Consider the following 115,343-nt stretch of genomic DNA (forward strand, 5'->3'; position numbering starts at 1 on the left):
CAACCATTGAACAGCCATTACAGCCGCCGCCGAATTGAAGGATAGCAAAACCATCATCAGTGATTTCCATTAGGCTGACGCGGCCGCCGTGCCCGGCTAATTGTGGATTAATTTGTGACTGCAAAACGTATTCCACACGTTCGACAAGTGGGGCGTCGTCAGACACTTTACGCATTTTGGCGTTAGGGGCTTTTAATGTTAGCTGAGAGCCTAACTGATCGGTGACAAAATCAATTTCTGCTTCTTCAAGGAAGGGGGCGCTCAGTTCGTCAACGTAAGCTGACAGTTGATCAAATTTCAGTTCAGTATCTGTCGCTTCAACAGCATCAGGCGGGCAGTAAGATACGCCGCACTCAGCGGTAGGGGTGCCTGGATTGATGACAAATACGCGAATTTGTGTACCTGGTTCTTGGTTTGCCAGTAATTTGGCAAAATGAGCTTGCGCTGCTTCAGTAATATTAATCATATCATTTGCTCAATAGTTGACTGCTATAGTTGGTCATAATACGCCCATTCTTGTATTGACTACAAGGTTCGACAAATCGCCCAAACCTGCACTGAACGGGCGCCAGCACGAATTAACAAACGGGAGATCTCAGTCATGGTCGCGCCGGTGGTAATTACATCATCAAGTATGGCGACATGTTGTCCCGCGACGGAGCCACAAAGCTGAAATGCTTTTCTGAGATTAACCTTACGCCGTGCTGCCGATAAATTTCTTTGTGGTAGTGTAGCATGCGTCCGTTGTAGAAAGCTTTGCTGGTAATCGCATTGTAGCCATTCTGATAACTGCTTTGCCATTAATACACTTTGATCAAATCCCCGTTTCCAACGCCGATGCCGATGCAGTGGCACACTGAGCAGAATGTTGGGTTTATACCATCGTCCATCACGATAGCCCTGTTGCCAGTGCAGCAGAAACAGACGCGCCAGAACTGACGCAAGTTGCGGGGTGCTGTGATATTTATAGCGACGAATCAGGCCGCTCAAGGGTGGGCAATAGTCGGTAATCGCTATCATATTCTCCCATAGAGGAGGTTTTTTGAGGCAGCGTCCACAAGGCAGTGAAGGGAATTCTGAGGGCAGAGCGCAGCACGGGCACATGTTTGTCAAACGTTTCAGTCGCTTGTTGCAAAAACTGCATACTCCATGATGTGGAAACCAAAGAGGCTGACGGCATAGCCAACAGTACCCAACCATTGTTAGCATAGGTTTCTTCCTTGATGGCAAATAAAGTTGAGAATAACAATGGCTGATCTATTTTGGCAGACTTCTGCGGGAGATTCGCGTGATCTTGTGTTGCTGCACGGATGGGGGCTGAATGCAGAAGTTTGGCGTTCCATTGAAATGCGATGCGCTCCGCATTTTCGTTTGCATCTGGTGGATTTACCGGGTTATGGCCGTAGCCAGAAATATGGCCCGATGAATCTTGCAGACATGGCGGATGAAGTTTGGCGATATGCGCCGGAAAATGCGTTATGGCTAGGTTGGTCGTTGGGAGGATTAGTTGCCAGCCGGATTGCGCTTGACCATCAGGATAAGGTTGCCGGATTAATTACCGTGGCTTCTTCACCGCATTTTAGCGCAGAAAGTGACTGGCCGGGGATTAAGCCGGAAGTTTTGCGCGATTTCGAACATCAGCTTAGTGAAGATTTCCAGCGCACAGTTGAGCGTTTTCTTGCTTTACAGACATTAGGCACAGATAGCGCCCGTCAAGATGCGCGATTACTGAAATCCGTTGTGCTGGCACTGCCGATACCTTCTGTTGAAGTGCTGCATGTTGGTCTGGAAATTTTGCGTACCGAAGATTTAAGAGAGCCTTTGGCTGAGCTTACCATCCCATTCCTGCGTATTTACGGTTATCTGGATGGGTTGGCGCCAAGAAAAATCCTCAATATTCTTGATGAAAAATGGCCGAGTTCAGTTTCAGCCATGATGCGTCATGCCGCTCATGCGCCTTTTATTTCTCATCCAGATGAGTTTGTTGGGTTGTTGACTGAGTTTGTTAGTAGAGAATTAAGAAACGGCTAGCTTTCGTATATCCAGCCTACTTGATGAAGCATTAGCACGCTCTGTCCTTAACGTTTAGTCGGTTTTTATAGCCTAAAAGCTGAACAGGGTTTCGGGGCGTCGCTTGACCTGTTTTTCACCGTCTTCGTTTTCTTAACAATGAGTTACTTTGAATATCCCTTTCATTTTTGCAGCACAAATAACTTAATTTAACTTTACATTAGCCGTTTTCCGTGCAAATTCTTCTTGGGGTATAAATTTCTTGCCGAGAAATAATAACCTACGCGATATGTGTCAACTTACTTTGCCAGTACTACCACGGTACGATTAAAACTGTTTTTTTCTCTCAGTCGATTAATCCAGAGGCTCAAGGCATCCGTTTTATTGGCGGTTTGGCTAATACAACTGTTATCTGACTAAAAAAACAAGTGATACATTTTTGTGTATTACATCGCCGTTAATGCAACAAGACCAGAATGAACAATTATTTACTTGACAATAGAGATTGTTATAAACATGGTATGAAGCTGTTTTATTCATCATTAATGAGCATAATTATTTAGGTTAACTATATGAAAGAAAATATTGATAAATTGCTTTCAAACATCGCAATTATGGAGCCACCCGCAGGACTTCAGGATAAACTTGCTCTTGCAAGACAAGAAAATAGAAAATTGACAATAAAATTAGGTTTTGACCCGACTGCACCTGATTTACATTTGGGTCATTCGGTTGTACTACGAAAGCTTAAAGATTTTCAAGATGTGGGACACCGGATTGTCGTTATCATTGGGGATTTTACAGCTGGGATTGGTGATCCGACAGGAAGAAATAAACTTCGTCCTCCGCTAACACCTGAACAAATTCATGAAAACAGTCAGACTTATATAAATCAGCTTGCAAAAGTTGTAAATATCGAAAATATTGAAATAAGGAAAAATTCAGAATGGTTTAGCAACATGCCATTCAGTGATGTCATAAAGTTAATCTCTAAAATCACTCTTGCACAAATCATGCACCGAGATGATTTCAAAACCCGATTTGAATCAAAAGCGCCAGTCCATTTGCATGAGATTATTTACCCAATTCTGCAAGGATATGACTCAGTTATGATTGATTCTGATATCGAGCTTGGTGGAACAGATCAGTTATTTAATAACTTGGTAGGAAGAACACTTCAAGAAGCCTATGAGAAAAAAGGGCAAGTAGTAATAACAATGCCATTATTAGAAGGGCTAGATGGCACTGAAAAAATGAGTAAGTCAAAAAATAATTATATCGGGCTAACCGATAACGCAAATGATATGTATGGCAAAGTAATGTCAATTCCTGACAGTGTGATTATTAATTATTTGACACTTGCTACAGATATGGAGGTAGAGAAACAGTCTGCGATAGTCAGTCAATTAAAATTGGGTATTAACCCAATGAAGGTCAAAAAAGATATCGCTTATAATATTGTTAAAAGATATCACGATGATATATCTGCAAAGGAAGCTGCTGAACATTTTGAGCGCGTAATACAAAAGCGGACACCTGAAGAGGCTGATCATGGTGTATTGATTTTACCAGAAGGCTCTTATATAACATTGCTGGATCTTTGTTCAGTAGCTCTACCAATGATAAGCCGTTCCGAATTAAGGCGGTTAATTCGTTCAGGAGCTGTTCGTATTGATAAAAATAAAGAAAATAATGAAATTAAAAAGATTGAGGTTATCCCGGGCACGCTTATATGGATAGGTAAACGATATAAATTTCGTATTGGCAGTTGAAAGAATATTATTAAAGTAGTGGTAAAGATGGTGTATCAGGTTTTGTTATTTTTATTAGTTTCTTTTTCCTGATACCCACTATTTTGGGTGGCTGAGTACCTATTTCATTGTGCCAAAAATTCACGTCCTCAAAAACATCAAGAACAAGTGGTAAATGGCCGTCTTGTGAGTAAAGACTGCCACCTGGCACCAACCATGGATACAGATATTTGAGACAGTCGCGAGTTGATTTTTGAAGATCGACATCTAGATAGATTGCAGCTATTGGTCGTGACCAATTAGCCAAAGATGTTTCAAACCATCCCTTAATAAATGTACATGAATTGATATTACCATATTTTATAATATTACTTTTTACTTCCTGAAGGGAACCTGCGAAATCACCTTCTCTAAACACCGCTTCCCTTCCCTCAATACTGATGCCATGAACTTCATTATGAAACGGAAGGCCCATAAAAGAATCACAAACAACAAGTTCCCTACCTGCTAAGTTAGCAGCCAGGCTGAACTTGGCTGTACTTGAGCCTTTATAACTTCCCGCTTCCACGATACAACCTTCCCGTGATGATGGTATTGATAATATTTCTTTGATAAAAGTAAATATATCTTCTGTGCTGTGTGGACTGATGATCTCTTTTGAAATTAAATAGTGACTGTCAACAAGGCTTTGTTTATCCAATTTGGATAAACCCAATGATTTGTCCTCCATGAAGTCCTGAATAACATAGTGGTGTGGATCCTTCCCTTCACTTATCAGCTTTTGTATCATCTCGGGGAAAAAAGGGACAATTTCTTTTTCTGGTTTCATAATTATCTAGCCTCAGCAAATTCAGAAAGAACACCATAATACGGATAGTCTGCATCAATTTTTTGAAGTAACTGAATAATTCTCTTTTGTACTAAGGTCAGTGTTGCGCTTTCTGCCAATTCTTCTGCTTTCAGCTTCTGTAGTGAACACCATGAAAGCGCTTCACCTAACCTATCATTTGGTGTATATTTTATTATCCTATTAATATATTCTTTCCTTACGAAAAATTCAAAATTAATAAGGGCATAAAGCTCATTTAACTCTTCCTTAGATATAGCTTCAGCTACAGTTGGTAAACCATATGGGGCTGAAGTTCCAAATATCTCAGGACGTGGTCTAATATTCATTTTCGTCCCATCGTTACCTAACTCTTGCAGCAAAGGTATCCGCCTTAAAGCTCTGCGGTATTCAACAGTACCTATATCTGGTGTTAGTATTGCTGTGGCTAGGAAATATATAGGTAAAGCTAAAACTCGATCTAAATCCGCTAAGATGCTTTCAACTGTGTCATGGGGGGCGCCAATGATATATCCACATATAACTCCTATACCTGAACCGTTTAATGCATTTACCGCATTTATATTCATTTCTACGGTGGTCGCTTTGTTATAATAATTTAGGCTTCTCTGATCTAACGATTCAACCCCTAAAAAAACTTTTCTGCATCCTGCATCGTACATTTGGTGAGCAAGTTCTGGTGTAATTACTTCTGACCTTGCATTGCAAGTCCATGCAATATTAAACTCTGAGAGCAAATCAAGAAGTTCATGTAAATTTTCATGTTGGAGTAGATCGTCATCATGAAACTGAATTGAGTCATGGCCGAATGTTAAAAGGTGCTCAATATCTCCTGCAATTAACTCAACTGGTCGGGAAACTAGCTTCCCATGTATAAGATATGTTGAACAAAATGTACAGCGAGCTCGGCAGCTTTGTGTACAAATATAAATTTGTTGCGATTCTCCTACTGCTTTCCACCATCTTTCCTGCGGCTTCCCTGCTAAGCTAGTATTACTCTGTATTAGTTCATAGGAAAAGGCTGGTGAGGGAATATCCTCAAGAGATTTATCAAATACGATTTCTCCCATTTGAACTTTACCATCTAACATGAAACACAAACCACGCGCTTCGTTCCCCACGCCAAATTCAGGATGCAGGAACAGCTTAAGAACATGCCTTAGTGCATTTCTTCCTTCCCCCCTTGCTACAAGATGTACGAAATCAATTTCAGGAGCTACGGTTGGGTGTGCCCCACCAACCATAATGCAGACTTCTTCGGGGTTGAGATTGGACAGCATATTCTTTGTCCTTTCAAATGCCAATGAATACAGGCTGACTAGTACAAATCTCGCTTTAACTGGCCTTAACCAATCGCTTATGGCTTTTGCCAGTTCTACGTCATCTGTAAAATTATCCTCATCGAAATATTGTATTTCAGGTTGAAAAGGTATATGACCACGCTCAAAGTCCACTTGAGCAGAACGAGCCAGATTAAGTAACCCCAGTGACGCATATCTAGCGGCATATTTATCCTGCCTTTTGTCAGTTGCTCCTAGTTGCGTTGTACGAAAGCCATGATGGACGAGAGCAAGTCGTGGGGAGCCACAATTGATCGAAAACGAACCAGAATCTCGAAGTAGGGAGAGATCTAACATTAGTTTCTCCTCATGCGCATAAAGGGCTGCGATCATTTTTATCCCAGCGATCGAATTTTGGGTGAGGCTGCTCGGCTAAGGTTTGTCTTGCAAAGTGCCATGATTCGACCCAAATTTCATAATTAGATAATTCTTTTTCAGGGTGAGATTTACTTCTCGCAATAAAACCAGGAAACCATCGTCGACCTGTCGGTTGACCAGTAGGGCAGTATCGCAGATCAAGGCTCCACCTCCCGTGTGTGCTGATATTGGATAAGGAGGCATGTATTATAAGAGGATGAAGAAGCACCATGTCGCCTGGTTTCGCGGGAATAGGATGTATGTTTGTGCCTACCAATGAATCAGGAATCCCTTGTAAAACTGGGGTATCACAATGGTGCATAAGTCCTTTAGTGTGGCTTCCGGGTATCACAACCAAGCAACCGTTTTTTTCGGTTGCTTCATTCAGGGGTAACCAGACACTCAGCATATCGGTACTATCAGCATCCTCGGTCACAACCGCTAAGTCCTGATGCCAGAAGGTTTTTCCCGTTAACGTAAGCGTGTGACTTTGAGTTTTATCTGTAATCTGTGCTTCAGGTGGTTTAATGCGCATGTGTTGTACGGGAACTGAATAAATTTCGGACCCAATAATATTTTCTACTACGTCAAGGATTGTCTGGTTTCTCAGGAGATTGAATATTGCCTCTCCTAAATGTACTGGAGAGTCCTTCTTAATTTCGGCTTCTACTGGAAGTGTAATATCAAGCTCCTGAAAACAGTTTCCATTGGTTTGCTTCATTAACTGTAAAATTCGATTCTCTTCAGGTACATTTTTATCATAACTTGTAATAATTCCTTGCCCCAACCATTGTCTGGCAAGCTTATTTGCAAGCTCACCGTATTCTTTTATAACCGGTAAAAGATCTGTAACTGGATTAAGAACGTTACGTATAACAACATAACCATCATTCCTGTACTGATCGATAATATTTGCACATTGATTACCAAGCATTTTACACCTCCCAAATGAAATAAATTGTAGAGTTGAAACTTTAATGCAGCAGAATTACTCCTCTGGTTTCAAAATTTTTCTCGAAACCTCCTGAAGCTCATAGAGAGATTTAGGTATATCTTTTGGTGTGTAGATAGCAGGAGGGGGGCCACCAAAGCGGGCGTGTGTGGCAGGATTACCATGAAGGTGATGAACGTATGACTCCATCGATACTAGTTGGCTTCCTGTATATATCGGGAAAGCATCAGTTGCTCTGTATTCGAAAATTAACGTTTTTCTTGGTTGCTCTGAAACATTAGGAGCTGAACGGTGAGGAGTAAAAGGATGTAAAAATATTGTACTGCCTGCTTTGGCTGCTAACGTAACAGGTTGACCATAATTTTCTTCATCTATTTCTTCTGTAATCATTCCGGCAAAAGATCCATCAGGAAGTGAATGATCGAAGGATCGCATATGTTGACGTGGCAAAACTTCTAGGCAGCCGTTTTCAGAAGTAGCATCATCCAGATAAATAAGTACACCAACAAGATCGTCATTAGTATGTGGGAAATAAGTAAAATCCTGATGCCATTCTACAGCGGCACCGACTTTTCGCGGTTTCATATTAAGTTTACTATGTTGGAGGGCTATATCCTGGCCTATCAAAGACATAACATGCCCGAGAATTTGTTCTGAAGTGGCGATTCGTCTGAATTGCTCATGTAATTCAAAGGGATTAAACAATCTTCTTGGTAGCCAACGACCATCAAATTGAGTATTTTCGTATTCAAGAACTTGGGTAACTGTTTCGTTATTTTCGACATCTCTGATGATATTTTGAATGGTTACTTCCAAGATTATTAAATCTTCCTTGCTAATAAGAGAAGGAACAAGAAGAAATCCCTCTTCTTTATATTTCTTTATTAGTCCAGGTTTTAATCTATTTATATCAGAACACATTTTCCTTTCCATATATAAAAAGTTACCAAGAAAATAACAGATCAAAAAATATTCAGGTCGAGTTGTAAATAAGTAAAAGCTGGTGCTGCAAGAAAAACAGCACCAGATATGAGCATTATGATGAACTATGCCAGTGTCGTCCCGAGAGTAAGTGTTACACACCTGATAAATTCCGTGGTAACACCACGTCGACCTTCCAGATCGATAACTGAGCTTGTGCCATATTTTGGGCAAAGCTCATAAAGCAGATCTGGGGAAATATTTGCACCTAAGGCTTTCAGAACAGCCGCAGCGGTTTCAGGCTTGAAGTTCATACGTGCAGCATGTTCCGGCAGGGTTGCACGGATTTTCTGGAAGGTGTCCTGATTCTCGTTCAGAATGGATTGTAGATTAAAATCATTTACATGAGAAAGCGCATTGTCAAAACATGTTACTCCCCTTAGAGCTAGCAAACTGACATCTAAGATATGATAAGTTACGATGAAAGAAGGACCTGCTTGAGATTGTATTTTGGCATATCTTAATGTTTTGAGCTTATTGTGTATTTTGCCAGCAACATCTGGTGAAAATTCTAACGCTAGTGCAATATTTTCTAGTTCCTCCTCAGACAGAGCAAACATCACTCCTTCCCAAGAATCTGTGAGTTCCATTGCCTTAGCTCTGATAGCATCTGCATTGTCTGATATACGACATAGCTCATTTTGACTTACCATTTCTGAACTGATGATATGGTTTGTACTGATAGTTTTAGCATGAACGTTTTCCATAATTTTCTCCTAAATGACATGATCACAATACGGAACATTTCAATATGAAAATACGGGTACAACATACAACGCTACAACTTACATCAAATGACTCAATGCTCTCGATACCATGCAATTTGAAGCATAAAAAATTGATATGGGTTATGATAAATCATAATTGAGTATAGCTGAAATGCAACTGGTTGCATTGAATTAATAAAAATATATAGAACAGGAACCGCATACCACATGTTCTAATAACAATATTCTTATAAAAGATCAATTTAATTTCTTATAGACTTTATTCGCATTGTCGGAGATTAGATGTCATTTTTAATTTTTTGTTTTTAAATATCAATAAATTAATGTTGAAATTCTAATTTTAACTAGAAGTGCTTTTTATGGTAAATGCAATTATAACCTATTGCATATAAAATATTTGAGAAAAATAACAATAATCATATTAATTTCTGAATGAATGTTCCTAAAAAAACAGCATCAAAAATGAATTAATTAATATTATTATTAATTTAATTAAATTTATTTTTTTCCGAATGATTTTCTTTGGAAATGACTTACAGACTCTACAATCACAAGTAATGCTTACCGTTGGATTTTACCTTATACGTTTAAAAGGTATCGGCTGACGGTCATCGAAAAATAATGGGGAGTAATTATTTTTTCATAATATTATCGAAAACAAAAAATAAGATCTATACTTAAGGTCATTTCCATTTACTTTAGGGATTTTTCTGCTATCTTGCTAATGATTAATAACGGATTTATTTGTTGTTTTAGAAGGATTTGATGGTATTCATAATGATAAAATATGTATCTCTTTGTATTAAATAATAAGACAAAGGAGAATTTAATCAATATCATGAATTATAATATTAATTTATTACATGTATTTAAAAACGAGAAGACGGTATCATTTTTTCTCCTCTCATCCTTATTATTAACGATTGGCCGTGGAGCATCAATCCCTTATTTAGCTATATATTTATCTGTAGAACTTAATTTTAGTCCTGTCATTATTGGATATGTTATATCTTCATCTATGATACTCGGAATAATAACCAGCTTAGTTGGAGGCATGTTTGCTGACAATAAAAAATTTAAATTTCCTATTCTATCTTCACTTTTAGTTTTTTTATTTTGTTTTTTAATTTTTCCATATTTTAAAAACATAATCCTTATTTCTTTTCTTCTCGCTCTTGTGAACTTAGCTTACTCATTATTTGAGGTGCTATTAAAGAGTTATTTTTCTGATTATTTACCGCGAAGTATTAAGATAAGATTATTTTCTTTAAACTACACGCTTATTAACATAGGGTGGGCCGTTGGTCCATTAATTGGCACATTATTTTCAGGTTATAATCATAGTTTCTCTTTCATATTTTCTGGTCTTACTGCGGTGTTCCCGATGATATTTATTATAATATACTACTCTTCATTTTTTCACGGCTTACCTATATTATCACAGAATAATAATAGATTGCTGACAGATACTTTCAGTCATATAAAACCTTTAAATAATCATTTACTGTTTCTGATAACCATTTCATCATTACTCGGATCTTTTGTATATGGTAGTACTATTAGCTACTTGTCTCAATATTTAATAGTTTCTACAAATAAAGAATTTTCATATACAGCTATTGCTGCAATGATGGTAACAAATGCTGTGGTTGTTATAGGATTTCAATATCATGTTGGAAAGCATATCAAAGATGGTGATATAGGAAAATGGCTGACGCGAGGAGTAATTTTTTTTATCCTTGGTATTTTTGGTTTTATATATTCTGAACAGAACTTAATTTATTGGGTAATTACAATATTTTCTTTCTCGTTAGGAGAGATCATTTTCATCCCTGTCCTTTACGCACTTACTGACGATATAGCACCTGAGGGATTAAAGGGACATTATTTCGCAATACAAAACTTGGGCAATTTAGGTGCAGCTGTCAGTCCTGTTCTGATGGGATATTTAATTTCATATTACAAATCCCCTTATATCTTTTTTATTCTTATCGTCGTAATTTCTTTTTCTTATTTTATCCTTCTAGTTGTAAATCATGCCTATATAAAACAATAGTAATTATTTCTCATTTTACACTTTCTTTGAATTAAATATTTTCACCTATTCTCTAGTGATATTTATGATTTGAATAGTCATGGATACCTCCCTGAGATATTTTGCTAACCGAGCCACACTATCTAATATATCTGTAGAGCAACTTATTTTAGGTTGTGTCCCTTACCTTAATAGTTCGGTGGTATGATAATCGTATGATTTTTTATTTTGGGCAACTGTATAGCCCGTTATGAACTGTCTGACGAAGCCTAAAAAATCCTGGTCTTGCAGCTCTCTCGCTGCGGTTGAATATCGTCGGGTGATTAATGGTATGCTTTGAATCTTGTGTTTCGGCGTTTCGTAGCGCACTTTGCCTGAACGTTATGGTCCGTGGAAAATGGCTTATAACTATTCTTTAAAAAATAATGATAGTAAGAGCGCATAAATTAATATCTAAATCATCAAAAGATGATTTCACTTTTTTATGTTGTCGACAAATAGTGTTTAGGTTTGCATATGCCTTTATTTTATCATCAGCTTTACTTTTTAAAAGGGTAGCATAAATCTCCTGTCATTTATTGGCATTCTTCACTCTTATGTTACTTCTGGCATAGTTCTCAACTAGATTTTAGCCCTTAGATCAATTGTAGTTTTTGGTTTTGCAATTTTTTAAACATTTTTGTCTCATAAAATCAGGGTATTATGAGAAAGAAAGTTCATCACATTGCTAAAAATATGCACTCCCTTTTATCAGAGATATTTTTGTTAGCAAAGTATTACAGTTAGAACCTGTCCTTAATTGTGTTTTTTGCGAGATTAAACAGTGACTATACATTGGTTACGTTGTTTTAAATGATTAACACTCTCCAGCAATCCTATAAACCGCCGTATCACATTTCTGTGTTTCAGGGCATTGTTTGCAACCGCCGCTTAGGCAGGCAGTTGCATTAATCTTTTCCAATTTGCCCATTACGGTGAGCTGTTCAAGCATCGCTTCTACCATCGATAATGAAGCAGAAAGCTGGTGGCTCAGCAATTTAGCATCTACCCGTCCATTCAGAGCGACGGCATCCCTTACTTGTAATAGGCTAATCATTTTCAATTCCTAGTGACAGTTTCCACTGGAGCAGTGGCAGCTATTTCCCGGGTTGCTGATTAACTTCATTGTCACACGGCTACGTGCCCGACGCAGGAAGTAGAACACCAGTGCGTTAAATATGACGACGGTCAGAATGGTAATCAGGCCGCTTTGTGGATGTTGTGAGAAAGTCACCATCTGGTAGAACAGGGCTGAAATTGAATAAGCTACGTTCAATCCCCACAGAATGGAGAATGTCATCCAACCCCGGCTTGTTTCACGAGCGATCGCGCCCATCACCGAAACACAAGGCACATATAACAGAACAAAGATCAGATAACTGTAAGCTGAAATAGCGGAACCAAATTTGGCGCTCATGGTTCCCATAGAGCCACTATCCATCTCACCGTCGCCTTTATTAGCTTCGATTGGGTTGGCAAGTACGCTCAGAGCGAAGGTATCTTTCAAACTATTCCAGGTTTCACCAACAGCATCTTTCAGTTCATCAAGCAGGTTGAACTCATCTGCATTAAACGACTCATTATTAATACTTTCTGCGGTATACAGGGTATTAAGTGTTCCAACAACGACTTCTTTTGCCATTGCGCCAGTTATCAGACCTACGGTTGCCTGCCAGTTATCTGAGTGAACGCCAATTGGCTGTAATACTGGCGTAATAACTTTGCTGACCGAAGCGAGAGCGGATTGGTTGATGCTGTCCACCGCCTTACCGGAGAATGAGAAACTGTTAAGAGCGCCGATGAACATACTGGCGATAACGATCACTTTACCGGCACGGATAACAAAACCTTTCAGGCGTTGCCAGGTTTGCAGAAGCAGAGTTTTTAGATGCGGAATATGGTAAACCGGGAGCTCCATAATGAATGGCGAAGCTTCGCCGCGCATAATGGTGTATTTCAACATCAGTCCAGTCAGAATAGCGACGACAATACCCAATATATAAAGGGAAAAAACAAAAGTTGCCCCATTTTTGCCAAAGAATGCGGCGGCAAATACGGCAAAGATGGCTAATCTTGCACCGCAAGACATAAAGGGCGCCATCATAATCGTGATCAAGCGTTCACGCGGAGCATCTAGCGTTCTTGCCCCCATAATGGATGGGACGTTGCAACCGAAGCCAACGATCAGCGGAACGAAAGATTTGCCCGGTAATCCCAGAACTTGCATCAGACGATCCATGACAAACGCAGCCCGCGCCATATAACCGGAGTCCTCAAGGAAAGAGAGGAATAAATACATCATGCCGATTTGTGGTACTAGCGGCAAAACCGTGTTGATACCGCCGCCGATACCTTGCGCGAGGAAAACTGTCAGCCACTCTGGAAAACGTAAGCTATACCCAAGCCATTGAACTCCATGAATGAAAATAGCGACAGAACCACTGTCAAAGATAGGTTGCAGCGCTCCACCGATATTAATTGCCAGCACGAACATTAAATACATAACCGCCAGAAAAATAGGTACGCCTAACCAACGGTTGAGGATAATTTTATCGATTGTCTGGGTGAGTTTGTTTGGCATGGCTTTTTGGGTGTCAATCACGGCCATGCACAATGTATTGATGCTTTGATAGCGCGCATCGGCAATCAACAGCTCAGGCTCTTCATATTGCTGTTGTTGCAGGCGTTTTTTGGATTCAGTTAGCACTGAGATAGCAAAACCAGAACGTTCCAGGCTATAAATATCCCCTTCAAGCATTTGAAGCGCTAACCAACGGCGTTGCTGAGCATGAAAATTATCTGAAATTGCACCAGATAACGTCTCAACTTCTTGCAACAAGCAGTCGGGGTAGTGAATCAGTGATTGCCCGGCATTCTGCTTATGACGGTCAATTGCCTGTTTCAGTTCATTCAGTCCAGTTGCACGAGTCGAAACCATTGGAATGACTGGACAGCCAAGGCGTTGCTCCAGTTCGGCGATATCAATTTGGATATGCTGATTGTCAGCGATATCTAACATATTGAGTGCGACGATGCATGGAATGCCTAATTCCAACAGTTGTAACGTCAGATAGAGATTTCGCTCAAGATTAGATGCATCTACGACGTTAATCAGCATGTCAGCATCACCGCTCAAGATATAGTGGCAGGCTATCTGCTCATCCAGTGATGTTTGTTCAGAAATCGTGGTTAGAGAGTAGGTTCCCGGCAGGTCAACTAACTCAATTTTGTGTTCCGTGGTGGTAAAACGACCAACTTTTCGTTCTACTGTTACGCCGGCCCAGTTGCCTACACGTTGTCGGGCGCCAGTAAGTTGGTTAAATAATGTCGTTTTGCCGGCATTGGGGTTGCCAATTAAGCCAATGGTCAGTGCTTTCATGTTTTTGGTGCCAGATTAAATTAAGAGTAATCGTTTTGCTGTTTGCAATGGATTATGCGTTGCATTGAGCGTTGTCTAATGTGAGAAATTCCAAGTCTTTTTTTCTCAGAATCAGGCTGACTCTGCGGGTCTCAATTTGTATCGGATCACCTAAAGGCGCTAAGCGGACAACATGAAAAGAGGAACCGGGCAACATGCCTAATGACAGCAATTTCTGTCGGTAAGCCGGGCTGATCTTCGGCGAAAAGCCAATGATCTTGTAACTATGGTCTGGAAGAAGTTGCATATAACCTTCCGGGATATGTGATAAGTAAAATAATGCCGAAAATTAGTCGTACCCATTCATTATGAAGTGCGATTTTTAACCCAATTCATAATAATTGCAAATAAGAATAATAACCAACATTAATTTCAATGTTAATTCTATTTTCATTATTGATGTTTATCTAGCCACTCAGGTTGGCATAAATCAGTGAATTTGGGTTCTTTCTGATAAAAATGGTGAAATGTGCACTGCCGAAGCAGTGCATCTGTTCACATTGATGGGAATCTTAACGTTTTTTTCCAAATGCGGCGGCTAGCGCATCACTCATAGCACTGTTTCCGGTTGAGGTAGAAGAACGGGAGGTGTTACGGTTTCTGTCATTACGCTCAGGACGGCGGTCAGTTGGTGCATTGTTATTGCGGCGTGAAAGCGTTTCTCCCGGTTGCTCATCAAGGCGCATGGTCAGAGCGATGCGCTTACGGTTTAGATCAACTTCCAGCACTTTTACTTTAACGATATCGCCCGCTTTTACCACGGTGTGAGGATCTTCTACAAAGCGATCAGACAGCGAAGAGATATGCACTAAGCCATCTTGATGAACGCCGATATCGACAAATGCGCCAAAGTTAGTCACGTTAGTGACGGCACCTTCCAGCACCATTCCCGGACGCAGATCATTCATGGTTTCCACGCCTTCTGCAAAAGTCGCGGTTTTAAACTCTGGACGTGGATCGCGACCAGGTTTTTCCAGCTCTTTCAGAATATCGGTAACGGTTGGAACACCAAATTGTTCGGTAGTGAAGTCCTGAGGTTGCAGTCCACGCAATGAAGCAGGATTGCCCATCAATTCTTGGAGTTTCTGCTCAGTGGCCGCCAAAATTTTTTCCACTACTGGATAAGCTTCCGGGTGAACGGTCGATGCATCCAGCGGGTTATCACCGTGATTAATCCGCAAGAATCCAGCACATTGCTCAAAAGCCTTTGGCCCAAGACGACTGACTTTCAGTAATTGTGTACGGTTATTGAAACGGCCATTCTCGTCACGCCAGTTGATGATATTCTGGGCAATCATACGGGTCAATCCGGCAACTCTGGTTAGCAGTGGAACAGAAGCGGTATTGAGATCCACGCCGACGGCGTTTACACAATCCTCAACAACGGCATCCAGTTTTTTGGCAAGCTGACTCTGGCTGACATCATGTTGATACTGACCCACACCGATAGATTTCGGATCGATTTTCACCAATTCGGCCAGTGGATCTTGCAAGCGGCGGGCGATAGAGACAGCACCGCGTAGTGAAACATCCAGGTCAGGAAATTCCTGTGCTGCCAGCTCAGAAGCAGAATAAACCGATGCTCCTGCCTCACTGACGATCACTTTTTGGGCTTTTATCTCTGGGAACTGTTTTTGCACATCGGCAAAGAAACGTTCTGTTTCGCGGGAAGCGGTTCCGTTACCGATGGCGACCAGTTCTACCTGATGCTTGATACACAACGCCGCGACACTTGTGGCAGCTTTAGCCGCTTGACCGGTGTGTGGATAGATTGTGTCTGTGGCAATCAGTTTGCCGGTTGCATCAATGACGGCCACTTTGACCCCGGTACGCAGACCGGGATCGAGTCCCATTGTTGCACGCATACCCGCTGGCGCGGCCATCAATAGGTCTTGTAGGTTGCGGGCGAATACTTTGATGGCTTCATCTTCCGCTTTCTCACGCAAGGTGCTCATCAATTCGGTTTCAAGATGTAACAATACCTTGACGCGCCAGGTCCAATTCACCACGGCTTTGCGCCAGCTATCTGCCGGTGCATTATTCAGGCGCAGATTAAGATGCTGAGTGATAATCTGCTCGCCGTAACTCTCTTTTGGCGGTTCATCAAACTGAGGATCAGCATTTAGGGAAAGTTGCAGTACGCTTTCATTACGGCCACGGAACATAGCCAATGCGCGGTGAGAAGGGACTTGCGCGATAGGTTCATGGTGATCAAAATAGTCGCGGAATTTAGCGCCTTCCTCTTCTTTTCCGGCAACGACTTTAGCGACCAGATGGGCATTTTTCCATAGATAGTCACGTACTTTTGCCAATAATGCGGCATCTTCGGCGAAACGTTCCATCAGGATATAACGTGCGCCATCCAGCGCCGCTTTGGTATCAGCGACGCCTTTATCAGGATCAACAAAGGTAGCGGCAGTCTGCTCCGGTTCTTGTTGTGGATCTTGCCACAAGGCGTCTGCCAGTGGTTCAAGACCTGCTTCAATAGCGATTTGTCCACGGGTACGGCGTTTCGGTTTATATGGCAGATAGAGATCTTCCAGCTCTGTTTTGCTCTGAGTGTCATTAATGGCTGCGGCCAGTTCTGGGGTCAGCTTACCTTGCTCGTCAATGGATTTAAGAATAGTTTGGCGGCGGTCCGATAGTTCGCGTAGATAACTAAGGCGGGTTTCAAGTTGGCGAAGTTGGGTGTCATCCAGACCGCCAGTGACTTCTTTACGATATCGTGCGATAAAAGGAACAGTATTCCCTTCATCAAGCAGGCTAATCGCTGAAAGTACTTGTTGTGGCTGCGCTTGTAGCTCACTTGCAATAATTTGGCTCAGAGATTCATTCATGTTGCGTTTTCTTCTGGTGGATAGGCTTCAAATATTCACAAAACCTCCTTTATACGTTCTGCGAGAAACAATTTCCAGTTTACGTTTAATCTTATTTTGACGAGTTACGCTATAGCAACTGCGATTGAACTCAAATGTGAAAAGTTGTCGCTGGGACCATAAGTGTGTTACCGGATTTGCTATGAGCTGTTTCTGAATAATCCGAATTAAACTAAAAGAGCAGTTAGAATAGGAAAAATTTGAGTTTCATCGCATTATTCCAGGAGCAGGTAACTAATTAATTACAAATCTACTTTTGATTTTCTTTAAAAATGGAGGAATTACCTAAAGAATTTATTTAATTTAATTGCTCTAATCTTAATAAAAAGTATATTTATTGCCAACTAAATGAATATTATTTTAAGGTAATTTGGTTTTTAATTAAGACTAGAAGACTATTTAATCTTCCAGTCTTATTAATTATTTAGGTGAGCATCTATTCCAGATTAGTTTGCCAATATTTTAATATTACTCCTAGCTTGGTTAGTAATATAATAGTTATAGGAATATATTCCTAATTTTGTGTACATTGCGACTCATTTTAGCTGGCTTAGTAAAAATACGCCCTAAAATTTAAACGACATTGCAGCGAAAACCATTCCACCACTTCCGGCCCATCCCATGCAGAATTGTTCTTTCTCTAATATGTCTTGTTGAATAGCATCGATGATTCCAAAAGGAATAGATGTCGTAATAATGTTACCTGTTTTATGTCCAACATGATGCATCTTATTATCAACACCGATTGAATGTCCAAGCTTATGCCACATTTTAGGTGAACCTGTATGAATAAAGATTTTGTGGATATCGTTGCTAGAAACGTTGTGCTGATTAAATACCCCGATTGCATCTTCCCAACCATATTCATTCAGCAGGGCTGCATATGAATTAAATAGATATTGTCCACCAAGCGGTGAAATGCGTTCGACATCAGAATCGTTACAAAACAGTTTCCAGCCCGGTAAGGAAATTGTAGACAGGTCGCCTAAATCTGGCCTGTTGATATAAGAAAACTTGAAATTATCAGGTGATTCATTACTCAGTATGGTGACGGCCGTGGCTTCGCCTATGGTAAAACTTGCAAATTTATAAGCTAGTTCCGATGAAGAAGATAAAGAGAAATTATCTGGAAAAAGAGGCCCGCCATCGGACATACCAAATTCCATGTTAACAATAGCGGCATGGCGTATTTCACCAGCTTTCATTTTACTATTGATAATATCCATTGCTGTTACCCAACCATTACAGGCGTCTGAAACGTCGTAATTCCTGCAATTTAGTCCTAAAGCCTTGGCAATAAAAGTACTATTAGCGGGCTCGGTGAAACCACGAGTGACATTGGGGAAGAGTAATAGATCAATTTCCGTTTTGTTTATATTAGCTTGCGCTAAAGCACGATCAAACGCCATTTTCATCAGTTGCATAGGCTTTTCGCCTTTATTCAGCCAATGCCGGGTTTTTATACCGCTTGTATCGAGTAACTTTCTGATCGTCTGTAAGGTTTTAGGTAAATTCCCCTGGAAGGTTTTTCTTGAGTGTTGATCAATTAAATCGATAACTTCCTGATTTGTAACAAGTCGTGACGGAAGTAATCCTGATATACCTGCTATTTTCATTTACACATTCCTCTGGATAAATATGTTTAAAATTCTATTTTTATGGTGTTTTAGTCATTACATTGAATTTAATTTCTACTTGCACAGATTTTTATTTAAAAAATTAGGTACCCTATTTTCAAAAAATCTAAACAAAAGATTTACATGTCGGTGAGTTTTTTTAATGTCAATTTTCCTCATTGGAATAATTTGATAATTTATATTTCTAGCATAAGTTATATCTGATTCAAAGTATCGATACTATTTTTCATCTTTATATTTTAAAATTTTGTAAACTTTAAAATACATTTTTTATTGTGCTATTTTGTTTATATCAGTTATTATATTTTTGTTAATTAAATATCGATCATATAATTGTCAACTATCATTCACTATCGTTGTTCTTAAGGAGGTTTCGATGTTAGCTCAGTTACCACACATGGCAATACAACTAGAAACCGACGTTAAGCGTAAGAAATCCCCACGTAAAATGGCTGCTTTTGATATGGAACGTGCAGCAGAACAGGGTGATAAGGATTTCCAGTATTTTCTTAAAAGCGGAAAGTTGCCAGTTTCTAAGTGAGTTCAATTGTCTTACATATATGTTTTTGACTTATTTAAACGCCTCCCTAATTAATTGGGAGGCGCTTTACACTAATTATAAAATATGTAGCGATATAATTGATTACCTTGGTCGTGATGCTAAGAGTGAAACAACAGCACTATTCCACATATTCTATCTCGTTCACGTACCACAACACTTTTCCTGTTGGTGTATGAACGATTGCATTGTCGCCAACTTCTTTTTTCAATAAAGCCCGGGCCATTGGCGAGTCAATTGATATGTAATCTTTGCGACCAAAAATTTCGTCGTATCCAACAATGCGAAAGCGTTTAATCTCACCTTGATCATTTTCGATCTCTACCCATGCTCCAAAGAATACTCGTCCATCTTGTTGGGGGGAATAATCAACACACCGCAATTCTTCCAAGCTCTTGGTTAGATATCGGACTCGGCGATCAATCTCCCGTAGCCTCTTCTTGTTATATTGATAATCTGCGTTTTCACTCCGGTCACCGAGGCTTGCTGCCCAAGTCACTTTTTTAGTCACTTCTGGGCGCTCTTCACGCCAGAGATAATCCAGTTCTTCCTTTAATTTGTTGTAGCCTTCGCGGGTTATCAGTTTAGTTTTCATTTTATGATGTAGATACCGTAGTTAACCTCATAAGTGTATAAAACTGCCCATTTTGGTAGATGTCAAATTGAGACTCGGTTTTTAGTCATTAATCAATAAATCCCGGCTGTTTTGCAAGATTAACGCATTAGTGACATTTGGGGCGTTGTTGGTTGAATAAATTTATCACTGTTGATGGATTGAATCGCTGCGCGGCAAGCCAATACGATACGCTCCCACTGCGGTGAGCACGGATGTTAAAACGGGAGATAATATGGTTAACAGATGGTTTCGAGTTAGCATTATCGGTAACAAGATTGCTTTACCTGTCTGCTCATTATGATATTTGGCTCTAATATTTATAATGTTCATCATATAATTTATGGTTCTGTGTACTGAATAGTATGTATGCTGTGAATCTTTCTGGTGATGAAACAGGCTACTAAGGTTTAAGTGAAGAAAAAACAAGCGAAATTGTTTACTATAGTAAGGAAAGGTGGCGAAAACTCGATCGTTGAGTGATTTTCTTGTCCAAACGTCGGTGAGCTGAACATTATCGATCCAGATCCTCGTTAGTCAGGAAAAACTGAAAGCCTTGGCGTAGGTCAGAAGATAATATGCAATAAAAGGCATTTTTCGTTTAGTCTGCCTGATGAATTTAATCCGGCTAATAAATGGATTTTTATCGATTTGCCGGTAGTCATGGCGCTAATTGATAGGTTGGCGGATGGCGAAATAACGGTAGAAATTCGATAGTTGACAGTGAATTACTGCGTTCTCGTTGTCAGTAATAAACTACTAAATTAATCATTCGAATTAATAACAGTGGAAATAAGTCCTATTAGGAATAGTCTCAAAATACAGATATCTGGTTTCTATCTTTGGGTTAATCTCTTTCAAAATGATAAATTTATCAAAGCATGTAGTGTTTTTTGGAGTTTGATAATGCAAGTAGATAACAAAATCCTTGTGGTGGATGATGACATGCGTTTACGAACGTTGTTAGAGCGTTATCTGACAGAACAAGGTTTTCAGGTACGTAGTGCCGCTAATGCGGAGCAGATGGACCGTTTACTGACACGGGAATCTGTTAGCTTAATCGTATTGGATTTAATGTTACCGGGAGAGGACGGGCTGTCTGTTTGCCAAAGGCTGAGAAACCAAAGTAATCCGGTGCCGATTATTATGGTGACGGCGAGAGGAGAAGAGGTAGATCGTATTGTTGGGTTAGAAATTGGCGCTGATGATTATATTCCAAAGCCATTTAATCCCCGTGAGTTATTGGCGCGTATCCGGGCGGTATTACGTCGTCAGGCGAATAAGTTATTGGGCCTGCCGGCTGAGGATGATGCGATTATTAATTTTGGTAAGTTTAGCCTCAATTTGAGTACGCGGGAGATGTTTCAGGGAGATGAACATATTCAATTAACCAGTGGAGAATTTGCGGTATTGAAAGTACTGGTTTCTTATCCTGGTGTGCCGCTGTCTCGTAATAAGCTGATGAATTTAGCGCGTGGCCGGGAATATAGTACGATGAAGCGATCTATTGATGTCTTGGTTTCACGTCTGCGCCGTGTAATTGAAGAAGATCCTACCCATCCTCGTTATATCCAGACTATCTGGGGTCTGGGTTATGTCTTTGTGCCTGACGGAATTCGTGTATGAAATTATTGCGATTCTCCCCTCGCAGCACATTTACCCATACTTTATTCCTGATTATGGCTATGCTGTTTATCAGTCTGGTAACCAGCTACTTGGTTGTTGTGAATTTCGTTATCATGCCAAGCTTGCAGCAGTTCAATAAGGTATTAGCGTATGAAGTTCGTACCCTAATGGCTGAAAAGTTGAAGCTAGAGGATGGCTCTTTTCTGGTGATATCGCCGGTAGTTCGCCGGGAGATTTACCAAGAGTTGGGTATTACGCTCTATTCTGAATCTGACGCGGAGATACAAGGTTTACGTTGGGCCAGACGTTATGATTTCTTGAGTGAGAAGATGAGCGAATACCTTGGCGGCAAGGCTGATCTTCGTCTGGAAATAAACACAGACAGCCCTATACTTTGGCTTAATTCTTACCTTTCCCCCGATATTTGGGTCAGGGTTCCTCTGACTGAGATCGAACAAAATCAATTCTCTCCTATTTTCCGCTATACACTGGCAATTCTATTACTGGTATTCGGTTGTATCTGGCTTTATATCCGTTTTCAGAATCGACCTTTACTGGAAATGGAGTATGCTGCCAGACAAACAGGTAAAGGTATTATGATGCCCGCGGTGCGGGAAGCGGGTTCTCTGGAAGTTCGTGTAGCCATTCGCGCATTTAACCAAATGTCCGCCGGGATAAAGTTATTGGAAAGTGACCGGACGATATTAATTGCTGGCGTAAGCCATGATTTGCGTACTCCGCTGACACGTATCCGATTAGCAACAGAAATGATGAGCAAGGAAGATGCTTATCTGTCTGAATCTATCAATAAAGATATTGAAGAGTGTAACGCGATTATTGAGCAATTCATTGACTATCTCCGTACCGGGCAAGAGATGCCAATGGAATTCTGTGAACTGAACGCTATTCTCAAAGAGGTTATTTCCGCCGAAAACGGCTATGAGCAGGATATTGAAAACCATCTGTCTCTTAACCCAATAACCGTTAACGCCAATCCGATTTCGATTAAACGGGCATTGGCTAATATGTTGGTTAATGCCAATCGTTATGGTAACGGCTGGATTAAAGTGAGTAGTGGTCAGACAAATAAATTTGCCTGGTTTCAGGTAGAAGATAATGGCGCGGGCATTAAGCAGGAAGATTTGCCGCGGTTATTTCAGCCATTCGTTCGTGGCGAAAGAGCGCGTAGCAGCAGTGGAACAGGGTTAGGTCTGGCGATTGTTCAGCGAATTATTGATGCTCATGATGGGAAAATTGAAATGGGCGCCAGCCCCAGAGGGGGATTATCTATCCGTGTTTGTATTCCTGTGGTGGAAGATAATTTTTAACGGCTTGAGAATCATCTCCTATATTTGATTTTAATGGTGTGTGGAGATGACAGTTTTATGTCAGTCTCAGGTTAGTGCTTATTGCGCTGTCATAAAAATGTCATAATTAAGACATTTTACTGTAATTAAATTAACCTATTTTCCCTCCTGCACCTTTTTTGAATTTGACGAATACATTTACTTTATTGATTCTCAATATCCCATTAGGAGGGATTATGAAACTGATGCGTACCACCGTAGCCAGCATAATGGCAGCGACGTTTTCTTTGACAACCTTGTCTGTATTTGCTGCCACTAGCTTAACCGGGGCAGGTGCGACATTTCCCGCGCCGGTGTATGCCAAGTGGGCGGATTCTTATCAAAAAGAGACAGGTAATAAAGTCAATTATCAAGGCATCGGTTCTTCCGGCGGCGTAAAACAAATTCTGGCGAATACCGTTGATTTCGGCGCTTCCGATGCCCCTTTATCCGATGAAAAGTTAGTTGCTGATGGTTTGTTTCAGTTCCCGACAGTCATCGGCGGGGTAGTATTGGCGGTTAATATTCCGGGGATTAAAGCCGGTGAATTGACACTGGATGGTAAAATTTTAGGCGATATTTATTTAGGTAAAGTGAGAAAGTGGAATGATCCCGCGATTACTCAATTGAATCCGGGCGTCAAACTGCCGGATCAAGATATTGCTGTGATACGTCGTGCTGACGGTTCCGGTACCTCCTTTGTGTTTACTAGCTACCTCTCTAAAGTGAGTAAAGAGTGGCAAGAAAAAGTTGGCGCAGGTTCCACCGTAAGCTGGCCTATTGGTTTAGGCGGTAAAGGTAATGATGGGGTTGCCGCATTTGTTCAGCGTCTGACAGGTTCCATTGGTTATGTTGAATATGCTTACGCGAAACAGAATCATCTGGCTTATACCAAACTGGTATCTGCTAACGGCAACGTGGTTAGCCCGACAGGAGAGAGTTTCAGTGCCGCAGCGAAGAAAGCGGAATGGCATAAAACATTTGCTCAGGATTTGACGAACCAACAAGGCGCAAATGCGTGGCCGATGACCTCCACCACATTTGTTCTGGTTCATAAACAGCAAAAAGATGCCGTGAAAGGGGCAGAAGTATTGAAATTCTTTGACTGGGCTTATGAGAAAGGCAGTAAACAGGCAAACGATCTGGATTATGCAACCTTGCCCAAAGAGGTGATTGAGCAAGTTCGTGCAGCCTGGAAAACTCAGATAAAAGATAGCAATGGCAAGGCCCTGTATTAAGTCGTGTTGATAGTGATTTTAAATATCGATTAAATTTGTCGTTTTAATTTCTCCCTCCATTTTAGGGGGGAGTTAACCCCGAATGAGAATAAGCTCTATGGCCGAACAAAAAACGGCAATGAAAGCACCCAGTAAAAATGGCGATATTATTTTCGGCGCACTGGTCAGACTAGCTGCGCTGATAACTTTATTTTTGTTAGGAGGCATCATTATCTCGCTGATTATTGCCTCCTGGCCGAGTATTCAGCAGTTCGGCATCTCTTTTCTTTGGCAGAAAGCGTGGGATGCCCCGGCAGAGCAATTTGGCGCTTTGATACCGATTTACGGTACGTTGGTGACTTCGCTGATTGCGTTGATTATCGCAGTGCCTGTCAGTTTTGGGATAGCCCTGTTCCTAACGGAACTCGCGCCTAACTGGCTGAAACGTCCGCTCGGTATCGCCATTGAGTTATTGGCTGCTATCCCAAGTATTGTATATGGCATGTGGGGGTTGTTTGTTTTTGCGCCGTTATTTGCCGCCTATTTCCAGCAGCCTGTCGGCAATCTGCTCGCCAGTATGCCGATTGTGGGCGAATTGTTCTCCGGCCCTGCCTTTGGTATCGGTATTCTGGCAGCGGGCGTCATTCTCGCTATCATGATTATTCCTTATATCGCCTCGGTTATGCGTGATGTTTTCGAACAAACGCCGGTGATGATGAAAGAATCCGCTTATGGTATCGGCTGTACTACTTGGGAAGTTATCTGGCACATCGTGTTGCCTTACACCCGAAACGGGGTGATTGGTGGTGTCATGTTGGGCCTTGGTCGTGCGTTGGGGGAAACAATGGCGGTGACTTTTATCATCGGTAATACCTACCAGCTCGACAGTTTTTCACTGTTTATGCCCGGTAACAGCATCACTTCCGCGCTGGCGAACGAATTCGCGGAAGCGGAATCTGGCTTGCATACCGCATCATTGATGGAGCTTGGCCTGATTCTATTTGTGATCACTTTCATTGTGCTGGCGCTATCAAAATTGATGATTATGCGTCTGGCGAAGAATGAGGGGCGTTGATATGGCAACCATAGACAGACAAAAGCCTATTGATGCCGATGCACGTAGCCGTAAACAGGCATGGCGCCGTCAAAAAAATCGCTTCGCTCTGCTGTTATCAATGGCGACCATGCTGTTTGGCTTGTTTTGGTTGGTGTGGATTCTGTTTTCCACCATCACCAAAGGTTTCGACGGCATGTCATTGGCGCTGTTCACCGAGATGACGCCACCGCCAAATACGGAAGGCGGCGGCTTGGCAAATGCTATTGTCGGCAGTGGATTACTGATCTTGTGGGCGACAGTTATCGGTACGCCGCTGGGGATCATGGCGGGTATCTATTTGGCGGAATATGGTCGCCGTTCATGGCTGGCAGAGGTGATCCGCTTTATAAACGATATTTTGCTGTCAGCCCCTTCTATTGTTGTCGGCTTGTTTGTTTACACTGTCGTTGTAACGAAAATGCAGCACTTTTCTGGTTGGGCAGGGGTGATTGCCTTGGCATTGTTACAAGTGCCGATTGTGATCAGAACCACGGAAAACATGTTGAAACTGGTTCCTGATAGCCTGCGCGAAGCCGCTTATGCTTTAGGCACACCGAAGTGGAAGATGATCTCAGCCATTACGCTGAAAGCATCGGTATCCGGCATCATCACTGGTGTACTGCTGGCGATTGCCCGCATTGCCGGAGAGACGGCGCCGTTGCTGTTCACCTCGCTTTCCAATCAGTTCTGGAGTACCGATCTGAGTCAGCCAATTGCTAACTTACCGGTCACCATCTTTAAATTTGCCATGAGTCCATTCTCTGAATGGCAGCAACTGGCGTGGGCCGGCGTATTATTGATAACCCTATGTGTATTGCTGATTAACATTGTGGCGCGTGTGCTGTTTGCCAAGAAAAAGCACTGACTGATATTTTCAACAGAGAGAAGTAAATGAGCATAGTTAATGATATCGCTAGCAGCAAAATTCAGGTCCACAATCTGAACTTTTACTATGGCAAATTTCACGCGCTGAAAAACATAACGTTGAATATTGCAAAGAATAAAGTCACCGCTTTTATCGGTCCGTCGGGTTGCGGTAAGTCTACGTTGTTACGAACTTTCAACAAAATGTATGAACTGTATGGCGAACAGCGGGCGGAAGGCGAAATTTTGCTGGATGGCAATAATATCTTGATGGATAAACAAGATGTGGCGCTGTTACGGGCCAAAGTGGGCATGGTATTCCAGAAACCGACGCCATTTCCGATGTCTATTTACGACAATATCGCGTTTGGTGTCCGTCTGTTTGAAAAACTCTCCAGAGCGGAAATGGATGAGCGTGTCCAGTGGGCTTTGACGAAAGCGGCATTGTGGACTGAAACCCGGGATAAACTGCATCAGAGCGGATACAGCCTGTCTGGCGGGCAACAGCAACGTTTGTGTATTGCCCGCGGCATTGCGATCCGTCCAGAAGTTTTACTGTTGGATGAACCTTGCTCAGCTCTTGACCCGATTTCTACTGGTCGTATTGAAGAGTTGATCAGCGAATTGAAATCTGAATATACCGTGGTGATTGTGACTCATAATATGCAACAGGCCGCGCGTTGTTCAGATCACACTGCGTTTATGTACCTTGGTGAATTAATTGAATTCAGTGATACAGACACATTGTTTACCACACCAAAAATGAAACAAACGGAAGACTATATTACTGGTCGTTATGGTTGATACGGGGCGTAACATGGACAATCTGAATCTCAGTAAACATATTTCTGGTCAGTTTAACGCTGAACTGGCACATGTTCGTACTGAACTGATGGCAATGGGTGGGCTGGTGGAAGAGCAACTCACCAAAGCCATTACCGCAATGCATAATCAGGATGCCGCATTGGCGCGTGAAGTGATTGAGGATGACCATAAGGTCAATATGATGGAAGTGGCTATTGATGAAGCGTGTGTTCGCATTATTGCTAAGCGCCAACCAACGGCCAGTGATCTGCGACTGATTATGTCGATTTCAAAAACCATTGCTGAACTGGAAAGAATTGGCGATGTGGCGAATAAAATTTGCCAAACGGCACTTGAGAAATTCTCACATCAGCATCAACCCCTGTTGGTTAGTTTGGAATCCCTTGGCCGTCATACCATCCAGATGCTGCATGATGTTTTAGATGCTTTTGCCCGCATGGATCTGGAAGAAGCGATTCGTATCTATCATGAAGATAAAAAGGTGGATAAAGAGTATGAAGGCGTAGTCCGCCAGCTTATGACTTATATGATGGAAGATCCTCGAACCATCCCCAGTGTCCTGACCGTCCTGCTTTGCGCCCGTTCTATTGAACGCATTGGCGATCGTTGTCAAAACATCTGTGAATTCATTTTTTACTACGTTAAAGGGCAGGATTTCCGGCATGTAGGTGGTGATGAATTGGAAAAACTGTTGACGAAAGATAACGAGTAGCTCACTGACCACTTGGTCAATAATCTGAATGCTGGTATTTTTGCCGGCATTTTTTTTGCCTTATATACCCTATGGATTTCAAGATGCATCGCGACGGCAAGGGAACGAATCCCCGGGAGCATAGATAACTATGTGACCGGGGTGAGTGAGTGCAGCCAACAAAGAGGCAACTTGAAAGATAACGGGTATAATTGCCGATAGTTATAAACATAGTTATTTATATTATTTCATGCACTATAGTGAAATTGATAGCTTGTGATTAATAAAGAATTAATTATTGTCAGGAGAGTTTAATGAAATCTCGCGTTCTTATTACGGCGTTATTGGCCGGGTTAACACTGGTTACGGGTGCTGCGAAGGCGGATAAGCTGGATGATATTAAAAAAGCCGGTGCAGTGCGGATCGCTGTTTTCGACAGTAATCCACCGTTTGGTTTTATTGATCCGCAAACCAAAAAACTGGCGGGTTATGATGTAGATATCGCCAACGCGATTGCAAATGACTTGGGTGTTAAATTAGAGCTGCGTCCGACTAACCCGGCAAACCGTTTACCGCTGTTGGCATCAAAGAAAGTTGACTTGATTGCCGCCAACTTTACCGTCACTAATGAGCGTGCTAAACAGGTTGATTTTTCAATCCCTTACTTTGCCACTGGGCAAAAATTCATTGCCCGTAAAGGTGTTTTGAAATCGCCCGAAGACATTAAAAACTTACGTATTGGTGCTGATAAAGGAACCGTACAGGAAATTACACTGCGCGAGCATTATCCGACAGCCAAAGTAATCTCTTATGACGACACGCCTCTGGCCTTTGCTGCGCTACGTAACGGTAATGTGCAAGCCATCACGCAGGATGATGCCAAGTTAGTCGGTCTATTGGCTAATGTACCGGAAGCCCAAAAAGCTGAATTTGAGATCTCTCCTTTTAGCATCACCCGTGAATATCAGGCAGTGGCTGCGGCGAAAGGGCAGGAGCGCTTGGTTGAGGCGGTAAACCAAACTTTGCTGAAACTGGAGAAAGAGGGTGAAGCAGCGGAAATTTATAACCGCTGGTTTGGCCCGGAAACCAAGTCCGCCCAACCGCGAGGTGACTTTAAATTTGCGCCTTTGGAGCAGCAAACAGAGTCCTAATAAGTGATAAACCCTTGGTAATTAGCCTCGCCTGTTGTTGCGGGGCTTTGTCATTGATAATACCTGGTAATCGTAAGATATGTTTGAGTTATTTGTTACAGAACAGTTGCTTGCTCCCCAATATCTGGGGTGGCTTTGGCAAGGTTTCCTGATTACGCTGTGGATATCCGCTTGTACCGTTGTAGCTTCCACCTTGCTAGGGTTTGTACTGGCGGCTGCCCGTGACAGCCAATTGAAAATTCTCCGTTGGACGGTAACCGCTTACACCACGCTATTTCGCAATACGCCTTTGCTGGTGCAACTGTTTTTCTGGTATTTCGCCTCAGGGCAGATACTACCGCAAGAAGTGATGCTTTGGCTGAATACGCCTCATGAAATCAATCTGTTAGGTCTACCGTTGGCTTGGCCTTCATTCGAATTCCTGGCTGGATTTATTGGTTTAACCCTCTATTCAGCGCCATTCGTAGCGGAAGAGCTACGTGCTGGTATCCGTGGTATAGGGCGTGGACAAAAATATGCCGCTCATGCACTGGGACTCACCGGCTGGCAGGCAATGCGTTATGTGGTATTGCCACAAGCGTTAAAGATCGCAACGCCTCCATTGCTAGGACAATATATGAATATTGTGAAAAACTCGTCACTGACAATGGCAATTGGCGTGGCTGAGTTGTCATATGCTTCCCGTCAAGTAGAAACCGAAACATTGAAAACTTTTGAAGCATTCGGTGTTGCAACGGTGCTGTATATCGCCACCATTGCCGTCATGGAAGGTTGGGGGCAATGGCGTCAACAACAAGCTATAACGAGAGGACATTAAAATGGATTTTTCAGTCATTGCAGAAAACTGGCGCTATCTACTATTAGGTACATTTCCTGATGGTCCTCTTGAAGGGGCGGCGTTGACGTTGATGATTAGCCTGATAGCCGGGGCGATTTCTATTGTATTAGGTACGGTCGCAGGTATTGCTTTGGCAATGCTGAAAGGCTTCTGGGTTAACCTGTTAGCCGCAGTATTGGGCTTTTTCCGGGCAATTCCCGTCATTATGCTGATTTTTTGGACTTACTTCCTGTTGCCAGTGATGCTTGGTATGGAAATTCCAGAAATTACCACCGTAGTTTGCGCTCTGGCGTTGATCACATCGGCTTACTTGGCTCATGGAGTGAAAGCGGGGATTATTGCGATTGGCGCTGGTCAGTGGCAAGCAGGGCTATCATTAGGTTTTAACCGTTGGCAGGTACTTTGGTACATTGTTTTACCACAAGCGTTGCGTATGATGGTACCTTCCTTTATCAACCAGTGGATTGCGCTGATAAAAGATACCTCTTTGGCTTATATCGTTGGTGTGGCGGAACTGTCATTTCTGGCGACTCAGGTTAATAACCGCAGCATGGTTTACCCGACAGAAGTTTTTTTATTTGTCGCGTTAATTTATTTCGTGATGTGTTTGGCGCTGGAATTGGCAGCAAACTATCTTGTTCGCCGCTTCACTCTACAGCGTAGAAAAATATCTCTTTTCCGTTTCTGGCGGAAAGAAAAATTAGTGTTGGCTCCCCAATATTAGTTTTTCTCTTTACTTAATTATCTAAGGCATAATCTCCCTATTTTAACGATAGGGAGATTATTAATGTTAATTTATTTTTCCGATTTTATATTATTGAAATATATTTTCATTCTGAAATCAAAACAATAATGAAATTATTAAAGTAAATAAAGAGTTTTGTGAAGATAATAAAAATCCGTTGAAATAACAGAATAATCATCTTTTTAGATAATATGGCGATGATATAACTTATAAAATATTATAATAAATGCGGCATCTTATTATTGCTTGTTAGATTTACACCTTCTGGATTTACAGAAATATTCGATATTTTAGTTGATTGTTATCGATCATGATTAAGGCGAGGACATAAAATATAGGGTCACCCCCCGTTTTTGCAACCCTGATTTTGATTAATGGTAGGTTTGCTTAAATCTATCCGGCGTCTCTATGGGCAAGGATGCCCGCACCTCAATGAGTTCTGCACCTGATGAACCTAAAAAAGTGTGGGGCTTTTTACCGATTGGCAATAAAATAACCGATTCAACACGCCTGTCATCAAATCCCCATTTTGTTTAGCCGGTAATGGAATGCCTGGTGCCACATTAGCAGATGAAAGGAATAAAACCTTGGTGCCATAATGAATGCTGATGAGACTACGACAACCAGAGATATCTATCCTTTCATAGATGCTCTCGGTGCAGTTAGATTTAACCAACCAAAAGTTAACGGCCAAGGGAAACATGCGTTATTCCTACATCAGAGTCAGATCAACTGATCAAAGTATAGAGAGATAAAAAGAGGCTTTATCAGCAACAAATGCAATGGAGCTAATAAGGCGTTCATTATTTATTGAAAACGCGAACGGCCGTATTAAACGGTGAGCTAGAGGCACAATTTGAGCGTTGGTATCCGGGAGTAAAATTGGGAGAAAAAACAAAAAACCATCTAACCGAAGTGATTACAGCATAGAATAATACCTAACGTTTTTTATGCTCTCCTTAATCCAATTAATCATAAAAAATAAAATTAATCACTAGATTATATGATGCGAATAATATCTTATTCAATATTTGTCTTTACAGTGAGTGTGTTATTTCATTGTGTATTACAACTTTTTTAAAATATAAAATAATCATAAATGTGGCTTTTATCACGAAACAAATATTTTTTATTGACTTGCCAAAGTTAACATATAAGATTTTTTAATCATGAACCAAACTGAGGATTTATGTTTTGAGCAATCCATTTGAAAATGAATCTCTTGATTTCTTTGTATTAATAAATGATGAAAGTCAACACTCACTATGGCCTGTATTTATTGCAGTACCTGCTGGTTGGCAAGTTATCTACGGGCCAGAAAAACGTGAGAATTGTTTGAGTTTTGTAGAGAGTAATTGGGAAGATATGAGGCTAAAAAGTTTGCAGTGAAATAAATTAGAAAAAGCGGGTTCGACTAATAAGTGCAATTTTTCAGAATGGCGGTTAGTTACTATATTAGGCATCTTTCCCGCCATAGAAAATCTATAGTCTATAAACAACTGACCGAAGCAGGAAGATACCCGATTTCTAGTTTAAAAAGTGGGTTTTTCACAACGTTTCATTGTCAATCACTCAATCGAAACCCATAAACCATTAGCAGAGAGTTGAAAAGAAATCAGAAAGTAAAAGAATATTGTCCGAAACAGGCCCATCTTCAGGGGCTTTCTCACCATTATTTTGCTAAGAAAGCTACAGAAGTAACCAAAGAAATAAAAAAATGGATAAAGCGGCTAATTTGGCAAGATTTGAGTCCTGAACAGGTGGTTGACTATATAAGGAAGTATGAAAGGATATCATTGCATCATGAAATCATTTATAGATTGATTTATAAAAATAAAATGGATAGAGGTGACTTATGGCAATATTTCAGAATTGTCAGTAAACCGTATCGTAAACGGTATGGTTGTTATGAAAGAAGGGGAAAAATTAAAAACAAAGTCAGTATTAATGAACGCCCAGAAATCGTTGATAAAAAAGCATGAATTGGTGATTGGGAAGGTGATGTGATAATAGGAAAAGATAAAAAAAGTGTATTATCAACTCGGGTTGAACGTAAGACACTCTATATAATCATTATCAAACTGAACGGAAAACAAGCATCAGAAGTAACTGAAGACACAGTGAGGGCTTTATACCCGTTAAAACAAATGGTTAAAACAATGACGTTTGATAACGGTTTAGAATTAAATAATCGTCCCCGAAAGACTCATGGTGACAAAACCCCAAATAGACTATTTAAAGGGATACGAACTTGTTTACTCGTAGCTTAATTATGTTGCGCTTACTATGCGAAACCACCAAACAAAAACATTATCCCTATAACATTTGTAGCTAAGGCAGACTATATATGAATAAGGATGGGTATTGTAATTTAACATCTGCGCAGTTCGGAATTTGGTCATTCAACGAAATTATAGAAAATAAGTCAATAAATAATATAAGCGAATATTTTATAATTGATGGTGATATAAATGTTGAATATTTTTCTGAGGCGGTTAGAAAAACAGTAGAAGAAGCTGAGGCTTTACACTCTCGTTTTTATAAATTTGATAATTGTATTAAACAGAAGTTTTTTTCTATAAATAACTATAAACCAAAAATTATTGATTACAGCGATTTTCGAGAGGAAATTGCACTCCAGAAAGCTAAAAATTTCTTAATGGCAAGAACGGAGCAATCTTTTGATATTTGTGAGAAGCTTCCATTCGAAATATTACTAATAAAAATAGCAGAAAATAAATTTTTGTATTTCCACTGTTATCATCATATAGTTATGGATGGTTTGGGGGCATCACTCATTATTCAACGTGTCATAAGTTTATATAACGCTTCTTTTATTGATGGTTCTCCTCCCCCTTCACCATTCGGTAAATTTAAGGAACTTATTGATGGTGATATTGATTATCATAATTCTTCCAGATTTATTTGTGACCGTGATTACTGGTTAAATCTATTTGCTGATATTCCTGCTCCTGCTAGCCTAGCGAATCGAATAGCTCCTCCTTTAAGAACTATAATACGTCATCGTGTGAGTTTGGGTTATGAATTAACTGACCTGCTGCATAAAAAATCAAAAGAAATGAATTGCACATTACCTAACTTGCTTATTGCCATAACTTGCGTTTACTTGCATCGCATGACGGGACTTTCTGAAGTCATAGTCGGTTTACCAGTAACAGGAAGGCTTGGAAGGAAAGAACGTATTATACCAGGACTGATGGCAAATATACTTCCAATGCGATTAATACTTTCGCCAGATTTGGATTTGAAGACGGTTTTAGCCAGAGCAGCGAGACAAATCATGACGGTCTTACGTCATCAAAAATATAGATATGAAGATCTGTGTCGTGATTTAAAAATAATTAATAGTGGTGAATCATTATATCGAATAAGTATAAACGTTGAAAGTTTTGATAATGGTGGATATTTTCATCAAAGTAAAATACTACCTTGCAATATTGCAAATGGACCTGTTTCTGATCTCAACATTTTTTTCTTTGATTATAATAAAGAAGTTCCTTTGACCCTTGGATTTGATGCAAATAGTGAGTTGTATTCTCCAGAACAGTTGTCTGAACATACCTCTCGGATGTTAAAAGTTTTTTATGATTTGTTAACAAATCAAGATGCTACCATTGGTTCTTTGTTATTGCTAAATGACAATGAATATAGAAATTTAGAAATTATTAATAATAAAACTCTGGCATCAATCCCTTCGTTAACACTTGCTGATCGTTTTGAAGATCAAGTAAAAAAATCCCCAAATAAATCAGCTTTATATTGTGGTGATATTTCTTTAACTTACGCTCAACTTAATGAAAGATCAAACAAGCTGGGTCATTATTTATTAAGTCAACATTTGCTCCCTAATGACACCGTAGCGTTACTATTACCTCGGACCGTTGATTTAATTGTAGCATTGTTAGCTATATCGAAGATAGGTGCAACATATATACCGTTAGATCCTGATTATCCTGAAGAACGTCTGAAATATATTATTGAAACCGCAAAACCGAAAATTGTATTGACGTCAATTAATGTTAATTTTAACTTTTGTTTAGATGCTCTTCAGATACAATTAGATGATATCAATATCTGCTTATTAGTCAATTCTCAATCAATTCACAACCCTATTAGAGTAGTCACTACTGCTAATCAAGCTGCGTATATCTTGTTTACATCAGGATCGACAGGGAATCCTAAGGGAGTAGTGATTACACACCATTCGCTTACTAATTTTCTTTACGCAATGCAAATGTCATTGCAAATAAAACCTAGCAACCGAATACTCGCTGTTACAACGATTGGTTTTGACATCGCAGGTTTGGAAATATTCTTACCATTAGTTAATGGAGCTTCAATAGCGTTAGCGTCTCGTGATACTACACGAGATCCTAATCTACTGGCATCGGAAATCGTCCGAAATAACATAACTCATTTGCAAGGCACCCCAGCTTTGTGGCAAGGATTGGTTGAGTATCAGCCGAACTCATTGAGTAACCTCACCGCAATCGTTGGTGGTGATTCGTTGCCTACGAACTTGGCTGAACGTATGGTGTCTCTAGCACATAGAGTCATTCAAGTTTATGGTCCTACTGAAACCACCATTTGGTCTACTTTACATGAACTGACGGCAAAGTCTGTGCAGCCAAATTCTATTGGTTTACCAATACTAAATACGCAGATTTATATCCTTGATACAGCTCTTCAGCCTGTGCCTGTAGGATATCCAGGAGAACTATATATAGCTGGTGATGGATTGGCTCTCGGCTATTTAGACCTCCCTACTATGACCAGCGAGCGATTTGTCGCAAATCCTTTTGGAACCGCTGGACAGCGTATGTATCGTACTGGCGATCTGGCTTGCTGGGGAAGTGATATGAATGTCAATTTCTTGGGGCGTGTCGATAATCAAGTAAAAATTCGTGGTTATCGAATTGAGTTGGGAGAAATTGAAAATACATTCCTGAAATCACCATTAATAAAGAATGCGCTAGTCATTGCGTACGGAAAAGAAAGTATCAGCAACAAATATTTAGTAGCCTATGTTGTTTTGCGCAAACCCAATTCTTGCTCGTCGGAAGAATTAAATAAATGGCTGAAAAAAAATCTACCTGACTATATGCTGCCGGCAGTTATTATGATAGTGGATAGTTTTCCACTGATGCCGAATGGTAAAATAGACCGCCACGCTTTGCTAGCACCGATATTCAAGTCAGGTGAGCGAGTTTTACCAGAATCATCCCAGGAAAAAATCTTATGCAAAATCTTTGAGGAGGTTTTAGGATTTGAGTCGATAGGTATTAATGATAGCTTCTTCAATCTTGGTGGAAATTCTCTACTAGCAATACAGTTACTTATTCGTTTACGCATTCAGTTGGATATTGAATTACCTCTAAAAGCTATTTTTGAATCTCCAACGGTTAAAGAGCTTTCCAAGGTTATAGCTGACACAGACAAAAAATATTCTCTACGAGAAAAACTGACCCCCCAGTCACGACCAAATATCTTGCCAATGTCATTTGCCCAACAACGTCTGTGGTTACAGGGACAGATTAATGAGAGCAGTGCATATAATATGCCTATGGCATTACGCATCTATGGGGAATTGGATACCATCGCACTTTCAGCAGCGCTGTCTGATGTAGTGAAACGGCACGAAAGTTTGCGTACTTATCTGACCTTACAGGATGATATACCATGCCAATATATTGTATCGATGGAAGAAATCTCGTTCTCATTGCATGTTCACGAGTTGGATGAGTCTCAAATTACAAAAGAGTTAACTCAGCAGGTTGGTTATATCTTCAGGCTTGATAAAGAATTGCCTATTAAAGCTTGGTTGTATCGGATAAAACCCGAGCAGCATATATTCTTGCTATTAATCCATCACACTGCGGGAGATGGTGGTTCTATCTCCCCCTTACTACATGATTTGGACCATTACTATCAGGCTCACTTGAAAGGAGAAAATTCTTCACTGCCGCCTTTGCCAGTGCAATATGCAGATTACACATTATGGCAACATATATTACTATCTGATGAGCAAAAGTCGGTAGGTTTGTATGCGAAACAAATGCATTACTGGTGTAACCAGCTAGCGTTATTACCAGAAGAGGTAACAATAGCTAGTGTGCAACCTAGGCCCACGAAGCCAAGTAGCAAAGGTGATTGCTATAAATTCTCAGTTCCTCAGGATATATATCAGGGTCTAAAACGCCTGGCTTTACAAGCGGAAGCCAGTCTGTTCATGGTTCTAAAAACGGCTCTTGCCGTGCTGCTTCATCGAATGGGGGCCGGTGATGATATATCGGTAGGCACTCCCGTTTTGGGCCGTACAGATGAAGCCCAAATGCCATTAATTGGCCTTTTTTCCAATACATTGGTATTACGTACCAACCTTTCTGGTAATCCTGATTTTGTCTCCCTGATAGCACAGGTTCGTAAAACAGTACTTGATGCTTATATGCATCAGGATTTGCCTTTTGAGCAAGTTGTCGAGTTTTTAACCCCACATCGTTCCGCGTCTAAGCATCCATTATTTCAAGTCATGATGGTGCTGGAAGAGGAATTTTCGTTGGACAATATCTTTTTGCCGTTACGTATTGAGCAACAGGAGTTATTAACTAAAACGGCAAAGTTCGATCTCCTGTTTGTTTTCAAAGAGGATGTACAACAAGGTCTTTTAAGAGGACATATTGAATTTGCGACTGACCTATACGATGCGCAAACCGTTGCGGGATTTGTAGACCGCTTATTCAGTGTATTGAACATTATGACGAACAGGCCCACTGAGAAAATTAGTGAAATTTGCTTGTTAAATACGTTTGAACGTCAACAACTGCTCAAAACTTGGAACAATACGCTCGTAGAATTGCCAAACCTGTCGTTGGGTGTGCTGTTTGAACAGCAGGCTGCCCGTTCACCAAACGCTATTGCTGTTAAAGAAGGCAGCAAAACGTTAACCTATGCCCAGTTGAACATCGCGGCCAATCACCTTGCACACCGGTTACGCGAACTCACCGGGGCGGAAGCGTTTTGCGCCGGGTTGCTCATGGCGCATTCGATCGATCAGGTCATTGCCACGTTGGCGGTGATTAAGGCTGGTGCAGCCTATCTGCCATTGCGCGCCAGTGATCCTCTGGAACGGCAGCAAATGATGCTGGATGACGCAGGTGCAGCGGTATTGATTACTGATGTCGATAACCACCTGCCAACGGCGCGCTTTGTGATACGCAACGTGGCCGATTCTGCTGGGAAACGCTGGTCAAAAATCAACCCGACAACCAACGCCGGACCCTCCAGCCTTGCTTACATTATGTATACCTCTGGGTCAACCGGTAAACCTAAAGGCATTGCGGTAAACCAAGAAAGCGTTATAGCACTAGCTTGCGATCGCCGCTGGTTGCCAGAAGATCATCAGCGTGTGCTGCTGCATTCCCCTGCTGCGTTTGATGCCTCGACCTACGAGTTTTGGGTGCCGCTATTGTGCGGTGGGCAATTAGTGGTGGCGCCAAAGGGTGAGCTGGATATTGATGTGCTGGCGCAGACCATCGCCAATGAAAAAATAACCGCCCTGTGGCTAACGGCTGGCTTGTTCCGGCTGATGGCGGAAAACCACGCCTCTTCCCTGGCCAGTGTGCGCCTGTTACTCGCCGGTGGCGATGTATTGCCAAAATCCGCTATCGAAACCGTTATGCGGCGCTGCCCTGGACTGGTAATGATGAACGGCTACGGGCCAACCGAAACCACTACCTTTGCAACAACCTATGCAATGTATAGCGTACCGGATAGCGCTTCGGTGCCTATTGGTACGCCGTTGGACAATATGCAAGTGTATGTGCTTGATACCTACTTGCAACCCGTGCCTGTCGGCGTTTCTGGCGAGTTGTATATCGCCGGTACTGGGCTTGCGCACGGCTACCTTAACCAGCCTGGCCTGACGGCATCACACTTTATCGCCAATCCTTTCGGCAGCAGTGGCGATCGCATGTACCGTTCTGGCGACTGGGTTCGTTGGCGGCAGGAAGGGGTTCTGGAGTACCTAAACCGTGGCGATCAGCAGGTCAAAATACGTGGTTTCCGCATCGAGCTTGCCGAGATAGAAGCGACATTGCTGGAGCAGGAAGGCGTTGCCCAGGCGTTCGTGTGCATTTTCGAACCGCAAAAAGGAAATAAACAGCTGGCCGCGTATGTCATTGCCGAAAAAATCGGACAGTGTGAACCCACATTGCTGCGACAAACGCTGAGCGCCCGGTTGCCAGATTTTATGGTGCCGGCAGTTGTGAGCGTAGTAGAGAGATTCCCGCTGACTGCCAACGGGAAAGTCGATATGCGCATGTTACCCGTTCCAGAATTCAACGTTGGCCACGGGCGAACCGCACGCAATGAGCAGGAAAGCAAACTGTGCCGCTTGTTTGCCGAGGTCCTCGGTTTGTCCCAGGTTAGCATCGACGATAATTTCTTCGATCTGGGTGGTCATTCCCTGTTGGCATCGCGCCTTGTCAGCCATGTTCGCAAAGCGCTAAAGGTGGACCTCAGCATCCGCGATCTGTTTGAAGCACCAACGGTAGCGCAGTTTGCGCAGCGCCTGAGGCAAGGGAGCGCACTGCGTCCAGCGTTGCAGGTGAAACCAAGGCCAGAATGCCTGTTGTTGTCTGCGGCCCAGCGTCGGCTATGGATGGTTGACCGCATTGAAGGGGGTAAATCACTCTACAACATGCCGTTGACACTGGAGTTGCAGGGGGAATTGAGCGTTCCTGCCATGGCAGCAGCGTTGAATGATGTGGTGGCGCGCCATGAAAGCCTGCACACACGCTTTCAGGAGCGGTCGGATGGTAACGTTTATCAACAGATTGCCTGTGGGGAAGACGCACAGTGCGAACTGACGTTGCACCGCGTCCTTGCTGAGAATTTAGATGAAGAGGTGCTGGCAGCATCAGAATATATCTTTGATTTAGCGTATGAAAACCCCTGCCGGGCCTGGCTGTTCCATGTTGAACCGAATTATCATGTGCTTTTATTCCTGATGCACCATATCGCCAGCGATGGGGCATCGCTTGCTCCTCTGTTGCGCGATCTGGCGCTGGCGTATCATGCTCGGTTGCAGGGGCAAGCGCCGAACTGGGCGCCACTACAGGTGCAGTATGCCGATTACACCCTGTGGCAACACGAACTGCTGGGTGATCCCCGTGATACGGGCAGCCTGCAAAGCCACCAGTTGGCGTATTGGCGCGAAGTGCTGCATGGGCTGCCGGAAGAGTTGCAGTTGCCAACCGACAGGCCACGGCCACAAAGTTCAAGCTATCAAGGCGGGCAATGGCGTTTTGAAGTTAATCCAGAGGTCTATGTACGCTTGCTTGAAGTAGCAAGGCAGCAAAATGCGAGCCTGTTTATGGTGTTGCAGGCAACCTTGGCGGTGCTGCTGAGCCGGTTAGGCGCGGGCCATGACATTCCACTGGGCGTGGCTATTGCTGGCCGTACCGATGAAGCGCTGGAACCTCTAATCGGCTTTTTCACCAATACATTGGTGTTGCGCACCGATGTTTCTGGGAATCCGACCTTTGATCAATTGCTGGCGCGCGTACGCGATAGCGCATTGCAGGCGTATGAACATCAGGATTTGCCGTTTGAAAACTTGGTGGAAGCGCTGAACCCAGAGCGTTCCCTGTCGCGCCATCCGCTGTTCCAGGTAATGTTGGTATTGCAAAACAACGCCCGTGGCGAGGTCCATTTTGATGGACTGAACACCCGCGTTGGTACACCGCTGCTGCCGGTGGCGAAGTTTGATTTGACCTTCAACTTTGAAGAAACGCCAACCTCATTAAACGGCATCGTTGAATATGCTACCGACTTGTTTGACGGCAAAACCGCTGAGCGCCTGGCGGGTTATTTTGCTAATATGCTGGAGGCCATCAGTCGCAATACATGCTGTAATATCAATGAATTGGAGATATTTAGCGCACATGAACGCCAGCAGATTATCAACGAATGGAATAACACTGCCCGGCAATTGCCGGCCAAGACGTTTGCCGAACAATTCGAAGCCCTTGCCAAAGCAACACCGGATGCGCCTGCCCTGCTGGGGGAAAGCGAACGGCTGACTTATAGCCAGTTGGATCAACGGGCTAACCGGTTGGCGAATCTGATGATGGAAAGGGGCGTTGGCACAGAAAACATCATTGCCATCGTACTACCGCACTCGGTTGATCTGATTGTCGCGCTGATTGCTACGCTGAAAACCGGCGCTGCATATTTACCGCTTGATCCTGATTATCCTCAGGAACGCCTGAATTATATGTTGGAACACTCGCAGCCTGCGCTGGTCATCACGGATTCTGCGTTCGTACAAAAACTGGGGGCGCAGTATTCCAGTTTGCAGATTGACCAACCGGTGCTGCATACGCAATTGGCCCGGCAGCAAGCGGAAAGCATTACTTTGCCAAGGAAGTTGAGCATCGATAATGCGGCCTACATTATCTACACCTCTGGTTCTACCGGTTTGCCGAAAGGCGTTCTGGTGACGCACCGGGGTATCAGCAACCTGGTTGCCAGCATGGTCGAGCGATTACATGTTACGCCGCAAAGCCGCGTGTTGCAGTTTGCTTCACCGAGCTTCGATGCCTCGTTCTGGGATATCAGTATGGGGCTGTTAAGCGGTGCGGCGCTGGTCGTTGCAGGCCGTGATGCGCTGTCACCGGGGGAGCCGCTGTATGAACTGATGCTGGCCCAAGGCGTGACGCACGCCACGTTGCCACCCGTGGGGTTGGCGGTTATGCCGCGTAAGCCATTGCCTGCGTTGGAGACGTTGGTGGTGGCGGGCGAAGCCTGCCAGCCGGAGCTGATCGACTATTGGGGCCAGGGACGCCGGATGATCAATGCCTACGGGCCAAGTGAATCCACGGTCTGCGTCACCATGAGCCAACCGTTGGCGGCTGGAAAAGCGCCGCCTATCGGCACGCCGATCGTCAACATGCAGGTCTATGTTCTGGATGAGCGTTTGCAACCGGTCGCGCCAGGGGTAAAAGGCGAGTTGTATATCGCAGGTGAAAGCCTAGCCCGTGGCTACGTGCGGCGCCCGGATTTAACAGCGGAACGCTTTGTAGCGAACCCGTTTGGCGTGGCAGGTAGCCGAATGTATCGCACCGGCGATGTCGCCTATTGGCAAACCAACGGTGAGCTGATGTTTGCTGGGCGTGTGGATCATCAGGTCAAGATCAGGGGTTTCCGTATTGAATTGGGTGAAATTGAATCCCTGCTGCTGAGACATCCTCAACTGAGCCAGGCCACGGTGATCGTGCGTGAAGATAAGCCGGGGCTTCGCCAACTGGTTGCTTACGCCGTGGTGAGTGAAGGGGACGTTAATACCGCAGAACTACGCGAATATCTGCGTAGCCGCCTGCCGGAATATATGGTGCCTGTGGCCATCGTCATGCTGCCGGCAATTCCGGTAACGCCGAACGGTAAAGTCGATCGGCACGCATTGCCGCAGCCTGATTTCCATCAGCCCCATCACCGTGGCCCGCACAATACGCAAGAACAACTGCTTTGCACGCTCTTTGCCGATTTATTGGGCGTGGAACAGGTTGATATTGACGGCAGCTTCTTCGAAATGGGGGGTGATAGTATCACCGCGATACAGCTGGTCGCGCGTGCGCGCCAGGCTGGTTGGATATTCACGCCACGCCAGGTCTTTGAGCACAAAACCGTTGCTTCCTTGGCCAGAAAAATGCAGGCGAACATTACCACGGTTGCTGAAACGCGGATTTGCGCGGTAGGTGAATTACCCGTTACACCAATTATCCATTGGTTGATGGAAAACCCCGGTAACATCAACGGGTTCAGCCAGGCAACGTTGTTGCAAACGCCGGAGCATCTGGATGAGAAACAACTCAGGCAGATGCTGACGCTGCTGTTAGAGCAGCACGATGCCTTGCGCCTGGTGGCGAATCGCTCCACGAGCGGTGATGTCCTGCTGACCATTCCGCCAATGATGTCAGACATCGTGGATGGCGCATTGAGCATTGTGGATTGCCAGGCGTTCACGCTGGCGGAACTACAACGCTGCATCAAGGCAGAAAGCCAACGCGCAAAACAGCGCCTCGATCCGGCGGCGGGAAAAATGCTACAGGCGGTTTGGTTCCGCGCATCCTCCGGGCAGCCTGGCCGGCTGATGCTGGTGCTTCACCACTTGGTGGTGGACGGTGTCTCTTGGCGTATTTTAGCGCTGGATTTGCAAAACATCTGGGCAGCCATGAGTGTGGGGAAAACGCCAGATCTGTTGCCGGTGGGTACCTCTTTCCGTGCGTGGGCGTATCAATTGCAGCAAGAGGCCAATGCGCGGCGTAACGAACTGAATCACTGGCTAACGGTGCTGGCGAAGCCGGATACGTTGCTGACTTCCCGCCCTTTAGACGGGACGCAAGACACCGTTGCGGCCAGCGATTCACTGCGGCTCGAGTTACCGGCGGCATTTACCCAACCGTTGCTGGGGACGATACCGGCGCTCTTCCATGCAGGTATCAACGACGTGCTACTCTGCGCCTTTGCTCTGGCCGTTAATGACTGGCGGCAAACTTCACAGACGGATGTCCTGCTGGATCTTGAAGGGCACGGGCGTGAAGAACTTCCCGGCACGGAGCTGTCGCGCACTGTTGGCTGGTTCACCAACATGTATCCTGTGCGGCTCGAACCGGGCGCTACGCAGATGGCAGACCCTTATTCATTAGGTCATGCGCTAAAACGCATCAAAGAGCAGCTACGCCAAGTGCCTGCGAACGGTCTTGGATATGGGTTGTTACGCTATCTGAATTCGCAAACACGGCCAATCTTGTCACAGCAGCAGCAGGCCCAGATTGGCTTCAACTATCTGGGCCGCATAGCTGCGGGTGGCGATCGTGACTGGCAGGTGGCCGCAGAGGCGAATCTGCTGGATACAACGGCTGATAACAATTTTGCGCTCCCTCATGCGCTTTCACTCAATGCGTTGGTAGAAGAGCGATCGGAAGGGCCGGTTCTGGTTTCCAACTGGTCATGGGCCAGAGCGCTGCACACGGAAAAGAGTATTAGCGTGTTGGGTAACCATTGGTTCCGTTGGCTAAAAGCAATGTCGCAGCTTTCTACGGTGCCTGACGCGGGGGGATTCACACCATCGGACATCACGATGCTATCGCTTAAACAGAATAGCTTGGAAAAACTTCAAGCCAAGTGGAAGAAGAAGAAATAAATATGGAAATTAAAGAGATACTACCATTATCGCCATTACAGAAAGGTCTGTTGTTCCATATGTTGTACGATACCCAAGGCAGTGATGCGTATCAGGTGCAACAGGTTTTCCAGTTTGCTGGCGTTTTAGATAGCCAAAAGCTGAAACAGGCTGTCACAACCTTACTGCAACGTCACCCGCACTTGTGCGCGGGGTTTGAGTACGAAGACGTAGAAACGCCGGTGCAACTGATCTTGGTGGGGCTACCGTTGCCGTGGCGTGAGGTGGATTTGAGCCATCTATCACCAGAGCAGCAACAGCCAGCATTCGCCGCGCTGTTACAGACCGATTATGATGAGCGCTTTGATCCGCACGATCCGCCGTTGCTGCGATTCACCCTAGTCAAACTGGCGGCACAGCAGCATTATCTGGTCTTTACCAACCATCACCTGTTGTTGGATGGCTGGTCAATTCCTATCCTGTTGCAAGAGTTATGCACTCTGTATCTGGGTGATGCGCAAGGCAGCACCTTGCCGCCGATCACCCCCTATTGCAACTATCTGCAATGGATTGCGGCGCGTGATGTTGACGAAATGCGAGCCGTATGGCGCGAAACGCTAAGTGGCCTGGCGGCGCCAACTTGCCTGGCAAAGGGGCGCGCCACGGAAAATCTGCAACCGAATCTGTTGCATAAGCATCTGGATGTGGCATACACGCAGCGGCTGAACTTACGCGCCAAACAGCTTGGCGTGACGGTAAATACATTGATCCAGGCCGCATGGGGCGTGCTGCTGGGAGGAATGACGGGGCGCAGCGATGTAGTGTTCGGCGTCACGGTTTCCGGCCGGCCAGGTGAATTGCCCGGCGTGGAAAGCATCGTTGGGTTGCTAATTAATACCGTGCCATTACGCCTGACGTTCAGCCTGGCGGAGACGTTTACTACGCTTTTGCAACGCCTACAGACAGAGCAAACCCGGTTGCTTGATTATCAATATCTTGACCTGACGACCATCCAAGCGGATGCCGGTTATGGCGAGCTGTTTGATACCTTGATGGTGTTCGAGAACTACCCGCTCATAGAAGGCAGCAGTGAGCAATCTGATACCGAGCTGAACATCTCGCTAACGGTGCGCCATGGCGGGGATGCCTCGCATTACCCGCTTGGGTTGGTGGCGGTTCCGGGTGAAACGCTAGCCCTGCGCTTCAGCTCATTGCCAGACCTGTTTGACGATCAAACTGTGGCAAACCTGGCCGAGCGCTTCATGCTGATACTGCATGCCATCATTGACGATCCGCAGACGATTATTGGCAGCGTACCGCTGCTGCTGGCGCAAGAAGTTCAGGCCATGGTTCAACCTTACCCTGTGCTGGCATCATTGCCAGCCGATACGCTCCACGGAATGTTTGAAAAACGCGCGTGCGAAACGCCGGATGCGATTGCGCTGAGCTTAGGCAACGATCGCCTGAGCTATGGCGAACTTAATCAGCGGGCCAATCAGTTGGCTCGTTATTTGGTGAACCGCGGCATTGGCGCTGAGGATGTCGTGGCATTGGCGTTGCCACGCTCGATGGAAACACTGATTGCGTTGTTAGCCGTATTAAAAGCTGGCGCTGCATATCTACCACTGGATCTCCATAACCCTGCTGAACGGCTTGGTTTTATCGTGTCAGATGCCAAACCGACGCTTATCATCACCAACACAGAAAATGCCGGCACGTTAAGCGGCTCCACGTCTGATTTGGTGGTTGATATTCCTGAATATCAGCAGCGCCTGGCGCCGTTCAGCAAACGGGATCTTCAACCCGATGAACTTTTACGCCCAGTTAGTACGGCAAACCTGGCCTATATCATTTACACCTCTGGCTCTACGGGGAACCCGAAAGGGGTGCTGATCCCGCACGAAAACGTGTTACGGCTCTTTACAGCAACGCAATCGTGGTTCGATTTTGGCCGTAATGACGTCTGGACCCTGTTCCATTCGTATGCTTTTGATTTTTCAGTGTGGGAAATCTGGGGGCCATTGTTATATGGCGGGCGGCTGGTCATCGTACCGTTTATGGTGAGCCGCGATCCTCAGGCATTCCTCAAGCTACTGAGCGAAGAGAAAGTCACGATATTAAACCAGACGCCCTCTGCCTTCTATCAATTGATAGAAGCGGATCAAAGCGATCGCGAGAAGAAATATCCACTGACGCTGCGCAAAGTGGTATTCGGTGGGGAAGCGCTGGATCTCAGCCAGCTTGAACGTTGGTACCAACGCCACGATTCGGCAGCGCCTGAATTAATCAACATGTATGGCATTACCGAAACAACCGTGCACGTCAGCTATCAGGCGCTGACTCCGGCAATGATGCGCAGCCAATCGGGTAGCCCGATTGGTGTTGGGATCCCCGATCTGCGTATCTATGTGTTGGATAACGCTTTACGCCACGTTCCTACAGGTGTTGAAGGGGAAATGTACATTGCTGGTGCCGGGCTAGCGCGCGGCTACTTGAACCGCGCGGGGTTAAGCGCCGAGCGCTTTGTCGCCGACCCGTATGGTGAACCGGGTTCCCGTATGTACCGTTCGGGTGATTTGGCCTTTAGATCGCCAGAAGGCGGGCTGATCTATATAGGCCGAGCCGATCAGCAGGTGAAACTACGTGGTTTCCGCATTGAGCTGGGCGAAATTGAAGCGGCTCTGGCGGATGACCCGCAGGTCACCCAAGCCGTGGTGCTGATGCGTAAAGATCAGCCTGGCAATCCACAATTGGTGGGGTATATCACCAGCGACAGTGACGCTGCTATTGACACGGCGGCACTGCGCCACCGCATGGCGGCAAAACTCCCTGACTATATGGTGCCTGCGGCCATCCTTCAGATTGAGCGTTTCCCTTTGACGGTCAATGGGAAACTGGATAAACGCGCATTACCGGTGCCAGACTTCAACCATGGCGGCAGACGGTGCCAGCCGCGCACGGCGCAGGAAGAAATTCTGGCAGGGTTGTTTGCCGAGGTGCTGGGGGTGGAAACGGTAGGCATGGACGACAACTTTTTTGCGTTGGGCGGCCACTCGCTGTTAGTGATGCGCCTGATTAGCCGTGTATCCAGAGCATTAGCCATTGAGTTACCGATCCGCACACTGTTTGATTACCCAACCGTGGCGCAGTTTGCCGAGCAGTTGGCGATAAAGGGCACTCAACGCCGTGAAACGCTCACGCGCCAGGCCCGTGAGGAATATTTACCCCTTTCCTTTGCCCAGCAGCGAATGTGGCTGTTGGATAACATTGGCAACGATCATGCCGCGTATAATATGCCGCTTGCCCTGAAGCTGAATGGGCCGCTCAATGATGAAGCATTGCGCCAGGCATTGGGCGATCTGGTACAGCGCCATGAGGTTCTGCGCACGCTATATCCTCTGCATCTTGATCAGCCTTATCAACATATTCTAGCGCCTGATAGCGTGGCGCCGTCTCTGATCATCGGCAATGTGACACCGGAGGAGCTGTCGGAAAGCATCGACAAAGCTGCTGCCTGGCAGTTCGATCTGGCAAATGATTTACCGCTGCGTGGGTGGTTGTTCCACTTACCGGACCAGAACGAACATGTGCTGCTGCTGGTCATTCACCACATTGCCTGTGACGGCGGTTCGTTAGAGCCAATGTTACACGATCTGTCTTTGGCCTATCAGGCGCGCTGCGTGGGCCAGGAAGCGAAGTGGGCGCTACTAACCGTGCAATACGCCGACTACGCGCTATGGCAGCGTCAACTATTGGGGGATGTGCAGGATGCCTCCACTCGCGGCGCACAGCAAATTGAGTTCTGGCGTAGCGCGCTGGCAGGATCGCCCCAGGAAATTTATCTACCTACCGATCGCCCGCGTTCATCCGTACCGAGTCAACAAGGTGCCCGGGTCAGTTATGCGATTGACCAAGCGCTTTATGGCCGCCTGAAAAAACTGGCGCGTGATGAGGGCGTAACGCCATTTATGTTGCTGCAAACCGGAGTCGCCGTCATGCTTAGCCGGATGGGGGCTGGCGATGATATTACGCTGGGCACAGGTGTTGCCGGGCGAGTCGACGAAGCTATGGCCAATTTGATTGGCTTCTTTGTCAATACGCTGGTGTTGAGAGTAAATTGCGCGGGGAACCCTGAATTTAATCAGTTGCTTGCCAGCGTGCGTGAGTTCATGCTTTCTGCCTATGCAAATCAGGATGTGCCTTTTGATCAGGTGGTAGAAGCGCTTAACCCTGAGCGTTCTGCCTTACGACATCCGTTGTTCCAGGTAATGTTGGTATTGCAAAATAACGGCGACAACACCCGGCAATTTGCCAATTTGCAGGTGAAACCGCAGCCGGTTGGTTTTGTCCCTGCCAAATTCGATCTGACGTTCAATTTTGATGAGGTCTATAGCGATGATGGTGAGGTGTGTGCACTCAATGCCCAGATTGAGTATGCCGTCGATCTGTTTGATCGCGATACGGTGGTGGCGCTCGCGCAGTACCTTGTTCGATTGCTGTCGTTCATTGCAGAAGAACCAGCCACACCAGTGGCGAACATTCCACTGTTAACTGCCGAGCAGCAATACAAAATGATAACCGAGTGGAATGCCACGGAACAGAAAGTGCCGACGGTGTCGCTGGCCTGCCTGTTTGAAAAACAGGTGGCGGTGGTACCAGAACACATTGCTCTGAGTTGTGGTGATGAGCAGCTTACCTATGCGCAACTGAACGCGTGCGCAAATGATTTGGCACAACGCCTGCAACAGCTTGGCGTGAAAGCGGAACATGGCGTTGCATTGCTGATGGAGCGCTCGCTGTCGCTCGCGATCGCCATATTGGCGGTAATTAAGGCCGGAGGGTTCTATGTGCCGCTGCGTACCAGCGATCCCTTGGAACGCTGGCAGCATATAGTGGATGAAGTCGGAATGCAGGTTGTGTTGGTGGATGATACACATAGCCACGTGGTTTTGCCGGCCAGTTTACAGGTGGAAACCGTAGTCAACGCCAGTACCCAGAACAATGTTGCGTGGGTCAGCGAGCCGGTAAGCGCCCAGAATCTGGCCTACGTGATGTTTACCTCAGGTTCCACGGGTCAGCCCAAAGGAATCGCCACCACGCAAGATAACATCATTACCCTGGCTCTCGATCGGCGCTGGCGCAGCGAGCATCACCAGCGTGTTCTGTTGCATTCCCCCTACGCATTTGATGCCTCAACCTATGAGCTGTGGGCCACTCTGCTTAACGGCCATCAGGCCGTCATCGTGCCGGGCAACGATCTCGATCTGGATCTGTTGACATCGACCATCGTTGAACAACAAGTAACCGCCGCATTTCTGACATCAGGGTTATTCAGGCTGATTGCGGAAGAACATCCGCAATGCCTGGGTTCTTTGCAGAAGGTATTCACCGGTGGTGAAAAGATATCCGCCAGCGCGGTGCAGGCGGTACGGGAACATTGGCCCAATCTTGAATTGATGAATATCTATGGCCCAACGGAAACCACTACCTACGCCACCGATTACCCCATCGCCAAAACAGATGCCCCTTATCTGGACATCCCTATTGGTGCCGCGTTGGATAACACCAGCCTCTATGTATTAGATGAATTTTTACAGCCGGTGCCAGTTGGCGCACCAGGGGAGCTATACATTGCCGGCCGCGGCCTGGCGCGTGGCTATTTTAAGCGTCCGGGGCAAAGTGCGGCACACTTTATCGCCGATCCCTTCGGGCCTGCGGGCAGCCGCATGTACCGCACCGGAGACGTGGTGAAATGGCGGCGTGATGGCGTGCTCAACTTTGTTGGCCGCAGCGATCAGCAGGTGAAAATTCGCGGTTTTCGGATTGAACCGGGGGAAATCGAAGTCGTGCTGAAGCAGCACTCCGCCGTGCAGCAAGCGGTGGTCATTCCGCGCGAAGATCATTCGGGCAATAAACAATTAGTTGCCTATGTGGTGCCCTTTGCAAGCCCCGAAGATCTACCGGTGTTGTTGCAACAGCATGCGCGTGAGCATTTACCTGATTTTATGGTGCCTGCTGTGGTCATGCTGCTGGCAGAACTGCCATTAAACGCCAACGGCAAGTTGGATGTTGCCACGTTGCCACACCCAAACTTCGGTTTGCGGCAAGGCCGCCAACCACAGACTGAAAGCGAGAAATGGCTTTACGCGCAGTTCTGCGAGCTATTGAGTGTTGAACACATCAGCATTGATGACAACTTCTTCGCACTGGGAGGGCATTCACTGCTGGCGGCACGGCTGATTGCGCGTATCGAAAAAGAATTGGATGAGAAGCTGACTATTCGTGACCTGTTTGAATCGCCCACCGTTGTACTGCTGGCGAGGCGTCTTGAAAGCAGCCCGTGTGGCAATATTCTGGACATCATGCTGCCATTGCAACCGGCTGGCGAAAAAACGCCGCTGTTCTGTTTACACCCTGGGGGAGGATTGAGTTGGTCTTATGCGGGGCTGATCCCGTATCTGGGCGAGCAGCAGCCTCTTTATGGCATTCAGGCACGCAGGTTGAGCACCGGCCTTGTACCATCATCAATTTATGACATGGCGAAAAATTATCTGGCAGAGATTTATAAGATCCAGCCAGAGGGGCCTTATTCATTGCTGGGCTGGTCTTTCGGTTGTCATCTCGCGCATGAAATAGCCACCTTGCTGCAAAAGGATAATAAAGTGGTCAATGTCCTGATCTTTATGGATGGTTATCCGTTGTGGAAGATTTACCGAGACATGGTACGCACCGATCGGGAAAGTCTGCGTGCAATGTTTGAGGCATTTACCGGTTCGGCACCTGAGAACGAGCAGCAGCTAAGCGTGACTGGCTTGAAAAAACGGCTGTCTGAGATCGAGCATCCATTAGCAAGCCTCGAGCAGAATATTTTCGAACGTATTCTTGCCGAATTCCGAGATGCGCCGCGTTTGCTCAGTGAGTTTTCACCCAGCCGGTTTCAAGGTGACCTCGTATTCTTTAGGGCGCTACAAGGCCATAGCGAAGCCGATAATGTTAATTACGATCCGCACTTATGGGGGGAATATGTTGAAGGAAACATCGTCTTGCATGATATTAATTGTTCCCACGATAGTATGTTAAGTGAAGGTCCGCTTAAAGAGATTGGGCCAATACTTCAACAACGATTCGGCATTCTCACAGACAGCAGCATTGAGTAAGGTTTTCTGACAGACAAAGAGTAACATTACATATAACTCTGTAGACAATACTGTATATTGCCATGATGCTAAAGGCGTATGAAATGTTGAAAGCCTGTTAAATCAGGCTTTCAAATTTCAGAGAAAGCTACTGATATTTCTCCGGCGGCACAAAACCTATACAGACCAATATTGGCTGAGTTTCAGGTTCGGGTTGGAAAAGAAACTCATCGGTGCTTTTTATTTTCAGTGTTGGCCAGAATTGTAAAACACTGTGAAAATCTTCCTGTTCACAAGTTTTACCCTTTTCGCCTACCAGAATAGCGCCGTCACGCACAATATCGCTTGCTTTAACATGGCGGTTGTAGATATTGGGCGCCTGCTCTCCCGATATCCAAGGCTGGATTGTCTCTGGCTGACTTGGGGCGTAGACAGTCAGCCACTGATGCAAATATTCACCTCCGACATAATGGAGCGGAGTTGGATAGAGTTGATGCCAGCGTTGTTCCAGTTGCCAGGAAAAATCTTTGATACCTTCGAATTTATGGCCGGCGCCGCGAACATTGGCTGCCATAATCAGTACATATCCCGTCAGAATCAACCCTGCGACGACAATCAGCCCTCTCAGGGTATTGCGTAATGATTTCTGTGGAAAACGAGTAATAGAACCAACCAACAGCGCTGATGAAACGGACATAAAGGGGTGCAGCCATTCTGTCATTCTTCCCCCCTTATTGAATGAGAACCAGCAGTAGATAATCAGTAATGGCAACAAGATGATAATGTTTACCAATCGGTTCGGTTGCTCCTTCGGCCAGCTAATACGGCCGCCAAGCTGATAGATAATAATGCCAACGATAATCAGCGGATAAAATACCGATAATAACGATCGGGTAGTGTGTAGATTAAATCCATTATCTATTTGTGAATCTACCCATTTGAAGGCGGCAAAATCATTGTGCCACAACCACCAGAAGTTAGGCAGGACCAGCATAAACCAGATAACCAGTGCGATATAGAGCGCGGGTTGGCGGTAACATTGGCGAACTTTAGGTACGAATAGGGTCAACAGAAAAACCGAGCCAACCAATGCCAGTGTGGAATATTTTCCCATTGTTGCCAGCCCGGAACTGAGAGCAAATGCCAGCCACCAGTGCGGATTGTCATACACTGCTCGCAGAAAGGACAACATAATCCACGGCCAGAGCATAATTAGCAGATAATTATCGTTATAAGGGATAATATCGAAGTTAATAATACCGGAAAGGTTCAATGTCAGCATGGCAAGCCATGCCAGCTCTTTTTTTCCTGTCAGCCGGAAGGCCAGATGCCATACACCGAGCATGCCAATCGCGACAGCAATAAAGTGAATGAAATACCAGTAAAAACTCAATGAAATACCGCTTATATGGATAGCAGGCAGCATCATTACACCAACTAACCACGGATTTTTAGGTGAACCCCATTCGCCGTTTTTCCCCCAGTTCAATGCTTCGACGGCATCATAAGGCACGGTTGGGTCAAATGAATAACTCACTATCACCCATAACAAAGCATAACCAACTACCCATAAGTAAACGGATTTATAGCAAGAAGTATCAAAAATAGGCATATCGATTGTTCATTTATTGAGAGCTAAGAGTAATAGAATATTCGTTGATGATTAAACCATGCATGAATGATAAGAGATTTTGGCTATATTTGTTAAAAGGTAAAGAATTATTCGCGGCGCTTTTCTATACGTGCGGTTTCTGCTAGATTCCGGCGCAGCAATACCCTGATAAACCAAACTGAGTAACAGGCTATGAACCCGTTAAAGAAAAAAGCACCAGCCAGAGCATCTGCTGGTAAACAGAAAAGAAAAAGCCGCGAAGAATTGAATGCAGAAGGGCGTGCACGTAAGCGTGAGAAAAAGCATAGTGGCAATCCGCCCGGTAACCGCTACCAGGAGCAAAGTAGCGATAAACATCAGTCAGGCAAGCAGCAACGTGATCCACGTCTTGGCAGTAAAGTGCCTGTTCCGCTGATCGTCGGAGAACAATCAACGAAACCTGTCGTTGCTAAACCTAAAGCGGAGACCAAACCCCGTTTATCGCCACAGGAAGAGTTAGCAATGCTGGAAAACGACGATCGTCTGGATGCATTGCTAGAACGTCTGGAAAATGGCGAAAGTTTGTCTAAAGAAGAGCATGACTATGTTGACACCACGCTGGATCGGATTGATGTTCTGATGGAAACGTTGGGGATTAAACTGGATGAGGAAAAGAGCGAAGAAGAGCAGCAGGATGACATTATGCAACTGCTGAAAGGTAAATAATTTAATCTCTCATGATCAAAGGCGGGTTGATCCTAATAACCATGCTATTAGTGTGTTATTTACTATGGTTATTGGGTAAACTATGGCGATTGTCGCGGCGTAAAACTCGGCTGCGCAGAGTCACCACAGCGCAACATATTAAGCATATGAAAGCGTTACGTTTGGATGGGCAAAAACATCGGAAGGAATAAGCATGTCTGAGCAAGCCATCGTTTGGGATCTGCCTTTGATCCAGAAATACAATTATTCCGGCCCTCGTTATACTTCATATCCAACGGCGTTGGAATTCAACCAGCAGTATGATAGTGCAGCATTTATCCGGGCTGCTACCCGCTACCCTGAACGACCGCTTTCTCTCTACATTCATATCCCGTTTTGCCATAAGCTCTGTTATTTCTGTGGTTGTAATAAGCTGGTTACTCGTCAGAAACACAAAGCGGATGAATATCTGCAATGGCTTGAACGGGAAATTCGTGACCGGGCAAAGTTGTTTTCTGGTCGTAAAGTTAGCCAAATGCATTGGGGCGGTGGTACGCCAACTTACCTTGATAAAGACCAAATCAGCAAATTGACGGGAACGTTGCGTCACCATTTTGATTTTCTGCCGGATGCTGAAATTTCTATTGAAATTGACCCACGTGAAATTGAACTGGATATGATTGATCACCTGCGCAATGAAGGTTTTAACCGTCTGAGCATGGGGGTGCAGGATTTTAATAAAGAAGTGCAGCGTCTGGTTAACCGTGAACAGGATGAAGAATTTATCTTTGCTTTGGTAGCGTGCGCCCGTGAAACGGGTTTTAATTCCACCAGTATTGATCTGATTTATGGCCTGCCGAAACAAACACCAGAAAGCTTCGCCTTCACTCTGGAGCGAGTATTAGCGTTATCACCGGACAGAATGAGTATTTTCAATTATGCTCATTTGCCGAACTTATTTGCTGCTCAACGTAAAATCAAAGCGCATGATTTACCGAGTGCCGAGCAAAAATTGGATATATTGCAAGAAACAATCGCAACGCTGACAAACAATGGCTATCAGTTTATCGGCATGGACCATTTTGCTCGCCCGGATGACGAGCTGGCGGTAGCTCAGCGAGAAGGGAAATTACATCGCAACTTTCAGGGTTATACCACTCAGGAAGAGTGTGACCTGCTAGGCTTGGGAGTTTCTGCTATCAGTATGTTGGGCGATAGCTATTGCCAAAATCAAAAAGAGTTAAAAACCTATTATGCGGAATTAGAAAAACAGGGGCATGCTTTATGGCGTGGTTTAACGCTGTCTCAAGATGATTGTATCCGTCGTGATGTTATTAAAGCGCTAATCTGTAATTTCCGTCTAAATTTTGCTGATATTGAGCAGCAATATGGGCTGAATTTCACCGAATATTTTGCGGAAGATTTGCAATTATTAGCGCCATTGGTTGACGATGGACTGGTTGAAGTGAATGAGAATCAGATCTGGGTAACGCCACGAGGCCGGTTACTGATTCGTAATATCTGTATGTGTTTTGATGTTTATTTACGCCAGAAAGTTAGCCGGCGTCAGTTTTCAAGGGTGATTTGATTGTTTCGAGCATGGTTTTTAACTAAACAACCACCTACTAAAGTAGGTGGGTTAGTGATTAACGGACTGAAAGTCCGGATACGCGTCGGCTAAACGACGCGTCAATTATCCATTCTGAAATTATCATTCGGATTCGGCTCAAAATGATGCTCCAAATAATTTTTTATCATCTCTTCCGTTAATTGTCCCACGGTTGCACAAAAATAGCCTCGACCCCAAAAGTGTTGGCCCCAGTACCGCTTTTTCAAATGTGAAAATTCTTCAAACAGCTTACTGGCCGTTCTCCCTTTCAGCCTTCTCATAATTTCACTTGGCGCTAATGTTGGGGGACTGTTCACAAGTATATGCACGTGATCTTTGCTAACAACTCCCTTTAATATCCTGATTTCAAAAGATTCACATGTCTGACGGATTAACTCACGCACTCGGCTCGCGACTTCTCCTGTCAACACTTTATATCTGTATTTCGTTACCCACACAAAATGGTATTCAATCTGAAATACCGTGTGGCTGCCATATCTGTAATCCATGTTGCACCTCCAGTACAACATAGTATTACAGCTAAAGCTGACCGGCTAAAGCCGGTGGTTTTAACCTTTCATTTGGAAGAATAAAAAGGTTTTAACCTCTTTAAAATCTTTTTATTTTACATTTGGGTATCCGGTTTTATAGTTTTCACTTTACCTCATTTACCTATATCTATTTAAATAAAAGGGAAATTACACAAAATTGTAAATAGAGTTCTCCTTGCAAAACATGTTCGAGTGAGCCTTGGAAGAAAACGTCACGTTGTTGAAACAAGTCGATTACTTAAACAATTGCGTGACCGAATCGACAGCGCAGCTCCAACAGTTTGAGAGTTTTTACAAACAGAACAAGCGATAAGGCAGCAGAAGTTAGAGCAACCAGCGCTGAAAAATAAACCTTATCGTAATTATGGGCCGAGTATGTGATTTTAACTGCTCGTGAGCTATGTTTTGGAGGGAAACATAGTTAACTTTTCACTGAAAAAGTCCTTCCAGTATTCATAAGTTTTTTTATATGTTAAGTTACTTTTTTCTTTAGCCCAAATATCGAGTTAACATCATTTGAATAAAAAACTAGGATGGTAATCTTTATGTCATACATGATTTATCTAACATTAAATGGTAAGAAACAAGGCTTAATATCATCTGGATGCTCAACCCTCGATTCTATAGGGAATCGATACCAAAAAGGACATGAAGATCAAATACAGGTACTCAGTCTAAATCACGCAATAACTCGTAACCAGAACGTAAGTCATCATCCCATACAATTTATCAAGCCTATTGATAAATCATCCCCATTGTTAGCTATGGCTATAGATTCTAACGAATCATTGAATGGTGTTTTTATTTTTTATAGGACAAGTCAGACAGGGCAGTCAGAGATTTTTTATGAAGTAAAAATTACAGAAGCAACTATTGTTGATATTTCCTGTACTTATCCAAATTCAATTAATAGTAATGAGTTAATGCCGTATGAGAAAATTTTTCTTAAATATAAATCCATTACATGGAACCATGTAACAGCAGGAACATCAGCCTATAGTATATGGGATGAACGAATTTATTAAAAATTAAAGCTAAGCATATATGCTTAGCCAGATTATTGACAAAGTGCTGGTTTTTTATCCGGCACTTTGTTTTAATTAAGTTCCGTTCACCAAACGGAGCTTGCCGCCATGCTAAAAACACCTCCTCCCGAGACTTTCCCGCCAGAAACGCTCTCACTTGGCGAGCTGGTGCCCAAAAATCGTCTGGTCCGTAAAATTGGTGCCGCCATTGATTTCGAATTTATCCGTGAATTAGTCGCCCCGTTGTATTTCGCTTGTCTTTCAATCCTCTCGCGGTAGGGTTGGATGTGAAGTATTTTACGGCCTTGGTTTGTTACATGATGGATCAGTTAGGCCCCACGCTCATCGTCGGTTATCACCGTCCTAACAAGGAACTGAGCACCTTTCAGAAGAAACATTTTACCTATGACAAACCGCAGGATTGTTATGTCTGCTCGAGCAATAACCCAAAATATCAAGAATATAGATTTGCTGGTCGCGATGCTTTGTTGTTTTTATCTATAGAGAACGAGCCTGTCAATGCAGGGAAAGCTAAAATAACGCTCTGACGGGTGATTAGACTGGATTAATGAAGAAAATGGGGTAGCATTATGGTTCGTAATGAAAGAAACAAACCTCGTTATTTTCAACGAGGTTTGTCAGCGGTTTGGAGCTAAACATATACGCTTAGCTTTTTTTTCTTTCACTTAAATATGTGAGAACAAGAAATAGAACAACAATTACAATACTTCCTATTAAAGATGCAATCCACCATTCATCGGGGAAGAAATACACTGATACAATCCCCCATATAAAAATGGCTACAACGGGCATATTTGACCACAATAATTCTTTAATAAATACATAAAAAAGATTTTTGAACCACCCTTTGCTAAATGTTTTATTTTTCATATATAAATTCAATCCCCCATCATATGTGCGAGTACGCGAGCAACTTCTTCTTCGCTGACCTGCTTATTCCTAAATCCTTCTATTAAATAAATTCCTTTTTCTAATTCAGGTTCAACTATAAAATATAACATTTCCAGTTTTTGAAAATACAAAGCCCAATAGAGTTGTGGACATGTTATTTTAAGTCTATTTGCTGATATTGATGCTTTCTCATAATATCCATAAAATTGGGCAATATTTAATAATCCACTTATAAATCGCTTGGCTATGTTTTTTACTATGGTTTTTTTAATTAAATTTAAATATATGGCTTCTGCTATTATAGCTGATACACTTAATTTAATTGATTTACCTATTGTCACTTTAGCGGAAAATTTTAATATTTTTCCATATATTCTTTCTTTCTCCTTTTCTTCATTACCTTTAAATACTTCATCAACATATATTTCTGTTATTCTCGAAATGAACTTTCTTTTATTTTCATTTTTAAGATCCATCAGATTTAATTTCATTCTGTGATCTTCTTCTTTTATCCTTCCGTATACATCTTCATAACCGTCAAAAAAATATGAAAGTTGCCAGAGCTTACGTCTCATACCTAAGCCTATAGTATCTACGACCTCTTCACCTAATTCTATAGTGTCATTTACTGCCTTTTCGAGACTGAGGCCCGCTACACGCTTAGCTTCTTCTATTCTCCAAAGCAAATCATTTTGCCGATCTACCTCTTTCCAGAGGTCATTTTCGATACTAGATTCCATACATAAGCTCCAAATCAATGATTAATTAAATTTTCTTCGAATTTCAGTGTTAATACCCTACCATCAGAGATATGCATATTAACTTCATCTTTATTTGTAGATGATAATAATTGAAAGCAGAATATCATCATTACAGCTAGTTTGTCCTCAGTTATAACTGAGCTATTAACTAGAGCATTATTTATTGCATTAATGTACCTCTGTCATTCATATGCTATCTTAATTAATGAAAATCAATATAACATATTTATATAAAAATAACTATATCAGTCAAGTAACAAAAATTCACTAAAAAAGTACAATGTCAGATATTGGTTTCCGTAAAAGAAAATATAAATTCCAAATATTTTGATTTATTCTATAAAAATTAATTAACATTGTGTAATGAAGTTCCGTTATTCTTTGTAGCCAGTTCCAATGTGAGATTGTATTTTTTCTGATAATTACAACACTGAGAAATCGTATGATTTAAGCTTTTCTATGAATGTATTGTCTGTCGGGAAAGAAAATTATGGTTGTAGTACTAGTCCGATGTATTATATTTCAGGCTTTTGGTGAGTGCGCAATAAACCAAGACAACAATAACCGGCCAAATAAGAATAAGGATCGAAATCCATAATGACCAATGCCATACATTTACAACCATAACCAAGCTACATATAAAAATAACAATAATAAGAGGTAAAAACTTAACAAGTAGAGCAAAAACGTAAAGAGTGGCGATTACAGCGGCCACTTTGGCTGGAATCTTCCACCAGCCAAAATAATCATGAAAAATATAAAAATTAAGCGACAATACTTGCATCATACCAACGAAAAGAGAATAAAACAAAATAACTGTCATAATAATCCGACACCACTTCATCATTTTAAACCAACCCTTTAATTACTAGTTTGAATCTAAATCACAACCGGGGTTGTGGTTTTTTTAAATATAAGTTCTTGCTCACTTGGTGAGGCAATAACAGTAACTTGAAATATTGCGTATTTCTTCGAGTTGCTAGCTGCTTGCCAGAATATATTCGCATTGACGCAATAGTGGTTACATAGCTGATCTTTACAGCCTCAATCCAGCGATCTTTTTTGAGTATTTTTACTGTGCGTTACAGATATTCAAGGTACCTCCGTATTCGATCAGAGTTAAATAGCTACGTATTCCTGCGTTGGTTATGCATCCTACATTCTCAATATCAGGATTTCTGAGGTTATTGGGTTTCTCCTTATCAGGAAATGCTATTCTTTCAGATACGCCGTTCACTTGGACAAAATTTTCGTCTTCAACTGGAGGGTGATAGATACTGCTCAATCTTGCTTTCTGTCGATTCTATTATCTCGATTGATCGTAAATTAATCACGCTTGATACTGGTTTTATCAGATATAGTACAGCCAGTCAATCAGTTATAATGATCCCTGACATTTTATATCGAGAGGTTTTACTGCCTGAATTCCAATACTGGCCTGATTAATCAATCTAAAAACTTTGTCAACGTCGCCTTTCTGTAAGGCTTGCTCTGCTACTTTGATAGTTTTTCCGGTGGTATTAACTGAATCCAGAATAATGGTTATCGCGGCGGTCAGATAATCTAATACGCTTTTGGTCTTTATAAAATAGCTCGTTAAAAACGCATTGAGTGGCAGGAGGCTGCCCTACAGATGATTTCAGCATTGATAAAATCGTTTGTTACAAACAAGAGAATGAACAGACTGTGGAGAGATAGGTTTTACCTAATAATCGATGGGCTAACGTGACGGACTATAAACTCCCTGTGTTAACGTACTGCTAACACAGGGAGAGTGGTCATTTTATTAACGAGAAATTACGTAAATCTATTTACAAACTCTTGGCTAGGGTGAGTATTCATTAATTACCATTTACTCCATACTTGTTGGAGAAAATTAGTGATATCTGACCCTAGAATAGGGTTTGCTAAAAATGTTTATGTCACTAAGATTTATTCTCGACTAACTTACCTTTATTCCATTGAGCATCTTTCTATCTATATTTACATATTATCGTTGGCTTGTAGTATGGCTTTATCACCGCTATGATGTTCTCCACCAGCAGTTACAATGCCTTCTTTATTTTCCGGTGTGGTATATTTTAGGATAATATTATCTTCCGCTTGCAATGTAATATTTTTAGCAAGATGGATTTCTTTGCCAACAATATTCAGATCCGTTTTAGCTGTGATATTCCCCAGTTCAATTTTGCCATTGGTGTTTAAAGTAATATCACTTTGGTTGCTGGTTAACTCTTTTAAATTCACGCCAACGCCATCTTCAGTGGCAACCAGTCGGATTTTATTGGCATACATGCCGCCTAACGCTTTGGTGTCAACGGCTAATTGAGGTTTAGTATCTTCTTCAGCGATAGGTTTAACCGTGCCATCTTTTAAGCTGATTCGGTTGGCGCCTTGCGTCAGAGACAGGTTATTCACCTGAATTTCTCCATTTAATTCAGTTGCTCGGCTGATAATATCGACATAATCCGTCGCCTTGCCATCTAACCCTTTGCCGCCAATGGTGATTTGGCCTGTTTTAACTTCCAATGCTTCCAACGCGCCCTGTTTATCAAATTGGGGTTTACCCGTGGTCAGTGTTGCATTCGAAGTATTAATAAAGCCACAACCATCACAAGTAATGCCATTAGGGTTGGCAATCATCACATTGGCTTTATTGCCGAAAATCTCCAATTGGCCTTGCAAATTAGATTGCCCGCTGCCGGTCACTTCATTAATAATCAGTTCCGCCGCTTTTCCATGCAGATTAGGGTTAGCGTTAAGTTGCCCGGCCAGTTGCGATTCAGCCGCTTGAATGGCGTTATTGAGAACGGCGCCTTGAGTATCGATATTGAACTCTTTATAAGTATTGTGAGAGATCCCCATATCATTCGGCGTGGCAATATTGACAACTGGAACATTGCCCTGATTTTGTACCTGAGTCTGGTTATTATCCGGTATTATTTCGGCGGCAATCGCCGAGTGTAACGGCTGGATTGCGGCAGTAAGGCAAATTAAAAGATAACCCGTGCTTCTGGCCATAGAGTGGTTGCGTTTATTCATTGCATTATCCTTTTTCTTAATTTAAGTGTTACAAAGTGAATGATACTGACCAATAAGCGACCCAGTTATCTGGCCTTAGATGATCAGGGTGAATGAGGGGTTTCCCAGTCGTGATGGTCTGGTTGAATCCAGGGTGAGTCAGTGATAAACCCAGAGCCGCGCCGGTGACATTGCCGCCCTCGATTTGTCCGGTTTTTTCCTGTAACCAGCCAGTATCCAGCGCTCCGGTTAAAGCGAGTTCGCCTAGGATAGGAAGTTCTGATACCCGCCAGTTCAGCTCGTTGCGCCAATATCCGCCGCGGTTGCCGGTAAGATATTGCTCTTTGAATCCCCGAACGGAGTATTGCCCGCCCAGTGAGAGACGTTCACTGGCGTAAAGGTTGTCCGGCGTGGTCTGGCCGTAAATCGATGACAGGTAATAAACGGAGTCTGTGACCGGCATGAAATAGCTGGCGCTCAGACTGAATTTGCGAAATTGACTACGTGGCGCATCTGGAAAGCGAGGATCATCTTTGATGGCGCCAAGCGCCTGTAAACCGTGGCTTATCGTCGGGTTAAACGTGATATAGCTACCTGCCAGCACGGTGCTGTAATTAGCGCCAAGGTTGATTGTGCTAAGTGTCGGGCTGCTGATGGATAATGTTTTTTCTGCCAGTACATTGGCGGTCCGACGGCGTGTCAGCCCCATATCCAATGCCAGTTTCTGTTTTCCATCACGATATAACGTTCGGTTTACTGCCAGTCGGTGAGTCTGGCTGTCGCCTGTGTAGCGATAGGTTTGTGAACCTGTCGGGATATTCTGAAAAGAATCATTCCATGCATATTGATAACTAAATAACCAGTAACCATAAGGAACCGTCACATTGGCAGAGAGGCTACGGCTTTGGTGGCTATTGCGGAAATCACTGTTACGGCTGGCGAATAATGCCCACTGGTCAGCAAGGTGTAATGGATTATCCAGCTTCACGCTGGTATTGATTTGCCCGGTGCCGGTACTTTTTTGACCGCTGTTATCCGCTCCCAAACTGGCGCTAATGGGTAAGCGAATCGATGTTCGTTTTAAGATAACTGCGGAATAACCCGGTTGTTTGCCCGGCTGAATATCAATGGTTACTTGTTGAGACGGCAGGCGGTTTAAACGCTCCATGCCTTGTTCAATATCTCGCAGGTTAAGCGTTTTACCCACTATGCTCGGAAAAGCCATTTTTAACGAGAGAGGCGTTTCACCGTCCAGACTGACTGATGCGACTTTGCCTTCATTGACCGTAATAATGAGAACGCCGGAGGATAAATCCTGTGCTCTGAGTCCAGCATGGGAAGTGACATAACCCCGTTCTATATAGGCATTAGTAGTTTTTCGTACCAATGCATTAATGTCTTGCAAAGATAAGCAGTGAGATAAATAAGGGCGTATTAAATCCTGTTTGACTGATCGAGGCAGGCTTTTGGCGCCGTCAAATTCAATTCGGTGAATGGTATGACAGATAGATTCCGCTGTACTCGGCGCTACATCGGGTGAGGGAGATAAGGCGATGTTGTTGCGCAGCGCTTCCCGTTGCTGTTGGGCTTGTTGCAGTAATGCTTTTTGTTGTTGCGTGATCGTTTCTTGAGCCGCAGGGCTGATCGGTGTTGAAGCATGGACCAGCTCGGAAATTGCCAGCAGGATAAGCCCCGTCAGGCTTCGGTAATAAAGAAAACGATTTACCATAAATAATCTTGATGGTTCAATAGTTGAATTATTAAATTATTTTAATGTAGTATTGTTTCCTTGTCTGAATGGATAGTATAAAGTGTGATCGAGATCGGTTATTTAATCCTGCTAATGGGGAATCTGATATATTAAATCCCGCAAAATGGTTATAGGGCTGGAGATATCATCTCCTTACTCCAACCCAAGTTCTTTTAATTTCCGTGTAATAGTATTGCGTCCCCAACCTAGCAATCGTGCAGCATCTTGTTTATGGCCTTTGGTATGCTTAAGTGCACAATCAAGTAAAGTACGCTCCAATAACGGTAATGCTTCAGATAGCAGATCCTGCTGACCATGTTCCAAGGCGCTTGTTGCCCACTGGGCAAGTAGTTGCGACCAGTTTTCCGGTATTGTATTTGTAGCTGTCGTATTTGCGGGTACGGTATTTGCAGATGTTGTCGTGCCGATTTCGGTATGGTGGGGTTCAAATAATTCAGGCGGCAAATCTTGTACCAGTACTTCCTGACTTGCGGCCATCACAGTCAGCCAACGGCAGATATTTTCTAATTGGCGAACATTGCCCGGCCAGGGTAAACGCATTAAGGCCATTTCCGCGTCAGGGTGGAGAATCTTTGTTTCTACGCCCAACTCTTTGGCGGTCTGTTGTAGGAAATGACGGGTCAGGCGAGGGATATCCTCCACTCTGTCGCGTAAGGGCGGTAATTGCATACGAATAACGTTAAGGCGGTGATAGAGATCTTCACGGAATTTGCCTTTCTGTACCAAACGTTCTAGATCCTGATGGGTTGCCGCGATAATCCGTACATCCACTTTCACTGGGGCATAGCCGCCAATTCGGTAGAACTGGCCTTCCGCCAATACCCGTAGCAGACGGGTTTGAATGTCCAGAGGCATATCACCAATTTCATCAAGAAATAGTGAACCGCGATTGGCTTGTTCAAACCGGCCATGACGTACTTGATTAGCGCCGGTAAAAGCTCCTTTTTCATGACCAAATAACTCTGATTCAATCAAATCTTTAGGAATAGCCGCCATGTTAAGGGCAATAAATGGCTCATTGGCCCGAGGGCTGTGGCGGTGCAGCGCATGGGCCACCAGTTCTTTCCCGGTACCGGATTCACCGTTAATCAGGACGCTGATAGAGGAACGGGAGAGGCGGCCGATAATGCGGTAAACGTCCTGCATGGCAGGCGCTTCTCCTATCATGTCAGAAACGGGTGTGACGACCTGCGGACTTTTAATTGATTGATTCTGATCGCGAGAGTGGCTAAGTGCTCGTTCCAGCAAGGCAACGGCTTCATCAATATCAAAGGGTTTTGGTAAGTAATCAAAAGCCCCTTGCTGATAAGCACTGACCGCAGCATCCAGATCCGAATGGGCGGTCATAATGATGACTGGCAGCAACGGGTTGCTCTGTTTGATGTTATTCAGCAAGTTTAGTCCATTCATCCCCGGCATACGGATATCCGAAATCAGTACATCAGGTGTGTTTTGGGCCAGAGCGGTCAGTGCGCTATCCGCGTCGGCAAAACTGGTACATTCCATCCCCGCGTTACTTAACGCCCGCTCCAGTACCCAGCGGATTGAACTGTCATCATCGACGATCCAGATTTTTCCCTGTTGCATCGTTATCCTCTATTTCTTAATTGGTAAGTAGATAGAAAATTCTGTGTGTCCCGGCCAACTGGTAAATTCTATTTTGCCAGAGTGTTGGTCGATTAAATTGCGAGCAATGGATAGACCAAGACCTGTTCCACCTTCATGCGCACTGACCATTGGGTAAAACAAGGTGTCCTGAATTTGTGGCGGGATACCTGGCCCGTTATCTTCCACATCAATTCTGGCAGCCAGACGATAGCGCTTACCATGCAAGGTAATTTGAAAAGCAGTACGAGTGCGGAGGGTAATGGTTCCCCCCTGTTTTCCTAGCGCTTGCAAGGCATTACGGGTGATATTCAGTAGCACCTGTTCAATTTGATCAGGATAGTGGGCCAGTTCTGGCAAACTGGGATCATAATCTTTTATCAATGTGACGTTATCCGGCATTTCCAGCGAGACTAGTTGAGAAACCCGTTCAGCAACATAATGAATGCTTTGCTTAATTCGTTCGCCCGGATGTTGTGGGCCAAGTAATCTGTCTACCAGATGGCGCAATCGGTCGGCTTGTTCAATAATCACCTGGGTGTATTCCTGCAAAGCAGGATCAGGCAGTGCTTTTGACAGTAATTGCGCGGCTCCCCTCAATCCACCAAGGGGGTTTTTGATTTCATGCGCCAGCCCCCGAACCAATTCCCGTGCGGCTATCTGCTGAGCTTGTTGTACCTGCTCTTGGCTTAACCGGCGTTGACTATCCATAGGCGCCAGTTCCAGCAAGATGAACTGCTCGGAAATCGGTTGGGCACTGAGTGACATAATGTGAAAGCGGTTATCAACCACTAATGTTACTTCGTTATCAGTAAAACTCTGGCCGCTGATCAGACTAGAGCGCATCAGTTCGGTATCCAGTGAAAAATAGCTAAACAGCACTGGAAGAGGTGTACCGAATAGTTTACGGGCACTCTGAGCGAATAATTGCAGTGCTGCATGGTTGGCATAACGGATGACGAGATCAGTATCCAGCACCATGACACTGTTAATGAGCGAATTTAATATTTGCCCGCTATCGGGCAGATTTTCCGTTTTCATCCACACTCCTGCACCTTTTTGGTGCACTGTATCATGTTCGAGCGTAAAACCCAGTCAAAGCCTGAAATTTAGTTAGCAGGAAAAGGGCCCATCCGAAGATGGGCTAAAGGTTTCACGGCAACAAAAAATGATCAGCGGAAACGGCGCTGTTAATTACACACTGTAATAGAGTTCAAACTCCAGTGGATGCGGCGTCAGACGGACACGCTCTATTTCACTGTTTTTCAAGTCGATATAAGCATCAATGGCGTCATCGGTGAATACACCGCCGCGAGTCAAGAATTCACGATCGGCATTCAATGCCGCCAGTGCTTCCTCCAGAGAAGGAGCGACAGTAGGGATCTCTTTGGCTTCTTCCGGTGGCAGGTCATACAGGTTTTTATCCATTGCATCACCGGGATGGATTTTGTTGATGATACCGTCAAGGCCAGCCATCAACTGAGCGGCGAACGCCAGATAAGGGTTAGCCGCCGGATCAGGGAAACGTATTTCAATACGGCGAGCTTTAGTGCTGGCGACAACGGGAATACGGATAGATGCTGAACGGTTACGGGCAGAGTAGGCGAGCATAACCGGGGCTTCATAGCCCGGCACCAAACGTTTATAAGAGTTGGTTGTCGGGTTGGTAAATGCGTTCAGCGCCCGAGCATGTTTGATAATGCCGCCAATGTAGAATAGCGCCAGTTCAGACAGACCACCGTATTTGTCACCGGCAAACAAGTTAGTCCCGTTTTTGGACAGAGACATATGGCAGTGCATACCCGAGCCATTATCGCCAACCAGAGGTTTTGGCATAAAGGTTGCTGTCTTGCCGAAATTGTGCGCGACATTATGTACGACGTATTTGTAAATCTGGGTTTCGTCCGCTTTTTTGGTCATGGTGTTAAAGCGGGTAGCGATTTCATTTTGACCTGCTGTTCCCACTTCATGATGGTGAGCTTCCACAACCAGCCCCATTTCTTCCATTGTCAGGCACATCGCTGAACGTAAATCCTGAGAAGAGTCAACGGGAGGCAGCGGAGCGTAACCGCCTTTTACTGCAGGCCGATGGCCTTTGTTGCCGCCTTCGTATTGCGTCCCGGAATTCCATGCGGCTTCGATATCATCGATGTGATAGTAAGAATGGGACATGGCGCTGCCAAAGCGCACGTCATCAAACAGGAAAAACTCAGGTTCTGGCCCGCACAGGACAGTATCGGCAATTCCGCTTGAACGCAGGAAGTTTTCAGCACGTTTGGAGATGGAACGGGGATCACGGTCGTAGCCTTGCATGGTGCCGGGTTCCAGAATGTCACAACGTAGGATCAATGTGGCATCGTCAAAGAAGGGGTCAAGCATGGCTGTACTGGAATCTGGCATTAGCACCATGTCAGATTCGTTAATCCCTTTCCAACCGCTAATTGAAGATCCGTCAAACATTTTGCCATCTTCAAAGAAGTCTGCATTAACCTGATGAGCTGGAATGGTCATATGTTGTTCTTTGCCTTTGGTATCAGTGAAACGCAAATCAATAAACTTCACCTGATGCTCTTCAATCATGGTTAAAACATGTTCAACAGACATACTCGGTTTCTCCTGGCTTGTGTTGGTCTTGATAAAATTGTCGTGATTAAGACTAAAGAAAACACAATCACATTGTTTTTGCCTTAACAAGGCTATTTACACGTTTGCAAACTTCAAACTTATAGTTGTGAAAGTCGAATTAGTTGTGAAAGTCAATTCAATCACGAAAAGCATTTGCGAAAAGCATGCCAACTTTTTAACACCTTGCAATATACTGTATCGTGGTTATCCCGGTGATGGGATACCGGAATATTTGGGAAAATTGCACTGTATTGGTGCAATTATATGACTGAGACGCACAATGTTAGTGCGTTTATATCAAAAATGCGTCTATTTATGGGTGTGAAAGGGATCACAATTTCATTGTCATCAAGTTGTTAAGCATAGATTATTGTGATCCTGTTTAGTCCTTCGACCAATGTGTGTACAATAGCGCGCCATTTCTATAAATGCCTGAGGCAAAGTTTGTGATCGAAAAATTGCGTAATATCGCCATTATCGCGCACGTTGACCACGGTAAAACGACCCTGGTTGACAAGCTGCTGCAACAATCCGGTACTTTCGGTGACCGTGCGACAGCGACAGAGCGTGTGATGGACTCCAATGATCTGGAGAAAGAGCGTGGAATTACTATCCTCGCAAAAAATACCGCCATTAAATGGAATGACTACCGTATTAATATCGTAGACACTCCGGGACATGCCGATTTCGGCGGTGAAGTAGAACGTGTTATGTCTATGGTCGACAGCGTACTATTGCTGGTGGACGCTATGGACGGGCCAATGCCTCAGACCCGTTTTGTGACACAAAAAGCGTTCGCTCATGGTTTGAAACCGATTGTAGTTATTAACAAAGTTGACCGTCCCGGCGCCCGCCCTGATTGGGTTGTGGATCAGGTGTTTGACTTGTTTGTCAACCTGGGTGCGACTGACGAGCAACTGGACTTCCCCATTGTTTATGCATCTGCGTTGATGGGAATTGCCGGTACTGATCATGAAGATATGGCGGAAGATATGACGCCGTTGTATCAGGCGATCGTCGATCATGTAGAGCCGCCGAAAGTCGACCTGAATGGCGCATTCCAGATGCAGATTTCTCAGCTTGACTACAATAACTATGTTGGTGTTATCGGCATTGGTCGTATCAAGCGTGGTACGGTTAAGCCAAACCAGAACGTCACGATTGTTGATAGCGCAGGTAAAACCCGGAATGGTAAAATCGGTAAGGTACTGGGCCACTTAGGGCTGGAGCGTATTGAGAGTGAGCAAGCGGAAGCGGGCGACATCGTTGCGATTACCGGTCTGGGTGAGCTGAATATCTCGGATACCTTGTGTGACGTCAACGCGGTTGAAGCGCTGCCGCCGCTGGCTGTTGATGAGCCGACAGTAAGTATGTATTTCTGTGTTAACACCTCCCCTTTCTGTGGACGTGAAGGCAAATATGTCACCTCACGCCAAATTCTTGAGCGTTTGAAGAAAGAGTTGGTTCACAATGTCGCCCTGCGTGTCGAAGAAACAGAAGATCCGGATGCGTTCCGTGTTTCTGGCCGTGGTGAATTGCACTTATCTGTTCTGATTGAGAACATGCGCCGTGAAGGTTTTGAACTGGCGGTATCCCGTCCGAAAGTTATCTTCCGTGAGATCAATGGTCGCAAGCAAGAACCTTTCGAACAGGTGACGCTGGATATTGAAGAGCAGCATCAGGGAGATGTAATGCAGGCGTTGGGTGAGCGTAAAGCGGATCTGCGCGATATGCTGCCAGACGGTAAAGGCCGTGTGCGCCTTGATTATATTATTCCAAGCCGTGGCCTGATTGGCTTCCGTACTGAGTTCCTGACAATGACCTCCGGTACTGGTCTGCTGTATGCCACATTCAGCCACTATGATGATATTCGTCCGGGTGAAATCGGTCGCCGTCAGAACGGCGTGATGATTTCCAATGGTCAGGGTAAAGCGGTTGCTTATGCGCTTTACAGCTTGCAAGATCGCGGTAAATTGTTCCTTGGTCATGGCGCCGAAGTGTATGAAGGTCAGGTGATCGGTATTCATTCTCGTTCTAATGACCTGACAGTTAACTGTCTGACAGGTAAAAAACTGACTAACGTCCGTGCGTCTGGTACCGACGAAGCGACAACTTTGTCTCCGCATATTAAGAAAACCCTGGAGCAAGCTCTGGAGTTTATTGATGATGACGAGCTGGTGGAAGTGACCCCGGTGTCTATTCGCCTGCGTAAACGCCATCTGACGGAAAACGAACGCCGTCGTGCGTATCGCAGTAAAGAAGCTTAATCTTTCCTGCAATACCAATACTTAGGGCGCCGATGGCGCCCTGAGTTTTTTAAACAAATGAGATTATTTACCGAGCAATTGATAGAACGTTGGGTTGTCATCACATTGCCCACCGCCACACTCCAAAATGGTGGAGATTAAATTTGCGGTAATTAATATGACAAATAATCCGATAATAATCTGACCGATAACCGACTTGTTTGGTTTTGCTTCAGTTGTTTTTTCCAGGCTTTTTGATATCAGCATGACTGATATGCCGATAATCGCAATAACTGAGCAGATAAGGGCCCAAGTATAGAAATGCAGACCCAAAAATGCGGAACCATAACCGAGATCACCGGGTGTGATGTGTAAAAACACTTGCCGGATCGCAATAATGCCAGTCACGATACAGCCGATAAGTGATAAGCCATAATGCGCGCTTTTGATACCAAAACGCAGATTAAACAGGAAACCAAACCCTATTATGATCATGCCTGCTCGCTGTAGCAGACATAATGGACAAGGGAGTTCTGAAAGGACCAATTGATAATAGAAGGCAAAGGTTAAAGCAGCGCTGATCGCAAATAACCCAATGAGGTTAAATACCATGCCGTAGCTGAGCTGTTGTTTTGTGGCTAATACCTGATTCATCAGATTGTCTCCCGTTAAAAAGATAGATTTAACGAATCAGTTGCATGATGGATAAACCAAGCTACAGTCGTCACCGAAAGAAGAACCCATAGGGTATAACTGGTTTTATACTTGCCATATAGGGTGGTGATAACCGCAAATAATGCGAGTAAAAAAGGTAAAAACATATACATGGTTGATTCTCCAGTTTTCTAAAAACATTCAAGACCTTTCCCTTGTAGTGCAGGGTAGGGAATTCATCGAACTCAGTTTAGGATCGTTTACTTCGATACCAGCGATCAATTATCCAAAGGCGAGTTATCCATTAAAAGAGACGCTTTGGCGCCATTTAATGGGAGTCACTCTCTTTGGTATCGCATTTGAAAACGTACAAACCTACATTTATTAAAGCAAAGTTTTAGTATTCGAATGGTGTATGATTTAACCCACTATTCGTAGTGTGCTGCTAATAACAATTGTAGTCAATCTTGTTTATGTCCGCCACCATTCAGAAGGGTGAGCGTGATTATCATTTGGCAAGAGTTTCAATGAGTTGTTTTTTATTTAATAGTTAAGCAGGAAACGATTAGAAACGGCGAATCGTATCTCGGCTTGGAAACTTTCCAATTTAATGGCTATTATTAACCTCCCTATCCCCAGATGAATTCTTTTTCATTGTTTGTCACCATAATGGGCGCTGAGCTTTCATAAAGAAGCTATCCCAGACATTCTCTATGGGGAAATGGCATTTTCTTCACTAATTTTTCTGATCGTAACGCTTAAATGATCAATATTCATGTGATATTTCGTCTGATATTTGCAGGAGGAATAAATGTTTCTTATCACGATAAAGGAGATCGGCAATTAAAACCCCTCAACTTTTTATCGTGAGGGGCTGTTGTGATATTTAATATCTTCTTGGGTTTTTACTCATTTAACGTTCCGGCTTTTATATTATCGGAAGCTGATTGAGAGCGGACTTTCGCGAAGAAGGCAATTGTGACAACCGCCATTGCGGCCAGGCCGATAACAACGGAGATATTCCAGTTTAGCGCAAAACCTTCTGGCGCAAATGCCAGATAGGTGAAGCACACTGCGGTCATAAACATGGCTGGCAGGGTGGTGATCCAATGGAATTTATCGCGACGCAGCAGCCATGCAGAGGCCGCCCATAACATGACCATTGCGGTAGTCTGGTTTGCCCAACCGAAATAACGCCAGATGATGTTGAAGTCAGTTTTGGTAATCAGATAACCGACAATAAACATTGGCACACTTAATAACAGACGTTTAGCCATTTGTTGCTGAGGAATATTCAAGAATTCAGCAATAATAAGCCGTGCGGAACGGAATGCGGTATCGCCAGAAGTAATTGGCAAAATCACCACACCGAGGATTGCCAGAATACCGCCGACGGTACCTAACAGAGAAGTAGATACTTCGTGAACAACCAGAGAAGCCGTTCCCTGATCAATTACCGCCTGTAACGCGTTAGTATCTTCATAAAAGCTCAGGCCCAATGTACACCAGATCAGAGCGATAATACCTTCACCAATCATTGCGCCGTAGAAAACGAAGCGGCCATTTTTTTCATTCTGCATACAACGCGCCATCAGCGGAGACTGAGTTGCGTGGAAACCAGAAATAGCGCCACAAGCAATCGTAACGAACAGCAATGGCCAAATAGGCAGATCTTTCGGGTTAAAGTTAGTGGTGAAATCCAATCCTTGTGAATAGAAAGGTTTATCACTCATTGCTAAACCGACCATCAGCGCGACAGACATAAACAACAGCAATGCACCGAACAGTGGATAAAGGCGACCGATGATTTTATCAATGGGAACCAGCGTTGCGAGAATATAGTAAGCAAAGATAATACCGACCCAGATAGCAATGTTATCCCAACCCATTGCTTCTTTCAGCAAGTTATTCAGTAAGCCGGCTGGGCTCAAAACAAAGACGACGCCAACTAGCATCAGCAAAATAACAGCAAATATATTCATGAAATGCTTCATGGTCTTGCCTAGCTCGTTACCAACGATGACGGGCACGGATGCACCGCCGGCACGCACACTGAGCATACCGGAGAAGTAATCGTGTACTGCACCGGCAAAGATACAGCCGAATACAATCCACAGCATGGCAAGCGGGCCATAGAGAGCACCAAGGATCGGGCCGAAAATAGGGCCAACGCCGGCAATATTTAGTAACTGAATTAACCAAACTTTTGGGGTGGACATAGCAACATAATCAACACCATCAGCCATAGAAAGAGCAGGGGTTTTTCTTTCAGGTCGAATAGTGAATATCTTTTCGACAATCTTGCCATATATGAAATATCCAGCCAGAAGAAGGCCGATACAGAGGAGGAACCACGACATAAATATAACACCTTACTCGACTTTTTTAATCTGGATGCTACTTTATAGTTTCATAAAAAAAATACCGTGAAGTAATTCGCTTTTTACTGGTCCGTACTGTTTTCTAATTGAAAATACGATTAAAGTAAAAAGTCATTAATTAGCCAGGGGGTAATTATGCTATATATCTTCGACATGGGTAATGTAATTATTGATATTGATTTTAAACGGGTTTTAGCGGTATGGAGTAATTTGAGCGGGACACCTCTTGCGACTTTGACTAAAAATTTCTCTATGGGGGAAACGTTTGAAAAACATGAGCGTGGTCAAATTACTGATCTGGAATTCGCTGATACTTTATGTCAGGAAATGAGTATTTCACTCAGTTTTGAGCAGTTTGCTACTGGATGGCATGCTATCTTTATTGATATCCGGTCTGAAATTATTCAGATAATGAAGAAATTACGTGAGGCGGGACACCGGGTTGTAGTGTTATCCAATACAAACCGCTTGCACTTAGATTACTGGCCGCATAATTATCCTGAGATTGCGGCATCCGCTGATTACCTCTATTTATCCCAGGATTTGGCAATGCGTAAACCTGAGCCTGATATTTTTAAATATGTGCTTGAAACAGAAGGTTTTTCACCGGATCAGACGGTGTTTTTTGACGATGTGCTGGAAAATGTGGAAGCAGCCAGCGCGTTAGGGATCAATAGCGTTCATGTTGTTGATAGGCAGACGGTGCCAGATTATTTCGAAGCAAGCGGTTTTTCTGAACAAAATGAGGGATTGAACGGATAATAGAGGATAGTGTGCTGATGCGACTATCTGAATAAAGGAAAAATATGATTGCGTTAATCCAGCGGGTAACACAGGCAAATGTTGTTGTTAAGAGCGAAGTAGTTGGGGAAATTGGTCACGGCCTGCTGGTGTTGCTTGGCGTTGAGAAAGGAGATGATCAACAGAAGGCAAAACGGTTGTGTGAAAAGGTGATTGGGTATCGGGTATTCAGTGATGAACAGGACAAAATGAATTTGAACGTCCAACAGGTCGGAGGCAGTTTGTTGGTGGTTTCCCAGTTTACACTGGCTGCCGATACTCAAAAAGGCATGCGCCCCAGTTTTTCCGGTGGCGCTGCCCCAGACAAGGCTGATGAATTATATCGCTATTTTGTTGAACAATGCCGCCAAAGTGGTGTAAAAACAGAAATCGGGCGGTTTGCTGCCGATATGAAAGTCAGCCTGACAAATGATGGGCCAGTCACTTTCTGGTTGCAGGTCTAGCAACCAAAAATAGCCAGTAGAACGCAATCATCCCCGATTAAACATCATAAGCAAAAGAAAGGGGCAGTTTCTATGTATCATCTGCGAGTACCTGAAACAGAACAAGAACTGGAAGCATATTACCGATTTCGTTGGGAAATGTTGCGTAAGCCACTGCATCAGCCTGTCGGCTCTGAGAAAGATGGTTATGACACGATGGCTCATCACCAGATGGTTGTGGATGAGAAAGGTAACCCGGTGGCGGTAGGGCGTTTATATATCAATGCGGATAGTGAAGGGGCAATCCGCTTTCTGGCAGTGCATCCCAACGTACAAGGTAGAGGGTTAGGAAAATTAATCGCAATGGCCCTGGAATCGGTTGCCCGTCAGGAAGGTGTTAAACGGGTTGTGTGCAGTGCTCGTGAACATGCGGTAGAGTTTTTCAGTAAATTGGGGTTTGAAAACCGTGGGCCGATTACTAGCCCGCAAACGACACCTGTTCGCCATTTTCTGATGATAAAACCGGTTGCAACTCTTGATGATATTCTTCACCGGCCGGATTGGTGCAACGAACTGCAACAGGCTTGGTACAAACATATTCCCCTTAGTGAAAAAATGGGGGTACGAATTTCTCAATATACCGGGCAGAGCTTTATTACCACCATGCCGGAAGCAGGGAATCAGAATCCTCACCAAACTATCTTTGCTGGCAGTCTGTTTTCTCTGGCAACACTGACTGGTTGGGGGTTGATCTGGCTGTTGTTGCAGGAACGTCAACTGGGTGGCGATATTATTCTGGCTGATGCCGATATCCGTTACAAAAAACCGGTTATTGGCAGGCCAAAATCTGTTGCGGATCTTAAAAATATGAGCGGTGATTTGGCTCGTTTGGCGCAAGGCAGTAAAGCGAGAGTGAAGTTGGATGTGATTGTCAGCGGTGATCAGGGGATCGGTGCGGTATTTACTGGCACCTATATGGTATTGCCGAATGCTTATACGGCTATCGCTTAGATTTCTCAGTGGCATTAAATATGCCACTGGTGGTATTTTTCATAAAATTAAACTTCGTTGAGTACACGTAACATAAAGTCATCCAGTTTAGTGCGGAAATTATCTATATTGCTCCATTGATATTGCATATGTTCAGGTGAAAGTTTAACTTCACCTGTGCATATAACATTAAAATTTACCTGGAGATATCGACTCTCCTTAATGAAATATTCCGCTGCGCTGAAAAAACCAATCACATCATCAAGAAATAGTCCGGTCTCCTCTTCTATTTCACGCGCTAATGCTTGCCGTAGATCTTCTCCCTTTTCTACACCGCCAGAAGGAATTTCCCAGAGATTTGGTGGGGATTCATCAGCAGCTCGTTGTAAGAACAGAATATTGCTATTTTGGTCTCTGATGATGCCGCCGACAACAATACGGTCATAACTTTGCAGTTGGTTTTCGATAGATTCAGGCAGTATACACATCATTTTTCGTACCTTGTCACAACTTTAATGAGTGAAATTTAATTGCGTTTTTAACGTATCAATATTAATACGGTTTTTTGGCTGATACTGATCGAAGATTTTATCAAGGGATTGAAATAGAGAATAATGATTATAAGGTTGAATCGGGTACATATGTACCCGAATATTCGTGACTATAACTTAATAACCGGACAGGTTTCACAGTTTTGTGTGGATATTTGCCCCTTATTAATGATTTGAGTTTCTCTGCTTGATTGTTGATCCGTGGCAGTCAATGAACCATCAATAGTACTTTTAATATCATCAGCGGCAAGATCTCCCTGTATTAACAGTGTAAAATTGCCTTTACCCTGTAATTTCAACGGAGCCCACTTCCATTGAGGAAGAATCGCCAAATCTGCATCTATTCCCCGGAAATCTAAAGTAAATGGCTTTCGTACCTGTTGATCTACTGTACCCTTCACTTTCAGTAATCCACCATCAACAGAGGCATCTAATTGGTCGAGGATCAGTTTATTTCCCTCAGTGTGTAATTTAAGGTAAGGGCGACGTAATTCAACTTTGTTAAATGTTGCGCTGGCGGCGCTTAGATTTGAAGCGCCGCTCCAGATCCCCCATTTCCCTTCTTTCAGTAACTCCATGTCATAGATATAACCACTGAGAGCAGTAAGCTGGAATGGAAAATCGGGGTTAATATCAATCAATAAACTGTTGTTAATCGTCAGCTCGTGAATGGAAAATCTGGATATCCATTCAGGCAATGATTTTTTCAGTAGCTGATGCCAGTTTTGCGGCAAAGTATAAGTTAAACCGGCAACCGTTGCATTGGTGATGTTGAATTGCTTTGTTTGGTGATTCCATTGCCCTTTGACATGAAATAATCCCTTTTCCCAACGGGAAGTGAGATTGGAAATAGTGAATTCATTGCCGGCGAGAAGAAGGTGACCAATAACATCGGTGAAATGCAGATCATTTAGCATAGTATCCATGACGTTGAAATCAATAATGCCCTCTTTTGCCTGCCAGTTCCCGTTAGTCAAACCGACATTTTTTACTGAGGCATCCAGATAGTTGGCAGACCAGTTTTTACCTTCCAGCTTGGCATTCGTAAGGCTGAGATCTTTGATGCTGACTGCGGGTAATTTGTTCGCTTTTAGCCATAACTCTTCAAGTGTCATTGGCGTTTGCCAACGAATATTGCTGATAAGTAAATTATCCCACTGCCAGCTACCATCAGGCTGACGTTGCCCATTACCCGATACTGAACCTTGTGCCAATGTTGCGCCAAATGAACGTATAGTCAGGGTATTCTGCTGGTTATTTCCTCGCATAATGACTTTTTCAAGAGAAATATCATTGAAATTTAGTTCATCAGCGCTGAATTGAAATTCCCCATTCCCTACCAACTTATTTGATTGTGGGTTCCAGGGGGTGATACCGCCGGTGATGTTTTGTCCTTGAATTTGCCAGTCTGCATTTTTTGACTGAATAGTCATCTGATTAAGTTGCAGAATATTGGCGCTAAAAGGTATGGATTGCGGTTGGCCTTTGATTGTTAATTGGCCCTGTCGCAATAACAGACGATGAAAATGGCGCGGGGAAGTGAGTTGCTGCCAGTTGAAATCGAATGTGACAACTTGAGCTGCTAAAGTGAAAGTCTGTTGCTGATTGCTAACGACGATATCGGAAAATGCCAGGGTACCTGGTTGTGACCAGTTATGTTCGATATTGCCGATTTGAACCTGATAACGGCTGTGATGACTCAGCCATTGACTAAGCTGATGCGCTCCCCAGTTTGTCTGCATCACGACATAAACAGTGATTACTGCCAGTATTAGCAGTAATAACAGAGTAACCAGCGATTTTCCTAACCATCTCATCATCAGACTCCAATTTAGTCGGCCTATAACTTCCTTTTATGCCGTAATTTTCGTGTTCACTCAAGAGGTGGTGAATAAAAGTTATGAACGAGGAGAAATTATTATTTGTAACATTTGTATAATTTAACAATAAGAATCCCAATAAGTCACTATATCAGGTGTTATTTCTAATAATTTCAGGGTATGAGATGAGAAAAATGATTAATTATTCGTTATCGTTTTATGCTATTAAAATAAACTTAAGAGATTAATCTTTGTTTAATTGTATTTTTGTTTTTTTTACGCTAAGTTTTTTTCATTAACAACTTAGCGCGTTTGTGTGAATTTGTTAATAATTATATTGTGTGATTAATATAATCATTAAATCTATATTTTATTGCATGGAAATATAGCCAATGACATCCGAATGAATTAATGTATGGCCATAAATGGAGTAATGATCTTTTTTCGTCATTCCTTCTATTCCTTTCTCAGTTTGATTGATGCTTGAAATAACACTGCATAGCTTATTTTCACCCATCTTCCGGCAAATAAATAATGTAAGGAATCTTCTATGTCAGAAAACATGAAACAAAAATCGTCGAATGAAGGTAGTATCCGCACAACTCGCCCACTTACAGGAAAGGAATTTCTGGATGGGCTAAACGATGGTCGGGAAGTCTGGGCTTATGGTGAACGCATTCACAATGTTGCCAACCATCCTGCTTTTCAAAATACAGCCCGCTCTATTGCGAAACTCTACGATGCTTTGCACGATCCTGCTCATCGTGATGTACTGACTACGCCTACAGATACGGGTAGTTCTGGTGTAACACATCCCTTTTTCCGTGTACCGCACTCACAACAGGATTTAATTGCTGATCGTGATGCTATCGCCGCGTGGGCTCGCATGAGTTATGGCTGGTTGGGTAGAAGCCCTGATTATAAGGCTTCGTTTCTTACCTCACTCGGCGTAAGGCCGGATATTTATGGTGATTTTGCTGATAATGCAAAAAACTGGTATATCCGCTCACAGGAAAACGTGTATTACTGGAATCATTCGATTATTAATCCGCCAATAGATCGTCATTTATCACCTGATGAAATTGGTGATATTTGTGTTCATGTTGAAAAAGAATGTGATGATGGATTAATTGTCAGCGGCGCTAAAGTTGTCGCTACGGGATCGGCGATTTGTCATTACAACTTTATTGGTCATTACGGCTTACCAATAAAGAAACGGGAATTTGCGTTGGTCTTTACTGTGCCGATGAATGCGCCAGGAGTAAAATTAATTTGTCGCCCCTCTTACTCAATGGCGGCTGATAAAATGGGCAGTCCTTTTGATTATCCGCTCTCGTCCCGATTTGATGAGAACGATACGATAATGATTCTGGATAAAGTGAAGGTTCCTTGGGAAAACATATTTATCTATGGAGATGTAGATAAAGTTTCGTTATTTTTTGCTGAATCGGGGTTTTTTCATCGGGCTATGTTGCATGGTGTGACCCGATTGGCGGTTAAACTTGATTTTATTTCTGGATTGCTCCTTAAGGGTGTTGAAGCCACAGGTACGAAGGATTTTCGTGGTGTGCAAACACGGGTTGGTGAAGTATTGTCATGGCGTAATCTGTTTTGGGCGCTCAGTGATGCAATGATTAAATCTCCGGAGCCTTGGGGTGAAGATGCCCTATTGCCTCGGTACGAATATGGAGTAGCTTATCGTTGGTTTATGACGAAGGGTTACCCGAGGGTAAAAGAAATTATTGAACAGGATCTGGGCAGTGCCTTGATTTATGTTAACTCTCATGCCCGCGATTTTTCCAACCCGGAACTCTCTCCTTATCTTGATAAATACATGCGTGGCTCCAATGGTTACAGCGCAGTTGAGCGAGTCAAACTCATGAAACTGATTTGGGACTCTATTGGTACGGAATTCGCTAACAGGCATGAATTATACGAGCTCAATTATGCCGGCAATCATGAAATTACCAGACTTGATACGTTATGGACTTCCCAAGCTTCGGGCTTAGTGGATCAATTGAAAGGGTTTGCTGAGCAGTGTATGAGTGAATACGATCTTGATGGTTGGGTTGGTAACGATCTTATTTGGCCTTCCAGCCGCTAGGAGATATACCCAATGGATTTCAAGATGCATCGCGACGGCAAAGGAGCGAATCCCCGGGAGCATAGTGAACGATGTGACCGGGGTGAGTGAGTGCAGCCAACAAAGAAGCAACTTGAAAGATGACGGGTATAAACCATCATCACGCGCGATGATGAAATATACGTGCGTGATGAGTTGATTATGTGTAACCCGATATCAGATTGTTAGAGCGATTGTTTTTCCTGAGGAAACACCAGATTAAGGGTGATGGCTGTCAAACCGCCAGCAGCAATACCGGAAGAGAGTAACGTTTTCAGCCAGTCAGGAGCGAACTGTAAAATTAGCGGTTGTTGAGCAACGCCCATACCAACCGCTAAAGAGAGCGCGATAATCATAATTGCCCGGCGGTTAAGCGCTTCTCTGGAAACGATACGGATACCAGATGCGGCAATCGTACCGAACATCACGATAGTGGCGCCTCCTAATACCGGTTCAGGGATCTGTTGTACAAATCCTGCCACCGCAGGAAATAGACCTAACAGCATCAACATTAGCGCTACGGCATAACCTACACGGCGGCTGGCAACGCCAGTGAGTTGGATAACCCCGTTATTCTGCCCAAAACAAGAATTTGGGAAAGTATTAAATACGGCAGAAAGCATAGAATTTAAGCCGTTAGCTAAAACACCGCCTTTAATACGTTTCATATATAGAGGACCGCTGACCGGTTGCTCGGAAACATCAGACGTCGCGGTAATATCGCCGATAGTTTCCAGCGAAGTTACCATGAAAATCAGCATTAGCGGGATAAGCAGATTCCAGTCAAAGGAAAGACCATAATAGAGTGGCGCGGGAATTGTCATGAGCGGGCCATTGTCTTGTACCGTTGCTGGTGGCAGCATCCCCATTAGCCAGGCGGCAACATAACCGACTGCCATTGCAATCACCAGAGAAGCGATACGCAGATAAGGATTACGCTGGCGGTTCAGCAAAACAATGACGACCAACACAACGCCTGCCAGAGACAGATTCTCTGGAGAGCCAAAAGTGTGATTTTCGATAGCAGAAAACCCGCCGCCGATAGAGGTCAACCCCACCTGAATGAGCGACAAGCCGATAATCATCACCACAACACCGGAAACCAACGGGGTGATAATTCTCCGGGCCAGATGTAATACGCGGGATAACAGAATTTCTGTGACGGATGCCGCCATCAGAGTGCCAAATAACGCTGCCATCATAGTTGGAATGTCGGCGCCGCCGTTTTTCAATGCCAGCCCGCCCATGATCAGTGGGGAAACAAAGTTAAAACTGGTCCCTTGAATGGAAAGTAAGCCAGAACCTACCGGCCCCCAAGCTCGGATCTGGATTAATGATGCCAATCCTGAAGCAAACAGAGACATACTGATAATCCGCTGCGTATCGTGAGCGGGTAGCCCTAGCGCTTGGCAGATTAAAATTGCCGGTGTGATAACAGCGACAAACATTGCCAGTAAATGCTGACAGGCAGCAAACAACGTTTGGGGCAACGGCGGCCGATCTTCTAAGCGATAAATCAATTCACTAGCTGGTTTCTTCGGGGGGATTGTTTCAGCTTGTTCAGGGGATGAGGTGAGCATGGTGTGAAATTCCGGGCTGACAAAGAAAGCATTTTAATGATCAATGGTGTAAAGGCAATCGTTTGCTTAAAAATTCCGTCACTTGCTATGATTCGCTGTGGTCACATTTTTATATGTTTTAACTTGTGTTTGTTGCAGATTTTTTTTCTAATCCAGCGTTGCCTGTTTTTGGCGTTCTCTAAGGATGAGTATAACGTCGTAATAACTTACATAATTTTAACAATATAGCTGGGGTACATAGATGTATCATCTTGATGTTTATGGCACGCTCGTTGCATCCGCATTAGTACTATTACTTGGACGCAAACTTGTACAATCAGTCCCATTTCTTGAAAAATACACCATTCCTGAGCCGGTCGCCGGTGGCCTGTTAGTTGCTCTGATTCTTTTAGCCGTTCAACAAACAATAGGTTGGGAAATTAGCTTTGATTTGTCTCTTAAAGACCCTTTGATGTTAACTTTCTTTGCCACTATCGGCTTGAATGCCAATCTTTCCAGCCTGAAAGCGGGGGGAAAGGTCCTGTTCACGTTTGTTTTCGTCGTTGTTGGCTTGTTGTTGGTTCAGAACACGGTGGGTATCGCTCTGGCTGAATTATTGGGGCTGGACCCCTTAATGGGCTTACTGGCGGGTTCTGTTACGTTGTCTGGCGGTCATGGTACCGGCGCCGCTTGGGGTAAACTGTTTAGTGAGCGTTATGGTTTTGAGAATGCGACAGAAGTCGCAATGGCTTGTGCGACTTTCGGTTTAGTACTGGGTGGTTTGATTGGTGGTCCGGTCGCACGTTTTCTGGTGAAAAATACCAAAACCCCAGGGCTAAGGGGCGATGATACTGAGGTACCGACAGCATTTGAAAAACCTTATACCGGGCGGATGATCACCGCATTGGTAATGCTGGAAACGATCGCATTGATCGCTATCTGCCTGATGGCAGGTAATTTTGTGTCTGAATTTTTGCAAGGTACATGGTTTGAACTACCAACATTCGTCTGTGTGTTATTTATCGGGGTTATCCTTAGTAACAGTCTGTCGGTGTTAGGTTTTTACCGAGTCTTTGACCGAGCGGTTTCTGTACTGGGTAACGTAAGTCTTTCCCTGTTCTTGGCAATGGCGCTAATGAGCCTGAAATTGTGGCAGATGGCATCGCTGGCATTACCGATGTTGATCATTCTCACCATCCAGGCCATCGTTATGGCGCTGTATGCAATTTTTGTCACCTACCGGGTAATGGGGAAAAACTATGATGCTGCGGTGCTGGCGGCGGGCCACTGTGGTTTCGGTTTAGGGGCGACACCTACCGCCATTGCGAACATGCAGGCGATTACCGATCGCTTCGGGCCATCTCATGTAGCGTTTCTGGTGGTGCCGATGGTCGGCGCGTTCTTTATTGATATCGTTAACGCGATTGTGATTAAACTCTATCTGCTGTTGCCGGTATTCCCGGCGGTGTAGGGTAAATTAGCAAGATACTGCGCCAACTGAATAGCTGGTGCAGTATTGTTGTGTTCTGCTGTAATTCGTAATTCAGATCTTCTACCACTGCTCAATTTTGTTACTAATGTAATTGAGGCGATAACTATGATGGCAGTAGGGGAAATATTTTTGCATGATATTTAACTTTCTTGAGGGTGTTGTTTGGAGTTTATCGTCAATTTCCGGAATATTTTGTCCAGATGTTCTGCCAAAGAATTTCCCTGTACACTAACGAGCATTAAGGATTGTGTCGCACCTGTTTCCAAAAGAGGAATCGCTACCAAGTTGTGGGCAATTTTCGCTACACTGGCAGGTAGAATTGCTACACCAAGGTTAGCGGAAACAAAGCAAATCATATTAGCAATATTGGGTACTTCAAGAAAGTGTGACAGTGAAAAGCCTGTCTTTTCTGATAATGACTCTATTTGGCGCCGTAAAAAAGTCCTGTGACTGGCTGGTTGTAAAAGCAATCGTTCTCCTTGTAGTTCATGAAGTTTAATTCCTTTTGCAGAGGCTAGAAAGTGCCCCTCAGGTAGTAACACATAAAGTGGTTCCATTCCTAAATAAATAACCCTTAACCCTTTAGTCGATTCATTACTTAAATCAGCTCTAAGTATTGCGGCATCAAGGCTCCTTGAGCGTAAAGCGGTTAAATGCGTAAATGCATTACCCTCGCAGAGCTGCAATTCAAGCTTGGGACGTTCCTTCAGCAAAACAGATAAAGCAGAGGTTAAAATAGATGAAAAGATTGAACTGGCAGAATATCCGATGCGCAGGATACCGATTTCTCCGGTTTCTGCCTGTCTGACTCTGTTGATGCTATGTTGGGCTGTCGCCAAAACTCTTAGGGCCTCATCTAAAAAGACTTCGCCCGCTTTGGTTAGTTGGACGCCATGAGTATTTCGGTGAAACAACTTCACATTCAAAGAAGATTCAAGAGATTTAATACTTTGGCTTAAAGGGGGTTGTGTAATGTGTAAGCGTTCCGCTGCGCGCCGGAAATTCAAAGTTTCTGCTACGGCAATAAAATAGCGTAATTGTTTAAGCTCCAACACTTAATTCCTCTGATTTGATGTGAGAGTAAATTTACCTTGTATTTGATTTCATGTTCACTCTTATGTTTTGGCTATCACCGTGAGTGAATATTAGACTTTCCCGTTTCTAATGATCTTATATAGATTGTTTCCATCATTAATTTCATTCTCTTCAATAAGTTATGAGATTGCTTCTGTTCATTTGTTCGACGGCTGCTTTTTTTAATCTATACCAGCTTCAAGCTCTATATCCGTGGCTGACTGCAAGATTTGGTGTTATACCAACGACAGCAGGATGGTTAAATATGGCTAGTTTGTTGGGAATGATGATGACAGCACCTTTTGTGAGCCAATGGGTATGGAAATTCGGTACAGCATATGCCCTCAAAGCCGGATTGTGTGGTCTTATTTTACTAAATTTATGTATTGGTTTTAGTGACTCGATACAACAACTTTTTATAATCCGCATTATTCAAGGTTTCATTGTACCCGCTGTATTAACAGCTAGTATGGTTCTCATCAGTCAAACTGAAAGTGAGCATAAACGTACCCATGTTGTGAGTTGTTATGTCGCAGGGACAGTGTTAGGCAGTACTCTGAGTCGATTTTATCCTGCTATTGCTACAGATGTGGTGGGATGGACACTGGGGTTTTTTACCTGTGCTTTCTGGCTTACATTGGCACTTATGCTGGTTATTCATAGATTGGGGCATATCTCTGTTACCTCAGAAGACAATACTAATCCGCCAGAGTATGCTCTGCGTTCTATTTTTCCGCTTGTAATAAAAGAAAAATGGTTACTTATCGCCTTATTATCTGGGTTTGGTCTGCTATTTACTCAAAGCGCTATTTTTACGGCTTTAGGATTACGTCTGGCTGCCACTCCTTTTAATCAGCAACCTACATATATCGGATTGATTTATTTGGCCTGTTTGCCAGCCCTGATAGTGATATTTCTGAGTCCGTATCTGCACAGAAAATACAGCCAAAGTGTACTGGTAATAGGAGCAGGTATATTGCTGTGGGTATCTATTGTCATGATGGGGAATTCAATCGTTTTTGTTCTGTCAGGAGTCATTATTTTTGCAATATGTACCTATTTTATACAAACATTGACGACCAGACTTGTCAGTCAGGTCCATTATATTCCTGTCACTTTTGCCAGCGGGCTTTATCTGAGTTGTTACTACGGTGGTGGCGCTTTAGGAGCGATTTTTTCAGGTTATGCTTTTTATCAATCAGGCTGGCATGGAGTGATGAAGTTCTTAGCTATTGTTCACCTGATTATCATTTTGGTACTTTTTTTGTTTATCCATCTGCGAAAGGAAATCCACCCTAATGTGCACCCTTAATCTTGACCATTCTTATCCTCCCTCGACAGGCTATCTTGTCAAGGGCATTGATATCCTGGAAGTTCACGATTTTTCAGCAATTGATTGGGAAAATATACTTAGCCATATGAACCAGTTGGGCAGGAACCAGCGGCTATCCAGAGCAGAACTAAATGAAAACCTATTCACTGAATCGTTTAGAATAAATCTGTTTGATAAAATTCCAATGCTTTGGGAGATCGAAAAAACATTAAGAAATGCGGCCTTACAGGGGTATCATATTATTCACATCAGACAGTTAGGATTAGCAGGAAAATCGCCGGATGAGCAGGCTATCTGCTTTTACGTTATTGCTTTAATGATAGGCTTTCCTTTAGCGGCAAATAAAGTTACGGGACAAGTTGTTTGGGATATCAGAAAGCAGATGAATAATGATGCTCTGTATCAAACGTTTTCAGAAGGGTCGGATGAAGCAACCTATCATACCGATACCGCCTTTTATAATGAGCCGGTTAAATATTTTGGTTTATATTGCCGAAAATCTGCTTCTTGCGGTGGTGGGGTTAATCGTTTTTGCAATGCGCTAGCGCTGAGGAATAAGCTCTCTAAAGAACCTGATACATCATGGATGATTAAGTTGATGACAGAACGCACTGCTATATTTCAAGTCCCTACCTCGTTCACGAAAAGTGGTGGTATCGAAACCATTGAAGCTAAGGTTTTTGGTCACAAAACTCCCGTCCGCTTAAGACTGGATTCTATTGAAAGTGGATTTGAGATAAAAAATGACCTTTCTGGTATTGCTTTAACTGCTACTATTCGTGAGTTTCTAAGGCATGTTGATAAGCCTGAGAACCACATAGAAATGCAGCTTGAGGAAGACAGTGCGATCTTTGTGAATAACCATGAATTATTACACTATCGCAGTAGTTTTATAGATCATCAACGACACTTAATGAGAATTTGGATAAAAGTGTAAGTTGTTAACGAGTATCTGGGTTTGCCGGATTGATACAGAAACTTATTTAATCTGTGATTACGTCTTTCAGGTGGTAGATTTTATCATGTTAACTCTAGAGTGGAGTAACTTTAGAGTTCTTTACATTTAAGATTGTGAAATAGGATGGGCAACGATGAAGCTTTTCAACGCATTGGGGTTTCGTTGGGATCGATCTGCGGTTCCTCTTATTGTTCCGATTCATTCTATTGAGCGGGTATGCTTTCGTTTTCACCGGATGTTACCGGAATTTGTTTGGGATGCCAGCGTGCTTGAAGGTAATCCCTTCACCTTCCCGGAAGTGAAAACATTGTTGGACGGTATAACCGTCGGTGGTAGGAAGGTTTCTGATCAGGAGCAAGTTCTGAATCTCGCAGAAAGTTCCAAACGTTTGTTATCTCTGGTGAAAAGAGGTCAATTTGAGTTGACCAAGGCTACGTTTACTGAACTTCATAGTATAGTTGCCCGTAATGAAGCTTTGGAATGGGGAGCGTTTCGTGGGGAAGGCCGAGAGATAAACTACACTCCAGACGTTGGACTGGGTGAATATGGTCGCCACACGCCGTTGCCTACTGAGCCAGACGCACCAGAGTTGAATCGCGTTTTTCACGAAGGTATTGCTGTGTTGAGTGAATGTCAGCCTTTTGAACAAGCAACTGCATTCTTTCTTTTCGGGGCGTTACAGCAATTCTTCTTTGACGGTAACAAACGCACTTCACGTTTTATGATGAATGGTATCCTGATGTCGAATGGCATCGATGCAATCAGTGTACCTGCGGCAAAATTGCATGAGTTCAATGAAAAAATGGTCCGCTTCTACCTGAGCAAAGATGCCACTGAGATGATGATGTTTCTTATGGATTGTCACCCGGATAAAGTGGCAAATCCCGATTTTTTTAAATGATCATAAAATGGTTTCTGGTATAAGCCTATGGCGGGATTTCACTTTGTTTACCTGCCATGTGGTAATTCATTTACCAGCGATTCTATACTCCACTTATAGCAAAAAATTTTATTGCATTACAAATGTCATCACAGGAGATAACGTTATGAGTACTATTCAGATCAAAGTAGAAATCAGAACTATCTTCAATCTGGCAGGAGATATACACGGGAAATCAGAGTTAGATTTAGCCTGTGGATATGGTCTCTTTAGTCGAGAATACAGAAATCGTGGCGCGTCTAATGCAACACCGCCAACACTTCAATACCAGTCGGAACTTCCCGGTAGTAAATAATGTGGCTCTCTACGGGGAAACTCAGTACACCTAAATAAAGGTCCTCACTGCGATCACGACCGGGGGATGGGTGACGATCAAGAATTTCCGTCATAGTCACACGTAACGAAGTTGAGTAAGCTTCCGCGACATTTGCCCCCCATCGGCGCATAGAATAGAGTTTGATTGCACGAATATGCTTTCTGGCTTTCTTAGTAAACCGGACACTCATCCTTAAGCCTTACCCTCAAGTTCATCAACTGTCAACGGTGCAAATACATCATCAATACTATGCAATTCGCCACGATCAGCTTGTGCAATAGATTCAGCCAGAACGGCTTTTAAATTCTGTAACTTGAGCTGTGCGAACTGATCATACTCTTCGGGAGAGATAACCACGGCCACACGTTTACCATGCTTACTAATTTCCACAGGTTCACGCTGAACTTTCATAAGCAGATCACCAAACTGGTTCTTAGCTAGTTGTGCGGGAATAATTTCCATACATCACCTTCCGTCTAAAATGGCTCGAATAGCTATTATGGCTAAAAGTGCATGGAGCTACCAATAATTAAAATAGCCAACTGCCAACCAAGATGACTTTTTGGGTACCAAATTGAACAATTTTGCGAACATAATCCCTGGCTCTAACGTTCAGATTCCTCCCGGAATAGCCCGATTACAAGATATTGTCAGCCTGAGTGCATCAGGAAATTCATTCGCAGTTTTACGGAGGAATGGTCAGATGGTGGCCTGGAATACTAATAACGATAATATAGTACACAGTGAATATGATGATTAATCCATTGTCATTATGAATCACTAAAAAACACTAAAACCAAGGCTAAGCTATAATATCCCGGCTTAGCCTATTGTTTATTTAATTTGAAATATTAGCTCTCCCGCCCCTGTTATTACCAAAGCCACTTTTTAAATAAATATTAAAAGAAGATAACTTTACGAAATAGTTTAAATGTAAATCCTAAAAAATAATTCATTTGTTTATAAACAGAAAGTATATTACGCATCTCTCTTGGTGATTTTTATTCTTTGCTTTACCGTTAATACTTAGTAAATTAAGTTACATGTTTGAGTATTAATAAGATTAGCAATAAAGATGTACATACCCCCTAAATTCTGTTGCCCAAGTCTCATAATTTTAATTTTTACGCTTTATCGATAAGAAATAATCTAAAACCAACTACCAAAAAATCAATTTAGTATTAACCTATAGTTATCAGCCGATAATTTCTTTCTATTATCTTATTCATCAAAGAATCGCTGATATTAAATTGCAGTAGAAATTCAGCTTAACCCGCAAGGGATAGGTTTTATGGCATAGATTCCCCTGTGGGTAAAAAGGTTAATCCGATATCACCATCATTAGGAGAATAATATGAATCAAAATAATGAGTCCTCACCAAACATGGATGCCGAAGGTAATCCTATCAAGCAATATTGGCAACCGGACAGGAGTAGTCATTCTGATAATAATACTTCCATCGTCTCTAATAACGAGTCAACGGCGATGTTATTGCCAAATGGCAGAATGATCGCTTGGGGAAATGATTATAGTAGCCAAATCCCGCCTGACATTGCCCAATTGCAGGATATCGTCAGTATCAGTGCAACAAGTGAGGCTTTCGCGGCTCTGCGGAAAAACCGTAGCGTGGTTGCTTGGGGGAACGAGGATAAAGGTGGTCGAATCCCACCAGAAATTGCTCAGTTGCAGGATATTGTCAGCTTGAAGGCAACAGATTCTGCTTTTGCAGCCCTGCGGGTAAACGGTAGCGTGGTCGCTTGGGGCGATGAGAATTTCGGCGGTCAGGTTTCACCAGAAATCGCCAAATTGCAGGATATTGTTAGCTTGAGTACAACAGGCTCCGCTTTCGCGGCTCTACGGGAAAACAGTAGCGTCGTCGCGTGGGGAGATGAGTATTCTGGCGGTAAGATACCGCCTGAAATTGCAGAGCGGCAAGATATTGTCAGCCTGAGTTCAACAGTAAACGCATTTGCAGCCTTGCGGGCAAATCGGAGCGTGGTCGCCTGGGGACTTGAGAATTGGGGCGGGCAGGTCTCGCCAGAAATTGCCCAATTGCAGGATGTTGTCAGCCTGAGTGCAACAGATTCTGCTTTTGTCGCCCTGAGGTCAAACCGCAGTGTAGTCGCCTGGGGCTTCAAAAATTCGGGCGACCAGGTTCCGCCTGAAATTGCTAACTTGCAGGATATTGTCAGTATCAGCGCAACAGGAACTGCATTTGCAGCCCTACGGGCAAATCACAGTGTTGTCGCTTGGGGAAGCAAATATTCGGGTGGCAGTATTCCGCCCGAAATTGCCAAATTACAGGATATCGTCAGTCTGAGCACAACATATGGTGCTTTCGCGGCCTTGCGGGCAAACCGCAGTGTAGTTGTCTGGGGAGGCAATGGTATTTCAGTCCCGCCCGAAATTGCCGAATTGCAGGATATTGTCAGTATCAGTGCGACAGAAACCGCGTTTGCAGCTCTGCGGGCGAACGGTAGCGTCGTTGCTTGGGGGTATGGCAGTTATCAAGGCAACCAAATTCCATCCGGGATAGCCCGATTACAAGATATCGTCAGCCTGAGTGCGTCAAAAAACTCATTCGCCGTATTGCGGGCTAATGGTCGGAAAGTAGCCTGGGGTTCTGCTTACGACAATAACGTGCATCATGAATATGAAAATTAACTACCACATTATCATGTGGTTACGATACAGACCCTTGTGGATAAGGTAAATCCAATATGACCTTATTTAGGAGAACAAAATGAACCAAAATGACGATTTCTCACTAAACGGGGATACCCGCAGTAGTTCTATAAATCAATACCGGCAATCCGGCATAAATAGTAACTTTGATGACAATATCCCCATCGTTTCTGACGGGGCCAGTGCTATGTTATTGCCAAATGGCAGAGTGATCGCCTGGGGAGATGAAAATTATGGTGGCCGAATACCGCCCGAAATTGCCCAATTGCAGGATATTGTCAGTCTGAGTACAACAGGCTTTGCTTTCGCGGCTTTGCGGGCAAATCGTAGCGTAGTTGCCTGGGGACTTAAAGATAAGGGCGGCCAGGTTCCGCCAGAAGTTGCTAAATTACAGGATATTGTCAGCCTAAGTGCAACAGGAGGTGCTTTCACAGCCCTGAGGGTAAACCGCAGTGTAGTCGCTTGGGGGGCTTCGGACTATGGCGGCCAAATCCCGCCAGAAGTTGCTAAATTACAGGATATTGTCAGTCTAAGCACAACAGATTCTGCATTCGCGGCTTTGCGGGCAAATCGTAGTGTAGTCGTCTGGGGGGATAGCTCTTTTGGAGGTGAAATCCCTCCCGAAATTGCCAAATTACAGGATATTGTCAGCATCAGCGCAGGAAGCTTTGCATTTGCAGCCCTGCGGACAAACCGTAGCGTGGTCACCTGGGGATTAGGAAATTCCGGCGGTCAGGTCCCCCCAGAAATTGCCAGACTACAGGATATTGTCAGCCTGAGAGCAGGTGCTGATGCTTTCGCGGCCCTTCGGGCCAACGGTAGTGTAGTTAGCTGGGGACTTAAAAATTGGGGCGGCCAAGTCCCTCCAGACATTGCCAAATTACGAGATGTTGTCTGCCTGACTGGCGCAGATATTGCTTTCGCTGCCCTAAGGGCAAACCGTAGTGTAGTCGTCTGGGGAGGTAGTTCTTTTGGAGGTGAAATCCCGCCTAACATTGCCAAATTGCAGGATATCGTCAGTATCAGTGCAACAAGTGAGGCTTTCGCGGCTCTGCGGACAAACCGTAGCGTGGTCACTTGGGGGAACGGGGATAAAGGTGGTCAAATTCCACCCGAAATTGCCCAATTACAGGATATTGTCAGCCTGAGAGCAGGTGCTGATGCTTTCGCGGCCCTTCGGGCCAACGGTAGCGTGGTCGCTTGGGGGAGAAGAAGTTTAAACATCCAGGTCCCCCCCGGAATAGCCCGATTACAAGATATCGTCAGCCTGAGCGTATCGGGAGGTTCATTCTCAGTCCTGCGGGCGAATGGAGAAAGATTAGCCTGGGATGTTGGTAACTATAATATAGTACACAGTGAATATGATGATTAATCCATTGTCATTATGAATGACTAAAAAACACTAAAACCAAGGCTGGGCTATAATATTCCGGCTTAGCCTATTATTTATTCAATTTGAAATATTAGCTCTCCCGCTCTTGGTAATTTTTATTCTTTGCTTTACGGTTAATACTTAGTAAATTAAGTTACATGTTCACGTATTAATAAGAATAGCCATAAAGATGTACATCTTTATTAAATTATTCTGCTCAAATCTCATAATTTTAAATTTTACTCATTATCGATAAAAATAATCTAAAACCAACCACCAAAAAACAATTTAATATTAACCTATAGGTATCAGGCGATAATTTTTTCTATTATCTTATTTATCAAATGTTGGGACTAAGCACCTAGTCTGGAAATGCTGGCAGAGGAAGTTGATAAAACAACTGATTAATTATAAAGAGGCTGGAGATATCTTTATCAATCAAGCAGAAAAAAAGCATTAGGGGAGAAAGTAGCAAACCGTTGAATATAAATAGTTCAGGAATGGAGATCCCATTCCTGATTATGGTGATTTAATTTTGTCTAACACTCAATTAAATCGGATGACAAGTTCTCATTTATTTCTCTTGATGAGATATATTGGTGCCGCTATCTTGTACATAATCATCAAAAATAATAATAAAACTGTTATGAGAAGCAGAATATGATTTTTCAATATCTTTCTGTATTACTGACAATATAAAACTATGCGTATCGGAGAGATCCCACACCTTGACATCTTCACAATCAAGAGCTAAATATTCCTCTCTACCTTCCTCTCCACATTTATTAACCGAAACTTTAACCGGTTCAGTTGAGAGATTTTTAACATAAATCATAAATCCTCCACTATATCAATAATGAATATTTGCATTTAATTCAATGGAATACGAAAAAATTAAATTAAAAAAACTAGTGCGATAATAAACTTTTTTAGACAGATGGTATCGAATATAAAGAATTTATCTGGCTGCCGTTATTGTAAACCACGTTATCATAAATAATCACGTAGCCATTTAATCTTATTGAATATAACAATGTAACACTATCTTTGCGTGCTACTGACATTAAAAAACCGCGCCTATCTGATCTATCCCATTGAACCACTTCTCCTTTATTAATTTCAATATATTCGTCATTACCTTCATCACTACTCCATTTACTAATTGCAACTTTAACCACATTCTCTGAAAGACTTTTGACATAAATCATATTAACCTCTCCATTATATCAACGTAGATTTATTTAGCTCTAATTTAAAAGCACCCTAATATGTACCATAATGAAATATAAGTATAGATAAAAAAACCAACAAAACTACTATTATTTGCGTGACTTCCATCAAGGTTTTATACTTCGAAAAGAAAATATTTAAAATTACATTCATTGGCTTAATATAAACATTTACTATTTAAACTTAGTAACTCAATATTACATTGATGAAAATTTCCTATCATAGATTTACATCTATTTTCGTTTTAACCTTTGAGCATAATGTTGCGCTAATACCGTACACATCATCAACTTAATTTGATGAAAAATGTCGGAACCACCTGTCACCCCAGTTAGCTGATAAAAGACTTCGAGTAGTGACACGTCGTATCAATTAATCCGAGGTATTAGATTAGATTTTTTAAGAAAATAATAAAAAACCATTTATATTTTATGGGGATATGTTTTAACGCTGATGCTAATTTAGGAATAATTGTGGTTCTATTTTCCATTCCTTTGGCAATAATACATTATCAATTTAATAGAATAATTAAAAGAAAGCTCTATAGCAGAGCATCTTAATTATTGGATAAAACCAGATATCCGTATTTTTGGCGGCGTTGAGAAACGACAAGTCCGCTCCGACATGTTCTCAATCACGCATTACCATAATGTGTCCGTTCTGGTAGCCAGCGTTCAATCAGGGCGCGGGCATGTTCCGGGTAATGCTGGTGGATATGTCGGGCAATACGCTGTACTTCCGGCAACATTCCCTGATCTCTTAGCAAATCAGCAACCTTAAATTCCGCATTCCCAGTTTGGCGTGTTCCTAATAACTCCCCGGGACCACGAATTTCCAGATCTTTTTGCGCGATAACAAAACCATCATTACTGTCTCTAAGCACTTGCAGGCGTATTCTGGCAGTACTGCTCAGCGGCGTTTTGTAAAGTAAAACACAATGGGAGGCAATAGCGCCACGGCCGACTCGTCCGCGTAATTGATGTAGTTGCGCCAAGCCAAGCCGTTCCGGGTTATCGATAACCATCAAACTGGCATTCGGCACATCCACGCCCACTTCAATAACCGTTGTTGCGACCAGAAGCTGTAGTTCTCCACACTTAAAAGCTTCCATCACTTGCTGCTTTTCTGCGGCTTTCATTCGTCCATGCACCAACCCGACTTTCAGCTCCGGCAAAGCAAGAGTAAGCTCTTCACTGGTGGCTTGCGCCGCTTGAGCTTCCAACACATCAGAATCTTCAATCAGCGTACAAACCCAATAGACTTGTCTGTTTTCATCAAGGCAGGCATTTTTGATTCGTTTGATCACTTCTTCGCGGCGTGTATCCGGGATCGCAACTGTTGTGACCGGCGTTCTCCCCGGCGGCAGTTCATCAATAATAGAAGTATCGAGATCCGCATAAGCGGTCATTGCTAAGGTTCGGGGAATTGGGGTGGCCGTCATAATCAATTGATGAGGATGAAAACCTTGTTCACGTCCTTTTTCCCACAAAGCCAGACGTTGATGCACACCAAACCGATGTTGCTCATCAATAATCACCAGCGCCAGACCGGAAAATTTCACCTGTTCCTGAAACATGGCATGTGTACCGACAATCATGGCGACTTGGCCGTTGGCAATGGCTTCTTGTTGTTTCTGACGCGCTTTCCCCTTTTGCTTACCCGCTAGCCAGCCAATCTGAATACCCAAAGGTTCTAGCCATTGCCGGAAGGTATTAGCGTGTTGTTCTGCCAGTAGTTCAGTCGGCGCCATTAAGGCGACCTGCTTACCATGCGCAATGGCACGCAACGCAGCCAATGCGGCAACCAGCGTTTTTCCTGAACCTACATCGCCTTGAATCAGCCGCATCATGGGAACATCTTTTGCCAGATCCTGCTCGATTTCTGAGACAACCCGCTGTTGCGCATGAGTTGGAGAAAATGGCAGGCGATTAAGGAATTGCGGTTTTAACTTGTTTTCCATCGGCAATGGCTGAGCATGATAGCGCTGTACGCCAGCTCTGACGGCTAACATACTTAAATGATGCGCTAAAAGTTCCTCCAGAACCAGACGGCGGTAAGCTGGATGTTTGCCGGTTTCCAGATCCGCCAGAGCAATATCTGGCGTTGGGCGGTGCAGGGTATGCAATGCTTGCGGCAGACTAATGATGGAGCGGCTAAGTTCTTCTGGTAGGAGTTCGTTGATTACACAGGTATCCAGCAATTTCAGGGCTTGATCAATGAGATTACGCAGCGTCGTTTGACGAACACCTTCCGTTGTTGGGTAAATCGGCGTTAATGTCTCTTGAAGGCGTACATTTCCAGTATGATTTTGAATCTTATACTCAGGATGAATAATTTCGGCGCCCTGACTGCCTCTTCTGATTTCACCATAGGCAACAACTTGTTTTCCTTTCGCCAGATTGTTTCTCATTGCCGCAGAAAAGTTAAAGAAGCGCAGTGTGAGCACGCCTGTGCCGTCACTAATTTTGCAGATCAGAGTCCGACGACGCCCAATAACAATATCGGTACGCAGGATTTCACCTGCGACGGTGGCGGAAATACCCGGTAAAAGATCATTAATAGTATAAAGGCGTGTCTGGTCTTCATAACGCAGAGGGAAATGCAGCAGCAGATCCTGCAAATTAACCAACCCTATTTTTGCTAATTTAGCGGCCTGACTTGCCCCGACGCCATGCAGGGAAGTTAGAGGGATGGCATCAAGCAATGGGCCTCTCATAAGGTTTCTTTTATCTCCATAATTGCATGGCAGTCCATCAGGTTTCACAGGTCACGGCCTGATCCTGTTTACCATCGATAATAATACAGACGAGTTTAACGTAATCAATGGAATATTTTCCTCTGTAACTGGTTGAAAACCATATCAATACCTTGAGAGTAAGCAGCTATAACGAAAAAGACGATTTGTAACGACAGGTTCTTGCAGCCTGTTTTGCATAATCTGCCTTGTCAGCCAAATGTAAAATAACGTTGTTGTGAGGTGAAAAAATAATCAAAAAAGGTGTTTAAATTTTACCCCATATCTGTATAACCTCTTGTAGCCTCGGTGAACAATATGCCATCGTTTTGGGTAGCGATGTCTATTTTATCCTGGCTTATGTCTGTTCTAAGCGGGATATCGCCGGGTTGTGATATCAATAATATTTTGGAGAAATAATCATGGGCCAAAGAAAATATCTGACTCAATCAGAAGTAGAAAGCATGTTGGAAATGGCAAAAGTCGGGCCTAATCCAGAACGAAATTATTGTCTGGTGTATATGAGCTATATTCACGGCTTTCGTGTTAGCGAAGCCAGGCATTTACGATTATCTGACATGGAATTAAAAGAAAAATGTTTATATATCAGGCGATTAAAAGGTGGGTTTTGTACTAATCATCCCCTCTTACAACGTGAGGTTAAGGCGATTAAGGCATGGCTTAAAGTGCGTAAGACTTTTCAGGGGGCTGATAGTGATTGGTTGTTTTTGTCGCGTTGCGGGAAGCCGCTTACTCGCCAGCGTATCTATCAGATTATTAGCCAATTAGGACAATTGGCTAATATTTCTGTAGACCCGCATCCACACATGTTGCGTCATGCCTGCGGTTTTGCTCTTGCAGATCGAGGGATAGATACCCGATTGATACAAGATTATCTTGGACATAAAAACATCCGCCATACAGTGCGATATACTGCCAGTAATGCTGAACGTTTTCAAGGGGTTTGGGGTATAAAAGGTAAACGTTAAGGTATTACAATTAGGACCATTTTGACAATTGAGAAACAATTGCCTAGAAATTATACTAAAAGTTTTTTAATAAAAAAAGAGATAGATTTGTATACATTTGTAAACTTCAAAGATAATACCACAGAAATATTTCAATAATCCACTCTTTTTATCCCAATATGCAAAAACATTACACTTCTTTCGTTACTTTAGCGAAATTTCTGTTCTTTATTTTATGATAAGGAAAGAAAATATCCTTAAAATTTGCAAAATAACCATATGTTATCTCTGTATCGCTCTGTTTTTGCACAGAAAAATTTTTATTTCTCAATTGTCAAAATGGTCCTAATTGGCAAATATTTGTACAGCTAGATGTCTCTGTTTATCAAAACGTGATGCACGAGTTTGAACCGGACTTTAGTTAAGTAGTTAAAAAGAGATTAATGAAATGAAAAAGATATTAAAGATAAGCGTCGTGGCGGCGTTGGTTATGGGGGCAGCTTCGGCTGCTTTGGCAGATGAGGTGGTGAAGAAGGGGGGGAGTAACGCCACAGTAACTGTTACTGGTACTGTTTCGGATGTGACATGTGACATTACCAGCGGCGTGAAAAACGGTGATGTGAGTTTGGGTAACCATCAGCCAAGTGAATTCAAAGCTGGTGCGGATAAATTGCAGGGCATGTATTTTGTTGAAGGATATAAAACTTTTACTGTTGGTGTCAGCGGTTGTGGTGGTACTGTTGCGGCAAAAAAATCACTTAAGCTGTTGGTGTCAGGGACTACGATAGGAGCAAGCACTGACATATTTAATGATGGTCAGGGTAATACGGAGGGGCAAACTCCAAATGCGGGTGTTGCATTAACCTATAAGGTTGATGGTTCTACTGATGCAAAGGAAGAGCTTCTTAAGAAAGACAGCAAAATTGTATTGGTTTCATCAAGTGATAAAGATCCAAAAGTGGGAGACCTTAATAACAAGTCTGTGGTCTTTAAAGCTTATATGGCGTCAGCGAATGCAGCACCATCTCCTCAGCACATTCATGCTCCTCTTAATTTTACCATAGCGTATGAATGATTATTGATTCAATAACCAGCCTGAGGAACTTCTCTTCAGGCTTTTTTGGTTGCAAATCCTGGATGATTGAAACGGTGTTTTATAAACCTCTATTGGCTGAGTGAAAAGAGAAAAGTAATGATAAATAAACTCCGACTTCCTAACATCATAGTAAAAAGCCTTGTATTGGGCGCATTTTTGTTCGCGTCGCAGAGTCAGGCCGAAGGCGGGTTTGGCATCAATGCTACACGTATTATTTTCTCACAGGATAAAGCTGAAGCGACGACGGTATCGGTGCGCAATACAACAACCAATATCCCTTACCTAGTGACGACTAAAATTACTCGCACCGTTGATGGTAAGGGTAAAGCGCCATTTTACGTCTCTCCTCCTTTGTTCCGTTTGGAGCCTAAAGGAACCAATGTCCTGCGCATCTTAGGTGATACCAGTAAGTTGCCGACTGACAGAGAAAGCGTCTTTTATTTTAATGCTTCTGCTATTCCCGGTAGTAGCTCTCCGTCTCCGAGTCGGCGCTTTGAAAGCGCCAAAATTGGCGGTGGGATAGCTTATGCCATCGGCAATACCATCAAACTATTTTATCGGCCAACGGGATTGGTGGGAACGCCGGAGCAGGCATACAAAGCCCTGCGCTTTACCCATGCTCCCGATGGCATTCAAGTTAGCAACAATTCGCCTTATCACATCAGCTTTACCCAGATCAAAGTTGATGGCGTACCGGTGAAATTTTCTGAAAGCCATCCACAAATGCTGGCGCCTTTCAGTAGCCATGTTTATCCCGCTCAAAATAATCAGAATAAAAAGAAAGTGGAATGGGCGGTGATTAGCGATCTCGGCGGTGGAGAGAACTTCAATGGTGAAATTCAGTAAAGCCGATATCTCAAGGATTCAGCGTCTACGCGGGTACCTGAATTACATCGGCATAGGAGGAATTCTGTGGCTCTCTTCGGGTCCCTTGTGGGCAGCGAATTCTGCCATCGCCACATTTAAGGCCGACATTGCCTACGGAACGTGTGATGTCACGGTGGATAACAATAATATCGATCTGGGCAAAGTGCAATTTGCCAGCTTGGTATCAGGGAACGCCTACGGGGAAACCAATCTCACTCTGAGAAATTGCTCAGATGTGATCGATGCAAACAGGGTTGCTCCTGCGATTACCATTACCGGAGAGCATTTTGGTACAAATGATAACACGCTGTTTCGTAGTCAAAACAGCGAAGATTCGGTTTCAAAGGCCGTGGGCGTCACGGTGCGCTTGAAGAAGCTTAATGGAACGGAGTGGTCCTCAAATATAGCGGATGGTGAACCATTTTATCTGGCGGATAAAGGCACAGTCATAAACGATCAAACTCCTTCTGTGCCGGTGAGATTTTCACTGGTATGCGCCCCGGCAGCCGGGGAGACGGTAATGGTCTGTAAAAAGCCAGGAAAAATCTATGCCAACGTGAATTTTACATTTGATTATCGTTGAGTTTGCAGCGCGATTCATTAACAGAAGAGTTGTAAACGAGTGAGTTTAAGGTGAACACAAAGTGATAAGGCAAGAAAAAAACAGAGTGGGCGACCAACAAGCTTTTCTGAGTAATGGCGGCTGCTCGACGTTGCGTATGGTGATGCTCCGGTTTTGTTGGGGGGTTATGTTAGCTGCGCTGTTCTTGGCAGGCAGCGTTATGGCTGAATCCGAAGATGCTAAACCCCCTCCAATCCCATCGACGCAATCGAGTGGGATAAACGTAAATCTGTTCGTAACTGTTGTGCCTGAACCTTGTGACGTAGGGATCAGTGGTGGCGATATAAGTGGTTCGGAGTTGAATTTTGGTTCGCTGTTAGCGGCAGAGTTCAGTTATGCAGGGTATGTATCACGTTCCAAGACATTTAATCTGGAATTAACCAATTGTGGCGATCCGGATTCTGCACCGAACGGACCCGCTCTCACTGTGTCAGGGAACACCATCGACGCTGAACATGTTTCAATATTTCGTGATCCCGATGATAGCGTCTCTGAGGGGTTGGGGTTTATTTTTCACTTAGGACCAGAAGGGAACATAAATCTGGATAGTGATTTGGTAATAAATAATCGTGAGAATCCCCTCTCTTACCCGCTAGTTGAATTTGAGGATGGTCGTGCTCTGCTTCCGGTAACGGTAGCGGTTGCACGTGGAAAAGATATTAAGGTTATTCGACCTGGCCCATTAGTTGCGCGAGTCGCATTTACCTACTCTTATCCGTGAGATGCGGTTTATCACGGATGATAAATATGGGGACAATTGAGGGGAAGCGGAGAGTTAAATGAAAGCGAAAAATAACACTCTTATAAACCGTGAGTTAATAACATGTCACAGCAGAGCGAAATATTCGTGGCTCATCATGATACTGATTGGATGGAGTATCGGTTGTGTGGCTTGGTCGGTTCAGGCGAATGGTAAGAATAATATTGAGATCACAATTAAAGGCAATCTGTTGCGTCCGACCTGTGCGTTGAGTGTGAACGGCGAACACCCTGACATTCTGTATCGCCGTAGTATGCCTCAGGTCTATGCTAGTGAACTCAGAAATAGCAAATATGTGGAACGCTCTGCCTTAGACTTGAAATTCCAGCTTAGTCACTGTAGTCCAGGTCAATCGCCAGCTTTGTACATATGGAGCAGGGATGCTAGCAACTCAGATGATTCGGAACTGTTCATGCCCGTAGATGGTGGTACTACTAAAGGAGTGGGGATTAGGCTATTGGACGTTAGCACCAATCAGTTTGTTAAGGTGAAACCTATTAATGATCCGTTTCAAATGCCGCTACCGTCTGTGGGGGATGGAACAACGAGGACGTTCCGGGCTTATGTGGGTGGTTTAGGCGACAAAAATAATCCAGCAACGTGTAAAAGTGACGGTACCAATGTGTTATGCGGAGGAACTGCGAATGTGCAGATACATTTTGAGTTTTCCTATGAGCATTTGAAGTAGATAGCGTTATAAGCCGGGTGTATTTGAGGAGTAGTGTCTGAGATGAAGTGGGATATATGAAAAAGCTGATAATCATGGGAATGCTGGGGATATGGGCGGTTATGGCGTCGTCGTCAGCACACGCAGGTCTTATGTTGAGGAAGACACGTATTATTTATCAGCAGGGCGACAAGGTGCAAAGCATCTCACTGCAAAATTCAGGCGAAAAGGTCTATCTGGTACAAGCTGCGGTGACGCCGTGGGATAACCCGAATACTCGTTCATCGGAGTTTACTGTGCTGCCCCCGTTGTTCCGTATGGAGGGCAATAGCTTGAATGTGATGCGGGTTATGCGTACCGGTGGTGATTTCCCTAATGATCGCGAGTCTCTGTTTCGTTTTCGCATTAATGCGATCCCGTCGAAGAAAACAGTTGATGACAGCAAGGAAAATAGCAGCGGCAAACAAGATGAGATTGGCGCGTCGCTATCTATCTCGTTGGGTATGAACATTAAACTTATCTACCGGCCGGATAAACTGCCGATGACGCCGGAACAGGCCCGTAGTCGGCTGACGTTTACACGAGCAGGCAATAGTGTCGTAGTGACCAACCCAACGCCGTATTACCAGACTTTTGCCCAACTGAAACTCGACGGCAAGGCGGTGAATTTTGACAAGGCTCCGTCAATATTGGTCCCTTTCGGCCAGACCACTTTTCCCCAGGCGGGCAAAGCTGGCAGTGAGGTGGAATGGTCGATGATCACCGATATCGGCGGGGTGAGTAAGTTACAGAGCAGTACGTTACAAGCTGGCTGAGTATATTTTGAGAATTGGAAGAGCATCACATGGCGGAGCGTAAGGTTTCAATAAAGCTGAGGGTGACGTCTGTGTTATGCGCTCTGGCAATGATATCGCCGGTTTTACCACTGAGGGCGGAAGAGAGTCTGATGGGGGCGTTATATGTCAATGATGCCCGTGTGCTTTACCTTGAATCATTCAACAATGGCGTTCCTTCAACATTCATTAATAACAGCGACGGTAATTATCTGATTCAGTCAACGGTACGGGAATTGGACCCTGCGACCGGTTTACCGCTGGATATTAAGGCGCCATTTATCGTGATTCCGCCTATTGCCAAGGTGGATGCGCATGAACGGCAGGTGCTGAAAATCCTGCGTACCGGTGGAGATTTTCCTAAGGATCGGGAATCTCTGTTCTTTCTGAATGTGCGTATGTTGCCTTCTGAGAAACCATCATCGGTATCTAAAGGTTTCTCAGGCAAGGTGAAAATGACGACGGCTTTAGCGGTGAAGGTGTTCTATCGTCCTGAAGGATTGCCAAAAGAGGGCGTTGCCGGCGCAGTGAAACAATTAAGCGCGTCAGTAAAAGAGAGTGTTGTAACGCTGACTAATCCGTCACCGTTTTGGATAACGTTTCAGGCTTTACATGTAAGTTCGTTTGCCGTACCGGAGCAGAATTTATTTAGGATGGTGCCGCCATTTGGTCAGCAGAGCTGGTCACTGCCGGTGGGCAAAATGTCTCCTGGTAATAATGTCACGATATCGTGGCGTGCTATTGATGAATTCGGCTTAGGCACCGATGAAGAGAGTCGATCTATTACTGTATCTGGCAGTGGTTAATAACTGGTTAATAGCAAATATGGTTAATAACAAATGTGGCTCATAGCAATATTACAGATACCGACAGAGTAGATATGAGTTAAATATATTTAAATAAGAGATGGCGATTTTAATAATGAAAATGTTAATTCCGGTGATAAATTGCTGTATAGAACGGCCGCCTATTTATCATCGTGTAAATCAAAATATTTCTATTTCTCTGGTTCTATCAAAGTGTCCGGTGAAATTACGCCTTGCTCTGGTTTTCTGTCGGATGGTGCTGGCGTTCCTGACTGGGTGGAGTGTTCAGGCGATAGGGCGTGATTATTTTGACCCGGCTTTATTGGACTTTGGTTCGAATTCAGGGCAATCGGTGGATTTATCGCAGTTTGAAACTGCTGGAGGTCAGGCGCCAGGGACTTATCGGGTAGACATTTACGTGAATGGGACTTTTTTTGATTCACGGGATATTACGTTCCAGCGTAATGGCGACAGCGAGCTGGTTCCGGTACTTACCCCAGATTTGTTAGAGACCGCCGGTGTCAATATCAGCGGCACGCCGGCATTAAAAACGTTGCCGGCGGATAAGCCGATAGATAGCCCGTTAGATAAATTTATTCCCCAGGCTACGGCCCGCCTCAACTTTTCCCAGATGCGGTTAAATTTGAGTATCCCCCAAATAGCGATGAAGCCTTCAGCCAATGGTCAGGTTGATCCGAAGTTATGGCAAGAGGGCATCCCGGCTTTTATATTGAATTACAGTATTAATGGCAGTCAGAATCGACGTTCACAGTTTGGTAATAAACAGGCTAATCAGAGCTTATTCGGTAGCTTCAATTCTGGATTGAATCTGGGGGCTTGGCGTCTTCGTAACACGGCGACCTATTCTTATAGTACTCAAACTTATAACCGGTATGACTCACTTAATGACGCAATGAAAAAAACCACTCAATCCCAGCAAAGATGGAACTTCCTGCAAACCTATTTGCAGCGGGATGTGGTGGCGTTACGCAGTGATCTGACGATAGGGGATACTTCGACCGGCAGTGTGGCGGGTCAGGTATTTGATGGTTTCCCCTATCGTGGGATTGGGCTGGCCACCAGTGATTCGATGATACCGGGTAGGCAGAGTGGTTTTGCGCCGATTATCAGCGGGATAGCTAAATCTAATGCTCAGGTGACGGTGACGCAAAATGGCAGTGTGGTTTATCAAACCAATGTCGCGCCAGGTCCATTTCGTATCACAGATTTGGTGGGTAGCAGTACCGGCGGGGATTTGCAGGTAACGATAACCGAGGCTGATGGTACCCATCATGGGTTCAGTCAGGCTTATTCTAGCCTGCCGATGATGTTGCGGCAGGGTCAATTCAAGTATGAAGCGGCAGCAGGGCGCTATCACAGTAGTGGGTATAGTAGTGGCGGGCATAAGCCAGTATTCGGCATGGTCTCCATGATCTATGGTCTGCCCGGCAATGTCACGTTATACGGTGGTGGTTTGGCGGCGCAATCGTACCAGTCCGCAGCGCTGGGGACCGGGCTTTCCCTTGGTATGATGGGGGCGTTATCTGCGGATATCACCACTTCTCGGGCCAGATTGAAAAATATGGCTGATATCCAGCGCGGAGAATCTTACCGCGCTAAATATTCGAAAAGTATGCTGACCTCTGGCACGACGGTGGATTTAACTGCGTACCGCTATTCCACACGTAATTACCTTAGTTTTTCCGATGTTAATACCCAAGGTTACACGGTTTGGGGGGAAATCCCTTCCTGGATGTCTCAACGACGTCGTAGCAGTTGGCAAATGAGATTGAGTCAGTCATTGCCGGGTAACTATTCCCTGTGGCTCAGCGGCCAGCGGGATAACTACTGGGGCAGTTCTAAAACTAACACCACTCTGTCGATGGGATTGAATGGTTCTTTCTACCGTGTGGGCTGGGGACTCAACTACAGCATTGATCGCATACGCGGCGACGGCGACTGGCCTGAGAACCGGCAAGTTTCGTTGAACGTCAACATTCCTCTCAGTCTGTTCGGCTCCTATGCGGCGCTGAACAATGCCTACGCCAATTATAGCTTGTTCCATGATAGTACCGGGCGCAGCAGTAACCAGTTAGGTTTGGGCGGTTCATTGCTGGATGACAATAGTCTGTCTTGGAGCGTATCGCAAAGTCAGGCGAATAAAGGGCAGGGGAACAGCGGGTCAGTGTCAATGGGATACCGTGGCTCCCTTGGGCAGGCCAGCTTGGGATACAACTACGATTCATCGGGAGGGCGAGGTGTGAACTACGGGGTTAGTGGCGGATTGATCGCCCATCAGCATGGCGTCACTTTGGCATCGCGTATTGGTGATGCTGCGGTATTGGTGCGGACCTCGGGGGTTGGCGGTATTCGTGTGATGAACTCCGACTCGATTTCGACTAATCGCTGGGGATATGCGGTGGTGCCTTATGCTCAGACGTACAGCCGTAATAGTATCAGTTTAGATCCGTCATCGTTGCCGGAGGGGGCCGATATGGCACAGGGTAGCAAGAACGTATTCCCGACTAAAGGGGCGGTTGTGATGGTGGATTACCCCGTGCGTATCGGGCAGCAATTGCTGATGAATTTGCTCTATCACGGTAAACCGGTACCGTTTGGAGCAATGGCGAGGCTTAAAGGGGATACAGAAACAAACCTGGCGGCGATAGTCGGGGAGGGTGGACAAGTGTACCTGAGCGGCATGCCTCCCAACGGGGTACTCAAAGTGAAGTGGGGCAGCGCGCCGGATAGTCAATGCGAGGTGGTGTTTAACCTGGGGCCTCCTCCGGTAAATGCGAAAAAAGATAAGAGCTGGAGTCCCATGAGGCAATTGAACGAAACCTGCCGTTAAGATGAGGCGGAATGTTGTGGGTCTGCGCTGATAACCTGATGCAGAAAACCATAGTTATTAGAGGCATAGTTATTAGAGGGGAACCTCTGAAAGGTAAGTGTAATCTGGCCGGGATGGAGTGATATCAACGAATGAAAATTTCTAATATAGCAACCGGGAAGTTACTCCCGGTTGGGCAGCCGATGAATACGAAGAGTAAGACGTTTATTAACAAGTTAAAACAGGATATTGGTTGGATGGCGGTTTGTTGTCGTAAGTGGCCGATATGGGTGGCAATGATATGTTTATCTGTGGTGGCTATCTTTTCTTCTCCCTCAGTGTTTGCCGAGTCACTAAATTGGAACGCTGATACGACCTTGAAAGTCTTGGGGCCTGAGCGGATGGTAAAGCGCAGTGATGGAGTAATCACTTACCCGGCAGCGGGTAAAGCGACATTAGATGTGTTTCCGTTTTATAGGAAGAGGATAGCGAGTAAAACCACCTCGTATGATCAGAAATTTCTGGAGGATGTCCGGTTCCAGCTCAGAGCAGGGCGCGGGGAAATTTTTAAAGTCCCTAGAGTGGTGTCAGGCAGTTACGAATGTACAATTATAGCTAAATCTCATTATTACCATACTAAGCATCCTATTGAAGGAACAGCCATTCAACACTTTACGGTGAGTCTTGATAAGCCATACCCCAATGAAAATCTTTCTCAACCATTATATTTCCAGCCGGAAAATCCTAATAATCAGGATGATAAGAATATAGCAGAGGGAAGGATAAGCGACCTCGATTTTGATGTGTCCTGTCGTGGGGTAAATTTTTCATGGCAGCGAAATCCTGATGAAAAAGTCGCATTTGATAGTGACGATAACGCACCGATTTTGAGTATTTTGGCTGATGGAGAGGAGTTCATGTCGTGGTCCAAACCACGCTTTCCGCCTATCAAAGATCCGGTAACAGTACTGGACCCGCCGGTTTGCGGTTTAGATGTTGGCGTTGCTTATAATGTAATGAATATGGGAGAGGTACTCCGGTCGCCCGGGCCATATCCGGCACAGCTCCCAATAGGTGAATTCAGCGGGTCTGATGGACTTTTTCCTATGAACATTACATGCACGGTGAGCGATAAGAATAAGGCCGGAGGAGTGGCCACTTTGCAGTTTTCCGCCCCACAGCTAGCTGATAATAATGAAAGTATCGTAGTGCCTGACTTCGATAATGCGTTGAGGATTAAAGTGGTACCGACATTGATAGGCGGGAATACTCAGTTGGCGGCGCCAAACGTGAAAGACAAGCCAGTAAAATTTGGTCCTCCAACTAACCCGGCGGATGTTCTGTACTTTACTGTGGGTGATACGCCAAACACCTATGTCTCTCAAAACCAATTTAATGTGCAACTTTGGCAAGTAAAGGCGTTAAACCCGGGTACTTATGGTGAATTTCAGACCACTATGAACGTAACGTTAGTCGTGCGATAACGCCTACGATGGCAGGGTATTTAAATATGGCATGGCGGCTTAGTCGCCCGAGTGTTTCATCTCAATAAATCACACTATTTCATTTCTCATGTGGTAACAGATTGACCAGTTAGTCACCAGGGGAGAGTAAAATGACAATCAATGTTAATGATTCAGTGCTGCTTCAGATGAGCGGCAACCAGACCGATTTGCCTGGAAGTCAGACGATTACCGGCAAACAGAGTAATCATGGGGATTTTCGTCTGCCTGTCTGCTTGTCTCACTTGAATGATACACCGTTGTACCTGGCGGTCGCGTATTGGGGATTATTGAAGGGGCGCGGATTTACCAAAAATGAAATTAGTCAGGTGTTTCGGGTGTCAGAACGCCGGGCAAGGGATGTGATGAATTATATCTACAATGAGCGGAGTGATGTGATTTCCTGTGAAAAAGTCTTTTTTCGTGAAAAACATGGGAGTCGGCGTCTGATGCTGATTGTTACGGCAGTCGCTAAACCTATGCCCCAGAGGAACCCGATACTGGTGACAAAAACGGTGAAGTCGGCGAGTTCTCTGACATCAGCACGGATTCATCATATGCGCGTTTGGTTTTTGCAACGTGCTTGCGGTCCGTTTATTTCCTAAAGTGTATGACACATGTAGCTGTCTGGCGGGGCATGATGGAGGATGCGTTTTTATCGATTCTGTGGGTGAAGTCTTGTGGGATGCTGATAAGCCGAGTGGTACTGGTTATCGGCATCTTACTGCTCACTGTCTGTGGGGTGTTGTTAGGCAACAAAGTTCGCTACTCTCGGTATCCCCGTATGTTATTAGCGTATTGGTGCCGAACGTGGATTTTACCGCTATTGTTTATTGCTACCGGGCTGGCGTTAATGTTTGGTGTGGGGGGAGACGGTTGGTTGGACCGCATACTGGGTGAGGTTGATTCAGTATTGATTGGTCTGTTCTTTGATAACCGAGGTGATGCGCCGCCAGCCCCGTATCCGGCGACGCCATCGTCGATGGCGCCTTATGGGGCTGCGGCGGATAGCGTTGTTGGCTGTTCACCCCGCTGATTTGCACGACTAGTCGGTGCGGGAAATAATAATCAGACGCAGATTTCCTGAACAATAGGAGAATCTATCGGGTTTAGTTTCTGTTACGGCTGACTCGCATCACATCCGGCATAATTCGGATTTTACGCATAATATTCGCTAACTGGATGCGGTCTTTGGTGGTCAGCCGAATAAAAGCGCAGTAAACCCGGCCATCTTTCTCTTCTGTATTCATGCTCTGAATATTGGAATTTACCGCGTTAATGGCGGCGGTCAGATTTGCCAGCGCCCCTTGATGGTTAAACATATCGACCTTGATTTCAGCAATAAAATCGCTGTTGATATCTTTATCCCACTCTACCGCCATAAATTTCTCAGGTTCTTTCTGATAGCCACGAATATTACGACAGGATTCATGGTGGATAACCAACCCTTTACCGGGGCTGATATGGGCGATAATCGGGTCGCCGGGGATGGGCCGACAGCATTTGGCGAAAGTAATCAGCACGCCGTCAGCGCCTTTGATGGGTAATTTACGTGCTCCTGTGTTATTACTACTATTGTTATTGCTACTACTGGTGTTGCTCTCCTGTGCGCCTAGCAGGTTGCGGGCGACGACGATGCTCATGGTATTGCCGAGTCCGATTTCAGCCAGCAGATCATCTATTGTCGCGAGTTTCATTCTCGTCAACTCTTTATTGACATTTTCCGGTGGAATATCAACCAGCTTTTTTCCATTACCCAACGCGTGATTTAGCAGACGGCGACCTAGCCCAATCGAATCTTCCCGCTTAAGGTTTTTTAGCAATTGGCGAATTTTGGCGCGCGCTTTTGAACTGACGACAAAGTTCAGCCAGGCTGCGTTTGGCCGCGCGCCCGGCGCGGTAATAATTTCCACTGTCTGGCCGTTGGTCAGCGATTGAGATAATGGGTAGGGCTGGCGATCAACTCGTGAGCCGACACAGGCATGACCAATATCGGTGTGTACGGCGTAAGCAAAGTCAACCGGGGTAGCGCCCGCGGGTAATTCCACAATGCGCCCTTTCGGGGTGAAAACGTAAATCTCATCAGGAAACAGATCAGATTTAACGCTTTCGATAAATTCAAAAGAGTTGCCGGCGCTTTGCTGTAATTCCAGCAGACTCTGCATCCAGCGTTGTGCGCGAACTTGCGCAGCGGTACTCGATTCCTTCTGTTCTTTGTAAGCCCAGTGTGCCGCGACGCCCATTTCAGCCATTTGATCCATATCTTCGGTGCGAATCTGGACTTCAACGGGTACGCCGTGAGGGCCAATCAGGGAAGTATGTAAGGATTGATAGCCGTTGGCCTTAGGAATAGCGATATAATCTTTTATTCTGCCGGGGCGGGGTTTATATAGGCTGTGCATCTGCCCCAAAACTCGATAGCAGATATCAACATTGTTAACGATGACCCGAAAGGCATAAATATCCATAATGGAATGGAAACGTTGCTCTTTGAGGTGCATTTTCCGGTAGATAGAATAGAGATGTTTTTCCCTGCCGCTGACTTTGCACTCAATATTGGCTTCGGCCAGCCTGCCGGCAATTTCCGACAGAATTTTCTGGATCATCTCTTTACGGTTGCCGCGGGCCGCTTTTACCACCTCTTTGATAACCCGATAGCGGTTAGGGTGGAGAGCTTCAAACCCTAGCTCTTCTAGCTCGGTTTTCAGGTGGTGAATACCCAGACGATGAGCTAAAGGGCTGTAAATCTCTAACGTTTCCCGGGCGATACGACGGCGTTTATCTGGACGTAATGCCCCGAGAGTACGCATATTATGGGTACGGTCTGCCAGTTTGATCAAAATGACGCGAATATCTTGCACCATCGCCATGATCATTTTGCGGAAGTTTTCCGCCTGAGCCTCTTTTTTATCGCGGAAATTCAGCTTATCAAGCTTGGAAACCCCTTCAACTAACCCGGCGACCACCGGCCCGAAAGGCTGGGCGATATCTTGAAAGGTGGCGGGCGTGTCTTCAATAACATCATGCAACAAAGCGGCCATCAGTGTTTCATGGTCGAGACGCATTTCGGCCAGAATACAGGCCACCGCGACCGGGTGCGTAATGTAGGGTTCGCCGCTGGTGCGGGTTTGCCCTTCATGGGCATCCCGCGCAACAGTGTAAGCCTGCTTGAGGAGTTCAATTTGACTCTCAGGCAGATATTTTTGGATAAGCAGATTCAGGCTTTCGAACAGATACAAGGCAGACCTACCGTAGATTAACGACGACTTTCCGCGATAGCTGAAACCGCCTGCATTTCTGCGGCTTCCTGCTCTTGTTGTTCCTGGCGCTCACGGACATCCAGGATCTTACCGTTAATCAGCCCCTCTTCCACTTCACGTAGAGCGATAACGGTCACTTTATCGTTCTCTTCCGCAACCAGCGGGTCTTTACCGCCTGTTTGCAGTTGACGCGCTCGACGAGCGGCGACCAATACCAGGTCAAAACGGTTACCAATTTTTTCTACAGCGTCTTGAACAGTTACGCGTGCCATATGTGTGCGACTCCACAGGTAAAGAAATGACTGGGCATGATACTGAAACTTGGTTCAGTCTGCCAATAATTTGCTGATTAAAGCATCATGCCGTTGTGCCTGGCGCTCCCGATGCAGGCGTTCTGAACGGATGATGGTGTGCAGATCGGCCAGTGCCGTATTGAAATCATCATTAACGATTAAATAATCATACTCGTTATAGTGAACCATTTCTGCAACGGCCTGCGCCATACGTTTTTCAATAACGTCTTCACTGTCCTGCCCTCGGCCGCGCAAACGGCGACAAAGCTCCTCTTTTGACGGCGGCAGGATAAAAATGCTGCGGGCAGATGGCATTTGTTTGCGGATCTGCTGTGCTCCTTGCCAATCGATATCAAGAAAGACATCAACCCCACTGGCAAGAGTTTCTTCAATCACTTTCCGGGATGTACCGTAATAATTACCGAAAACACGGGCGTGTTCCAAAAATTCATTATTATCGATCATCTGGCGAAAGGCTTGTTCCGTGATAAAAAAATAGTGCTCACCATGATTCTCACCGGGGCGCATTGCACGCGTGGTATGAGAAACAGAAACCTGAGTATCATACAAAGGTTGAGTTTTTAACAAAGCCTGAATCAGACTTGATTTACCCGCTCCGCTTGGCGCAGAGACAATATATAACGTACCTTGGATCATGGTGGTATCTTGGTTGATTGGATAATAATTAAATAAAGCAGAATAAAATTCTTATAACAGTATACACATACCCGTTCACACATGTCGCGTTGCCGATGCATTTCCGCCAAAATTTTCTTGAAGAAGGGTAGCCGGTGGATATTTTGTACTGTAAAGGGTTGACTTTTCTGCTTAGGATTATGCTCTATGGAAAGGTATCCATAAACGGTAAATCGTCGGTTTTCCCCGATCATGGTTCCAAAGAGATTTCGGAACCATATTCAACTCAGTAGGTGACTCAGTTGACGAAGCTCTTCTAGAATCTATTGATGGGTTGGTTACGGCTATTTCTATAGAAATTGACAAACGTCGGCCTATACCTGAAGCATCCATGTTGGAGGCAGGTGAATACATCGTCACTCTTCCTATTCTCGTCGTAATGAAAGCGGCATTGCATAATGCAATGGTAGAAACAGGAACACGCAAAGCCGATCTTGCTCGACGGCTGGGACAAAAGGGGCCGCAGATTGATCGGCTTCTTGATGTTGAACATTCATCAAAGGTTGAAGTTGTTGAATTGGCTTTGCATCAGTTAAATAGAAAGCTAGATATAGTCGTTAATACTACATTACATCATTAAATAAAATATCACATAAGTTGAGATATTTTGCGAATGAAAGTAATTGAAAGAGTAACATGAACAAGTAAGCGGATAATATGATTAAGTGTGAGCGATATTGGTGTTGATTTCTCATTTGAAGTTTTGAGTTATCGTTTTTAATTTTTATTAGCAAATCAGTATAATAACTGGAATTAAATATTCTGATATTTCAGATTAATAGCAAATAAGATGAATGATAACTCGGTCTATTATCTGTATTGCTTGGATATTCAACCGGGGATTGCTCCCCGGCTGTTTTATTAATGATCTTTATTGATTATTGCTATCCGCTTTTCTCTTCCAGGGGAGATTATCTGGGTTATCTTGGGAGACTGATTTCTTCGGGTTAGCATTTTCCGCACTCGTTGGTCTCAGGACGGCCGGGTCTTTAAACTTATCATTTGGATTATCGTCTGGCGGCGTCCAGAAAGCGACATTATGAATCCAATGGCAGTTGTCTTGCATCTCAATTGACGGCACTCCGTTTTCCCACTTACTTTCCCATTCAAATTTCTCGTCGGGTTTACGTTCCCATGAAAATCCAGCCCCTTTGCAGGTTGCTGTGTAAACCAGGTCTGTCACGCTAGATTCCATGACGTTTTGGTCTCCCTTGAACCAGTAGATATCACGATTCGGAACGATAGCATCCGTATAAAGGTTTGCTGTGGCTCGCCCGGGCGCTCCATCTTTACGTTTGGCAATCATCTTACAGTGATACATACCTGTGACTGCATGTGGAACCTTGAAGATTCTGTTTTGTGCTCTAACCCAAAACATGGCGTCTTTTAACATCAACTCTCCGGTCGGCGTTGGAAAATCATAATCAACTACTGGTGGAAAGACACCCACTAAGTTAGTGGACCCCCTTGCTGGGTAATGAACCGGCTTACCTTGGTTGTCTTTCCCATTGATGATTGGCTGCCCGAGAGCTTTGAATAGGACTTCTGGGTCCCAGGGGGGAGTCGCAGGGTACCCTAGGTCTTTTACGGGTTCTTTAGGGCATTCAGTAACGGCCAATACCGAGGTGGAAAACAGCGCCCCGATAGACGCGCACATCACCCATGTCGACCACCGGCGATTTCGACCAACATTCTGCTTCACTCTGTTGATGAACGTTTTTTCAGTATTCATCGGATACTCTGACGGGGAGTGTTCCCCGGTTGGCATGTTAAAAATTTTCATTCTCTGTGATAACCCTGTCCCGGCCAGATTGCATTGGCCTTTTAAGGGTCCTCCTTCTTTAAATGATTATTTTCTGCATCGGATTACCCGTGCAGGCCGTTATTACAGATTGCATTCATATAAGGGTATTGCTGGAACTTATGTTTGAGGAGAAATCGTCTTGATTCATATTACCCTCCTAAATTTAAGGTGGTATTGGATTGACCTTTTTTACCCACAGGGGAGCTTATACCGTAGAACTGAATCCCTTGCGGATTACGCTGATTTTCTATTGCGACTAATTAAGACATAAATAAGTTTAGCAACTCTTTTAAAAAAAGATAATAGAAAAAGCAAAAGATTAAAAAAATGTGATAACTAATAGTTATCGGTTGATAACTATAGGTTAACGCTACAGTTGATTGTTTTAAGATTATTTCCCATAGGTAGATGATAAGAGTGACAATAATGAGATTTAGGCGGGAGAATTTAGAGGGGATATACATATTTTTGGCTATTATTACTTGAATGAGTAACTTAATTGACTAACAATTAATTGTAAGAAAAGAAATAGGGGGTTGTTAAGTTGTTTTCGTAATATCCGATCTGTGTGGCTTATAAAAACTTAGTTATTTTGAGATTTTTAATATTTATTTTTCAAACTATTTCGTAAAGTTATTGTCTTTTTGGATTTATTTGGCAGTTGATTATTGGTAATAACAGCGGGCGGGTGAGTTGATATTTAAAACGGAATAAGCGATGGGTTGAACCGGGTATTATGGTTTAGCCTTGGTTTTCGTGTTTTTTAGTCACTCCTAATAACAACTATTGCGTGCTCAACCGGGGATTGCTCCCCGGCTGTTCTGTTAACGATTTTTATTTATTGCCGCTATCCGCTCTTTTCGTCCCGGATAAATTATCTGGATTATCATTGGCATCTGATTTCTTCAAGTCAGCACGTTCCGTAGCGGTTGGTCTCATGACGGCAGGGTCTTTAAACCGATCATTTGGATTGTCGCTTGGTGGCGTCCAGAAAGCAACATTATGAACCCAATTGCAAAGGTCTTGCATTCTAATTAACGGCACCGAGTTGTCCCACACACTTTCCCATTCAAATTTCTCTTCGGGTTTACGCTCCCATGAAAATCCGGTCCCTCGGCAGATTGCTGTGTAAACCAGATCTGTCACGCTAGATTCCAGAACATTTTTGTCTCCTTGAAACCTGTGGATTAGATGATTTGCAACGACAGCATCTGTCTCAAGGGTTGCTGTGGCTCGCCCGGGCGCTCCATCTTTACGTTTGGCAATCATCTTACAGTGATACTTACCTGTGACCACATGTGGAACCTTGAAGATTCTGTTTGGGGCGCTAACCCAAAACAGACCGTCTTTTAACTTTAAATCGCCTGTCGTCGTTGGAAACTCATGATGGATTACTGGCGGAAAGATATCCGCTAAGTTAGCGTGCCCCCATTCCGGGTAAATAATTGGCTTACCTTGGTTGTCTTTACCATTGATGATTGGCTGTCCGAGAGATTTGGATATGTATTCTGGGTCCCAGGGCGGGGAAGCAGGGTACCCTAGGTCTTGTATTGGTTGATCAGGGCATTTAGTAGCGGCCAATACCGAGGTGGAAAAAAGCGCCCCTATAAATACGCACATCACCCATGCTGGCCAGCGGCGATTTCGACCAACATTCTGCTTTACTCTGTTGGTGAACGCTTTTTCAGTATTCATCGGATACTCTGACGGGGAGTGTTCCCCGATTGGCATATTAAAAATTTTCATTCTCTGTGATAACCCTGTCCCGGCCAGATTGCATTGGCCTTTTAAGGGTCCTCCTTCTTTAAATGATTATTTTCTGCATCGGATTACCCGTGCAGGCCGTTATTACAGATTGCATTCATATAAGGGTATTGCTGGAACTTATGTTTGAGGAGAAATCGTCTGGATTCATATTATGCTCCTAAATTTAAGGTGGTATTGGATTGAGCTTTTTTACCTACAAGGGAGCCTATACCGTAAAACTTAATCCCTTGCGGATTACTCTGATTTTCTATTGCGGCTAATAAGACATAAATAAGTTTAGCAATTCTTTAAAAAAAAGATAATAGAAAAAGCAAAAAATTAACAGAATGTGATAATAAAAGATTATCAGTCTATAACTATTGATTAACGCTAAAGTTGATTGTTGATGGTGGTTTTTAAGCTCATTTTTACAGGTAAATGATAAGAGTAATAATAATGAGATTTAGGCAGAAGAATTTAGAGGGGATATACATCTTTATGGCTATTATTACTTGAATGAGTAACTTAATTAACTAACAATTAATTGTCAGGTAGGAAATAAAATATTGTTAAGTTGTTGTCTTTTGAACGTGATTTGAAAGTTGATGTTGGTAATAATAGGGAATAGGTAAGTTGATATTTAAATGGAATAAACGATAGGCTGAACCGAGGTATTATGGCTCAGCCTTGGTTTTCGTGCTTTTTAGTCATTCATAATAACAAGGGATTAATCATCATATTCGCTATGTACTATATGATCCCCCATATCCAACAGATCCCAGGCTACTCTTTGGCCATTTGCCCGTAAAACGGTGAATGCGCTGCTGGATGCACCTAGGCTGATGATATCTTGTAGTCGGGCTACTCCAGGTGGTATCTGGATATTAAGTTCTTTGAACCCCCAAGCGACCACGCTACCATTTGCCCGTAGAGCCGCGAAAGCATAATGACCTCGTGAGGAATCATCAAGATCGGTTGAACTCAGGCTGACGATATCCTGTAATTTGGCAATCTCAGGAGGGACACTGATAGTACCCCAGGAGACCACACTGCGGTCTGCCCGTAGGGCTATGAATGTGGTTCTTGATGAGTATAGGCTGACAATATCTTTTAATGCGGCAATTTCGGGTGGAATCTGACCACCAGAGCTTGGCTCCCCCCAGGCGACGACACTGCGATCTGTACGTAAAGCGGCGAAAGCGCCATTTGTCGCACTTAGACTGATAATATCCCGTAATGCGGCGATTTCTGGTGGGACTTGGCCGCCATAGTCTTGATGTCCCCAAGCGACTACGCTGCGGTTTGCCCGCAGGGCGGCTAAAGCATGATTTGTTATACTTAGGTTGGTAATATCTTGCCATTTTGCAATTTCAGGAGGTATCGAATATCCGGGCCAGGTGACTACTGTGAGGTCTGCTCGCCGGGCGATGAAAGTATTATTTATTACACTCAGATTGATAATATCCTGTAATTTGGCAATATCGGGCGGAACTCGGACTTTTCCCCAAGAAACCACGCTGCCGTTTGCCCTAAGGGCGGTAAAGGTATCATTTGTGAAGCTATATAGTATATTCATTTTGTACTTGCCACGGTTGTCATCTCCGCAAGAGTATTGATTATGGTCTGGCCACCAGGCTGCACAGACATGATCCGAAAGGTTATGTATTGAATTTATGCTTATAATGTCCTTTAATTCAGCAATTTCTGCTGGTAATTTGCCGCCATATTTCTGATCTCCCCAAGCGACTACACTACCGTCTGCCCGTAGGGCAGAGAAAGCATAATTCGTTGAACTCAGGCTGACAATATCCTGTAATTTAGCAATTTCTTCTGGAAGAGTGCCGCCATACCTCT

General features: G+C 44.0%; 85 protein-coding genes and 4 pseudogenes (2 of these 89 cut by a window edge). 48 read left to right on the top strand and 41 right to left on the bottom strand.

Annotated features, from left to right (window positions below; translation table 11 throughout):
* Positions 1–466, bottom strand: the 5' portion of a protein-coding gene (gene nfuA / locus TI10_RS13690; protein ID WP_049583957.1) for a Fe-S biogenesis protein NfuA. It extends 110 nt beyond the left edge of the window; only the first 466 of its 576 coding nucleotides appear in the window; its start codon is at positions 464–466; its stop codon lies beyond the left edge, outside the window.
* Positions 467–525: 59 nt separating this feature from the next.
* Positions 526–1,209: a DNA utilization protein GntX gene (gene gntX, locus TI10_RS13695; protein ID WP_049583958.1), complete on the bottom strand. Its 684-nt coding sequence runs from the start codon at positions 1,207–1,209 to the stop codon at positions 526–528.
* A gap of 39 nt (positions 1,210–1,248) precedes the next feature.
* On the opposite strand from gntX, the gene bioH reads away from it, so the two are divergent.
* On the top strand, positions 1,249–2,031 hold the full coding sequence (gene bioH / locus TI10_RS13700; protein ID WP_049583959.1) for a pimeloyl-ACP methyl ester esterase BioH: 783 nt from the start codon (positions 1,249–1,251) through the stop codon (positions 2,029–2,031).
* Positions 2,032–2,582: 551 nt separating this feature from the next.
* The gene (tyrS, locus tag TI10_RS13705) at positions 2,583–3,782 is read left to right on the top strand and encodes a tyrosine--tRNA ligase (RefSeq protein WP_049583960.1); all 1,200 of its coding nucleotides are present in this window, start codon (positions 2,583–2,585) and stop codon (positions 3,780–3,782) included.
* Between the two features lie 10 nt (positions 3,783–3,792).
* Here the strand turns inward: tyrS and TI10_RS13710 are convergent, their stop codons facing one another.
* The 5 genes from TI10_RS13710 to TI10_RS13730 all read right to left on the bottom strand — a co-directional run bounded on the left by TI10_RS13710 (position 3,793) and on the right by TI10_RS13730 (position 8,945).
* Positions 3,793–4,590, bottom strand: coding sequence for a TylF/MycF/NovP-related O-methyltransferase (locus TI10_RS13710; protein ID WP_049583961.1), 798 nt, complete (start codon positions 4,588–4,590; stop codon positions 3,793–3,795).
* 2 nt (positions 4,591–4,592) lie between these two features.
* Positions 4,593–6,245 (bottom strand): B12-binding domain-containing radical SAM protein, encoded by a 1,653-nt coding sequence (locus TI10_RS13715; protein ID WP_049583963.1) that lies wholly within the window; start codon positions 6,243–6,245, stop codon positions 4,593–4,595.
* Positions 6,246–6,255: 10 nt separating this feature from the next.
* Positions 6,256–7,239 carry a phytanoyl-CoA dioxygenase family protein gene (locus TI10_RS13720; protein ID WP_049583964.1) on the bottom strand — a complete coding sequence of 328 codons (984 nt, stop codon included), beginning with the start codon at positions 7,237–7,239 and terminating at the stop codon, positions 6,256–6,258.
* Positions 7,240–7,293: 54 nt separating this feature from the next.
* Positions 7,294–8,178 (bottom strand): phytanoyl-CoA dioxygenase family protein, encoded by an 885-nt coding sequence (locus tag TI10_RS13725; protein ID WP_049583965.1) that lies wholly within the window; start codon positions 8,176–8,178, stop codon positions 7,294–7,296.
* A gap of 125 nt (positions 8,179–8,303) precedes the next feature.
* The gene (locus tag TI10_RS13730; protein WP_049583967.1) at positions 8,304–8,945 is read right to left on the bottom strand and encodes a hypothetical protein; all 642 of its coding nucleotides are present in this window, start codon (positions 8,943–8,945) and stop codon (positions 8,304–8,306) included.
* Between the two features lie 859 nt (positions 8,946–9,804).
* Between TI10_RS13730 and TI10_RS13735 the strand changes: the two genes are divergently transcribed.
* Positions 9,805–11,022 (top strand): MFS transporter, encoded by a 1,218-nt coding sequence (locus TI10_RS13735; RefSeq protein ID WP_162202276.1) that lies wholly within the window; start codon positions 9,805–9,807, stop codon positions 11,020–11,022.
* A gap of 835 nt (positions 11,023–11,857) precedes the next feature.
* Here TI10_RS13735 and TI10_RS13740 read toward each other — a convergent pair.
* The 5 genes from TI10_RS13740 to TI10_RS13760 all read right to left on the bottom strand — a co-directional run bounded on the left by TI10_RS13740 (position 11,858) and on the right by TI10_RS13760 (position 18,950).
* Positions 11,858–12,097, bottom strand: coding sequence for a FeoC-like transcriptional regulator (locus TI10_RS13740; protein ID WP_049583970.1), 240 nt, complete (start codon positions 12,095–12,097; stop codon positions 11,858–11,860).
* A 9-nt stretch (positions 12,098–12,106) separates the two neighbouring features.
* Positions 12,107–14,419 carry a Fe(2+) transporter permease subunit FeoB gene (feoB, locus tag TI10_RS13745; protein ID WP_049583972.1) on the bottom strand — a complete coding sequence of 771 codons (2,313 nt, stop codon included), beginning with the start codon at positions 14,417–14,419 and terminating at the stop codon, positions 12,107–12,109.
* A gap of 52 nt (positions 14,420–14,471) precedes the next feature.
* Positions 14,472–14,705, bottom strand: a complete 234-nt coding sequence (gene feoA, locus TI10_RS13750; protein ID WP_046396399.1) for a ferrous iron transporter A — start codon at positions 14,703–14,705, stop codon at positions 14,472–14,474.
* A 265-nt stretch (positions 14,706–14,970) separates the two neighbouring features.
* Positions 14,971–17,295, bottom strand: a complete 2,325-nt coding sequence (locus TI10_RS13755; protein ID WP_049583973.1) for a Tex family protein — start codon at positions 17,293–17,295, stop codon at positions 14,971–14,973.
* Positions 17,296–17,900: 605 nt separating this feature from the next.
* Positions 17,901–18,950 (bottom strand): 3-oxoacyl-[acyl-carrier-protein] synthase III C-terminal domain-containing protein, encoded by a 1,050-nt coding sequence (locus tag TI10_RS13760; RefSeq protein WP_049583975.1) that lies wholly within the window; start codon positions 18,948–18,950, stop codon positions 17,901–17,903.
* 397 nt (positions 18,951–19,347) lie between these two features.
* Between TI10_RS13760 and TI10_RS25095 the strand changes: the two genes are divergently transcribed.
* Positions 19,348–19,512: a hypothetical protein gene (locus TI10_RS25095; RefSeq protein WP_155416480.1), complete on the top strand. Its 165-nt coding sequence runs from the start codon at positions 19,348–19,350 to the stop codon at positions 19,510–19,512.
* A 139-nt stretch (positions 19,513–19,651) separates the two neighbouring features.
* Here TI10_RS25095 and greB read toward each other — a convergent pair whose 3' ends face one another.
* On the bottom strand, positions 19,652–20,125 hold the full coding sequence (gene greB / locus TI10_RS13765; protein ID WP_049583977.1) for a transcription elongation factor GreB: 474 nt from the start codon (positions 20,123–20,125) through the stop codon (positions 19,652–19,654).
* A 924-nt stretch (positions 20,126–21,049) separates the two neighbouring features.
* Between greB and ompR the strand changes: the two genes are divergently transcribed.
* The 15 genes and pseudogenes from ompR (at position 21,050) to pttC (ending at position 50,903) form a co-directional block, all read left to right on the top strand.
* The gene (ompR, locus tag TI10_RS13770; RefSeq protein WP_011144612.1) at positions 21,050–21,769 is read left to right on the top strand and encodes an osmolarity response regulator transcription factor OmpR; all 720 of its coding nucleotides are present in this window, start codon (positions 21,050–21,052) and stop codon (positions 21,767–21,769) included.
* Positions 21,766–23,097: a two-component system sensor histidine kinase EnvZ gene (gene envZ, locus TI10_RS13775; protein ID WP_049583978.1), complete on the top strand. Its 1,332-nt coding sequence runs from the start codon at positions 21,766–21,768 to the stop codon at positions 23,095–23,097. Before ompR ends, envZ begins: the two co-directional genes overlap by 4 nt.
* Before the next feature lie 215 nt (positions 23,098–23,312).
* Positions 23,313–24,353 (top strand): phosphate ABC transporter substrate-binding protein PstS, encoded by a 1,041-nt coding sequence (pstS, locus tag TI10_RS13780; RefSeq protein ID WP_049583980.1) that lies wholly within the window; start codon positions 23,313–23,315, stop codon positions 24,351–24,353.
* Between the two features lie 97 nt (positions 24,354–24,450).
* Complete coding sequence (gene pstC, locus TI10_RS13785) at positions 24,451–25,407, top strand: phosphate ABC transporter permease PstC (protein WP_049583981.1); 957 nt, start codon at positions 24,451–24,453, stop codon at positions 25,405–25,407.
* A 1-nt stretch (position 25,408) separates the two neighbouring features.
* On the top strand, positions 25,409–26,293 hold the full coding sequence (pstA, locus tag TI10_RS13790; RefSeq protein WP_049583982.1) for a phosphate ABC transporter permease PstA: 885 nt from the start codon (positions 25,409–25,411) through the stop codon (positions 26,291–26,293).
* A 26-nt stretch (positions 26,294–26,319) separates the two neighbouring features.
* Entirely contained in the window at positions 26,320–27,096 is a 777-nt protein-coding gene (gene pstB, locus TI10_RS13795; RefSeq protein WP_049583983.1) for a phosphate ABC transporter ATP-binding protein PstB, read from the top strand.
* Positions 27,097–27,109: 13 nt separating this feature from the next.
* Entirely contained in the window at positions 27,110–27,829 is a 720-nt protein-coding gene (phoU, locus tag TI10_RS13800; RefSeq protein ID WP_049584151.1) for a phosphate signaling complex protein PhoU, read from the top strand.
* Between the two features lie 293 nt (positions 27,830–28,122).
* Positions 28,123–28,959, top strand: coding sequence for an ABC transporter substrate-binding protein (locus tag TI10_RS13805; RefSeq protein ID WP_049583984.1), 837 nt, complete (start codon positions 28,123–28,125; stop codon positions 28,957–28,959).
* Positions 28,960–29,038: 79 nt separating this feature from the next.
* Positions 29,039–29,776, top strand: coding sequence for an amino acid ABC transporter permease (locus TI10_RS13810; RefSeq protein WP_049583985.1), 738 nt, complete (start codon positions 29,039–29,041; stop codon positions 29,774–29,776).
* Between the two features lies 1 nt (position 29,777).
* Positions 29,778–30,521, top strand: a complete 744-nt coding sequence (locus tag TI10_RS13815; protein WP_049583986.1) for an amino acid ABC transporter permease — start codon at positions 29,778–29,780, stop codon at positions 30,519–30,521.
* Positions 30,522–30,950: 429 nt separating this feature from the next.
* Positions 30,951–31,079 (top strand): hypothetical protein, encoded by a 129-nt coding sequence (locus TI10_RS26355; RefSeq protein ID WP_279615325.1) that lies wholly within the window; start codon positions 30,951–30,953, stop codon positions 31,077–31,079.
* 648 nt (positions 31,080–31,727) lie between these two features.
* On the top strand, positions 31,728–31,931 hold the full coding sequence (gene pttA, locus TI10_RS13825) for a phototemtide A NRPS accessory protein PttA (protein ID WP_244161603.1): 204 nt from the start codon (positions 31,728–31,730) through the stop codon (positions 31,929–31,931).
* Between the two features lie 95 nt (positions 31,932–32,026).
* Positions 32,027–32,812 (top strand): annotated as a pseudogene (locus TI10_RS13830) (IS30 family transposase).
* Between the two features lie 77 nt (positions 32,813–32,889).
* The gene (pttB, locus tag TI10_RS13835; protein ID WP_049583989.1) at positions 32,890–43,767 is read left to right on the top strand and encodes a phototemtide A non-ribosomal peptide synthetase PttB; all 10,878 of its coding nucleotides are present in this window, start codon (positions 32,890–32,892) and stop codon (positions 43,765–43,767) included.
* Entirely contained in the window at positions 43,749–50,903 is a 7,155-nt protein-coding gene (gene pttC, locus TI10_RS13840) for a phototemtide A non-ribosomal peptide synthetase PttC (RefSeq protein WP_081348039.1), read from the top strand. Before pttB ends, pttC begins: the two co-directional genes overlap by 19 nt.
* A 127-nt stretch (positions 50,904–51,030) precedes the next feature.
* On the opposite strand, the gene TI10_RS13845 is transcribed toward pttC, so the two are convergent.
* Positions 51,031–52,494 (bottom strand): ArnT family glycosyltransferase, encoded by a 1,464-nt coding sequence (locus TI10_RS13845; RefSeq protein WP_049583991.1) that lies wholly within the window; start codon positions 52,492–52,494, stop codon positions 51,031–51,033.
* Between the two features lie 192 nt (positions 52,495–52,686).
* Between TI10_RS13845 and yihI the strand changes: the two genes are divergently transcribed.
* Complete coding sequence (gene yihI / locus TI10_RS13850; RefSeq protein ID WP_049583992.1) at positions 52,687–53,199, top strand: Der GTPase-activating protein YihI; 513 nt, start codon at positions 52,687–52,689, stop codon at positions 53,197–53,199.
* A gap of 193 nt (positions 53,200–53,392) precedes the next feature.
* Entirely contained in the window at positions 53,393–54,766 is a 1,374-nt protein-coding gene (gene hemN, locus TI10_RS13860) for an oxygen-independent coproporphyrinogen III oxidase (RefSeq protein ID WP_049583994.1), read from the top strand.
* A 101-nt stretch (positions 54,767–54,867) separates the two neighbouring features.
* On the opposite strand, the gene tnpA is transcribed toward hemN, so the two are convergent.
* Complete coding sequence (tnpA, locus tag TI10_RS13865; protein ID WP_049583995.1) at positions 54,868–55,296, bottom strand: IS200/IS605 family transposase; 429 nt, start codon at positions 55,294–55,296, stop codon at positions 54,868–54,870.
* A 587-nt stretch (positions 55,297–55,883) separates the two neighbouring features.
* Here tnpA and TI10_RS13870 point away from each other — a divergent pair.
* From TI10_RS13870 to TI10_RS26015, 3 genes and pseudogenes are all read left to right on the top strand, one after another.
* Positions 55,884–56,363 (top strand): Hcp family type VI secretion system effector, encoded by a 480-nt coding sequence (locus TI10_RS13870; RefSeq protein WP_049583996.1) that lies wholly within the window; start codon positions 55,884–55,886, stop codon positions 56,361–56,363.
* Between the two features lie 108 nt (positions 56,364–56,471).
* A pseudogene (locus TI10_RS25100) lies at positions 56,472–56,612 on the top strand (IS5/IS1182 family transposase); the annotation flags it as partial.
* 2 nt (positions 56,613–56,614) lie between these two features.
* Positions 56,615–56,797, top strand: a pseudogene (locus TI10_RS26015) (IS5/IS1182 family transposase); the annotation flags it as partial.
* Between the two features lie 232 nt (positions 56,798–57,029).
* On the opposite strand, the gene TI10_RS13880 reads toward TI10_RS26015, so the two are convergent.
* The 8 genes and pseudogenes from TI10_RS13880 to glnA all read right to left on the bottom strand — a co-directional run bounded on the left by TI10_RS13880 (position 57,030) and on the right by glnA (position 67,037).
* Complete coding sequence (locus TI10_RS13880; RefSeq protein WP_049583998.1) at positions 57,030–57,254, bottom strand: hypothetical protein; 225 nt, start codon at positions 57,252–57,254, stop codon at positions 57,030–57,032.
* Positions 57,255–57,262: 8 nt separating this feature from the next.
* Entirely contained in the window at positions 57,263–58,015 is a 753-nt protein-coding gene (locus TI10_RS25105; RefSeq protein WP_049583999.1) for a hypothetical protein, read from the bottom strand.
* Between the two features lie 523 nt (positions 58,016–58,538).
* Entirely contained in the window at positions 58,539–58,859 is a 321-nt protein-coding gene (locus TI10_RS13890) for a hypothetical protein (RefSeq protein WP_244161589.1), read from the bottom strand.
* A 1,105-nt stretch (positions 58,860–59,964) separates the two neighbouring features.
* Positions 59,965–61,078, bottom strand: a pseudogene (locus TI10_RS13900) (filamentous hemagglutinin N-terminal domain-containing protein); the annotation flags it as partial.
* A gap of 28 nt (positions 61,079–61,106) precedes the next feature.
* Entirely contained in the window at positions 61,107–62,786 is a 1,680-nt protein-coding gene (locus TI10_RS13905) for a ShlB/FhaC/HecB family hemolysin secretion/activation protein (protein ID WP_053093446.1), read from the bottom strand.
* A 174-nt stretch (positions 62,787–62,960) separates the two neighbouring features.
* On the bottom strand, positions 62,961–64,415 hold the full coding sequence (gene glnG / locus TI10_RS13910) for a nitrogen regulation protein NR(I) (RefSeq protein WP_049584003.1): 1,455 nt from the start codon (positions 64,413–64,415) through the stop codon (positions 62,961–62,963).
* Positions 64,416–64,424: 9 nt separating this feature from the next.
* Positions 64,425–65,474, bottom strand: a complete 1,050-nt coding sequence (gene glnL, locus TI10_RS13915) for a nitrogen regulation protein NR(II) (RefSeq protein WP_049584004.1) — start codon at positions 65,472–65,474, stop codon at positions 64,425–64,427.
* A gap of 153 nt (positions 65,475–65,627) precedes the next feature.
* The gene (gene glnA / locus TI10_RS13920) at positions 65,628–67,037 is read right to left on the bottom strand and encodes a glutamate--ammonia ligase (protein WP_049584005.1); all 1,410 of its coding nucleotides are present in this window, start codon (positions 67,035–67,037) and stop codon (positions 65,628–65,630) included.
* 449 nt (positions 67,038–67,486) lie between these two features.
* On the opposite strand from glnA, the gene typA reads away from it, so the two are divergent.
* Entirely contained in the window at positions 67,487–69,325 is a 1,839-nt protein-coding gene (gene typA / locus TI10_RS13925) for a ribosome-dependent GTPase TypA (protein ID WP_049584006.1), read from the top strand.
* A gap of 63 nt (positions 69,326–69,388) precedes the next feature.
* Here typA and TI10_RS13930 read toward each other — a convergent pair whose 3' ends face one another.
* From TI10_RS13930 to TI10_RS13940, 3 genes are all read right to left on the bottom strand, one after another.
* A complete protein-coding gene (locus tag TI10_RS13930) occupies positions 69,389–69,958 on the bottom strand; it encodes a disulfide bond formation protein B (protein WP_049584008.1) in 570 nt (189 codons plus the stop codon).
* 14 nt (positions 69,959–69,972) lie between these two features.
* On the bottom strand, positions 69,973–70,131 hold the full coding sequence (locus TI10_RS26020) for a DUF5993 family protein (protein ID WP_155416482.1): 159 nt from the start codon (positions 70,129–70,131) through the stop codon (positions 69,973–69,975).
* Between the two features lie 732 nt (positions 70,132–70,863).
* A complete protein-coding gene (locus TI10_RS13940; RefSeq protein WP_049584011.1) occupies positions 70,864–72,318 on the bottom strand; it encodes a carbon starvation CstA family protein in 1,455 nt (484 codons plus the stop codon).
* A 156-nt stretch (positions 72,319–72,474) separates the two neighbouring features.
* Between TI10_RS13940 and yihX the strand changes: the two genes are divergently transcribed.
* From yihX to fabY, 3 genes are all read left to right on the top strand, one after another.
* On the top strand, positions 72,475–73,101 hold the full coding sequence (gene yihX / locus TI10_RS13945; protein ID WP_049584012.1) for a glucose-1-phosphatase: 627 nt from the start codon (positions 72,475–72,477) through the stop codon (positions 73,099–73,101).
* 44 nt (positions 73,102–73,145) lie between these two features.
* Positions 73,146–73,583 (top strand): D-aminoacyl-tRNA deacylase, encoded by a 438-nt coding sequence (dtd, locus tag TI10_RS13950; protein WP_049584013.1) that lies wholly within the window; start codon positions 73,146–73,148, stop codon positions 73,581–73,583.
* A 72-nt stretch (positions 73,584–73,655) separates the two neighbouring features.
* On the top strand, positions 73,656–74,573 hold the full coding sequence (gene fabY / locus TI10_RS13955) for a fatty acid biosynthesis protein FabY (protein WP_036813768.1): 918 nt from the start codon (positions 73,656–73,658) through the stop codon (positions 74,571–74,573).
* Positions 74,574–74,620: 47 nt separating this feature from the next.
* Here the strand turns inward: fabY and TI10_RS13960 are convergent, their stop codons facing one another.
* Positions 74,621–75,043 (bottom strand): NUDIX hydrolase, encoded by a 423-nt coding sequence (locus TI10_RS13960; RefSeq protein ID WP_049584014.1) that lies wholly within the window; start codon positions 75,041–75,043, stop codon positions 74,621–74,623.
* A gap of 170 nt (positions 75,044–75,213) precedes the next feature.
* Entirely contained in the window at positions 75,214–76,923 is a 1,710-nt protein-coding gene (locus TI10_RS13965) for an AsmA family protein (RefSeq protein ID WP_244161590.1), read from the bottom strand.
* A gap of 562 nt (positions 76,924–77,485) precedes the next feature.
* Here TI10_RS13965 and TI10_RS13970 point away from each other — a divergent pair.
* Positions 77,486–79,027 (top strand): 4-hydroxyphenylacetate 3-hydroxylase family protein, encoded by a 1,542-nt coding sequence (locus TI10_RS13970; protein ID WP_049584153.1) that lies wholly within the window; start codon positions 77,486–77,488, stop codon positions 79,025–79,027.
* Positions 79,028–79,230: 203 nt separating this feature from the next.
* Here TI10_RS13970 and TI10_RS13975 read toward each other — a convergent pair whose 3' ends face one another.
* Entirely contained in the window at positions 79,231–80,625 is a 1,395-nt protein-coding gene (locus TI10_RS13975) for a uracil-xanthine permease family protein (RefSeq protein ID WP_049584017.1), read from the bottom strand.
* A 241-nt stretch (positions 80,626–80,866) separates the two neighbouring features.
* Between TI10_RS13975 and gltS the strand changes: the two genes are divergently transcribed.
* A complete protein-coding gene (gltS, locus tag TI10_RS13980) occupies positions 80,867–82,075 on the top strand; it encodes a sodium/glutamate symporter (RefSeq protein WP_049584018.1) in 1,209 nt (402 codons plus the stop codon).
* Between the two features lie 161 nt (positions 82,076–82,236).
* Here gltS and TI10_RS13985 read toward each other — a convergent pair whose 3' ends face one another.
* Positions 82,237–83,148: a LysR substrate-binding domain-containing protein gene (locus TI10_RS13985; protein WP_162202278.1), complete on the bottom strand. Its 912-nt coding sequence runs from the start codon at positions 83,146–83,148 to the stop codon at positions 82,237–82,239.
* Between the two features lie 164 nt (positions 83,149–83,312).
* On the opposite strand from TI10_RS13985, the gene TI10_RS13990 reads away from it, so the two are divergent.
* The 3 genes from TI10_RS13990 (at position 83,313) to TI10_RS14000 (ending at position 86,362) form a co-directional block, all read left to right on the top strand.
* Positions 83,313–84,482, top strand: coding sequence for an MFS transporter (locus TI10_RS13990; protein ID WP_074524897.1), 1,170 nt, complete (start codon positions 83,313–83,315; stop codon positions 84,480–84,482).
* On the top strand, positions 84,469–85,440 hold the full coding sequence (locus TI10_RS13995) for a TauD/TfdA family dioxygenase (protein WP_049584022.1): 972 nt from the start codon (positions 84,469–84,471) through the stop codon (positions 85,438–85,440). Before TI10_RS13990 ends, TI10_RS13995 begins: the two co-directional genes overlap by 14 nt.
* 154 nt (positions 85,441–85,594) lie before the next feature.
* Positions 85,595–86,362 (top strand): Fic family protein, encoded by a 768-nt coding sequence (locus tag TI10_RS14000; RefSeq protein ID WP_049584023.1) that lies wholly within the window; start codon positions 85,595–85,597, stop codon positions 86,360–86,362.
* 278 nt (positions 86,363–86,640) lie between these two features.
* On the opposite strand, the gene TI10_RS14005 is transcribed toward TI10_RS14000, so the two are convergent.
* Positions 86,641–86,907 (bottom strand): type II toxin-antitoxin system RelE/ParE family toxin, encoded by a 267-nt coding sequence (locus TI10_RS14005; RefSeq protein WP_049584024.1) that lies wholly within the window; start codon positions 86,905–86,907, stop codon positions 86,641–86,643.
* Positions 86,908–86,909: 2 nt separating this feature from the next.
* Positions 86,910–87,179 (bottom strand): type II toxin-antitoxin system Phd/YefM family antitoxin, encoded by a 270-nt coding sequence (locus TI10_RS14010; RefSeq protein ID WP_012776389.1) that lies wholly within the window; start codon positions 87,177–87,179, stop codon positions 86,910–86,912.
* Between the two features lie 892 nt (positions 87,180–88,071).
* Here TI10_RS14010 and TI10_RS14015 point away from each other — a divergent pair.
* Positions 88,072–89,382, top strand: coding sequence for an RCC1 domain-containing protein (locus TI10_RS14015; protein ID WP_049584026.1), 1,311 nt, complete (start codon positions 88,072–88,074; stop codon positions 89,380–89,382).
* A gap of 79 nt (positions 89,383–89,461) precedes the next feature.
* Positions 89,462–90,775 (top strand): RCC1 domain-containing protein, encoded by a 1,314-nt coding sequence (locus tag TI10_RS14020; protein ID WP_049584027.1) that lies wholly within the window; start codon positions 89,462–89,464, stop codon positions 90,773–90,775.
* Positions 90,776–91,349: 574 nt separating this feature from the next.
* Here TI10_RS14020 and TI10_RS14025 read toward each other — a convergent pair.
* The 3 genes from TI10_RS14025 to recG all read right to left on the bottom strand — a co-directional run bounded on the left by TI10_RS14025 (position 91,350) and on the right by recG (position 94,721).
* Entirely contained in the window at positions 91,350–91,610 is a 261-nt protein-coding gene (locus TI10_RS14025; protein ID WP_049584028.1) for a hypothetical protein, read from the bottom strand.
* 94 nt (positions 91,611–91,704) lie between these two features.
* Positions 91,705–91,983 (bottom strand): hypothetical protein, encoded by a 279-nt coding sequence (locus TI10_RS14030; protein ID WP_049584029.1) that lies wholly within the window; start codon positions 91,981–91,983, stop codon positions 91,705–91,707.
* Positions 91,984–92,639: 656 nt separating this feature from the next.
* Positions 92,640–94,721 (bottom strand): ATP-dependent DNA helicase RecG, encoded by a 2,082-nt coding sequence (gene recG, locus TI10_RS14035; protein ID WP_049584030.1) that lies wholly within the window; start codon positions 94,719–94,721, stop codon positions 92,640–92,642.
* Between the two features lie 440 nt (positions 94,722–95,161).
* Here recG and TI10_RS14040 point away from each other — a divergent pair, with 440 nt between their 5' ends.
* The 12 genes from TI10_RS14040 (at position 95,162) to TI10_RS14095 (ending at position 106,726) form a co-directional block, all read left to right on the top strand.
* Positions 95,162–95,728, top strand: coding sequence for a tyrosine-type DNA invertase (locus tag TI10_RS14040; RefSeq protein ID WP_049584031.1), 567 nt, complete (start codon positions 95,162–95,164; stop codon positions 95,726–95,728).
* 427 nt (positions 95,729–96,155) lie between these two features.
* A complete protein-coding gene (locus TI10_RS14045) occupies positions 96,156–96,782 on the top strand; it encodes a fimbrial protein (RefSeq protein WP_049584033.1) in 627 nt (208 codons plus the stop codon).
* 117 nt (positions 96,783–96,899) lie between these two features.
* A complete protein-coding gene (locus tag TI10_RS14050) occupies positions 96,900–97,649 on the top strand; it encodes a fimbrial biogenesis chaperone (protein ID WP_049584034.1) in 750 nt (249 codons plus the stop codon).
* Entirely contained in the window at positions 97,633–98,253 is a 621-nt protein-coding gene (locus TI10_RS14055; protein ID WP_244161591.1) for a fimbrial protein, read from the top strand. The genes TI10_RS14050 and TI10_RS14055 overlap by 17 nt, the downstream gene beginning before the upstream one ends.
* Positions 98,254–98,314: 61 nt before the next feature.
* Complete coding sequence (locus tag TI10_RS14060) at positions 98,315–99,013, top strand: fimbrial protein (protein WP_049584035.1); 699 nt, start codon at positions 98,315–98,317, stop codon at positions 99,011–99,013.
* Between the two features lie 136 nt (positions 99,014–99,149).
* Positions 99,150–99,740: a fimbrial protein gene (locus TI10_RS14065; protein ID WP_155416483.1), complete on the top strand. Its 591-nt coding sequence runs from the start codon at positions 99,150–99,152 to the stop codon at positions 99,738–99,740.
* Positions 99,741–99,796: 56 nt separating this feature from the next.
* Positions 99,797–100,534: a fimbrial biogenesis chaperone gene (locus TI10_RS14070; protein ID WP_244161592.1), complete on the top strand. Its 738-nt coding sequence runs from the start codon at positions 99,797–99,799 to the stop codon at positions 100,532–100,534.
* Between the two features lie 29 nt (positions 100,535–100,563).
* Complete coding sequence (locus tag TI10_RS14075) at positions 100,564–101,358, top strand: fimbrial biogenesis chaperone (protein ID WP_049584037.1); 795 nt, start codon at positions 100,564–100,566, stop codon at positions 101,356–101,358.
* A gap of 115 nt (positions 101,359–101,473) precedes the next feature.
* Positions 101,474–104,209 (top strand): fimbria/pilus outer membrane usher protein, encoded by a 2,736-nt coding sequence (locus TI10_RS14080; protein ID WP_244161593.1) that lies wholly within the window; start codon positions 101,474–101,476, stop codon positions 104,207–104,209.
* A gap of 131 nt (positions 104,210–104,340) precedes the next feature.
* A complete protein-coding gene (locus tag TI10_RS14085; protein WP_049584039.1) occupies positions 104,341–105,672 on the top strand; it encodes a hypothetical protein in 1,332 nt (443 codons plus the stop codon).
* Between the two features lie 131 nt (positions 105,673–105,803).
* On the top strand, positions 105,804–106,295 hold the full coding sequence (locus TI10_RS14090) for a CaiF/GrlA family transcriptional regulator (protein ID WP_049584040.1): 492 nt from the start codon (positions 105,804–105,806) through the stop codon (positions 106,293–106,295).
* A 5-nt stretch (positions 106,296–106,300) separates the two neighbouring features.
* Entirely contained in the window at positions 106,301–106,726 is a 426-nt protein-coding gene (locus tag TI10_RS14095; RefSeq protein ID WP_139180498.1) for a hypothetical protein, read from the top strand.
* A 73-nt stretch (positions 106,727–106,799) separates the two neighbouring features.
* On the opposite strand, the gene spoT is transcribed toward TI10_RS14095, so the two are convergent.
* Genes spoT through gmk form a run of 3 tightly spaced genes read right to left on the bottom strand, consistent with a single transcriptional unit; the run spans position 106,800 to position 109,900 of the window.
* Positions 106,800–108,929 carry a bifunctional GTP diphosphokinase/guanosine-3',5'-bis pyrophosphate 3'-pyrophosphohydrolase gene (gene spoT / locus TI10_RS14100; protein ID WP_049584042.1) on the bottom strand — a complete coding sequence of 710 codons (2,130 nt, stop codon included), beginning with the start codon at positions 108,927–108,929 and terminating at the stop codon, positions 106,800–106,802.
* 17 nt (positions 108,930–108,946) lie between these two features.
* On the bottom strand, positions 108,947–109,222 hold the full coding sequence (gene rpoZ, locus TI10_RS14105; protein ID WP_011144672.1) for a DNA-directed RNA polymerase subunit omega: 276 nt from the start codon (positions 109,220–109,222) through the stop codon (positions 108,947–108,949).
* A 54-nt stretch (positions 109,223–109,276) separates the two neighbouring features.
* Positions 109,277–109,900, bottom strand: coding sequence for a guanylate kinase (gene gmk, locus TI10_RS14110; protein ID WP_049584043.1), 624 nt, complete (start codon positions 109,898–109,900; stop codon positions 109,277–109,279).
* A gap of 211 nt (positions 109,901–110,111) precedes the next feature.
* On the opposite strand from gmk, the gene TI10_RS26360 reads away from it, so the two are divergent.
* Positions 110,112–110,519 (top strand): type II toxin-antitoxin system HicB family antitoxin, encoded by a 408-nt coding sequence (locus TI10_RS26360; protein ID WP_049584044.1) that lies wholly within the window; start codon positions 110,112–110,114, stop codon positions 110,517–110,519.
* Between the two features lie 291 nt (positions 110,520–110,810).
* On the opposite strand, the gene TI10_RS14120 is transcribed toward TI10_RS26360, so the two are convergent.
* The 3 genes from TI10_RS14120 to TI10_RS26030 form a co-directional block, all read right to left on the bottom strand.
* On the bottom strand, positions 110,811–111,596 hold the full coding sequence (locus TI10_RS14120) for a hypothetical protein (protein WP_244161605.1): 786 nt from the start codon (positions 111,594–111,596) through the stop codon (positions 110,811–110,813).
* Between the two features lie 981 nt (positions 111,597–112,577).
* Positions 112,578–113,489: a hypothetical protein gene (locus tag TI10_RS14125; RefSeq protein WP_244161594.1), complete on the bottom strand. Its 912-nt coding sequence runs from the start codon at positions 113,487–113,489 to the stop codon at positions 112,578–112,580.
* A gap of 727 nt (positions 113,490–114,216) precedes the next feature.
* Positions 114,217–115,343, bottom strand: partial view of an RCC1 domain-containing protein gene (locus TI10_RS26030; RefSeq protein ID WP_053093448.1) — the 3' portion only. Its footprint extends 499 nt past the window's final position; only the last 1,127 of its 1,626 coding nucleotides appear in the window; its start codon lies beyond the right edge, outside the window — the gene reads right to left on this strand; the stop codon is at positions 114,217–114,219.

Origin of the sequence: Photorhabdus luminescens subsp. luminescens, assembly GCF_001083805.1 — a bacterium.
GTDB lineage: Bacteria > Pseudomonadota > Gammaproteobacteria > Enterobacterales > Enterobacteriaceae > Photorhabdus > Photorhabdus luminescens.

Bases quoted from the DNA above. Each gene is read 5' to 3' on its own strand.
- gntX (WP_049583958.1), bottom strand. From the start codon at position 1,209: ATGCTAACAATGGTTGGGTACTGTTGGCTATGCCGTCAGCCTCTTTGG.
- bioH (WP_049583959.1), top strand. From the start codon at position 1,249: ATGGCTGATCTATTTTGGCAGACTTCTGCGGGAGATTCGCGTGATCTT.
- tyrS (WP_049583960.1), top strand. From the start codon at position 2,583: ATGAAAGAAAATATTGATAAATTGCTTTCAAACATCGCAATTATGGAG.
- TI10_RS13710 (WP_049583961.1), bottom strand. From the start codon at position 4,590: ATGAAACCAGAAAAAGAAATTGTCCCTTTTTTCCCCGAGATGATACAA.
- TI10_RS13715 (WP_049583963.1), bottom strand. From the start codon at position 6,245: ATGTTAGATCTCTCCCTACTTCGAGATTCTGGTTCGTTTTCGATCAAT.
- TI10_RS13720 (WP_049583964.1), bottom strand. From the start codon at position 7,239: ATGCTTGGTAATCAATGTGCAAATATTATCGATCAGTACAGGAATGAT.
- TI10_RS13725 (WP_049583965.1), bottom strand. From the start codon at position 8,178: ATGTGTTCTGATATAAATAGATTAAAACCTGGACTAATAAAGAAATAT.
- TI10_RS13730 (WP_049583967.1), bottom strand. From the start codon at position 8,945: ATGGAAAACGTTCATGCTAAAACTATCAGTACAAACCATATCATCAGT.
- TI10_RS13735 (WP_162202276.1), top strand. From the start codon at position 9,805: ATGAATTATAATATTAATTTATTACATGTATTTAAAAACGAGAAGACG.
- TI10_RS13740 (WP_049583970.1), bottom strand. From the start codon at position 12,097: ATGATTAGCCTATTACAAGTAAGGGATGCCGTCGCTCTGAATGGACGG.
- feoB (WP_049583972.1), bottom strand. From the start codon at position 14,419: ATGAAAGCACTGACCATTGGCTTAATTGGCAACCCCAATGCCGGCAAA.
- feoA (WP_046396399.1), bottom strand. From the start codon at position 14,705: ATGCAACTTCTTCCAGACCATAGTTACAAGATCATTGGCTTTTCGCCG.
- TI10_RS13755 (WP_049583973.1), bottom strand. From the start codon at position 17,295: ATGAATGAATCTCTGAGCCAAATTATTGCAAGTGAGCTACAAGCGCAG.
- TI10_RS13760 (WP_049583975.1), bottom strand. From the start codon at position 18,950: ATGAAAATAGCAGGTATATCAGGATTACTTCCGTCACGACTTGTTACA.
- TI10_RS25095 (WP_155416480.1), top strand. From the start codon at position 19,348: ATGTTAGCTCAGTTACCACACATGGCAATACAACTAGAAACCGACGTT.
- greB (WP_049583977.1), bottom strand. From the start codon at position 20,125: ATGAAAACTAAACTGATAACCCGCGAAGGCTACAACAAATTAAAGGAA.
- ompR (WP_011144612.1), top strand. From the start codon at position 21,050: ATGCAAGTAGATAACAAAATCCTTGTGGTGGATGATGACATGCGTTTA.
- envZ (WP_049583978.1), top strand. From the start codon at position 21,766: ATGAAATTATTGCGATTCTCCCCTCGCAGCACATTTACCCATACTTTA.
- pstS (WP_049583980.1), top strand. From the start codon at position 23,313: ATGAAACTGATGCGTACCACCGTAGCCAGCATAATGGCAGCGACGTTT.
- pstC (WP_049583981.1), top strand. From the start codon at position 24,451: ATGGCCGAACAAAAAACGGCAATGAAAGCACCCAGTAAAAATGGCGAT.
- pstA (WP_049583982.1), top strand. From the start codon at position 25,409: ATGGCAACCATAGACAGACAAAAGCCTATTGATGCCGATGCACGTAGC.
- pstB (WP_049583983.1), top strand. From the start codon at position 26,320: ATGAGCATAGTTAATGATATCGCTAGCAGCAAAATTCAGGTCCACAAT.
- phoU (WP_049584151.1), top strand. From the start codon at position 27,110: ATGGACAATCTGAATCTCAGTAAACATATTTCTGGTCAGTTTAACGCT.
- TI10_RS13805 (WP_049583984.1), top strand. From the start codon at position 28,123: ATGAAATCTCGCGTTCTTATTACGGCGTTATTGGCCGGGTTAACACTG.
- TI10_RS13810 (WP_049583985.1), top strand. From the start codon at position 29,039: ATGTTTGAGTTATTTGTTACAGAACAGTTGCTTGCTCCCCAATATCTG.
- TI10_RS13815 (WP_049583986.1), top strand. From the start codon at position 29,778: ATGGATTTTTCAGTCATTGCAGAAAACTGGCGCTATCTACTATTAGGT.
- TI10_RS26355 (WP_279615325.1), top strand. From the start codon at position 30,951: ATGGGCAAGGATGCCCGCACCTCAATGAGTTCTGCACCTGATGAACCT.
- pttB (WP_049583989.1), top strand. From the start codon at position 32,890: ATGAATAAGGATGGGTATTGTAATTTAACATCTGCGCAGTTCGGAATT.
- TI10_RS13845 (WP_049583991.1), bottom strand. From the start codon at position 52,494: ATGCCTATTTTTGATACTTCTTGCTATAAATCCGTTTACTTATGGGTA.
- yihI (WP_049583992.1), top strand. From the start codon at position 52,687: ATGAACCCGTTAAAGAAAAAAGCACCAGCCAGAGCATCTGCTGGTAAA.
- hemN (WP_049583994.1), top strand. From the start codon at position 53,393: ATGTCTGAGCAAGCCATCGTTTGGGATCTGCCTTTGATCCAGAAATAC.
- tnpA (WP_049583995.1), bottom strand. From the start codon at position 55,296: ATGGATTACAGATATGGCAGCCACACGGTATTTCAGATTGAATACCAT.
- TI10_RS13870 (WP_049583996.1), top strand. From the start codon at position 55,884: ATGTCATACATGATTTATCTAACATTAAATGGTAAGAAACAAGGCTTA.
- TI10_RS13880 (WP_049583998.1), bottom strand. From the start codon at position 57,254: ATGAAAAATAAAACATTTAGCAAAGGGTGGTTCAAAAATCTTTTTTAT.
- TI10_RS25105 (WP_049583999.1), bottom strand. From the start codon at position 58,015: ATGGAATCTAGTATCGAAAATGACCTCTGGAAAGAGGTAGATCGGCAA.
- TI10_RS13890 (WP_244161589.1), bottom strand. From the start codon at position 58,859: ATGACAGTTATTTTGTTTTATTCTCTTTTCGTTGGTATGATGCAAGTA.
- TI10_RS13905 (WP_053093446.1), bottom strand. From the start codon at position 62,786: ATGGTAAATCGTTTTCTTTATTACCGAAGCCTGACGGGGCTTATCCTG.
- glnG (WP_049584003.1), bottom strand. From the start codon at position 64,415: ATGCAACAGGGAAAAATCTGGATCGTCGATGATGACAGTTCAATCCGC.
- glnL (WP_049584004.1), bottom strand. From the start codon at position 65,474: ATGAAAACGGAAAATCTGCCCGATAGCGGGCAAATATTAAATTCGCTC.
- glnA (WP_049584005.1), bottom strand. From the start codon at position 67,037: ATGTCTGTTGAACATGTTTTAACCATGATTGAAGAGCATCAGGTGAAG.
- typA (WP_049584006.1), top strand. From the start codon at position 67,487: ATGCCTGAGGCAAAGTTTGTGATCGAAAAATTGCGTAATATCGCCATT.
- TI10_RS13930 (WP_049584008.1), bottom strand. From the start codon at position 69,958: ATGAATCAGGTATTAGCCACAAAACAACAGCTCAGCTACGGCATGGTA.
- TI10_RS26020 (WP_155416482.1), bottom strand. From the start codon at position 70,131: ATGTATATGTTTTTACCTTTTTTACTCGCATTATTTGCGGTTATCACC.
- TI10_RS13940 (WP_049584011.1), bottom strand. From the start codon at position 72,318: ATGTCGTGGTTCCTCCTCTGTATCGGCCTTCTTCTGGCTGGATATTTC.
- yihX (WP_049584012.1), top strand. From the start codon at position 72,475: ATGCTATATATCTTCGACATGGGTAATGTAATTATTGATATTGATTTT.
- dtd (WP_049584013.1), top strand. From the start codon at position 73,146: ATGATTGCGTTAATCCAGCGGGTAACACAGGCAAATGTTGTTGTTAAG.
- fabY (WP_036813768.1), top strand. From the start codon at position 73,656: ATGTATCATCTGCGAGTACCTGAAACAGAACAAGAACTGGAAGCATAT.
- TI10_RS13960 (WP_049584014.1), bottom strand. From the start codon at position 75,043: ATGATGTGTATACTGCCTGAATCTATCGAAAACCAACTGCAAAGTTAT.
- TI10_RS13965 (WP_244161590.1), bottom strand. From the start codon at position 76,923: ATGATGAGATGGTTAGGAAAATCGCTGGTTACTCTGTTATTACTGCTA.
- TI10_RS13970 (WP_049584153.1), top strand. From the start codon at position 77,486: ATGAAACAAAAATCGTCGAATGAAGGTAGTATCCGCACAACTCGCCCA.
- TI10_RS13975 (WP_049584017.1), bottom strand. From the start codon at position 80,625: ATGCTCACCTCATCCCCTGAACAAGCTGAAACAATCCCCCCGAAGAAA.
- gltS (WP_049584018.1), top strand. From the start codon at position 80,867: ATGTATCATCTTGATGTTTATGGCACGCTCGTTGCATCCGCATTAGTA.
- TI10_RS13990 (WP_074524897.1), top strand. From the start codon at position 83,313: ATGAGATTGCTTCTGTTCATTTGTTCGACGGCTGCTTTTTTTAATCTA.
- TI10_RS13995 (WP_049584022.1), top strand. From the start codon at position 84,469: ATGTGCACCCTTAATCTTGACCATTCTTATCCTCCCTCGACAGGCTAT.
- TI10_RS14000 (WP_049584023.1), top strand. From the start codon at position 85,595: ATGAAGCTTTTCAACGCATTGGGGTTTCGTTGGGATCGATCTGCGGTT.
- TI10_RS14005 (WP_049584024.1), bottom strand. From the start codon at position 86,907: ATGAGTGTCCGGTTTACTAAGAAAGCCAGAAAGCATATTCGTGCAATC.
- TI10_RS14010 (WP_012776389.1), bottom strand. From the start codon at position 87,179: ATGGAAATTATTCCCGCACAACTAGCTAAGAACCAGTTTGGTGATCTG.
- TI10_RS14015 (WP_049584026.1), top strand. From the start codon at position 88,072: ATGAATCAAAATAATGAGTCCTCACCAAACATGGATGCCGAAGGTAAT.
- TI10_RS14020 (WP_049584027.1), top strand. From the start codon at position 89,462: ATGAACCAAAATGACGATTTCTCACTAAACGGGGATACCCGCAGTAGT.
- TI10_RS14025 (WP_049584028.1), bottom strand. From the start codon at position 91,610: ATGATTTATGTTAAAAATCTCTCAACTGAACCGGTTAAAGTTTCGGTT.
- TI10_RS14030 (WP_049584029.1), bottom strand. From the start codon at position 91,983: ATGATTTATGTCAAAAGTCTTTCAGAGAATGTGGTTAAAGTTGCAATT.
- recG (WP_049584030.1), bottom strand. From the start codon at position 94,721: ATGAGAGGCCCATTGCTTGATGCCATCCCTCTAACTTCCCTGCATGGC.
- TI10_RS14040 (WP_049584031.1), top strand. From the start codon at position 95,162: ATGGGCCAAAGAAAATATCTGACTCAATCAGAAGTAGAAAGCATGTTG.
- TI10_RS14045 (WP_049584033.1), top strand. From the start codon at position 96,156: ATGAAAAAGATATTAAAGATAAGCGTCGTGGCGGCGTTGGTTATGGGG.
- TI10_RS14050 (WP_049584034.1), top strand. From the start codon at position 96,900: ATGATAAATAAACTCCGACTTCCTAACATCATAGTAAAAAGCCTTGTA.
- TI10_RS14055 (WP_244161591.1), top strand. From the start codon at position 97,633: ATGGTGAAATTCAGTAAAGCCGATATCTCAAGGATTCAGCGTCTACGC.
- TI10_RS14065 (WP_155416483.1), top strand. From the start codon at position 99,150: ATGATACTGATTGGATGGAGTATCGGTTGTGTGGCTTGGTCGGTTCAG.
- TI10_RS14070 (WP_244161592.1), top strand. From the start codon at position 99,797: ATGAAAAAGCTGATAATCATGGGAATGCTGGGGATATGGGCGGTTATG.
- TI10_RS14075 (WP_049584037.1), top strand. From the start codon at position 100,564: ATGGCGGAGCGTAAGGTTTCAATAAAGCTGAGGGTGACGTCTGTGTTA.
- TI10_RS14080 (WP_244161593.1), top strand. From the start codon at position 101,474: ATGAAAATGTTAATTCCGGTGATAAATTGCTGTATAGAACGGCCGCCT.
- TI10_RS14085 (WP_049584039.1), top strand. From the start codon at position 104,341: ATGAAAATTTCTAATATAGCAACCGGGAAGTTACTCCCGGTTGGGCAG.
- TI10_RS14090 (WP_049584040.1), top strand. From the start codon at position 105,804: ATGACAATCAATGTTAATGATTCAGTGCTGCTTCAGATGAGCGGCAAC.
- TI10_RS14095 (WP_139180498.1), top strand. From the start codon at position 106,301: ATGACACATGTAGCTGTCTGGCGGGGCATGATGGAGGATGCGTTTTTA.
- rpoZ (WP_011144672.1), bottom strand. From the start codon at position 109,222: ATGGCACGCGTAACTGTTCAAGACGCTGTAGAAAAAATTGGTAACCGT.
- gmk (WP_049584043.1), bottom strand. From the start codon at position 109,900: ATGATCCAAGGTACGTTATATATTGTCTCTGCGCCAAGCGGAGCGGGT.
- TI10_RS14120 (WP_244161605.1), bottom strand. From the start codon at position 111,596: ATGTGCGCGTCTATCGGGGCGCTGTTTTCCACCTCGGTATTGGCCGTT.
- TI10_RS14125 (WP_244161594.1), bottom strand. From the start codon at position 113,489: ATGAAAATTTTTAATATGCCAATCGGGGAACACTCCCCGTCAGAGTAT.